Origin of the sequence: Chryseobacterium oleae, assembly GCF_900115055.1 — a bacterium.
GTDB lineage: Bacteria > Bacteroidota > Bacteroidia > Flavobacteriales > Weeksellaceae > Chryseobacterium > Chryseobacterium oleae.
The window spans coordinates 1-115,343 of the sequence record NZ_FOVD01000009.1 but is presented as its reverse complement, the minus strand read 5'-3'; the positions used below and the strand labels follow the sequence as shown (position 1 = coordinate 115,343).

The window sequence follows — 115,343 nt, the reverse complement described above, 5'->3', positions numbered from 1 at the left end:
TACAGGATTTTATAGATTTTTATAAAACCCGTTTTGATACACTGGATATCCTGATCAATAATGCCGCTCAAACCATAAAATATCCGGATGAATACTATCTTCCGATCATCAATCGTGAGAAAGAAAAGTGTATTGAATTTAAAAATATTCAGAATCTTTTCCCCAATCAGACAGAAATTTCAAGCGAAATTGCAAAACTTGAATATGCGCAGAACGATGAAACTCCGGTGGCGCTTACCCGTTTCGGACAGCCTGTGGATAACAGGGAAAAAACGAGCTGGAATTCTACACTGGAAGAAGTTTCCATGTATGAACTGGTAGAGGTGAATCTGATCAATCATATCGCGCCTTATTTTCTGATTAAAGAGCTGAAACCTTTGATGAGAAACTCAGCATTTCAGGAGAAATTCATCATCAATGTGACGTCTTCGGAAGGTATTTTCAGTTATGATAATAAAACGGTATTTCATCCGCACACGAATATGACAAAAGCAGCCCTGAATATGATGACGCTTACCTCAGCAAAAGAATTTGAAAACGATCAGATTTATATGAGTGCCGTGGATGTAGGATGGATTTCTACAGGTGCGAAGGAAAGTCTTCGAAAGAAACAGTTTGAGCAGGGATATATTCCGCCACTGGATTCTGTAGACGGAGCTGCGCGAATTTTGCATCCGGTCGTTGAGGGAATAAAAGGAAATTATTACAGCGGAGTACTGCTGAAAAATTATAAAATAAATGCCTGGTAAAAGGAGAAACGTTAGCTCAATGGAAGAGCGCTGGTTCGGCAAGTCAGAGGCGCAGGTTCGAATCCTGCCGTTTCACAGAAAATAATAAGGAAAGAAATAGTTTAATCCGGAGAAAACCAGCTTCTAAGAAGCGAATTATCGGTTCGAATCCGATTTTCTTTCTGTTTTTATCATCAAAAAATAAAAGCCATGTTGAAAAAGATATTTGATTTTTTTAGAGAAAACGGTCCCGTTGAAGAAATAACAGTTGTTCCTGTTCCACAGGAAAGTACCCTTCATTTTGTAGAAAACACGAATGTTCCCGAATCATCTGACATTAAGCCTTACCTAAGAAGAAGTTCGGAGGCAAGGGAAAAAATCAACAACTTAGAAGAACACACCAAAACCTATAAAGAATACTGTCTGGAAAAGACAAGCAACCAGCATACCCTGAAAGCACCCGGATATAAGATCATTGAAAAAGATGGCAGTACGGAAACTTTCAGAGTCTATGGCGATGGCTTTATTTTTCACGGTGAACATAAAATCCTTCGCATAGAAAGTGACTATTTTGTGAAATACATCCAGCAGGAATACAATCCCATAACCCAACTGACAGAAAATGCATACGACTGATCCCATCACAAGATATAAAGTATTCTCCGAGGAAGACCTTCCGGAGACGGCTTTTGATGACCATGTGACCGTAGAAATATATGGCAGGAACATCACATGGGACATTGAAGAACTGAACGGAACCCTGCTTCTGCGTGGAGAAGGATGTCAGTTTCCAAACTTGAGAACAATCAATGGATCTTTGTCTGTAGATGCGGCAGACTGTTCTCTTCCCAATCTTAAAACGGTAGAAGAAAACTTCACGCTTCATTGTTTCGCCCAAATCCAGGAGTTGGAAACAGTAAAAGGTCATTTCAAATGCATCATCAATTTTGATTTTAAAAACCTGGCAACGATAGGAGGAAATATTTCCCTTAAAAAAGCCAGTGTCATTGCAAGAGGTAAAAAACTGGTGCAGTCCAGAATTGTCATCCCGATCAATTATCAGTATGAAGTGGAATTTCTTCCGAAAGAAGGTATTTTTAATGTTGATATTTTCGGTAACGATATTATTATTCCGTACTATGAAATCCGTGGAAGGATCAATGTTTACGGTAAAAATGTATCCTTTCCCTACCTTGAATTTCTTCAGGGGCAGATCAATATGGAATGCCGTGACAAAACAGGGCATTATTTTACCCACGATTTTCCGGAACTGAAAAAAATAGTCGGACACCTCAGATTTGAAAAGACAAAAGCTTCTTTTCCGGTGCTTCAGGAAATCACAGGAAATATTCTATTGGAACAGGGTTGCTATGCAGATTTTCCATTGCTGGAGACTTCAGGCAGCATTTCTGTTAACCGTAATTCAGGCGTAAGATTTCCATTGTTGAAGAATGTGAACGGAAATATTCAGATTCAGGGAGAAACCTGTCATTTTATATCTTTGGAAAAAGTAAAAGGAACGTATAAAACCTACCAGACGATTGCAACTAAAATTCAGGAAGTCGGGGATCTGGAGATGCATACTTCTTTGGAATTTGACCATCTTAAGAGAATCAACGGAAGGTTGACCAATGCATTCAAAGTTAATTTTAAATCTCTGGAGTATATTAATTTTTTCGGTGATGAAAGACAGAATGGTTCGCGTCTTCCGGCATTGAAGCAGATCAATTTTTATCTGTATCAAAAAGAAGATCATTTTGAACATCTGGCTAAAAATATTTATTTTAAGATCAATGACAGAATGTATCTTTCCAAAGATAAACTGATCCTCTCCGGAGCGTCTTTCAACTATGTGGTGCATCAGCAGAATTACACCATCCGGAAACTGATTTCCATTCTGAAGCTGCGTCACAGCAGTTTTCAGAACTTTATGACGAGAGAATATGAACGTCAGTGGACGAGATTTGAAACTCCGTTTTTCACCAAAATTCTGGAAAAAATAGAAAAACTCTGGAATGGGGTGGAAACCATACAGTTTGAAGAATTCTTCGAATCTACGGACAGAAATCTGCGTCTCTTCTGTTTTAATTATATTGGAGTAGGAAATCTGATGAATCGCCTGGAAGCAGAAAAGATCAATGAAGAAGAAGTGGAACTGAATTACAACGAATACGATCAAAACGGAAATAAAACCCAGATCCGAAGAATCAACCGTTATGAGGTGTATAAAATTGAAAATAAAAAATTAGGAATTTATACCTGGCGTGAAACAGATCAGTATTCCTACGCCGTAAAATGCTGGTGCCCTTCCACAGAAAAGGAACACTGGCTTTGGATAGAACAGGAATATAAAGGAAATGCACTCACCGCCATCGCATCTACTTTCAGAATACATGAAAACATTATTCCACACATCAAATGTCTGAAAAGACAGGGCGATCTTCTGATCTGTGAGCTGGAAAGGGAAATTACGCCACGCGGCTTTCCCAGAGCGCTCACCGCTTCAGAATATTTCAGCCTGCTGGAAGTGGAAGCATAAATACAGAAACAGTAGTTTAACTGGAAAAACATTCCCTTCACCGGAAGGTTGCAGGTTCGGGCCCTGTCTGTTTCTATTTTAAAAACTAAAACAATGAAGAAATACTAAACTCTTAAATTTTCAAATAAACGGAGGCAATAGTTTAACGGAAAAGCGCATATTGCTAATATGATACGCGGGTTCGAATCCCGCTTGCCTCCCTTTTTAATGTGAATAAAAGATGAGAAATACTTATAATAAAGGAAATTTCAGAGCTGGAGAAGACGGAAAAATCTCTCAGGAACTTAGAAAATATGGTAATAAAAAATGGCGAAGAACAGCAAAAGCAGTTATCAAAGATCAGCTAAATGAAACTGTTACATTTAAAAAAGCCAGAAAAGCCAGACACAAAATCATCTGGGTGAAAATAACGAAAGAATTCAACGGAGTAAAGCGTTCGGATTTTAGAGGATTTTATTCTGAAAAAGAATTCAAAAACGTTTTGAAAGACCCCAAGGTTGTAAGATATTTTATAAACAAAGACAAAACAAAAACAAATGAATACATACATTGATATTGGCATTAACCTGACCAATAAACAGTTCTATAACGAACACGAAGAAATTATCAACCGCGCCCTGGACAATGGGGTAGAGCAAATGATCCTCACTGGAACAAGCGTACGCGGAAGTAAAGAATCTGCGGAGATCGTAGAAGAATATCATGACATTTTATTTTCTACAGCAGGAATTCATCCCCACGATGCCAAGTCTTTTAATCAGGAAAGTATCCGGGAACTTAGAAACCTTTTGCAATCAGATCAGGTCGTATCAGTAGGAGAATGCGGACTGGATTTCGACCGGGATTTCTCTCCCAGACCCATTCAGGAAAAATGCTACAGAGCCCAGCTGGAATTAGCCGTTGAAGTTGACAAACCTCTTTTCCTGCATGAACGATCAGCTTTCAAAAGATTTAATGAAATTACAGATGAATATCTTTCCCGGTTACCGGAAGCGGTTGTTCATTGCTTCACAGGAACGCTTGGAGAAGCTAAAATCTATCTTGATAAAGGATTTTATTTAGGATTTACCGGCGCGATAAGTGATGACAAAAGATTTAAACATCTGGAAGACGTGATCAAATACACTCCGCTGGACCGCATGATGATAGAAACCGACGCCCCGTTCATGCTTCCGAAGAATATGCCGCGAATGCAGAACCGCCGGAACGAACCGTCTTTTCTGCCTTACGTAGCACAGACGATCGCCCACTGGAAGAAGATGAGTATCTCTGAAGTGGCAGATGAAACCACGGAAACCGCAAGGAATTTTTTCAAACTATAAAAAAGAGCTCTACTGATGAAGTAAAGCTCTTTTTTTATGGCGAAACTGCAAAACCGCAGCTTAACTTTCTTTTCTGTTAAAGACTTTTTATTGCTGATTCCAAAGCCAGTTCCATCATAGGTTTAAGAGCTTTTTCTCTTTCGTCAGCAGAAATTTTTTCGTGGGTAGGAATAATATCGGTTACCGTAAGAATTGTCGCTGCATTTTTTCCTAAATGCTGTGCATTCGCGAACAATCCGAAAGCTTCCATTTCTACAGCCGGACAGTTGTATTTGGTAGCAATGGCAGGAACATTAGGATCTTTTCTGTAGAAAATATCGCTGCTATGTACGTTGATGGCTTTAGTCGCTAAAGAAAGCTCCTGAGCCGTTTCATTGATCGTTCCGAAAACATTTCCCTGGTGAGGAAGAATATCATTTTCAATTTCCCATGCATATTTTGCATACGTACTTTCGCTGGCTGCATTTTCAATATTTAAAATATCAAAAAGTTTAAGGTCCGTCGTATAAGCTCCGCACGTCCCGATTCTGATGATGGTATCTACTTCATACTCTGTAAATAATTCAAAAGAATAGATCCCAATGCTCGGAAAGCCCATTCCGCTGGCTCCTACAGTGATCTCTTTTCCTTTGTAAAGACCTGTATAATAAAAGATTCCTCTTGTTTTGCTTACCAGTTTAGCATTTTCCAAATAATTTTCAGCAATATATTGTGCACGAAGCGGATCCCCCGGCTGCAATACTACTTTAGCAATTTCTCCTTTTTTTGCACTGATGTGAATACTCATAATGTTATTTTGAAGGGACAAAGATAGCAACTTTTAGATTGAAATATCTAAAGATTTGTAGCTCAATATCCTAAGTTTTCTAAGCATAAATTCCCCAAACCAGCCTCATAGGTTTCCAAAACCTATGAGGTTTACATTAAGCAACCGCAATAATCTGCATCATCTGCCCAATCCGCGAGAGCAAAAAAACAGAAAAATACTTTCCACTGTAATTAAATCACCAGATTTATGAATGATTCACCTCAAATATTATCTAACGATCAACGATTCTCTGCGAAATAGTTTTATTTTTGTTAGATGATGGAAACCAGATCCCCATTTCTAGACACTATTTTTCTGCTGCGAAACAGCGGATCCATTACTGTATTTTCAAACCTGCAGGAAATTTCTAAAAAAGAAGAACAGGAAGCCGGAGATTATTTTGAAGCAGAGTTCGAAAAAGAGAGACTGGAATTTTTATCCACAGCTATATATTGTAATAAAGAAGCTGCAGTTTGGGGCGCAAAAGTCCTGTACCACAGTGCTCAGCTCTATCTTATCAGGGAAAATACCTCAAAAGATCTGGATAAGCTGATCCCAAAGATGAAACTATCCTCCGATATTTCTACTGTTTTATCGGCAGATTTATCCCTGAGATTTTTACCACAGATTGCTTCCGTATTGCAGACCGCAGATCCTTATGATCCTTTGGTGAAGATTCTGGAAGATATTCTCACGCAGTTTCATTATTCCGGGATAGGATATCCGATTAATGTAGATAAGATCAACTGGGAAAAGGAGCTTCAGGATAAGGTGTACCGGAAATTGTATCTTGAAAGAATTGTGGAAAAGAAAGCCTATTCGCTGGCAGAAATTCCCTATATTAATAAATTGCTTATGGCAGATTTTGGACTTCATAAGGATGTTTACTGGCGGGATTTAAAAATAGTTGCTCATGGAGATTAATACTGCAGTTGCACTGGGAGGAATAGTTGCTTCCTACTTTTTTGTGTTATGTATTTTGGCATATTATGCCAATATTTTGATGTTTAAAACGAAAGTGAATGAGATTTGGATGTTCATGTCCTTTTCAAAACCCTTGTATGCCTACACCATAAAAAATGATCTCAGAATTAAATTTGGCTATATTCCCCTTTCCAGCCTTGTGAAAACGGATTCAGGAGGGGATGTGGGGCTTAATGATGATGAACTGAAGAAATATGATAGGCGGACTATGAAAAATGCCTTTATTTTTCATGGAATGATGGGAACTATGCTCACCGTTTTACTTGTTGCTGTCAGTTGGATTTCAGGGTATGATCCCCTTGTGATTTTTAAAGATTTCGGAAACCATATCTGGCTGCTGTTTTCAGGAAAGAATGACTTTTCTGGGTTTGTTAATTTTATTCACAGCCAATACACCGCATACGGGAAGCATTTTTTTATTTTTTTAAGTGTGGGAATATATTTTATTTTTATTTCACTGGTGCTGATGATTTCCTCACTGTATTCCTTCCTATCGGCGCTTATGGGCCTTGTGATAATAGTTGGATACTTTGTTGTAGGCTTTAAATTTTTAGAACTTCCATTTACTTTTTATATTGATCTTATTCTTTCACTGATTGTAATTGGATTTATATATTTTTTACTGTTAAGATTTTTCATTAAATAAATACTAATGACTCAAAATATTACAAAACTCAATACCGTTCTCAACTACGTAAAAGACACCTTCGTAGGAAAAAATGATGTCGTAGATCTGCTGGGAATATGTCTTCTGGCCAAAGAAAACGCATTTCTGTACGGACCTCCGGGAACCGCAAAATCGGCAATTGTAAGAACACTGTCCAAAACAGTGAAAGACGGCAAAAACTTTGAATATCTGCTGACCCGTTTCACAGAACCAAACGAAATTTTCGGACCGTTTGACATCAGAAAACTAAAAGAAGGCGAACTTCTTACCAATACCGAAGGCATGATGCCGGAAGCTTCACTGGTTTTCCTGGATGAGATTTTCAATGCGAATTCTGCCATCCTGAATTCACTGTTGATGGCTCTGAACGAGAAAATTTTCAAAAGAGGAAAAGAAACAAAACATTTACCTGCGCTTATGTTTGTAGGGGCGAGTAATGTTCTTCCTGAAGATGAGTCTCTGAACGCATTATTTGACCGTTTTCTGGTGAGAATCAATGTAGATTATGTAAATCCTGAACTGCTTCAGCAGGTTCTTCTTGCCGGAAGAAAACTAGAGAATGAAACAGAAACCGATATTCCCGAAATCCTCGCAGACGAAATAAGAGAACTTCAGAATCTGTGTAAAGCAGTGGATTTGAGACCTATTTACGAAGTCTATTTAAATACGATCATCAGTTTAAGAAATACGGGAATTGCCATTTCAGACCGTAGAGCGGTAAAACTTCAGAACCTGATTGCAGCCAGTGCCCTGATCTGCGGAAGAAATGAAGCTGTGCTTTCAGATCTTTGGGTACTGAAACATATCTGGGATACGGAAGAACAGATTGAGATTCTGGAAGGCATCATCAACAGAACCATTGAAAAAGATGATAACCCGAAATCCCATCCACAAGCGATGCAGAATAAAACTCCGAATCCGGAGGAAGTAATGAAGGATGTAAAAATCCTTGTGGAAAAATGGAACAGCGGAACGTTGAGTTTTGAAGAACAGAATGTGATCAAAGATAAATTGAGATACCTGCAGACCCGTTGCGACTGGATCAGAAATCCGGAGCAGAAGCAGTATATCCAGCAAGAAATTGAAAGCTTATGGCAGAAGATCCTTCAAACGGTATAAAAGAATTCTGGGCAGAACTTCCCCGCGCCGATGAAGATTTTCTGGGCGCTATCCGGGACTGGAAAAATGTACAGATTGCAGTAGACGACGAGACGGTTTGGCTGAAATGCTTTACCGAAGAGCAGGCTGTATCCGCAGATCTCCAGCAGCTCCCTAATTTTATACTGTACGAACTGCGTGACGGACTTTTATTCAAAAAAGAAGCACTGGTCCCAAGCAAAAAAATGAGAACAGCTTTGCTTTGGTCACCGATAGATAAAGCACTACGACTTACTTTTCCTGCTTCCAATAATAATTATTTTGGGATCAGCGAAAAAGTGGAAGTGAGATTGAAACCAGGGAGTGAAGAACATCCTGCCATTGCATTGTTAAGTTCAATAACAGATATTAAAGACAGTATTCCCACACAGCCGAATTTCAAACTGGATAAGATAGAATGGGCAGTGATTGACGATAAAGCATTGTTTCTCGGAACACCGCTGTTGAGTCTGCCCGGAAAAACCTACTGGACCAGAGATGGTCACCTTTTGCCTTCAGGTTTTGATTTCGAATTTAAAAATTTGAGCTCACTCCTACAGCAGCAATATAACAAAACGTCGGACAAATGGCTGTTATGGACCGAAGAAGGAACATATCTTCCTGTGAAAAAAGAAGATTTCCGGAAACTGTCTGTAAGCTCATTCCGTCTTACTGAAAAAACAAAAGAATGGATTTAAACGAATATTTCCAGTCATACGAAAACTACTTTTGGGAGTGGGAGACCGACGAGGATATCGCCGGTGATTCCGGGTACCATGATCATAATCTCATCTCGATTCCGGGCGTTGGGGCAATAGCCTACAGACCTTATGTGATGGAGATCCTGAAAGAGCTGCAGCCGCAGGGATGGCCTCCTTTCGGCGCATTGCTGATGGTTTTATATGCCATGCAGGACGGTTATACAGATTTTGCAGGTCCTTTGAAACATACGGCTAATTTTCACAGCATTGGAAATTTCGACTTCACCGCTGACAAGAGCATTGAGTTCCTTGAAAAGCTGAAATCATTAAACAGAGTTTACAAACATGGACAGAACAGGATTGTTCTGTTTCAGACCCTTTTTCAGGATGCTCACAATAGGATCGCTCCCGGCAAAGCAGAAATGATCCTGACGATCTACTACAAAAGACCCTACATACTGGCGGCAAGTGCGGAGAAAAAATATGCAGGACCATCTGCCATCAACAGGGATTTAAGTGCTCTTGATCTGTTGAATGAAAAATTTCCTACTGTACAGTCCATTATTGATGCCATGCGCGATCACATTGATGAGCCTGAGCTGGATGATGAAGTGGTGGAAGAGGAAACTACCGTAGAAACCGATAAAGATTTTATCCAGCAACTGATCGAAGAACCGAAAACCTTTCAGGTAGGAAGTCTGATCAAAAGAATCTGGAGCGGGCTGAGAATTCCGATGCGTCATTTATCTCCCGGGGAACAACCCATTGGGGGAATTTCAGATATGGCAAATAAAGGCGACCTCCACAGAATGCTGCTTTCCGAATTTGCCAATGAAGATGAGGTATTTATGAACCGGATCGCGAATAATGAAGCCCTGTACATCCAGAGAGAGATTCCGCCGGAAGAAAATATATTTGAAAGAGCCATTTTAATTGATACTTCCCTGAGAAACTGGGGAACTCCTAAAGTATTAGCGTTTGCATCAGCTATTGCGGTGATCAGACATCCGAAGGCCCATTCGGACTGTAAGGTTTTTGCCTTGGGACAGGCCGGATTACCGGTGTCTCTTGATAAAACGGAAGATGTTATTGAAAACCTGAATCAGGTGAGTCCTATTCTGGAAGTTTCGGAAGCGCTGGCGAAATTTTTTAATGAAGATCATCGGGAAAAAGATCTTGAAGTGTTCTTCATCACCCATCAGGAAAACCTTGCCGATGAAAAAGTACGGAAAGTGATCCACGAAAACAGGGACCGCTTGAAATTCCTGATCACGACCTCTTCGGACGGCGAACTGAATTTTTATAAGCACCATAAAGGAGCCAGAAAGCATATTCAAAAGATCAAACTTCCGCTACAGGAATTGTGGGCCAATCCGCCACAGCGTAAACTCAAAGCGACGACCATTAATGGCAAGAAAACAGATCTTCCACAAAATTATCCGATTCTGTTTCCGACTCCGTCCAATACAATTGCCCAGTTTTTATACGAAGGGGAATTTTACATTTTAAGTTCAAAAAAACAGCTGCTGAAAACGTATCTTTCTGATAATTATTATGACCGCAGCTCTTATGATTACTACAAAACATATCATGGATGCGAAGTCCTGATCGAAGATATTTCCGTAAAACCGAGAGGACAGTTTGCCCTGGCGAAAAATAAGCAGCAGCAGTTTATCCTTTGCCAGTATCAGCCGGATAAAAAACTCATTTCCAAACTGAATCTGAATACGAAAGAATATTCTGAATTCAACGTGACAGGGCTGAATATCCCGAGCTCGTATCATCTGACCTATTTCAGCAGGAGTTTTTATCTGCATCAGCCTACGAATTCTTCCCTTTACAAAATCAGTCTGGAAGGAAATATATCGGTAGAATCTGTTTTTAATGATGACCGTGAAATAGACAAAAATATTGCAAAAGCTGAAACCGAAGTGGCCAAGCTGAACCGAAGCGGAATGAAGATCATCAGTAATTTCAACCGGATGGGAATCAACGAAAATAATAATCTGGTGATCTCAGGAAATGAACTGTGCAGATTGTATGACAATTCACTGAACCTTTACAAAAACAGGTTTACTGTGAAGATTCTTGCCGAGCAGAACAAAAATAAATTTACATTTCAGGACGGCAGTGAGATCATTACAGATCCCCGTGGAATGCTTACTTTTAAGAGCAGCAACACAGGAATTCCTACATTTTATATTCCCTCCACGGAATATGGTTTCCTGGCATTGTCTACGAATACAGAATATGGCGGTTCAGAATATTATCTTCCGAAACAGACGCTTTTGAAAGTAAAAACCCTGGAAGAAATGTATTCCCAGTATTTAACAGCATTTATTGATCAAATCCTGGATTATGGAGCTTAGAATAAAACCTTTTCCGAAAAACAGCTATCCTAAGAAAGGGGTTTTGATCAAAGATCCGTCACCAAGGGCATGGCTTCACGAAATGGAAATATTGGGAATCGATCTCAATAAAGTAAAATCCTATGCGATTCCGGCAGATCAGCCTAATGTTCTGTACGGATGTCTGCTGGTATTTTATCATGAAGCTCCTCAGGAAATTGGGAAGAATGCCTATTTTCAATGTGTAGACGATCAACTTTTTATCCCTGAAAATACTATATTTTATCCTAAAATCAATCCGGCAGACTGGCAATCTGCAGGAACTAGGTTCATGATTATGCATCCTGACTTTGGGTTTGTTAAACTGTCGGAAGAAATAGACTGGCTTTCTGTGCTACAGGAACCTGAAATAGCACAGGGAAAAGTAAGAAAACCTTCGAATGGTGTGAAAACACCTCTGCATATTGAGAGTTTTATGGTTGAGATGGATGATGAGAAAATCCTTGCCGCCCTTCAGCAGCCGAAGAATGAAGAAGAATGGATGAAAAACCTGCCTTTTGACCTTAAAAAAGTAATGGCCGGAAATAAAAAAGAGATTGAAAAATATTTACAATATATAGAAAAATATCCTGACAGAGCGGTAGAGCTGGGTGTACCATTGGATATTATGGGAACTTCCCGTGGTGATGGCTTTGGAAACTTTACTTTTGGAAACAGTTGGCTGAGTACCCTGTTCGGAGGTTCCGGAGATAAAAAAGAAACCGCCGGAACCCGCAATTTCAGAAGAATATTCTGGGCTGTTGTCGTCATTGCGATACTGTTCAGGATTTTTATGCCTTCAGATAAAGACAAGACGCTGAAAGAAGATTTTCTTGTTTCATCCGGTAAAATCATGAACGGTGCTGATAAAACCCGCGCCGATATGATTGCGTACCAGTCCGGTGTGACAGATATTGATATGAAAATTGATTCCATTTACGGAAAAGAAAGAAAAAAACTCTCCCGTGAATATTCTGCAGCCGGTGCCGCCATGTCAAAAGATCAGAACGAAAGAGAACAGTATAAAAAAGCAGGAGGGAGAAATCTTGGTGAGGTGGGTAACGACATCGAAAAACTCAACAGCAGAGAACATAACAGCAGAGATTCCCTGAAAATTATTTACTCAAAAAAGATAACGAAACATCTGGTTCAGCAGGAAGCAACGATGAAACGCCGCATTTCGGATTCCTTGAAACAATATAGTAAGGGAAAACCTGTAAATGGTGAAGTTGTGAAATTTGTTTTAAAGAAAAAGCAGGTCCTCATAGCTGATTCTCTTGGAAAGCTGTATGGAACGCTTGATATGATGGAACTTCCTCCGTCTCCAATTAAAGATTCAAAAATAGGAAAGCTCGAGTCCGGTGAGAGCAGTTCACCTGAAAAAACAAAAGTTTCGGATATCCTCTATCTTGTGATTTTTATGTTTGGAGCGGTGGGAATCTATTCTTTTATCTTCAAAAGAAAATCTTTAAACCTTGGCGGAGACAGTGTTCCGCTTTGGGTGAAGATTATTTTGTCGGTGTTCCTTGTGTCCATGCTGGTGTATCTGTTTTATCCACTGATAAAAATGTTCGGTTACAACTGGTTTGTATGGATTCTCGTGATCTGCGTCATTCTTCTTCTTTACCGACTGTTCAGCGAAGACAAAACCATTTTAAACCCTGACAACGATGAATAAACAGAAATTTATAGACAAATTCCTGATCGCATTTATGATCCTGGCAGTGTTTAAAATCATTGGGATAGGAGCACAGCTGTTCCACGAAAGCTTTTGGAGTGTTGTAGGAACGTTGGCTATTTTCCTTGTGGTAGCCTTTATTATCATGATTGTTATCACGGCTTTAAAAGATAAAGAACAGAACAGAAAAAACTCAGGAAGACGCGGTTCCGGAGGCGGAAGTTTCTATCTCGAAGCCTCTTTATTCGACAGAATCCGAAGCAGATATGAAGAACTTGCCGAAAAATATATCGCTGAAAAAGACTACAAAAAAGCAGCAAAAGTATATATGAACCTCCTTCAGGATAATTTCCGCGGCGCAAAAACACTGGAAGACGGCGGTTTCTACAATGAAGCGGCTGCTGTTTATCTGAAAAAATTAAACAATAAATCAGAAGCGGCCTCCTGTTATGAAAAAGCAAAACAGTACAAAAAGGCAATCGACCTGTACAAAGAACTGCAGCAGAAAGAAAAAGTAGGGGATCTTTACCGGGAAATTAGTGATATCAAAAATGCCCACATCTATTATCAGATGGTTGCAGATGACTATACAGGCAATAATCAAATGGTAAAAGCTTCTTTGGTATACAGTAAAAAAATGGAGCAGCCCGAGGAAGCTCAGAAAATACTGCTGAAAGGTTGGGAGGAAGATAAAGATGCCTTTAACTGTCTGAATAATTATTTCGCCAATGTTTTTGATGTTAGAAAACTGGAAGCAGAAATTCAAAAACTTTATCATAAAACACCGTCCTATAAAAAGACGACCTACCTTGAAGCGATGAAGCATGAGTTTAAAAAGGATCCGAAACTACAGCCTGTAACACGAAGTATCGCCTATGAAATTATTGCAGAAAAGGTAGGTACCCGTTCTGAGATCATCAATGAACTTAAATATTTTAACCCTGATGACAATGTTATCCTGAAGGATATTTCGAGGTTTAAGACGGGGAGGAATAAGATGTTGAGGAATTAAAGAATTTAAAGATTTAAGCATTTAAAGATTTAAAAAATGGTAGGTGGCTTCGTGGTCCTCAGCCACCCAGAGCTGTAGTCTTAGTTTTAATGAAATACTTTCAGGAGATAGTTATTTTAAAATTAAAAGATTTAAAAATTCAGGCATTAAAACGATTGGAAGAAATTTCTTATACCCGCATATACAAGGTGGCTGAGGAACTTGAAGCCACCGTCTTTTCCAGTTAAACTATCCCCCTGCTCAGTGAACAAAAGTATTATTTTCATTGCTGAAAAACAATTTTTCCTATCTTTGCGCCATAAAATTATGACACTACAAAGAGCACATATCAATGTAAATCTATGCGATAGCCCTTCAATAAAAGGATTATTCGGATACGAATGGATGATATGGAATGAGGCGAAATGTGCTTGCTTTGAAAATTATTTACAATAAACCCGTAAGAATTTAAACAAAATACCACAGAAACGCCTCGATAACTCGAGGCGTTTCTTGTGTTTTAGGCCATAAATTATTTAGAATGAAAAAAAATAACCGTAAAAACAAAAATTTTTTAATTAACAATGTCAATTTAATACGATAAATAAGAGTGATAAGTAACCCGATGAGAGACAGTCATTTAGGTATTTAAGAGATCCGCAGGATATTGCGGACGGTTATTCTTTATGCTGAAAACGATATATAACTTATTGATTTTCAAATATTTAATTGAAAAATAAATTTGCAGATTAAAAAATTTCATACTTACTTTGCAACCGAAAATTGAAAGCAACAGGTTTTCAGGATTCAAAAACTTTTTAAATAACAAGAATATAATGAAACAATTACATAACATATCTAATCAGTATTCAGGACTAGACGGACAGGAGCCGAAAGGATATGCATGTATTCTGGATAGTGAATTTATTGATAAAAGGTGCTTATATACGTAGGTCTCAGTGATCTGACACGTCAAAATATATACAGCACCTCCCGAAAAGAGGTGCTTTTTTTATGGTTTCTTTAGCTTATTTGGTAAAGCGCCGGTTTGTGGAACCGGAGAACAGGGTTCGATCCCCGAAGATACCCAAAGTAAATAGGAATGGTCAATGGTGAATAATGAATTTAAAATTGACAAGCAAAGCAAATTGACCATTCACATAAAAAAACAATCTCATAGCTCAATTGGTCAGAGCACCGGTCTTTTAAACCGGGGGTTGAAGGTTCAATTCCTTCTGGGATTACGATACAGATTAGAAGTTAGAGATTAGAAGTTAGAAATTAGAAATTAGAACATGACGAATAATTTTCATCAAACAATTATTGATTCTGTAGCTCAATTGGATAGAGCGTTGGTTTTCTAAACCGAAGGTTAGAGGTTCGATTCCTCTCAGAATTACAAAAAAGGTCTATTGAGGTAACGGCTAACCTGCCCGACTGTCTCTTGGGCACTGCGGGTTCGATTCCCGCATAGACCGCAAAGGTTCACGGAAAATTTTAATCCCGGCTGTCTCCCGGAAAACAAATTGGAAACCGAACCTTAAAAACTGGAAAGATAACGGTGGTTGTTTACCCGTCTTGGACGCGGGAGGTCGCAAGTTCGAATCTTGCTTTCCAGACCAATTTTGCCAGGGGGCAAAAGTGAATGGTGAATAGTGAATTTTGCTTCGCAAGTGAATTTTAAAAAAATTGACAGTACAACGAATTGACAATTGACCATTCACAAACAGAAAACAATTTCGTAGCTCAAGTGGTTAGAGTGTCGGTCTGATACGCCGAAGGTTGAAGGTTCGAGTCCTTCCGGAATTACAAAAGAGGCAAAAGTGAATGGTGAATGGTGAATTTTGCTTCGCAAGTGAATTTAAAAAAAATAACAGTACAACGGATTGACCATTCGCAATTTACAAACAGAAAACAATTTCGTAGCTCAATGGTAGAGCGCCGGTCTGTTAAACCGGAAGTTGAAAGTTCGAATCTTTCCGGAATCGCAGATAACTAAATGTTAATTGTTTCAAAAGAGAAGAAATAAGGTGTGTCAAGAGCAGAAGATCTTTACGCCAAATATGGAAAATACCGACAGCCTTTTTCTTTTTTTATTAGAAGCTAGATGTTAGATATTAGAAGCTAGATGTTAGAAATTAGAAGTTAGAGAGTTTATAGATTCATTATCAATTATCAATTATCAACTATCAATCATCAATCATCAATTATCATTTATAATCACATCTGATGGTTCGCCGAAGTGGAAGAGTCGGGGCGGTCTGCAAAACCGTTGCGTAAGCTGAGTGGGTTTAAAATGCGAAACATTCGTGAATTCAATAAAAAAAATAAAATGGTTATGAACAATCCCATAACCATCTCAAATAACTAAAATGAGATTAGTTCCGGAGAAAAAGTAAAAGTTTGTCGAGCGAAGAAGTTCTTATATCAAACTAAAAATTAAGACAGGCTTTGTTTTTCTTCAAATAGAGGTTAGAAGTTAGAGATTAGAAGTTAGTGGTCGTTACAGGATTACCGATCAATTATCACTCATCACTTATCATTTATAAAATTTAGTTAGTTCAGAAGAAAAAATAAAAGTTTGTCAGGCGCAGAAGTTCTTATATCAAACAAAAAATTAAGACAGGCTTTGTTTTTCTTCAAATAGAGGGTAGAAGTTAGAGATTAGAATTTAGAATTTAGAAATTGCTTATTACTCATTATACTGGAAGCTCGCCGGAGTTGGAGAGCCGGGGCAGACTGTAAATCTGTTGCTTTATTGCTGAGTAGGTTCGAATCCTACCGCTTCCACAAAAACCGCTGATAATGTAACGGCAGCATGCAGGAAAAGTACTCTTGTTGTTCAGGTTCGATTCCTGGTCAGTTGGTTTAAAACGCTCCATTCGTCTAACGGTTAGGACGCCTGCCTTTCGAGCAGATGATAAGGGTTCGATTCCCTTATGGAGTACTTATGTGAATGGTCAAAAATCAATTGTGAATAAATAATACCATGAAAGTTCAGATCGAGGAGATCATTCACAAATTTATAAATAATGAGTAATAAGCAATGAGTAATCAATTGTGAATGGTCAATAAGTCAATTTTTTAAAATTACTGATTACCGCTTACTCATTATTAATAAAACCTGCAGAAATGGCGGAACTGGCAGACGCGCTTGATTTAGGATCAAGATATTAAGGGTTCGAATCCCTTTTTCTGTACAAAACATGAATGATGAAAGATGATTGATAAATGCCAATAGGACTATGTCGGGATTACTCATTATATATAAACAGGGATCAGTGGTGTAGAAGGTCTGCACATTTGTCTGAAAAGCAAAAGGGAACCGTTCAATTCGGTTTTGATCCACAAAAAATGATTCATAGTGTAATGGTTTAGCACACAAGACTCTGACTCTTGTTGTTCAGGTTCGAGTCCTGATGAATCAACAAAAAACTACTCTGATAGTGTAATGGTAGCATCTCAGTCTCCAAAACTGATGGTATCGGTTCGAGTCCGCTTCGGAGTGCAAAAGTGAATCGTCAATGATGAATTTTACTTCGTAAGTGAATTTTATAAAATTGACAAATTAATATAAAACAGAATTTAAAACATGTAAAAAAATGGAAACGCAACAAGAAGTATGGCAGAATATGAAAGGAAATTTTTTCCGGAAACCTATCACACAGCTGGTAGAAGAAGCCATCATCCGCGAACAGGCTAACGGTCACCGCCTGAAAGTATGTGTGGGCTCAGATTCCCACGTGTACGGCGAAGCGATCAGCTATGCTACGGCAGTAGTATTTGTACGGGAGGGAAAAGGAGCGTTTACCTTTATCAGAAAAGACAGAAAAATACAGAAGATCAGTATCAAAGAACGGATGCTGAACGAGGTCAACAGATCCGTAGAAATTGCTTACGCTATCTGTGCCGTTCTGGATGCTTATGGTGTGGAAATGGAGGTACACGCAGACATTAATACCGACCCTGATTTTAAGTCAAATGCGGCATTGAAAGATGCTATGGGCTATATTCTGGGAATGGGCTATGTGTTTAAAGCAAAACCTTACGCATTCGCAAGCACCAATTGTGCTGATATGATGGTTTAATTAATAAAGAATGTATTCACAGGCTTCGGGCTTAAAAAAATAACAGGATGGAAATGACCAAAAGATTATTATTTCTGGATGATATAAGATACCCGGTTGAGGCGTATCATTATACCAAACAGGATATTTTCCTCAGAAAAGACTGGCATATTGTTCGCAATTACGAGCAGTTTGTCAACAGAATTATGGAAAAAGGACTTCCGGAACTCATTTCTTTTGACCATGACCTGGCAGATGTACATTATCTGAAGCCCAATGCTAACGAATACACTGAAAAAACAGGCTATGATTGTGCCAAATGGCTGGTAGAATATTGTATGGATAATTATTTGGATCTCCCAAAATTCTATTGTCATTCTATGAATCCGGTGGGCAAGAAGAATATTCTAAGCCTTTTGGAAAATTTTGAACAATTATAATCAATATTTTCAGATCAGCGCAAAAAGATTGCGTTCTTACTTTTTTACTTTGCATAATCAAAATATCAAAGATTACTGAAAGAAAGAAGATGAAGATGATTGATAGAAAGGCAGGGAAATATTCTAAGCCTTTTGGAAAACTATAAAAAAACTAAAAACTAAAAAAATGATTTTCAAAACATATAACTCTATAGAAAACGCTTACCAAACCCGCGTGATCGATCAGATCAGGTTGCAGGGTTTTGGGGATGAGATTTTCATCGTGCAGGAAAAGGTTCATGGTGCCAATTTCTCTTTCTTTACCGACGGAAAGGAAATTAAAATCGCGAAAAGAACCGCCTTTATTGAAAAGGATGAAAAATTCTACAACGCACACCTTATTTTAGAACGTTACAGAAAAAATGTAATTGATTTGTTCCAAAAAGTGAAAACCATTCACCCGGAATTGGAAACGGTAGTAATTTACGGTGAACTGTTCGGAGGCGGCTACAAACATACAGAAGTAGAACCCGTAAAAGAGGCTATCAAAGTACAAAAAGGTGTTGAATACGCACCTCATAACGAATTCTATGGATTCGATATTAAGTTGAACGGTACTACTTATTTGGACACCGATGTGGTGAATCAGATTTTTGAGGAAACCGGATTTTTCTACGCAAAGGTTTTATTCCAGGGCAGCTTGGAAGATGCTTTGAGGTTCCCAAATGTATTTGACTCTAAAATTCCGGCTTGGCTTGGCCTACCTGAAATGGAGAACAATATGTGCGAAGGAACGATTGTCAAAACTTTGAAAACCAGATATTTTGGAAACGGCGCCAGAGTTATTCTTAAAAACAAGAATGATAAGTGGGTTGAAAGATCTAAAATGGTGAAAAAAGACCGTAAAGAAACTCAGAAGCCAGCAGATTTTTCAGAAAATGCTCAGAATATCTGGGAAAACATTCAGAGGTATGTTACAGTCAACAGATTGCATAATGTGGTGAGCAAAGTAGGAGAATTTGAACCCAAAATGATAGGCAAGATCATAGGTCTTTTTGCTCAGGACATTTTGGAAGACTTTGGAAAAGATTTTCCGGATGCTTTCACTTCAGTGGAAAAAGACGAACAGAAAAGAATCAACAAAAAGTTGAATACTTTAGTGATTGATTTTATAAAAGAAGAGTTTATGACTCTTAAAGTTTAGTTTCGGTATATTTTTACCGGAACTTTTTTATGTTTAAAAACTAATACAATGATACAGGCAGAGATAAAAAGTCTTTTGAGAGAAGACATCAGCATATTAATAAAAATTGCAAATACAGGAAAACATTATTTGTGTGACTGCGGTGAAGCCAGCCAGCTGACGGTAAAAGAGATACAGTCGGTTTCAGCGGTATTCATCAGCCATACACACATTGATCATTTTTCGAATTTTGACGGAATTTTCAGACATCAGATCGGTAGCGGAGAAAGAGTTGTGATCTGCGGGCCGAAAAATATCCATCACCAGATTGAAGCGAGGTTAAAATCTTACACATGGAACCTGATTGATGAAAAGGCCATTGAATATGAGATCCGCGAAATCATTTCCTCTGAAGAAATTAATGTTTATATACTCCGTCCACCACACTGGAACCTGGAATTTATAAAGACGCAGAATTTCCTTTTTGAAGATGATCAGGTAAAAGTAGAATTGGCCATTCTTGATCATAAAACAGATTCCATTGCGTATTTGTTCAAAGAAAAAGATTCAGTCACCTTTCATGAAGAGGCTTCCGGCTTCAGAAAAGGGAAATGGATCAGCGAACTGAAAACGGCTTTTGAAAATAATGATGAAGATAATGAAATTGACATTGATGGAACCGTTTACAAAGCATCTGATCTGTTTCATTTACTGACCAGAAATCAAGGTTACAGGCTTGGGGTAATTATGGATCATGCGGCAGATCAGGAAAATTATGAAAAGATAAAAGCGGTGTTCAGCGAGGCAGATCTTGTGTATATCGAGAGTTTTTATAAAGATTCTGATCAGGAATTTGCGAAGCTGAATTATCACAGTTTTGCTTCTGCATCAGGAAAGATCATGAAAGACTGTCAGGTGAAAGAAGCCGTTCCTATTCACTTTTCAAGAAGATATACGGAAACTGATGTTATTGAAATTGAAACTGCTTTTTATAAAGCATTTCTCGAAAATTAATTAAAAATTTGAACTACAAAAGAATTGATTTTCTTAACACAAATACCACTAATAATCTTCACAAATATCCACAATCATCTGTGTAATCTGTGTAATCCGTGGTTAAGAAAACGGTATTTTTTAAACACAAATACCACTAATAATCTTCACAAATATCCACAATCATCTGTGTAGATCTGTGAAATCCGTGGTTAAGAAAACGGTCTTTTTTTAACACAAATAGCACGAATGATCTTCACAAATATCCACAATCATCTGTGCAAATCTGTGAAATCCGTGGTTAAGAAAACGGTATTTTTTAAACACAAATATCACTAATAATCTTCACAAATATCCACAATGATCTGTGTAGATCTGTGAAATCCGTGGTTAAGAAAACGGTCTTTTTTAAACACAAATACCACTAATAATCTTCACAAATATCCACAATGATCTGTGTAGATCTGTGAAATCCGTGGTTAAGAAAACGGTCTTTTTTAAACACAAATACCACTAATAATCTTCACAAATATCCACAATCATCTGTGTAAATCTGTGAAATCCGTGGTTAAGAAAACGGTCTTTTTTTAACACAAATAGCACGAATGATCTCCACAAATCAATATAACATCTGTGTATTCTGTGTAATCCGTGGTTAAAAAAGATGTAGTAAAAATTAAACAAACAAATTATTAAAAAAATGAAACCTAATATATTTTTTACAGCGGACCATCATTTCGGTCACGCCAATATTATAAAATTTTCAGAAAGACCATTCGAGTCCTTAGACCATATGAATGAAGAACTGGTCAAAAGATGGAATGAAAGAATCGGTACCAATGATACCGTCTACCATCTTGGCGATATCAGTTTAGGAAAACCGGATTTCACCAAAGAAATCCTCGACAGGTTAAACGGCAATATCCATTTGATCAGAGGAAACCACGAAGGTGCCGCGCTTACCTATCCCAAACGATTTGAATCCGTGAGAGATTATCATGAATTGAAAATTGATGAACCGGAAAACAGCAACGGCAAGCAGAAAATTATCCTCCTGCATTACGCCATGCGTACCTGGAATGGTTCACACCGCGGAGTCTGGCAGCTCTACGGCCATTCACACGGAACTTTACCCGATGACGAAATGGCTTTAAGCTTCGACGTGGGAGTAGACTGTCACAATTTCTACCCAATTTCTTACGAAGAAGTCAAAGAAATCATGAAGCAAAAAAAATGGACACCACCGTTTGGAGGAAGAGACAGTAGAGAATTATAAGTTATGAGTTATGAGTTATGAGTTATGAGTTATGAGTTATGAGTTATGAGTTATGAGTTATGAGTTATGAGTGGCGGTCATTATAATCCCACTGGTACATTGTACTTTATACATTTTACATTGTACATCAATACTTTATACATTTTACAAAAAAAATGAACACAACAAACGAAATATTAATCATCGATCTGGAAGCCACCTGCTGGGAAAATGACAGAATTCCCATTGGAGAGAAAGTCGATATTATAGAAATAGGGATCTGCAAATTGGATTTAAAATCAAAAGCCATTTCCCAAAAACAAAGCATTTATGTTATTCCGGAAAGATCAGAAATCAATGAATTCTGTACAAAACTAACCGGAATCACGCCGCAGCTTATTGACGAGAAAGGAATCTATTTTGAAGAAGCCTGCGAAAAGATTCTGGATGAATATCATTCTTCAGACCTTACCTGGGCAGGTTTTGGAAACTTTGACAAGGAACAGATTTTCGAACAGTGTGACTGGCTCGGAATAGAGATTCCTTTCGGTGGACAATATCTGAATGTGATGGAAGAATTCAGAGAACATTTCAGACTCCACAAAATGATAGGCCTGAAAAGAGCTCTGGACTACCTGAAAATGGATTTTGAAGGAAACCACCACAGCGGAGCAGACGATGCTTACAATGCTGCCAAAATTTTACGGAAGATTTTGGAGTAGAAATAAAGATAGAAGTTAGAGGTTAGAAACTAGAAATTAGAAGATGGAAAGTCCGATACCTGAAGCGAATAACGTTCATTATTAACTTCCATCCTCCAGCTCCCATCTTCCCTCTTTTACAACATTAAATTTTAAACAAATGAAAACAACAGAAAATATATTAATTATAGACCTGGAAGCTACCTGTTGGGACGACAGACCGCCCAGAGGCCAGGAAAGCGAGATCATCGAGATCGGGGTGTGCATTATGAATGCCACAACAGGCAAGGTCTCCAAAAATGAAGGCATTTTAGTGAAACCACAGTACTCGAAGGTGAGTCCTTTTTGTACGGAACTGACTTCCATTACACAAAATATGCTGGATGATGAAGGCATCATGCTGGAAGACGCTCTGGATATCCTGAGGGCAGAATACGATTCTGAGGACCTGACATGGGCTAGCTATGGCAACTATGACCTGAATATGCTGCAAAACCAGGCCAGAAGATTCAATGTGGATTATCCGTTGAGCGATGACCATATCAATGTAAAAACACTGTTCGGGCAGCTGCATCCTACGGTAAGAAAAAGTGTAGGCATGAGCAGGGCTTTAGGCGAACTGAATCTCAAGCTGGAAGGTACGCACCACAGAGGTGTGGATGACGCGAAGAATATTGCGAAGATCTTGCATTGGTGCCTTCAAAAGGCATAATTAGGAGTGAATAATTTGGCTTTAAAATCGTATATTTAAGTTTATTTCGAATTTAAATTATGATTGAAAAACCTAATATTTTAGAGCATATCAGAAAACGTCCGGGAATGTATATCGGTGCTTTAAATCACTACGGTTATCAGGAATTGCTAAGTTATTTGATTGAAGATTTTATAAAATCTGGTATCTATGAGATAACTTTTTTACTCAAAAAGAAGAATCAATTAATAATAGAAGGTTCTGGTACCAAAACTTTTCTCCCTTTTTTAGATGCTTTGAAACATCTTCATGATTATAAAAACGAAAAATTTTATTTATCACTGGCAGGAATTGTTGCTTTATCTAAATACACAAGGATTGAAATTAATGGTGTACATGCTTTTAGATCTGAAAAAGGAAATCCCGAATTTTTAGAAGATGTTCAGCATGCTGACTTCAATAGAATAAAAATTGAATTGATACCTGATAAAGAAATTTTTCAAGATGTAATTTTAAATTATGATTTACTCAATAATTTCTTGAGACGATTTTCATTTTTAAACAATCAATTAAAGATTAAAAGCATCGATCAGTCCAAAACTGAAAAACAAATTAATATTTTCCATTACCCAAAAGGTTTGTCTGAAATAATTGATTACGAATTGGAGAAAAGTTTTTCTTACTATTCATCAGTTTTTAAACTGAACTTTGAGAAAAAGACGAAGTTTTCCTATTCACTGGCGCTGGCATTTGTAAGTAGTTATTGGGTAAAACCTAAATTAAAAATATATGCGAACTATAAAGAAACAGTTTTAGGAGGCTCATTACTGGATGGTATTTTTCAAGGTCTTAAGAAATTTTTAAATGAAGAATCTTCAAAAAGAAACCTGAAATTAAGTATTAGAACTGTAAAACTTCAAAAACATCTTTGTCTTTATGCTTCAGTAAGAGGTGAGTTAACCTACTTAGGTGCAACAAGATGGAAGTTAGGAACTCCAAAAGTTCAAATTGAAATTAAAGAATTTGTTTATCAGGAATTGAAATTATATTTCACGGATAAAGAGTCTCAGGTTTCCGGAATTTTGGATATTTTACAGGAGGACATATAAGAGGAATCTATTTTTTAAGAAAGTTTCTATTATAAACTTTATCAGACAACGCAGAGGCGGTTTCATATTTTGAAACTGTCTTTTTTTATTTTTTATCAAATTTTATTTTCTACGCAGAATGATTGCGCAATAGACTTTTTACTTTGCATTATCAAAATGAAACAACACTGAAATTTTGAAAAACAGATTTCAGTTACCATATCAGGCAAGTCAGGTTGTGTGTTTCTGTATAACACCATTGCAGAAGAATTTGTTGAAAAACATTGTTTTCGTTCTGTTCAGCTTGGCCTGAAGGTTTTAGGAGTTAACCAAAAAACTTCTACCATTAGCTATTGTACGAAGGTTCGAATCCTTCTGTTTCCTTAAGGGGAAATATAACTCAAGAGGATAGAGTAAATAGTTTTTTTGCGAAGGTTCGACTCCTTCTCTCAATTAAGATTGAGATAGCTCAAGTGGTAGAGCACTACACTTCACATGTAGTTAAAGATAGACTGAAAATCTATTTTTTACAAAGTTTTCAATGTTTTTCTTTAAAAACATTCCTGTAGAGAAAATCTGAGTTTTTTCAGTTGTTGAATCAACATTTTTGAAAAAGCCAGTAAGAAAGATTTTTTCTGAAAGTGAAAGTCAGTTGATGAATACCTCAATTGAACAAAATTTTCTGATAAGGACGGTTTTCCGCGTGAGCGATGGTAACGGATATCCTTTTTTGTACGCAAAAAAGATAGCAGTGAACGTAGCGACCCGGGTTGCTGCTTTCAGCGGTGGCCAGGGACACGCCCAAGATTTTACGGATTGGAAAAAGAAGTTTAAGAACGGTTTTCTGAAATGATTGGAGCTTTTTGAAACTCCTTTGCTTCCGCCATTTTTTGGAAGAAAGAAACTCAGATTTCTCTTTTTAATTGAAATAATAACACTTAAAAATATAATAAAATGATAAAAAATGTACACATTAAAGCCTACCAAATGGGTTTGGTCTTCAAAAACCGAAACTTAATTGAAGTTCTCAAAGAAGGTAATCATTATGTCTTCGGAAATAAATCCGTCACGATCTATGAGATGAAGTCAAGGTTTGAAGCCGGTGAAGATTTACCGATTTTGTTGAAAAATGAAACCCTGAAAAATCTTTTGGAAACCGTAGAAGTAAAAGACGGAGAAATCATTTTAGTTCATGAAAATGGTACTTTAAAAGATGTTTTGACCGTTGGACAGTATGCATTCTGGAAAGGAATGGTCAACAGAGAATTTCAGAAAATCGACTTAACCAAGATTGAGATCCCGGAAGAAATCTCCAAGGCAGTTTTGGAAAATATAAAGGTGAAAAGCTTTGTAAGAAAGTTTCTTGTGCCTCATCACCAAAAAGGATTATTGTTAATTGACGGTAAATTAACTCAGATATTGGAAAGCGGTATCTACTCCTTCTGGAACAATGATATTTCAGTTGAGGTTAAGGTAATCGATCCTAACTATGAAATAAAATCCCAGTTTGCAACCCATGAAAATGTAGCTGCTTTATTAAAGAATGAAACCCTGAAAAACCTTTTGGAAATCGTAGAGGTAAAAGATGGTGAAATCCTTTTAATGTATGAAAACGGTACTTTAAAGGATGTTCTGAACGTTGGACAATATGCATTCTGGACAGATATTACAGAAAGAGTTTTCCAGAAAGTGGACTTAACGAAAGTTGAAATCACCGAGGAAATCCCTAATAACATCCTGGAAAATTCAAGACTGAGACATTACGTAAGAAAATTTAATGTCCCGAATCAGTATAAAGGACTGTTGATCATTGACGGTAAATTGGTGAAGACTCTGGAAGCCGGAACCTACAACTTCTGGAATAATGGAGTTTCCATCGACGTTAATATGGTTGATACCCGTATGCAGCAAATGGAAATTGCAGGTCAGGAGCTTTTGACTAAGGATAAAGCGATGCTAAGAATCAATTTTTATGTGAGTTTTCAGGTACAGAGTATCGAAAAAGCACTGATGGAAAATAAAGAATATGATAAGCAATTATATATTCTGATGCAATTGGCATTGCGTGAGTTTGTAGGAGCTTTGACACTGGATGAACTGTTGCTGAAAAAAGATTCAGTAGGAAAAGAAATTCTTGAAAATCTGGGTGAAAAAGCCAGTGATTTAGGTGTCAGAGCTTTTGATGCGGGTATCCGTGATGTGATCCTGACGGGTGAAATGAAGGAAATTATGAACCAGGTATTGATCGCTGAGAAAAAAGCTCAGGCCAACAGCATCATGCGCCGTGAAGAAACGGCTTCCACAAGAAGTTTGCTGAATACCGCAAAACTGATGGAAGAAAATGAAGTTTTATGGAAGCTGAAAGAAATGGAGTATATGGAAAAAATCGCAGAAAAGATTGGTGATATTACCGTTTCAGGAAACAGCAACATCGTTTCCCAGCTGAAAGAAATTTTCACAAAATAAAAACTAATAACTGTTACTATATGGGTAGGCTTGTGTAAAAACGGTCTGCCCTTTTTTAATTTAATAATAATCTGAAAATATTTCCGGACGGATTTTTTTAACATTTTTTTTCATATTATAAAGAAAGAAGAGCATACCATTGAATCGGACTTTTTTGGATATGGAATCACTGCACATTTTTCAATTAACCTCGAAGAAAAAGAATTCAATGGCCAATTTTACGATTATTACCTAACATTCAGAGAAACAGCGTCCAACGAGAAAAAGGATATTTACGTTTTTTTCAAAGAAGAAAGAATAATTCTATTTAACTTTTATTCAGAAATGCCCGCAGAACTGCTGTTGAAAGCATAATTTTTTGTTAAAAAAATCACTTTACTGGGATATTTCAATGTCTGTCAGTCATTTTTTGTTATTTTAGTCGCCAAGATTGGAATTATGCTTATTGAAGATGAATTGAAGGCGATTTATTTAAATTATAGAATCAAGGATATTGTTCCTTTTCTCATAAAGCTGACCCCAAAAGAAAAGAAGGAAACTGCAGTTATTTTAAAGAAATTTTTAAATAAAGACTGGGGGCACAATCACGTTTCTATGCTGGCCGCGCTGGCCTGCAGCACCCACCGGGACGAATACGCAAAACTGTCGCCCGGTTATTACGCCGTCCCAATACATCTCGTTGAAGAATTATTCGAATCTTACACTCCGGAATGGCTCGGAAACAGCTATCCGTTTCTCAGGAATATAGACTACCTGAAAGTTATGGAATGGCAACAGAAGGGCTATCTTATCCTGGATGATGAAATTGCGGCCCATCTTCTTTCGGAATCACTGGTTTCAGAACATACCGCCGAAGAAATTCTTTTCACTTATCCTGAAACATTGGATGCTCATATCTGGCTCCTTTTTAAGTATAATTCCAATATCACGTACCATTATAAAAACGATAAAAACTGGAAAGTTTTCTTTAAAGATCTTGTCCAAAAAAATAAAATTGACCGTTTAAAAGTTCTGAAATCCTGTCTGGACGCAGTCAGTCTCAATTTTTCCAAAGATCATAATACGTGGTTTCTGGAACTTTTTTCTTACTTAGAACCTTCACCGCAGGAAATTTTAGCGCTTCAGGACAACCTGTTTTCGATTTTCCATGCTCCACAACAGTCACTTATTGTTCCGGTACTGAAAATTATTAGTCCGGTGATCACGGAACCAGATTTTAAAACACTCGGTTTTCTTAATGCTACAGCGACTTTATCCAGTGTTCAGGTTAAAAATATTCTGAATACATGGCTTCAGACGGTTGAGAAAATATTGAAGAATAATAAAAAATATGGGGAAGAAATCTGTCGTTTTGTATTGCCTGTTTTTATGAGCAAAGACGCTTCTATACAGATCAAAGCAGCCAAAATCATTGCAAAATATGGCGATCCCGGTTCTGAAAATTATAAAAATGAATTACAGGCTTATGCAGAATCTTTACTGTCAGATGCTAAAACAGAGCTTGAAAAATTCCTTATCAACCATAATAATGAAGCTTCGGAATCTGTAGAGACTGAAGAACCAACTTCCTGGCATATATCTCAACCGATTTCTCCTATTGAAAGCATCAGTGATCTGATATTCTTTGCGCCACAGGTGTTCAGCAAAAACAAGCCCAATGATCTTGATCTTTTTATAGATGCTTTGCTGAGGTTCAATACAGAGATCAGTGAAGAGCACCTTACACAACTGGAACCGGCTTTCAAAGCAATCATTAAAGTAAAAGAAAGTGTAGGGATGCACCATTTGTATGCTACATTTTTTATGGCGTACGGACTTTTAAAACAAAAGAAAGGATTTCCTGTGCTCAAAGAGGCAAAGAAAGTATTTCCAGCCCTTGAAAACTGGATTGGAAAACGTACTCCTTTGATCTTTAAAGCCTATCATCAATTTATTTTGGGAGTATTTGATCTTTTAAAACAAGAGAAAAAGCTTCCGTTACTTTCAGTCGCGGATCATACACCTTGCTGGATTGATATCCGTGTGCTGATTGATAAATTAAAAATATACCAGGATCAGAAAGAACTTCCCGTTCCTTTCGATCTGCAGAGAGCAGTGCTTCGGGTACGAAAAGAGAATTTCGAAGAAGCCCAAAAGTATGCTAAGAAACAGCTTAGTGAAGAGTATTTACAACTATTGCAACCCGTTTTTGATCCGAAATATTATAGAAATATTTACGAAAATTCTTATCTGGAAGGGAGTTTCGACAGAAAGTTAGGCATCAGAAAAATATATAAAGGCTATGTAGCAGAAGAAATTCCGGAGCTTACGATAACGATTGAAAATAAAGAAATTCCCGGAGATGCCTCTCTGCTGGATCATTTATTTAACTCCTATCACGGCATCTATGATCAGGATCTGATCCGGATTTTATACACAGCTCCGTACTTTTCCGGGTCTGTTTTTGCTAAAAAATGTAACGAAACCCTGTCCAATGCTGTTTACCAATATGACAGCAGAACCAATACCGAATTTTTAGATGCCTGGATGAAGCTGGATCTTCCATGCCAGAATATGCATTATTTATTCCTGTCCGCGGCCATGTTCAGTAAGGATAAAACCTTCTCTGGTACGGCTTTTGAAGCGATTATTCATAAGATAGTTTCAGAGGATTTTGACCCCGGAATATTAGGAATAATGATCGGTGAAAAGATCAGTCACGGACTGGTTACGGTGAAAAGATTGACGGATGGTCTTTTCGGCTTTATCGGATTGAGTGCCAGTCATAACCACGCTTTTGAAAAACTATTGATACCCATTCTCACAGCGATAGATCATCCCGTTTTTAATCTCAAAAAGATTTTAGAGATGTACTACGAACTCCTGCACCTTAATCAGTCCGAAGTTGATGGTGCGGTGGCTGCCAGGCTGGAAGAATGGAAAAACGAAAATAACCTGAAAAAAATTATCATCAAATTAAAAACAAATGAAAGAAAGACTTTATGAGATCCTTAATGAGGAAAAAGCACATGAGATTATTCCGTTTCTGAAGCAGCTAAGCACAGAAGAAAGAAAAACCCTGGTACCCACAATAAAAAAGCTGGACCGGGAGATCAGTAAGATTGTAATGACGAAAAACTCCTACCATACTGCCGGTTCTGCAGATCAGCATTCTATCATTGATATCGCATCATTTGTCTGCATGGATCAGAAGCATTACGGGAAAAATTACTGGAGCCTTTTCAGAGACAAAGAACAGACCCGTAAAATACTGGAATGGGGATGCCCGCCATGGTTTTCAGAATTTATCAATGATTCTATAGAAGCTGAATTTACAGCATTTAATTATCAGGATATTCTGGAATGGGCAGAAAAAGGCTATGTACAACCCAGACCTGAACTGCTGGGATACCATTTAAGTCTTCAGCCCTATGACCTGGATAAATCTCCGGAGACGCTGGGCACCCACTTTTGGTATCTGTGCGAATTTCCATCGAAATCACTCCCTTTTACAAGAGAATGGCTTCCTTTGGTTCAAAAGCTGATTGCCGAAAATAAAATTGAAAGAAAAAGATTTCTCAAGGAATGCCTTCTGGCAGCCAACAGAAATTTCAATAAAAACGTGACCGGATGGTTCATGGATGCATTCAATATCCTGAAACCTTCAAACGAAGAACTGATCATGCTTCAGGACGAACTGATGGCAGGATTGGCTTCCGTACAGTCGAAGGCGGTGAATACCATGCTGGCTCATCTGAAAAAAATAGTTCCGGAGCCGGAATTTAAAACCAGTGAGTTTTCCCATTTCCTTCCGAACCTCTTAAGTTCGGAGGTCAAAACCGTTGTAGCAGCCAGTCTTGCCGTGACAGAAAATATCTTTCAGAAAATGAAAACGGATACTGAAAACCTCGGAATGGCTTTGAGCGCAGCATTTGTAAGTAAAGATGAAAGCATACAGACCAAAGCCGCAAAGATCATCCAGAAATACATTCCTGTTTCCGAAGATATCAAGGAAGCCTTATCACATTATGCAGATAATGTTTTGGCTAATGTAAGACCGGGACTTGCTGAATACATCGAAGATAAGCAATTGGAACTGGATGCCGTACAGCAGGAAAAGCTGGAGCTGATCAGCGAAGAAAGCCGGGCGAAGGAGCCTGCAAGTTTTGAAGATCTCATGTTTTTCCTTCCGCAGGCGATAGAAAAGCCGGGGACCTATTATTATGATCTGGCACTCGGAGGGCTTGTCAGGTTTGCAGCTGACGCAGATGAAGCATCCGTAAAGCTTTTTGAACCTGTATTTCAGAAAGCGTGTAAAACTATTGCTAAGTGGGAAGTACATCATTTTAATGTGCTGCTGTGCAATCTGATCATCAACTACGGACTTTCTTTACTGGAAAAATTCCCGGTTCAGCTTAAGAATCTGGAAAAAATATACAAAAGAACACAGGAAGACGAAGCGACGAGAGAAGTATATTCCACCTACCATAAAAAGCTGGGACCTATACGGGACATCTATGCCGGAGGTGTCGCTATGAAGCCCTTCAAGCATATTGCGGTACAGGTTTTCAATAAAATAAAGTCAGGAGATAAAACGCCATTGTTGTCTACAGTAACCCATGAGCCATGTTGGGTAAGTCCGGATGCATTGGTAGAAAGACTTGAAATTTATCAGAATGAAAATATAAAGCCTTATGACCTGGATGTACAGCTGGCATTGCAACGTTGTTCACTTGAAAGAACATCAGACAGATTAAAGCTAGTGGAAGAAAAATTAAAAGGAGAGTACAAAGATCTGCTTCTTTTCTTTTTTAATCCAAATGCCGCCCCAAAAGGAAAATATGAGCACCCGTCATGGTGGATGACTGCCGGAATAACGCGTTCTCCGGGAACCATTTTTGAAGAATTCAAAGATTTCGGATATGATGATATCCCCAAAGAATTCCTTACCGGCTCATATGAATGGAAAACAATTGACAGTAAAAAGAACTCTTATTATCCGGTTGAACTGAACATCAATGTTCCAAAATATCACTTGAAAAAAAGAGAACATCCGCTTTTCCTGGAATTCTTTATTGCTGAACAGAAACATTTTTCTGAAACCCCTTCATTCATGTGGAGCTTTCCGAATACCCTTGGAAATGTTTTTGCAAAAATCATTAAAGACTGCCTGTTTTATTCAGGCATCGCAGAAGTGTATGAAAGAAGTCTGGTCCTAAATACGGCACAGGCCCTTCATCAGATGAAAAAACCTCTGGACGCAATGGGGTACCTGTTTTTGGGAACCATTTTCCTGGATGGAGACAAAGTCATCCGTGGAACCGCTGCTGAGATCTGGCTGGAACATGTTTCCCATAAAGTACTGGATAACGTACAACTAGGCCGTGTGACCGGTCTGCATGAGAAACTGGAATGGGCACCTGTGAAGAGGTTTACGGATCTGGTACAGCATCAGATGCTCAATGTCAGCAAAGACCATAATCTGGCACTGGAGCAGCTTCTTACCCATATTTTGCTACAGATGGAAACCCCTGTTACCAATCTGAAAAAAATATTGGATATTTACCACGAGGTTCTGGCTTTAAACCAATCTGAAGCCGATAAAAACTTAAAAGAAAAACTGAATAGCTGGAAAGAGAATTCCAGTCTGAAAAAAATCTGCAATCTTCTTCTAAAAAAATAGATATGGAAGATACGCTTGTTTATAATTATCAGAGACCATCGTCTTTGATAAAAAAAGATGCATCTGAAGAATTATTTCTGTCTAAGTACAGCGAAATTCAGAAGAATACGGATGCTCCCTGCTTTTTCTGGGGAGATGTGAGCCAGCCGTTTATACTGGCAAGATGCCTCATTACCCTTTCCAATATTGTGAAATCCAGCTTTAATCTGTCGCCGTTTCAGATGGCACTGCTTAAAGACCCTATCGTTACGGCCGGAAATGAGCGGTTGCGGTTTGAAGGATTTTCACATTGTGCCGGAGTGTATGCCAGGGTAGATGTACTGCCTGAGGGACTCCACGGTGAGTTTCTGGAAAACGGAACTACCAATGTGGATTTTAACCAACCGATGATTACTGCGTTGGGAAGCATTCGGCCCAATGAAAAAATCATGCTTTCTGTTGGGGAAAAAGAAGTTGGACTGTACAAAGAAGAAGAAAAAGTAGTGGAAAGAAAAGTTCCGCTGCCTGTAAAATGGATCAAAGGACTCAGTACCGTTCAGATCTACCTGTCTGAGTCGGAAAAGCTTCATACATTCAATAAAATCCAGACTCAGCAGCTGTTCAGGGGAATACCGAAAGGTCCGGTAAAATCTGATTACTATCTGATCATCCGGGGAAATAAACCTATGTTTTCTCCTGTGAAATCGGTGGATGCAGTCTGTATTGGCGGGCTTAACCGGCTACGCTTGCTGGAACCGCTTCTTCCTTATATCGACCAGATGCAGGTATTTCCGCATGCAGATATGCAGTCTACGACGTGGCAGTTGTATATGGGGAACATAAGGTTCAGCTTTTCATTGTCAAGGGAAAGCTGGAGAGGATTTTCAGGAGAAGGAGCCGTTTTGGACAGCCTTATAGATGATATTTCTGATGAATGGATTGATGCATTGGACAAGTATGCTTATGCGAATCAGTCTTTTAATCCTTCAGCGTTTGCTGTGGAGGAAAATATCAGCCTTAACACAACGGATAACCTGACAGGAAGATTAGCTGCCATGGGGCTTCTAGGCTACGATCTTGATGATCATGGATTTTTCTACCGCAGATTACCATTTAAACTCAACCGTATTATCGGGTTGAATCCAAGGATGAAAAATGCAGAAAAACTCATTGCTGAAGGAAAGGTGGAGATTTTAAATAAAAGCTTAGCCAGAACTGAAGCCCGGGTAGAAGGAACCGGAGTACATCATACCGTAATTATCGATAATGATAAAGAACGCTGTACCTGCGAATGGTTTAGTAAATACCAGGGCGAGAGAGGACCATGCAAACATGTTTTGGCAGTTAAAAAAGTGGTATGCCTTAAAGCCTGATATTTCAGAATATATTTGATAAAAATGCGTCCGGCCGATATTCGGCCGGACGCAACCATTATGATGTAAAAGAATAGTATTATTTTTTTCGGACTATAGCGGCAATAACAACAGCTGCTAAAAAAGGAGCAATGGAAAATGTACCATACAGAATGATAGATGCCTGATGTGCACCCTGTATCCCTCCCGGAGATAGTATTCCGCCAATATTGGCTGCAAGACCTGCTAAGGCCGTTCCAAAGGCTGTGGCCATAAGCTGTACTGTAGTTACGGAAGCTGAAGCCAGTTCTTCCTGTCCTGAAGGTGCCAATGCAAAAACCCGCGTCAGTAAATGAGGCCATCCCATCCCGATACCTGCTCCTGCTGCGAATAGAAAAGTACAGGTTAGAATCAGGTGAAGATAAGATGTGTCAAAACCGGATAATAAAGAAATACCGGTAAGTCCTGCTAATCCTATAAACATCAGAATACAGCCTGCCAGAATAATTTTTCCGGCGATCGCTTCCTTTACACCGGAAAATGCGATGGATGCGAATGTCCAACCTATAGCAATCAGAACGGTAAGGTATCCCGATTCAATCGGAGAGAATCGCTGAATGGTTTGTGCAAAATAGGGAACATAGATTTCAATGGAAGTGGCTATGGTGAGCAATGCCATGACGACATAAGTTTTACTTAATGCTGTAGAGAAATAATATGAACCTGTCGGAAGAAGTCTTGATCCTGAATTTTTATTCTCGGTAACCATTAAAATATAAATAAAGAAAACAGCAACCAACACTCCTGAAACATTTAAAGTGGTACTTTCTGCAATACTTCCTGCTGAAACTGAGAAAGCGGCAAGGACAAGCATAAGAAGTTTCAGATAAGGGATTGGAGGTGTTGTATGTTTATTCTGTTTTGAAGGAAGGATAATGGAAGCCGTAATAAATATAAGCAGACAGAAAATCAGAAGAACCCCGAATGCCATTCTCCACTGCCCCTGTTCCGCAAATATTCCGCCAACAAAGGGCCCTGAAAATGCAGCAATGCCCCACATTCCTGATACGAGCGCCATGGCTCTGGGCCACAGATCTTTAATGAAAACAATCCGGATCATCGCATAGGACAGCGCAAATAACAATCCCCCTCCAAGCCCTTGAATAAAGCGGCCGAGTAGCAATATGTACATTGAACCGGCGGCTGTACAAACCAATGTGCCCAGTGCAAATAGCAGGATAGCCATCTGATAGGATTTTTTTGGACCCAGTTTTGCCAGTCTGTTGGCTGAAACGACTGATCCGACCACTGATGCAGCTACAAAAAATGTAGTGTTCCAGGCGTAATATTCCAGTCCTCCAATTTCTTTTATAACGGAGGGCATAACGGTAGTGGCAAGGTATACATTGGTCGCATGAAGCATAACTCCAAGGGCCAGAGTTATTGCTTTTATACCATTTCCATTTGAAAATAAATCCTGCCAGGATACCTTGTTCAGCGTTGATGCATGATGATCTGTACTTTCCATTTTAGTGAATCATTGATACATACAAAATTCGGAAGTTATTGAAGAGGTATCAATTCCTAAAATGCGGTATTTCTTTCACATTTCACGGAATGCTACGGTACTGGTTGGGGGATTCTCCTGTGTTGTTTTTAAAGAAACGGGTGAAATAGGAAGGACTTTCAAAACCTAATTCATAAGCACATTCCTTTACGGAATAAGAGGTGTGTTTAAGTAAATACCTGCTTTCCAGAAGAAGTCTTTCATGAATGACCTGCAAAGCGGTATGTCCGGTTTCTTCTTTGATGACCTCTGTCAGATGTTTTGCACTGATGCCTAAAATTGACGAATAGTCTCCGACGCTTTTCCATTCCCTGAAATGTTTCCCAATCAGCTTTTTGAACTCATAAGTGATCTGATATCCTCTGTTCATATTTTTTTCAAAACCTAAAAGACAGAACTCACAGGCTCTGTTGTACTCATACAGGATTTCCAGAGTAACCAGACGGGCAAGGTCCAGGTGATAGGCATATTTTGAGCTTAGTTCTCTTTCGATAAGCCTGAATTTTTCAGATACCCGGTCAAAAGAATCTTCAAGTGGATAAACAGGTGGATAATTTGGGTTAAGCTCAAGAAGACCGTCTGTAATTTCTTCTTTAATAAATATTTTACGGAGAAATGACCTATGGAAACAGAGGGACAGAATCTCCAGGCTGTCGGCATTTTCGCACGAAAACACAGTATCAGGGGAAAGTATAGAAATCATCTTGGGCTTAAGCTCAAAACTGTGATATCCTATTTTAATGGAAACAACTCCCGTAAGACAGAGAATCACGGTATAATAGTCGTTTTTTTGAGGACTGCTGAACAGTAGCCCGTCTGTACTGTTACTAAAGATGATCTCAGAATTCATATTATCTTTTATATCTGACGTTGCCATTCATCATAGGAGATGACACCCAATTCCGGTTTTCCTTCACCTTCAAGGATAGAGATAAACTCAAGCTGATTGCCATCCGGATCATTGAAATAAATAGCCAACGCAGGCATCCATGCAAACACCATAGGCTCATCGATGCCGTCCTTTAAAAAGTTATAGGGCTTCAGATCTTTATTTTTCAAAAAATCTACGGAATAATTTAAAATATCTTCTTTGCTGCTGGAGAACGCAAAATGTCTTGGCTGCAGGTTTTCTTTCTGCTCCCATAATCCCAGCATAAATTCTTTGCCTTCACCGATCCACAAAAATGCAATGGGGCGCGTCTCATCCATATGAGCCAGTTTCAATCCCAATACTTCTGTGTAAAACCGGATGGAATTTTCCAAACTGCTTACCTGAACATGGGTTTCATATAATCCTTTTATCATAGCCTGAATTTTAATGTACACAAATCTAGACAAAGCATTTTCAAAACCAGACCACTGCCGATTCCTTTATTTGAATTGAGTGATAGAAAAATTTTATTTAAAAGATAAAAGATAAAAGATAAAAGATAAAAGATAAAAGATAAAAGATAAAAGATAAAAGATAAAAGATCTTCTCATTAAACATCAATAGGAGCGGGCTTTAGCCCGCTTATACAATAGTCCGCATTCATTTGGCTTTAGCCCAACCTTACATTTAAACACAAATGTCACAAATCCTTTCCACAAATAATCACAATCATCTGTGTTCATCTGCGAAATCTGTGGTTAGAAAATTATCCATCAAAAAAAATTTGAACAAAAAATAACTACGCAAAAAGAATGCGCAATACTGCTTTTACTTTGCATCAGAAATCAGAGAGGAAAAGACAACCCTCCAAAAATGTTTAACAAAAAACAGTAACTCATGAAATTTAATTTTTTAAACAAAGGGAAAAATACCGTAATGAACTACGAAGGTGCCAAAGCATTTACCATGACACCTGCTGAAGAATTATACAGTGCTGTTGTTACAACAGGATTATCCAGAACCTCCTATGAGAAAGGGAGCGACAGATTGGTGAGAATTCAGTCTCTGATCAAAAAAAACGATCCGGAATTCGTAGCGAAGTTAGCGGTCTATGCAAGGAAAGATATGTACTTACGTTCTATTCCATTGGTATTGACTGCCGAACTCGCAAAGCAAACCTCCGGTACAGACTTAGTCAGCAGAACGGTTGATGGGGTGGTGCAGAGAGCGGATGAAATCACTGAGCTTTTGGCGTATTACCAGACAACCAACGAAAGAACGGAAATGAAAAAACTGAACAGGCTTTCAAAGCAGATCCAGAAAGGTCTTGCGAAGTCTTTCAATAAATTTGATGAATACCAGTTTGCAAAATATAACCGAAAGGCAGAAGTAACGCTTAGAGATGCATTATTCCTGGTTCACCCGAAAGCAAAGGATGAAAATCAGCAGGCTGTTTTTAATAAAATTGTGGGTGATACGTTGGAAACTCCTTACACATGGGAAGTTGAACTTTCCGTATTAGGTCAGACGAAGTTTGCAGATGAAGCGGAAAAAAAGCTGGCTTTTAAAAATACGTGGGAAGAATTGATACTGAGCAATAAGCTGGGTTATATGGCAACGCTGAGAAACCTTAGAAATATTTTGGAATCGGAAGTTTCTTCTGATGCGATGGCTAAAGTTTGCAGCTATCTATCCAATGAAAAAGCGGTTACAAATTCAAAACAGCTTCCTTTCAGATTTTTGGCGGCCTACAGAGAATTGAAGACTATGAAATCGCCTTATCTGTCATCTGTTTTAGAAGCATTGGAAGATGCGGTGATGGTGAGTGCTAAAAATATTAAAGGTTTTGGTTTTGACACTTCGATGGTGATTGCGGCGGATGTTTCAGGTTCTATGCAGCAACCGGTTTCTCCTAAAAGTAAAGTATTGCGTTACGATATCGGATTACTGATGTCTATGATTTTGCAGTCACAGTGTAAAAATGTGATCACGGGTATATTCGGTGACAGCTGGCTGAGAGTTCCTATGCCTAAAAGCGGTATTTTGAGAAACGTCAATGCATTTTACAAGCGTGAAGGTGAAGTAGGGTATTCTACCAACGGTTATCTGGTGATCGAAGATCTGATCAGTAAGAGAGAAAAAATAGATAAAGTAATGTTGTTTACCGATGCGCAGTTGTGGAACAGTAAAAACACCAAGCATTCTTTTGAAGATTCCTGGAATCGGTATAAAAAGATAGCTCCGGACGCAAAATTATATATATTTGATTTAGCGGGTTACGGAAACCAGCCGTTGGATATCAGAAAAAATGACGTATACCTTATTGCAGGTTGGTCTGACAAGATTTTCGATGTATTGAATGCAGTGGAAGACAGAAAGTATGCTGTGCAGTTAATTAAAAAAGTGGTGCTGTAAAAGGCACTGCTTTTATAAATGATGAATGATTATTGATGAATGATCTAATGAGATTGCTTCGTCACTTCGTTCCTCGTGACGATCAAAATAATAACACCATGCCCGAAACCTATCAATATCAGGGAAATCCTTTCACCAGAGAAGATTTAACACATCTTTGTCTGTGTCCATGCTGCGGAGAACCCGATTGTGGTGAAGAATATATGTTGCTGACAGAATCGGAAGGGAAGCAGGAAGCGGTGCTCTTTGGAGGCGGAACTTTCAGAGGATATTTGAATTATTGGTTTTATGAAGGGATTACCCCGGTAGAATACAGCAAATTGCCGGAATTTGTAAGACAAAACAATGAATGCACTGGCTGGCAGGATATCAGCGCTCAATGTACTGAGATCAATGCAGATGATTTTCTGCTGACTTTAGAATCTATCAAAAATTGTAGCAGGAAAGAATATCTGTATGATGACTTCGAAAACTACTATTATCCCATTTTTAAAAAATTTGCAGAAGAGGCCATGAGAAAAGGACAAAAACTGTATATCAGTATTTAAAAAAACACAAATAAAAAATAAACTGCGTAAAAAGAATGCGCACTTAAAGAATAACTTTGCAATTGTTATTGATCCGGTGCCGTAAGGAAAGAACTTCTTCGACTTTTCATTGAACAGAGTCTTTTCGCCAAATGCCCGGTACAAACAGGCCAATGCCGTACAATAAGCGTTTCATCGTCAAACTTCCAATTTGAATACATTCAAAAACGCTTATGACTTATTGCTTGGTTTTTTAATCATAAGTATGGAGAATATCTTTTACAAAATAGAGAAGGATCTTGAGGAAGGCAGAAAGAAAAAAGCATGTGACAGACTTAGAAATGCTGTCAATCAATATCCCGACGATCTTTCTTTAAGAGAAAAACTGGGACGGATTTATTATGAAGCAGGATTTTTAGATGAAGCAGGGAAATTTTGGATTTTATCTGAACCGAAAGATTCGGAAATGAAAAATGCTGTGGAGATTTATAAAAGTTCTTTAAGCTATTCTGGAAATGCTATTTTAAAAGATATTGTTTTCAGAGGTGATAAAAAGGTTCTCAGTGATTATGCACGGAGTGTTTTAAAAGATCTCGAAACGGATAGTTTAAAAAAGACCAATCATATTCCTGTGTTTAAAAAAAAATATAAACAGGGATTGATAGATTCAAAAAGTAATCCAAGCTTCCTAAGTAAAGTGACAATCTTTTTACTGATATGAACAGTAATTTTACTGCCGGTTTTGGGACTTGTTAAGCTGTTTGAACTTTTCACTTCATTATTTAGGTAGATTTTACAATATAAAAAAAATAAGTAACCATGAAAATTGATAAACCCTGTCTTAAAGGAACTGTGTATTGAGGTTAATTCTCAATAGACATGAAAAAATTCACAACATTAAAACAATCTTTCGGGATCAATGATTATGGACTCATTGATTTTCCAAAGAAAATTTCCGGAATACAGATCTCAAGATTAAAGTATGGAAATGAAATGGGCTGTTCGTATTGCTTTCCGCACGGTATTGAAACGGTGAATTCCCATCAGGAAAATTACCAGAGAAACTGGAAAAAATACAGAAAGACCCGTTGGAAAAATACAAAGCAGGTGCCGTAAAACAGAATTGCTTCGTTGGGTGACAGCAATACAGGTTCGAATCCTGTTCTGGAAACAGATGGCGTAAGGGTATCGCTCTGTCGTAAGTTTCTGTTTGGCCAAATGCCCTGCTTACAAATAATCAAGTGTCGTTTTAGGATCATACTTCGGGATTTAGAAACATTGGGTCGCAGGTTCGAATCCTGCCTTTTCCCTCGAAAAGGAGAGGTAGCTCAGCTGGTAGAGCAAATGCACGGAAGATCCTTTCAATATTACCTTGATTTAAAAATAAAAAGGATTATCCAGATAGAATACAACTCAAGTTAAAATGAGTTATTAAAGTAAATATAAAAAGTTAAGTGTCGTCTCAGAATCATACTTCGATTACGGTTCACCAGGTTGCAGGTTCGAATCCTGCCATCTCTTTTGTAAAGGGACTGTAGTTCAATTGGGCAGAGCAGGTGAAAAAGAAAGATTCTAACATTATAACCTTGGCTTCAATAAAAGAGTGCCGTAGAAAAGGCTTACTTCGAGTAGGAAATTAGACCTCAAAATCTAAGAAAAGTGCAATATACCTGAATAACAGTAAGGAGAAAGGTGCATGTCTGTCTTTTCGACTTTTGCCTCTTTTTAATAAAAAAATAAACAAGTGCCGTAGAACAGTGTTACTTCGCTCATCACGACGGGGTCACGGGTTCGAGTCCCGTCTCTTCCACCAAAAAAACACAGTCTGTCATAGGAAGAGTAGCTCAGTTGGTTAGAGCACGACTACACGCTCAGCTGTTGCCTTGTTTTAAAATAATTAATACGATCAGAAAGTCTGAAGAGCAAAAGGCCTCACTTATTTATCGTTGATTAAATAGAATTTTGGAAATACCTGCCTGATGGGCAGATTCAGACGCTTGTACAATTTCGGATATTCTTTTTCATTGCCCCAGATTCCAAACTTTTCTTTTTGCCGGATATAGGTGGTAATATGCACCTTCGGTATTTTTTTTATTCTGGTAAGCAATGCTTGGCAAATTTCTTCATTCGTAATATGTTCATCAAAACGAATATACATATGAAGAGAATCTTTTGTTTTCAGAATCTTTGTAAAATCATATACCGTTTCACAAAAAAAATCAACATCTTCTGAAGTCTTAAAATCATTGATTCCAAAAGTGTACAAATAGGCTACAGATTGGTTTTCAATAATATGCATACATAGGGAACAGCGCTTTTCAAAAGTTTTCCGCAGCTTAAGATCGTTGATGACAGCTTTGGAATGGGTAAATTCAGTATCAGGATATTTTTTAGCATACGTATTGCCTCTTTCATTTTTCCTGAGATCATCCAGAAAAAACATAAAACGATCCTGTATATTTTCCCTTACAATCTTCAGACCCAAAATAGATTTCAGCCGGAGCCAATCATAGGGAAGGCTTTGAATCCGAATATTAAGTATTTTTAAAGTATGTGCGGGATGACAGTCTTTCCCGATAGGAATAATATATTTTTCGGATGTATAGTTTCGTTTAATGAGAAGAAAATACTTATACCTTGTCTTTGGTATAAAGAGTATAGGGAGTTTCATCAAATATGTTTTTTACGGGGTAAAGCAAGAAGAATTTAACCCTCACCTTAACCACTGTACAAAAATATATATTAATTTATAACTCGTTTTTTTGAACTTTTTATATTAAATAATCACATATGTAAATTGTGTATTAACTTTTTTTGAAATAAATATTGAATTATTTATGATAAAATTAAAGTCAAGTGTAAATGATCCTGAACAAAGCTGAAATTTTTTTTTCATTTTTTTTCATTTCAATACCCTATACTTAAATTATTCGTGAATGTCTTCTACAAAAAATGCCGGTGAATTATTCGCCGGCATTAATTACTTGTTCTATTTCCTCTTCAAAAGTTTTTTTCCAGTTCATGATCGTTGTTCTGCTGATCTTATATTTTCTGGACATGTAGCTGGTAGAAAATCCATGCTTTTGTTGATACTGTAAAAGCTTGAACATGGTTTTCTTATCGTAGGTTTTAAGTTTCTGATTGTTGATCTGGCTTTCTTTGGACTGTGCAAAAATCTTTTCATTAAAATTCAGTACATCTTCAGTCGTATTGAGTTTTCCGAGGAGTTCCTTGATTTTTGGGTCTTTCAGCTTTTCCGGATGTTCCAGTCTCAGCATATCATAGTAGATCTTCTTGTAATTGGGGCGCATAATGAGTTCTGTTTATCCGTTAGTATTATCATTATTTTTCTGAAGCCATCGGTGAAGGGTGCTTTTCGGAATAGAATATTCTTTGATCACTTCGCCATACGTCATTTCACCGGACAAAATCCTTTTCATGATAAAATCTTTGATTTCCTGGGTATAAATATTTTTCCTGAAATAAGGAATTTTATCAGATTTCTTCTGGTCCTGGTTTTTCTTCACAGCAGACGGCGGTGCATACAGGATAAGGTGTGAACTGTACAGCCTGAAAAAATCATATTCCAGCAGCTTGCTCCATCTCAAAAGCAGTTCCGCATCAATGGATTTGCTTTTATAAACATTTTCAATAAACTCATCATCCTTATTGAGAAAATTACAGATCCTCTCCATGGGTATCTCATTCTCATCAACCATCTCCTTGATAAACTTTCCTATGTGAATTTCTTTATATAACATGTTTTGAGTACTATTTCTTATTTAAATTCATGAATTAAAGTCAATAGGTCATTTATTCCACTCTTACGGTGAATGAACAGACTGTTTTAAAATAAAATCACGCCAAGAAAAATCTCAACGGCAGCAGTAAAGGGGAATAGTAAGCGCTGTGCTATACTTGGTATGTGTACAGCCGGCAGTCTATGGAGTGGTCTGCCGATAATTCAGTTTTCAGGTTATGGATGTCTTAAGAATACTTTCTCGTTTTCATCTCCTCCGCAGTATTCTTATTCAATAGACTCAGGTAAGACCTCTTTTATGCTTCAGACTTTTTCTGTAAGAATATATATAACCTATTAAAGCTCTTTCATGCAGTTTTATTCGTAATATTTTTAACTATTGACCTTAGTGTAAACAGACCATTACTTACATGTTTTTTTTTAATTAATAAATAAATAATCTGTTTGTTCGTTTTCAAATTTAAATAAAAATTAGAATCTAATTCTTAAAAACGCATAAAAAAACTCTTAAAAAGCAAAATTTAATTAAAATTAACAAATTAAATACACATATGTGTGAATTATTTTAAGATGTTTAAATTGTTTAATAAAAATAATTAATGAATAGGATGTGCGTGGAGACTGTCTTTTATAACAGTCTCTATTCAGCTACTTTGGCATCACTTTATAGGTGGGATCTTCCTGAATATTCACCTCAATAAAGCCATGGGCATTGTTCAGAAGCTGGATACAATCGGGACTTAAATGTTTAAGAACAACATGTTTATTCTGTGCTTTGTATTTTTCAGTGATTTTATTAAGAGTTTCAATCGCTGACATGTCAACTACCCGTGATTCCTTAAAATCTATAATAATATTCTCTGGATCATTGGCAATATCAAATTTTTCCAAAAATGCAGTAGTACTGCCAAAGAACAGAGGTCCGTAAATTTCATATACCTTATTACCTGATTCATCAACAGATTTTCTTGCCCTGATTCTTTTTGCACTATCCCAGGAAAAAACCAGCGCCGAAATAATAACCCCAATTAATACAGCCAAAGCAAGATTATGAAGAACAACCGTGACGATAGCGACAAGTACGCCCACAAATATATCAGATTTAGGCATTTTGGTAATGATTCGGAATGAAGCCCACTCAAAAGTCGTTATGGCTACCATCATCATGACACCCACCAAAGCGGCCATCGGGATCTGCTCTATGACAGAACCACCGAAAAGGATGATAAAAAGGATAGTTAACGCACCCACAATAGCAGAAATTCTGGTTCTTGCACCGGCTCCGATATTCACTAATGTCTGAGCGACCATCGCACAGCCTCCCATTCCTCCGAAAAACCCATTGGTGATATTGGCGATGCCCTGTGCTACTGCTTCTTTATCAGATTTTCCTTTGGTATTGGTTATCTCATCCACCATATTCAGGGTCAGTAAAGATTCAATTAAACCGACTCCTGCCATCACTATAGAATAAGGGAAAATAATTTTTAACGTGTCCATACTCAATGGAATTTCCGGAATATGAAAAGAAGGCAGAGAACCACTTACTGAAGCAATATCTATAACCTTTTTGGTGTCAATATTAAAGAAGTAAACCAGCGCAAAAACGATAATAATGGCCACTAATGACGAGGGAACAGCCTTGGTGATCTTTGGAAAAACTAAGACAATGATAACCGTAACAGCCGTTAAACCTGCCATAATCAATAATGCTGAACCTTCCATCCATGTACTGATGCCTTCCTTGACAACTTTAAACTGAGCTACCTGAGCCATAAAAATAATAACGGCAAGCCCATTTAAGAACCCGTACATCACCGGCTGCGGAATAAGCCGTACAAATTTTCCGAGTTTAAATGTTCCTACCAGGATCTGAATAATTCCGGCCAGTATCACAGCTCCAAAAAGATACTGAACGCCATGAGATGAAGCTAATGCTATTAAAACAACAACTGTTGCGCCCGCGCCTCCGGAAACCATTCCCGGTCTGCCGCCAAAAACAGCGGTTACGATTCCCATTAAAAATGCAGCATATAATCCCGTAAGAGGCGAGAGCCCTGCAAGAATGGCAAAGGATAATGATTCAGGAATCATCGTCATGGCCACTGTAAGGCCAGCCAGAATTTCGTTTTTAAAATTTACATTACGCAATTGAAAACCAGATAATATGTTTTCCATAAATGATTGAAATTATTATAGTACACCCTTCAACAAATAAGGTATTATGATTAAAACTGATTGATATATAAAAGAATAAATATCCAAAAGAAATTCCGGATATAAGAAAAATAGGTCACCTTAAGCCTTAAGGCGGTGTGATTTGCGAAGATGTAACTGTAAATATTTTCATAACAGACCACAAAGGTAGAAAAATAAAACGAATGGAATTTGGGAGAGGAGATTGAAAAATTTAAGAATTTAAAAATTAAAAAATTCAGAGATTCAGAAATTTAGAGATTCAGAAAATCTGTGTCATCTGTAAGATCTGTGGGAAATATTTCTTTTGTGGTGAAGCAGCTATCAAATTCACCATTGACATTTCACCATTGACCATTCACCTGCAATAACCAAACAAGGACTGTAAAATCACTTTACAGCCCTCGTTTTTTAGGTTATTAATGTATTGGCAATGAAATCCGGTACCAAAGCATAGTGCGACAGTTTCATGCTGATGGAAGCTCTTCCGCTCGTCAGGGTTCTCAGATCGGAAATATATCCGAATGTAGAAGCCAACGGTACTTCCGCCGTGAAAATCTTTCTTCCTGATCTTTCATCAATGGACGAAATAATTCCCCTTCTTCGGTTGATATCAGCCGTTACAGCACCTGTGTACTCTTCTATACTCTGAATTTCAACCTGCATGATGGGTTCCAGAAGCTTGGGACTGCAGGATAAAGCAGCCGCTCTGAATCCGTCTCTCGCAGCATTTTCAAAATCAAATGCACCAGAATCCTGAGGATGGAAAGAACCGTCCAGAAGTCTGATCTTCATACTTTCCAAAGGATAACCTTTCAATGGTCCGTTTTCCATAGCTTCTCTGAAACCTTTTTCAACGGAAGGAATAAATTCACCCGGAATCACACCTCCTTTGATCAGATTAATGAATTCCAATCCGGGTTCATTATTTTCCCTTGGTCCGATTTCAAAAGTGATATCGGCAAACTGTCCGCTTCCGCCATTCTGCTTCGAAAGCTTTTCCCTGTGAGTCCTGGTTTCAGTTAAAATCTCACGGTAAGACACTTTAGGTTTCCCCTGATTGACTTCTATACCATGATTCAGACGGATCTTTTCCAGAGTGACCTCAAGATGAAGCTCACCCAGACCGCTCAATAGAGTTTCTCCGGTCTGCCGGTCTCTTTCTACCACTAAAGAAGGATCTTCTTCCTGGATTTTAACCAGAACCAAACCGAAAGATTTCTCATCACTGTTCGTTTTAGGCTCTATCGAAACCCTGATCACGGGAGCAGGAATGGTAATCGCTTCCAGAAGGACAGGTTTCTCAACCGCGGATAAAGAATCTCCGGTTTTAGCATCCTTAATTCCTGTTAAAGCCACAATATCTCCTGCTTTTCCTTTCTCTATCGATAAGGTTTTGTCAGACTGCATTTTCAGAATTCTCGATATCCTGAAACTCTCTCCTGTTCTTACATTCAGAACTGTATCTCCGGATTTTATCGAACCGGAATATAGACGGAGCATCGCAAGTCTTCCCATATGTTTATCGATCACGACTTTAAAAACAAGTCCTGAAAAAGATTCTGTTTCATTTCTTATCAATTCTACAGCTTCTTCTGTCTCAGGATCCTTACCCTGAACAGCTGGAAGCTGATCGGGAGCCGGGAAATAAGTGACTACTGCGTCCAGAAGAGGCTGTACTCCTTTATTTTTAAAGGCAGAACCACAGAGAACGGGAACCGCAGCTCCTGATCTGCAGACTTTTTGTAAAGCTTCAGTGATCATTTCCTCAGTAATGCTGTTTTCAGGATTCATGTAAACCTCAAAGAACGTTTCATCGTATTCCGCTAGGGTTTCCATTAATTTCATCCTGTATTCATCGGCATCGGCTTTGTGATCCTCAGGAATTTCCTTTTCAATAATGGTTTCCCCGTTTTCATCCGTCCAGTATAAAGCTTTCTGTTTGATTAAATCAATCACTCCTTCAAACTGGTCTTCAGCTCCGATTGGGATTTGAAGTGCCATAGGAACTGCATTAAGTTTCGTTTCAATCTCCTTAAGAACGGCGAAGAAATCAGCTCCAATTCTGTCCATTTTATTGATGAAGCATATCTTTGAAATTCCATGTTTCTCTGCCTGGAACCAAACATTTTCAGTTTGCGGCTGAACCCCTGAAGAGGCACAGAACACGGCAACAACGCTATCCAGAACTCTTAAAGAACGTTCGACTTCTACTGCGAAATCGATATGTCCGGGGGTATCGATGATATTGATGTTATAAACCGTTTCCGCCTTCTTCCATTGGGTGGAAACTGCTGCGGATGAAATGGTAATTCCTCTGTTTTTCTCCTGGATGTCTTTATCCATGGTGGTATTTCCATCGTCTACATTTCCGATCTTGTGAATGAGGCCTGTGTAATAAAGAAGCCTTTCCGTTAAAGTGGTTTTTCCTGCATCTACGTGTGCTATAATTCCTATATTTCTTGTGTTATATTTCATTTTGCTGAATTTAAATTGTTGATTCTGAGAATACAGATACGTATTCTCCTCGTTTTGAGGTCTGAAAATAAGGCAGCAAAAAAGACCCATCTGAACAGATAGGTCTTCAATATATTTTTAGTAATAAAAGATCTAAGGAACTATTCAGATAAATATTGATTGCTGCCAGAGTACACAGCTCTCACAGGGTTACTTAAAGTTATTATATTTATCATTGTTGTTGACATTGTTGATTTTTAATCGGTTGCGAAATTAGATAAATTTTTTAATTGTCCAAAATTTTTTAGATAAATTTTTTGATCAGGGAATTTAAACAAATTGTTAAGCCTGACTGCAACCAATAGAAAAGCAGGCGAAAATTCATAAAAATTTCTTAAAACAGAGAAGTACGTAATGCTTTTCTAAGAAAAATTTTATCTTTGGGAAGAATACCCAATTAAACACTTGTTGATGATTAAACAATTTTAAATCTTTTTCAAGAAAGCTAAATAAAACTTTTAACTTAAAACTATTGAAAACGGATATCGACATTCACAACCACTGTCATTTTTCTTTTGACCTGTGGCTCACCCTAATCAAATCTCACCCTGAATTTAAAACAAAAAGAGTTGAGCTGTTCACCTCGTTTTTTACTATTGATAAACCGATTGCTGAGGTTGCGAAAACTGTAAAATATTACGATGATCTCTGCAATACAATCAATGAAGTTACAGGAGGGAATATTGATACTTTTGAGATGTATTTACTGATTCTGGGATCACTGGATGTAGATGTAAAACAATTGGATAAAGAAAAACTGGAAGGCTTTTATCTGAAAAGCGAAGAACTGTTTTTAGAATATAAACCTGTTATCATTTTCGAAAACATAAAAGAATTTTTTGATCAGATCAAAAATGAAGGAAAAACGGTAAATATTCTGAGCAATACAGGATTTATCAAAGGAAGAACGATGAGAAAGTTTCTGGCTCATGAGGAATTGGATCAGTATATAGATTTTCATATTTATTCGGATGAGATCAATATTTCGAAGCCGAATCCTCTTATTTTTCAGGAAGTGAAGAATAACCTTAAAGACCAGAATCTTCCGATGCATCGTATCCTGCATATCGGAGACAATCCCGTGGCAGATTATCAGGGAGCGAAAGATTTCGGCTTCAGTGCTCATTTACTTAAACACTAAATTAATATGAATAAAAGATACAGCTTACACCACATTCATTCTGCAGATGAATTCACTTTTTCACCCGCAGAATATAGCTATTTCAAATATGGCGACAAGTCGTATGCTGAAAAGTTTGCTAAAGAATTATTCAACGGATTTATTGCAGAACACGCGGAACTTTTAAACACTGAAAAAGAGATCGTAGTTCTTCCAAGTCCGTATATGGCCATTCCTACGGCTTCTAATTTTTTATGTTTTTTCTTTAAAAAGCATCTGGATCTGTACCTCTTTCAGAAAGGAATGAGATCCAGTATAATCTCCAAAATCAACCGTAACCACACGTATATCACGGATTATGGGAATCTTAATTTTGAAGACCGTAAAAATCTGATTGCGAATGATACTTATTATATCGATAAGGATTTTTTACGCGGAAAACTTTGTATTTTTATAGACGATATAAAAATCACGGGAAGCCACGAATATACGGTGAACAGGATTTTGAAGGAATATCATGTGGAGGCAGATTTTATGTTCCTCTATTATGCGGAACTGATGAATTTTGACCTTGATCCGAAGATTGAAAATTTCTTTAATTATTATGCCGTGAAAAACATTAAACACGTCGCAGAAGTAATGATAAAGCCAAGTTTTGAATTTAACACAAGGATCGTGAAATATATTTTAGGCCTGGATTCAAGTAATTTTGACTATCTTACGTCTAAAGTAAAAAAGGAGCAGATGGACCTGCTTCTGGAGCTGGCAATCAGCAACAATTATCATTTAATAAAAGAATACGAAAATAACATCAATACTTTAACACAAACGGAACTATATTATGGCTATTAACTTACAAAAAGGACAGAGAGAAAACATTAACGCACCTAAATTCACTGTAGGTTTAGGATGGGATATCAATAATACTTCTACAGGAACAGGTTTTGACCTTGACGCTTCATTATTTTTGTTGGGCGAGGACAAAAAACTGGTTTCAGACAGTCACTTTATTTTCTATAATAATTTAGAATCTCCGGACAAATCTGTGATCCACACAGGAGACAACCTTACAGGGGAAGGTTCAGGAGATGATGAGCAGATCAAAATCGATCTTACAAAAATAGATTCAGCGATTCAGGAAATTACAGTAGTGGTAACCATCCACGATGCTGATGCAAGAAAGCAGAACTTCGGACAGGTAAGAAATTCTTTCATCAGAATTTTCAACTCAGAGACGAACGAAGAAATTCTGAAATATGAACTGGACGAAGATTTCTCTATTGAAACGGCTGTAGAATTCGGAAGAATCTACAACAGAAACGGAGAATGGAAATTTGAAGCTGTTGGGGCGGGACAGAGAGACGGCCTTGACAAATTCGTATCAATTTATCAAAAGTAATTATGGACAATCAGGAAAATCAACCTATAGATCCAATGGGATCCATTGAACCTCTTAAAACATTTGAACCAGCTCCGATGGCTCCACCGAGTCAGCCTGTACAAAATACGGCACCGGCGGTTCTTGTGGACAGAGAAGGGAATGTAAATCTGACTCAGCTGCAGGTAGAAGAGCGTAAGAAATACGAAGTTCTTGCCAATTCTATCGATGAGACCAATCCTGGTTCCATCGTGAATTACGGAGCTGAGCTTCAGAAAACTTTATCCAATCAGAGTGACAGTTTCTTAGGAAATGTAAGAAGATCCAACTCAGGTGAAGTAGGCGTACTTATCAATGACCTATTGGTAGAATTGAACTACGTGGACGTTGATGAGCTTCAGCAGAATAAGGTGAAAAGCTTTCTGAGCAAGATCCCGTTCATGAAAAAGGTCATGACGCAGGTGGAAAACCTGTTCACGAAATATGACAAGATCATCAACAATATCGAGCAAATTGCTCATAAAGTAAATGCAGGAATCATCACTTCTACCAAAGATAATGCGGTTCTTCAGACTATTTTTGAGAGCAATGTGAATTCCATTAAAGCTATCGAAGAATTGGTGATTGCCGGAAATGTAAGAATGGAAAGAGCTGCCGGAGAATTGGCTCAAATGGAAGCTGATCCGCAGACCTACCAGGATTACCAGATCGCTGATAAGAGAGATTTCATCGCGAGATTAGACAGAAGAATGGCTGATCTTAAAGTGGTGCGTATCATCATGATGCAGTCTCTTCCACAGATCAGGCTGGTACAGAATAATAACGTTTCTATCGCTGAAAAAGCACAGACAATTCTTACCACAACACTTCCGGTTTGGAAAAACCAGCTTTCACTGGCAGTAGCAATGTACAGACAGCAGCAGAATATCGAGATCCAGCAGAAGGTATCTTCTACTACGGAAGCTATTCTGAAGAAAAATGCAGAACGTCTGGGTCAGAATTCAGTGAATGTGGCGAGAGCCAACGAGCAGACCATCGTATCTGTAGAAACATTGAGAGAAACGACTTCAATGCTTATCAATACATTGAATGAAGTGAAACAGATCCAAAAACAGGGTGCCGAAGGAAGAAGAAAACTGGATCAGGATCTTCAGACACTGGAGCATGAATTAAAAGCAAACGTCAGAGGTTAATTAACAGAATACCAAGGTGGGGGATGATGCAGCAACCATAATGTCTCAGAGCAAAAGAAGATTAACAAAGCTTAAACTTCTTGCTAATTTTTTTGAACATATTGATATCATATCTATTTACATCAAAACGGATATCATCCACAATTTGTTTCAGGAAAATACCGCTCTGGACTACAATAAACTGGAACTTTTCCACCTGCAGTATACCGACAGTCTCATAGAACTTCTCACCAAAATAAAACGGCAGAAGGAAAATGATATGCTGGCTGTGATTAATGAAATTGACGTTAATAATAAATATATTGAAGGTTTTGAGGAAAGACGGGTAGACAGCTTTCAGACCGACAGGAAGATGTACAGCGGTATATTTTCCCAACATCTGAAAATGCTTTACAAAGACCTTACCGAAGATATTTTTACGGCAGACTGGAACAATGTTCTGTATTTCCATAAAAAATACGGACAGGAATTCTACAGGACCAATGCAGATGAAGAGCAGTTGAAGCCACAGCCTTTTCCCGCCTATCAGTACAAAGATTATACGATAGAAAGGAAGCTTTTGGGAAGACTGAATATCCAGAGTTTTAAAGTACGTTTTGTCTGCGGTTATCTCATCGGGACTTATGAGTATGAGCTCTTCAAGATATTTCAGTCTGATGATCATTTTATTTTTGGCATCGATGATAAAAAACTTTATCTGTTTGACGGGGATCTTGAAAAACTGAATGTTTCCGAGAACCAGTCGAATCAGAGTTCAATCATCAATCAGTTGAAAACAAAAAATGAGCTGCTGGAAAATACCATCACTGAAAGGAAAAGAACGATTCCTGCAGAAGTGGGAAATGTGCTGAAAGATTATCTCAAAAATCTGGAAAATATAGATATTATGAGCAAAATATTCGATTTCGACGAAGAAACGAATATCCTGCGTGCAATGCTTAATTTAAATTTGAATAACAATTAAAGCGAAAGAAAAACCAATCATTTCGCCTTAGAATACATAACAATACTAAACATAAAAAGATGGCTATTAACTTACAAAAAGGTCAAAGAATCAACCTGAAAAAGGAAAACGGTGCCGAGCTTACCCAAGCCTGTGTGGGAATCAACTGGGGAGCAATTGAGAAAAAAGGACTTTTCGGAACTAAAAAAGAAGCAGTAGACTTAGATGGAAGCTGTATCTTATTTGATTCAAACAAAACGCTTACGGAAGTGATCTATTTCGGAAACCTGAAATCAAGAAACGGTTCTGTAAAACACAGCGGTGATGACCTTACCGGAGATGTGAATGGAGATGACGGATTAGACAATGAAGTGATCACCGTAGATTTCAGCCAGCTGGAGCCTAACGTAGAACACGTTGCACTGGTGCTGAACAGCTACCAGGGACAGGATTTCGGAACAATTCCTTTCGCTTCTATCCGTATCTATGAAGGAACACCTACCAATGTAAGAGAGGTTTTTGCTAAATATGATATCGCCAATGATGCTTCTTTCAAAGGACACGTTGCTATGGTAATGGGGGTTTTCTACAAGAGAAACGGAGAATGGAAATTCAACGCGATCGGAGATCCTACTTCAGACAGAAAGCTGGAACAGACGATCCAGACGGTTCAGGCGAATTATTTATAATCGGTAGATCATCAGTAAGAAAGAGCTTTGGTCCATTCGAAAAAAATGAATAGTTTTACAGGCTTGAGCTAAAACTTATTGACCCTATTGATATCAAATAAAAAACATTAAAAATTAGCAATATTTGTGCATACTGTACATCTATTGCTTTTATCATATAATAACATAAACTGAAGTGGAACATCAAAGTATTTTAGAATTGCACCCGGGCTTGGTGTGGGGATTTGCGGTAACGGTAGTTATCATGCTGCTCCTGGATTTAGGAGTATTCAACAAAAAAAGCCATGAAGTATCATCCAAAGAAGCTACCATCTGGTCTATCGTATGGATTTCACTATCCATGATATTCTCCGGAGTGGTGTATTGGGTTTTCAATACAGACGGAAGTCCTGAAAGCCACGCTGTGGCCGTAGAGAAATTTACGCAGTATCAGGCCGCCTACTGGATTGAAAAAGCCCTCTCTGTGGATAACTTATTCGTATTTATCCTTGTTTTCGGGTTCTTTAAAGTTCCGAAATATCTTCACCACAAAGTTCTCTTCTGGGGAATCATTGGAGCATTGATATTCAGAGCGATATTTATCTTCGCTGGAGTGGGGTTAATCAACCTGACGTATCTTCCTGAAATGAATATTTTCGGAAAAGCAGTTCAGATCAACGTAGTAATGGCCCTGTTCGGTCTGTTCCTTGTCTATGCCGGGATCAAATCCTGGGGTGACGGAGGTGACGATGACGACGAAGATTACAGCAATACAGCCGGTGCAAGACTGATCAAAAGCTTCTGGAAAGTTTCCGATAATTATGATGGTGATAAATTCTTCACGATCCAAAACGGAATCAAGATGGCAACACCGCTTTTAGTAGTGGTTGGGGTTATTGAATTTACCGACGTTCTATTCGCGGTAGACTCTATTCCGGCGATCTTTGCGATCTCCAATGACCCGTTCATCCTTTATACATCCAATATTTTCGCGATCTTAGGATTGAGATCATTATATTTCCTGTTGGCGAACTTTATCCATATGTTCAGCAAGCTTCCTTACGGACTGGCGATTATCCTGTCATTTATCGGGGTAAAAATGCTGATCGCACCATGGATTCATATTCCGTCTCCGGTTTCATTGGGAATCGTAGGAGGAGTATTGGTACTTTCGGTTCTTATATCTATTATGTTCCCTGAAAAGGAAGATGAGGAAAAAGAGAAATTAGAAAAATAAGAACAACAAAACCTTATTATAGTAAAAGGCTTTACAAATCGTAAAGCCTTTTTTTATTTCAAAAAAACACCAGAATTCATGATGATCAATTTTGCTTCGCAAGTGAGTTGTCAATTTTTAACTGTGTTTTTAGAAATTCACAATTCACAATTGACAATTCACATCAATCATCATTGATGTTTGTGCAGCAGCTTATTAATCTTCCTCCTCGTCTGCACAGATACTTTATATGCTTCATCACGAAGTTTCTGAATCTTTCCGACAGGCTGGAAAAAGATCTTGCTTTCAAAGGGATTGAATGAAAGGAGCTCAGTGGTGCAGTCACGAGGATCCAGAAGCTGGCCTTTATCTATTTTCACTTCCCCGATTTTAATATAGGGTGAATTCTTCCATTCCACATTCAGCTTGTTGATAGGCTGTTCTTTGAGGTTATAACAAAACTGGATAAGAACATCGGCAGTATAATCGTGATCCTGAAAATAATGTTTCAGAGCCTCTTTCATCTTTAACTTCTTCCCAAAATTTTTATCCACAGATTTCGGAACCAGCTTGATTTTGATCATATGATCACCAAGACGGTAAGCACCAACAGAGTGATAATCAAAAGAGAGAATAAAATCATTTCTTTTTCCCAGCAGTTTTAAAATATTCCGTGCAAACGAAAATGTACAGACCGAAGGAATCACTTTGAGCATCTGAGTGGCCAATGAAAAGAAACTGCTCCATTTTTTAATGTAAAACCGGTTCACCGCAGTAAACAGTTTCAGGAAATGAGAAACCGAATTCGTGGGAAGCAAAGGAAAATTAACCAAAGGAAAATTCGCGATCAGCCCGCCTTTTTCGTCCTTTATTTTGACTGCAAATCCGTAAGCAGGAATATCTTTTTCTGAGTTCTTGATTTTCAGATTGGCATTGGAAAGTCTGATGGTCAGATCAAATTTTTCAATGTCAAAAAAAGGAAGAAGTTCTTCAGGAATGTGTTTATCGATGAAAAATGTACCATCAGCTGCGGCATAAGTCTTGGCATGGGCATTTCTGGTGGCATAGTCGACATCACTTATGGAAGAAGACTGTTCAACGAAATCAGCAATAGTCTTTTTATTGATTTCGAAAAGCTTTTTTTCCTCTTCGGTAAGTTCGTCAAATTTCTTATTATATTTTAGTGGTTCTGGCATTTAGTTTTTAAATTCAATTATAACGCCAAGTTTCTGAATCCGCGTTAACCCAATGTTAAAATTATTTGAATTTTGCGGCAGTCAGGGAGATAAGGGCGGAAGATTGAAGAATGGAAAGTGGAAGTCACTGCTAGTCTGTAATTTAGAAGAAAGGATGGAAGAGGGAAGTCTCAAGATAGAAGAACTCCTGGTTTACCCTTTAACCAAAAGACTTTTTCAATTTGTTTCTTCATTATATTCTAAACTGCCAACTAACAACCAGCAACTAGCAACAAACAACATTTTAACTATTATCCCTGCCATCTCCCTCCATAACTTCCATCCTCCAGCTTCCCTCTTTCATCTTCTCAAAAACCCCTATCTTTGTAAAAAATATCAACAATGGGAGTAGCAGATATGTTATTTAAAAAGAAAAAAGAACAGGCAGAAAAGAACCTTAACGACGGTAAGGAATACATGGAAGAGTACGGTAAAAGAGAAAGTGTTGTACAGTTGCCAAGCGGCCTGCAGTACGAGATCATTACCGAAGGCGATGGCGCACAGCCGGGGCCTAAATCCACCGTAAAATGCCATTACCACGGAACTACTATTTCCGGTAAGATTTTCGACAGCTCTGTAAAAAGAGGAACGCCGGCATCTTTCCCTTTGAACAAAGTAATCAAAGGATGGACAGAAGCTCTTCAGCTCATGTCTGTTGGAAGCAAATGGAGACTGATCATCCCTCCGCACTTAGCGTATGGAGATCAGCAGATCAGTAAAGAAATCGGACCGAATTCTACATTAGTTTTCGAAGTAGAATTACTGGATATTAAATAATCCTGCTTAAAAATAGCTTAAAAATTTACCTGAATTCAGGTAAATTTTTTTATTTGTACTATATTCGTATGGATCTATTTCAAAGAACAGGGATTGCTATATTTTTTAACGGATGTGAAAGTCTGAATAAGCAGATTTAAATTTTATCGAAGATAAAATCCTTGCGCCTTAAAAAAGTAGAGAATAAAATCTTTTGCGTCTTTGCGATAATCCAACCACACAAAGAAAAAATATAAACTGAATGAAAAAACTCTTTTACCTTTTGGCCGTATTCAGCTTATTGACTTCCTGTGTTTCAAAAAAGAACCAGGTCATCAGGCAGAACATCCTTACACTGAAAGACAGCTACTGCAAGGCTCCTTTCCAATATAACTACAGCAACAGGGTTCCGTCCTATAATTCGGATTCTATTTTAGCGGCTAATAAAGAACTTCAGGGAACGTTTTCCGATCAGAGTATTCTTATCCTCAATGCCCTGGATAATCTTGACGAGGTTCATAAGATCATTGATCTGAAAAAAGACTCTTCCATAGCCGCTCAGGTTAAAGTTTTGCAGCTTAAAAGTAAGATCAACAGTAAAATAACGATTGCGCTTACCGAACTGGATGCCGTGGCCGCAGAATTTGACTGTGAGGGAGAAAGGGTAGCCCAGATCGGAAATTATGTAGATAATCTCAATGATTCCAGAAACAATAAAATGATCCTTTATTCCATTGTAACGGGTGCTGCAGCGTCTATTGCCGGCGGTATTGTGTCAGATGGAGGATGGAGCAACGCGATTGATATCAGCGGGGGTGTTGTAGGGGCTGGTTTCGGTCTCGCCACATTGAATCCGAAAGGAAAAAAGGTAGAATTTATCCATCAGAGAAACCTTTTGAGAGATATCTGGAGAGAAAAACTGGAGTCTCCAAATTTTCCACCATTCATCTGGTATATGTATACGGAGAAAAAGTTTTCCAATAAAGAGAAACATTCCATTATCAGCAGTATGAAGGAGCGATGGCTTCATTATCAGTTCGACGACAGCACAACGGAAGCCGATCAGTCTGTGATTTTCAGTGATGGAGGCTTTTACAGAGCCGATGATCTTCATAACCGGGCAGCGATGCTCAATCAGATGCAGTCGGCAACGCGGACCATTAACCAGAATATCAATTATCTGCTACTGGATCTGGACAAATTGATTCTTTAAGAAAAATTTAACTGTAATAAAATTTGTTACAGTTAAAAATTTGTCTATCTTTGCCCTGTAATTAAAATGAACAATACAAGATTTGCTACGGCGATACATATTCTGACCTTGTTGGCTAAAAGTCCTCAGGAGTGGCTCACTTCTGAATGGATTGCGGGCAGCGTGAATGTAAATCCGGTGATGGTAAGAAAGGAATTGAGTGTATTGAGAGAAGCAGGTTTGATTATAAGCAGACAGGGGAAAGATGGAGGAACTCAACTTGCGAGAAATGCAGATCAGATCGGTATTTCGGAGATTTATAAATCTGTGAAAAATACAGACGTTTTGGGGAAAAAGAATCTGAATCCCAATCCGGCATGCAGTGTGGGTAAAGAAGTCAATGTTCACTTAAATACCCTGTTTGAAGAAACAGATAAGCTGGTCATTAACTTTTTAGGAGATAAGTCACTGCAGGAATTCAGCGATCAGTTCGAATAAAAATTTTTTATCCTTAAATGTAACAAAAGTTATTACAATTAATTTAAAATAAAATAGTATGAAAAAAGTATCAGTAATCGGTGCGACCGGTTTTGTAGGAGCAAAAATAGTAAATGAGCTAACATCAAGAGGATATGCAGTAGAAGCTTTGGTAAGAGACGCCTCTAAAGTAGAATCAAAAGAAAACGTAACGGCAAAAAGCGTAGATGTAAACAATACAGAAGAGCTTGCAGAAGCTTTGAAAGGAAGTGATGCCGTAATCAGCGCATTCAACGCAGGTTGGACGAACCCGAATCTGTATAACGATTTCCTGAACGGTTCTGTAAATATTGAAAAAGCAGTAGAACAGTCAGGCGTGAAAAGACTGATCGTAGTAGGAGGAGCCGGAAGCCTTTATACACCGGATCATGTACAGATCGTAGATACACCGGATTTCCCGGAAGCTTACAAACCGGGGGCAACGGCAGCGAGAGATTATTTAAACAAAATCAAAGAAAACAATACCCTTGACTGGACGTTCTTCAGCCCGGCTATTGAAATGAACCAGGCGAATGTAGGGGAAAGAACCGGAAAATACAGAACTTCTCTGGAAACCCCTGTTTTTGACGAAAACGGAAGAAGCCGTCTGTCTGTAGAAGATGTAGCAGCCGTATTGGTAGACGAACTGGAACAGAACAATCATATCCGCGAGCGTTTTACAGCAGCTTACTAATTCACAAAAAAAAGAGACAATGTTAAAAAAGAAATTATTATCACTGGCAGCAGTGCTGGGATTGGTAAGTATGATGTTTGCAGGAAATTTGAAGATCAAAGTATACAATCCCGGCTCCAAAGCCATTTTTCCTATTACTTCCACTATTATTTACGGAGATAAAGATGCTGTGCTTATCGATGCCCAGTTTCAGAAGCAGTATGCGGAACAGTTGGTGAAGGAAATTAAAGCAACAGGGAAAAACCTGAAGACCGTTTTTATTTCCCACAGCGACCCGGATTTTTATTTCGGACTGGATGTGATTAAAAAAGCATTTCCCAATGTAAAAATCATTTCCACAGCACAAACCGCTTATCTGATTTCTGCTTCAAAAGATGATAAGATAGCGGTATGGAAACCACAGCTGAAAGAAGATGCTCCCTCAGAGATCATTATTCCGGAAGCTGCCAATGCTATTCCTGATCTGGAAGGGAATAAAATTGAGATCAAACAGAATGCTGAAGATCCTGCTCACAGTTTTGTCTGGATTCCATCTTTAAAAACAGTGGCCGGAGGGATTTCAGTTTCCGTAGATTCCCATATCTGGATGGCAGATACTCAGAATATCAAGGCAATTGATCAGTGGATCGGACAGATTGATGCGATGAAAGCATTAAAGCCTGAACAGGTTGTTCCTTCCCATTTTGCAAAATTATCGCTGTCTCCACAGTCTCTGGATTTCGTTAAAAACTATCTGGAAAATTATAAAAAAGCAGTGACGGAAAACAAAACATCTTCCGGTGTTGTAGATTTTATGGTGAAACAATATCCTGACCTTCACGGAAAAGATGAACTGGAAATGGGAGCGAAAGTTTTCTTTGGAGAAATCAACTGGGACTTGAAGTCACCTTATCCGGCAATAGGGAACAAAGTGGAAGCTGATTTCGGAACATTTAAATTCGTTCTGGATTTCAAAAACAATAAAGAAATGTCCTTCACAGGCGTTTCCGGAAATGTAAAGGGCAATACAGATACGGTACAGTATACCGTAACAGAGGTAGCCAAGAATATCTTTATGGTGTACTGGCACGAACCAAAACTGGGTTCAAACATTACCCACATTCAGGATTATAACAAGAATATCATTTATACCAATATTGCAGAACCTAACGGATCATTTACGCATCTGAAAGGATCGCTTAAAATTGTGAAATAATATAAAACTGCTGTCGTTAGATGGCAGTTTTTTAATTATTAAATACTGGATGTTTTTATCTCGCGCAGATTAAACAGATGATGCAGATTTTTAATTTGAAACATTAAGAATATTGAAGAGGTTAAGTTCCATTAAGAAAAATCAAATAGATTTTTAAATCAGCACTGCTTAAGGCATAGCTCAACTTAATATTCTTAAAAGCTTAATAGGATCTTAATGGTTTAAAAAACTGTCTTATAAAATATTTTTTTCCATAAAATCTCCCGCAGATTTCTCAGAATACACAGATACTCTTTTGATAGTATTACATAAAAATGGCCGTCCAACAGACAGCCATTTTTTTATAAATTCATAAACAGTTTCGGGTTAACCGGTGTGTTGTTTTTGTGTACTTCGTAGTGAAGATGTGGTCCCGTAGAACGTCCGGAGTTGCCGGATTTGGCGATAACCTGTCCTACTTTTACTTTCTCATTTACTTTTGAAACCAGTTGCGAAAGGTGACCGTAAAGGGTAGCCAGTCCGTTTCCGTGAGAAACAATGACACAGTTTCCGTAACCGCCTTTCTGGCCTGAGAAAATAACGGTTCCGGCAGCAGCAGCTCTTACATCTGAGCCGTAAGCCACAGCGATATCCAGTCCTTTGTGGAACTGCATCTGATCTGCTTCAGCAGGTGGATTGTTCTTTTCCATCGGTGCTTTCGCCGAGGTATTTCCTGCTACAGCTTTCGTTGAAGCAGCAGCTGGAGATGGTGCCGGAGCAGCAGGTGCCGCTTTCGGGGTTACCATCACTTTTACTTCTCTTTTATTACCGTAGCTGTCCGTTAATTCAATAATTTTTTCAACAGGTTCAGCTTTTACTTCCGGTTTTGGTGCGGCAGCAGCCATGGGTTTGGATTCTGCGGCACCAGGCTTTACAGAAGCAAATACGGTTTTATAAGGAATTGGATTTTTTCTGATGCCGAAATTAGAGGAGATGTATCCATCGGTAGGCATTCCCAGAGGAACTTCCATCAGCTTTTTCTGGAGATTCATTAAGTACTGGCTGTAGCGGTTGGCTTGTTTTGCCAGATATACAGAATTGGAGATACTGTCTTTAGCGAGGATCATCAGCTTCTGATCTGTGATATTTTTAGATTTCAGGAACGAATTCAGCTCAGCCACAGTCTGATCTACCATGGTGAGATCAGTTTTCATTTTTAAATAATCTACACTGTCTTTTTCAGTGTTTATTTTGACGAGGTTTACTTCATACATCTTGTCATCTTTCTTAGAAAATAACCTAGCGATAAAGACAGCCTGTGCAAAAACTACTAGCAAAAGTCCTCCAAGGAGAATATTCACGTTCTTCCTGCTGTTTAGAAATTTCTTCATATTTCTTCTCTTAGTAAATTACAAAACGGTTTTAAGCCTGCAAATTTAATTAAAAATACTATTTGAGGTATATTTTTAAATTAAACTTAGTTTTTTCTGTATTTAACGTCTAATTAGATATTTAATTGTGTTGAAGTGTTAATTTTTTCAGAAAGTGGTTTTTATCATAGCCCCAAAGTCCTTGTTCCGCCTTTGTTTTAATATATTTGCAGTTCACATTCCAATTATGGCTAAAAAGAAAATAATTTCAGAATCTTCTAATCCAAAAAAGAATAAGAACGACGTTTCTGTAGGAGTAGTAGGCAGCGGAAGTTTTGCAACCGCTATCGTAAAAATGCTGGTTGAAAACTGTAAAACGGTCCACTGGTGTGTAAGAAGTGAATTCGTAAAAGGAGCTATTGAACTCCGCGGACACAACCCATCTTATCTTACAGCCGTTAATTTTAATCTTAAAAGTCTAAAACTTACCACAGATATCAACGAGCTGGTGAGCGCCTGCGATGTTGTCGTACTGGCCACACCTTCCATTTACCTGTCGGATACGATGGATAAAATGACCTGTGAATATGGAGACAAAATTTTTGTTTCTGCAATTAAAGGGATTATTCCTAAAGTAAATGATGTGGTAGCGCATTATTTAAGAGATGAATTTAAAATCGGTTTCAGAAACCAGGCCGTTATTGCAGGACCATGTCACGCAGAGGAAGTTGCTATGGAAAGACTTTCTTACCTTACCGTTGCAGCCGTGGAGGATGAAACAGCAGATAAACTGACGGGAATTTTCAGTTCAGATTTTATCAAAGTACATTCCAGTAAAGATATTTTAGGAAATGAATACAGCGCGATTCTTAAAAATATTTTCGCGATCGGTGCGGGAATAGCAAGCGGACTTGGTTATGGCGATAACTTCACTGCCGTTTTTGTTTCCAATGCCATCCGCGAAATGGAAATTTTCCTGGAAGCGGTATACGAAGCTCCAAGAGACGTGAACGAAAGTGCTTATCTGGGTGACCTTCTGGTAACAGCCTATTCTCTTTTCTCCAGAAACCGAAGCTTAGGAAACCTTATCGGAAAAGGATATACCGTGAAATCGGCAATCCAGTCCATGAACATGGTAGCAGAAGGATATTATGCAGCAGATTCAATCTATAAAACAGCTAAGCAAAAACATCTGAAACTTCCGATCATTGATACCGTTTATGCTATCCTTTATGAAGGAAAGAATGCGGAAAAGCAGTTTAAAAAGTTAACAGCAAAACTGAATTAAATCCGGTTTAACCACCAATTTAAAAATAAAAAAACCGTCATTCACTTTTTTAAGTAAATGACGGTTTTTTGTTCTATTGTAAATGCATCCATAAACACCTCCATCATCTGCTGATCAGACTGGTCGGTTTACCCTGCTCACATTGTTGTAGGTATCAATATAAGACTTTGGAGATTGTCCGATAATACTTTTAAATACCCTGTTGAAATTCGTAATACTGTTGAATCCCGCTTTGTATGCTACTCCTGAAATACAGTCTGCTTTTTCTCCCGCAATAAGACTTTTACACGCCGCATTAATCCTTACTTCATTCAGAAAAGAAATAAAGGTATGGCCTGTGTGTTTCTTGAAATACCTGCAAAAAGCCTGTGGCGTCATAAAAGCTGTGTTAGCGACATCTTCCAGTGAGATAGGATTGCTGTAATTGTCCGTAATGAAATTAATGATTTTGCTCAGCCGCATTCCTTCATTCTCGCTGAAGTTGGATGAATACAGATCGGAGCACAACCGTTCCACATTTTCGTTCAGATCCTGCAAAGTATTAATTAATTTCACAAAACTGAACAGAACATCGATGCCTGTTGCCTTGTGGACCGTAAAGATTTGTTTCATGATGTCTTCCGTAAAACCATACGGAACTTTAAAACCATGCTTGTTCTTGTCTAAAAAAGCCTTTGCCATCTTCATTTCGGGCAGCCCGAACAATGAAGCGAGAATACCATTGGGATTGAAGTAGACGGAACAGGCTTTGATCACTTTTTCGCTGTCATCAGCAAAATATTCAGCATTGCTTTTAAATAAATGGGGAAGCTTGGCACCGATCACAAAGACATCTCCGGGACGGAACGCGTGCATATCATTACCGGCAATCAAAGTTCCTTCACCACTTTCTACATAGGTAATCTGCCACTCATCGTGCCTGTGAAGATATTGATAAAAATGGGGGAGCTCAATATACTCTGTAATCACACTTTTATCTTTCGGGACAAGGATGGTAAACGGTAATACTTTCATAGTAATCTGGCTTATCAATTACGATTTAAAATTAATAATATTACCCCGAATTAGAGTCATTGCTGTGTGATTAGGTTAAAATATTGCTATATCCTGATAATATTTGAAGAATGTAATCTTTTCAGGTTAGCTGGAAAAGAGATGATTCTATTTATCTGGTCACCGAAAAAGGTCCGGTTTCAAGTTCAGTAGCTGCGCCCGAAGCAATCTGGCTTACCAATAATCCTGTTGCCATACCTAAGCTCAGTCCCATCATTCCGTGACCTGTAGCAATAATTAAATTTTCCCTCTTTTCACTTCTCCCGATATAGGGTAGACCGTCGGGAGATGATGGACGAAAGCCATACCAGATATCTTTTTCTGCCGGAAGTACAGGTTTTAAATCCGGGAAATACTGGGGAACAGATTCTGCAATTCCTTTGACCCGGTGCATATTGACTTTGGTATTTATTTTATCCAGTTCCATCGTGCCACCATATCTGATCTGGCCATTCATAGGGGTGAGAGCTACCCTCGCTTCACACAGCAATGCCGGTATCGTTAAGCGGTTTTCGGGTTCAAACTCCATAAAAGAATAGCCTTTGCCGGGCATCAAAGAGATCGTAAGGTCTGCCATTTTTGCGACTTCCGGTGACCATGAGCCTGTTGCAATGACATACTGGTCTGCTTCCCAACTCTGTTTTCCTGTAAAAACCCTGATCACCCGCTTTCCTGCGGTTTCAATTTTATCCACCTTCTTATTACGTTCTATTTTTACTCCATTATTTGTCAGATAGAGAAGCAGAGCATTCATCAGCTTTGTTGGATAAACATGGGCATCACAGCGGTAATGGACCGCACCCAAAATGTCTAATTTTAAGTCAGGTTGTAATGCCGTACATTCAGCAGCATTTAATACTGCCATATCCAAGCCCAGTTCAATGGCTCTTGCAGCCAGATGAGCTTCTTCCTCCGCAGCCTTTTCAGTTTTGTAAAAAGCTAAAATACCGTTATGGGTAAGTTCGAAATCAAAACCAGGTTCTTTCGAAAGATCTTCATATAATTTTTTACTCAGCAGGGAAAGATCACGTAAAGGCTCTGCCGACTGGCTCACATGCTTTGCTGTGGCATGCTTCATAAACCGGATTCCCCAGCCAATGAGATCATAATTTAATGAAGGGCGAACGTAAAACGGGCTTTTACTGTTAAACATCCATCGGATCCCCTGTTGAATCATTCCGGGAGCGGCCAGCGGAATAAAATGACTGGGTACAATCATCCCTGCATTACCAAATGAGCAGCTGTCTGTAATGTCACCTTTATCCAAAACGCTGACCTCATAGCCTTTTTTTTGTAAATAATAGGCTGAGCTTAAACCTACGATTCCGCCTCCTATAATCAATACTTTCGACATTCTTCTATTTTAATGGTCTTGAAAATTTAATTTAAATCACCTGAAATCCGTGTGCATAAGGATCGTCTTCAGCGTCAATTTTAATGGTATTGTAACCAAATACTTTAGCCCAGCCCTCTACACTTGGAATGATCGCTTTGATTCCGTTAAGTTCCACTTCTTCTTCAATTTTTCCCGTAAACTTGCTGCCGATAAAACTTTCGTGAATAAAATCTTCACCCGGCTTTAATTTTCCTTTAGCGTACCATTGCGCAAGACGGGCAGACGTTCCGGTTCCGCAAGGTGACCTGTCGATTGCTTTATCTCCATAAAAAACAGCATTTCTGGCGGTTGATGCAGGGTCAATAGTTTTTCCTGTCCAGAGTACATGGCTGCAGCCATTGATCGTTGGGTCTAAAGGATGAACAAAAGTATATTGCTCATTGATTCTTTTTCTGATGGTTTGGCTCCAGGTAATAAGTTGTGCAGCGGTATAGTGTTCCAATCCCGGAAAATTTTCCTGAGGATCTACAATAGCATAGAAATTTCCGCCATAAGCTACATCAAAAGTAAGCTTACCCAAATCCGGACATTCTACCTGCAGGTTTTCAGCAGCAAGATAGGAGGCTACATTTTTTAGCTTCACTGATTTTACTTTTTTACCTTCCTGTTTATATTCAATCAGTACCAAGCCCGCCGGAGCTTCCATTCGGATGATGCCAGGTACTTTGGGTTGAATCAGGCCTTCTTCAATGGCAATGGTGATGGTACCAATCGTACCGTGGCCGCACATGGGCAGACAACCGCTGGTTTCTATGAAGAGAACCGCAACATCATTATTAGGATCATGAGGAGGATAAAGAATACTTCCCGACATCATATCATGGCCACGCGGTTCAAACATTAAACCGGTTCTGATCCAGTCAAATTCCTTAAGAAAATGCTGGCGTTTTTCACTCATGTTGGTACCCACTAACTGAGGACCGCCACCCGCTACCAACCTTACCGGATTTCCGCAGGTATGGGCATCTATGCAAAAAAATGTTTTACTCATGAGATTTGTTTATTTCTGGTTAACGGTTCTGAAAATACCCAAAGGATTTCCGTCTTTCAATTCATCGGGTAATAATTCCTGTTCCCAATCCTGATACGCCAATGGCCGAGCAAAACGGTGAATGGCTGTAGAACCGACTGAAGTAAACCGACTGTCATTAGTCGCTGGAAAAGGCCCGCCATGTTGCATGGCAGCGCAGACTTCTACGCCTGTTGGCACTCCATTGAAGATTATCCTTCCGGTTTTGTCTGTCAGTTTATCAATTAAATTCCGGTGATTCTGAAGTTCATATTTTTCGGCCATTATTGTTATGGTTAGCTGTCCTTCCAGTACATCGACTGCTTGTTCGAGTTCGGACATATCCTGAGCCACAACCAAGAGTGAGTAAGGTCCGAAAATTTCTTCACGGAGCTTTGGATTATTGATGAAATGACTGGCGCTGACCTGGGCGATTTTAGCCTGAGATTGATTTTGAAGTTCGTCGTTCTTTAAACTTGAAGCCGATAAAAGGGCAACACCGTTTTCATTGACAATCTCAGTAGAAAGTTGTTCATAGTTATGGGCAATTCCTTCTGTCAGCATGGTCGCTGATGGAATTTTGGCAATAGCCTCTTTTAAAAAGGTTATAAAGCTGTCGAGTGCCGGTGATTGAACGGCTAACAATAACCCCGGATTAGTGCAAAACTGACCAGCTCCCAAAGTAATGGATGCTGCATATTTTTTAGCCAGTTCTTCGGCCTGATTTTCTATGATCTCCGGAAGGAAAATAACAGGATTGATACTTCCCATTTCAGCAAAAACGGGAATAGGATGTTCACGTTGCTGTGCAAGATGAATCAAGGCCATTCCGCCTTTAAACGAACCTGTAAAAGTGACCGCTTTAGTCAAAGGATGCTTAACCAGAGCAGTTCCAATTGTATATCCATCATCGTATAATAATGAGAAAACACCTTTTGGCATTCCTGTTTTTTCAGCCGCTTTGATAATGGCTTCACCTACTAAAGCACTGGTTCCGTAATGAGCAGGATGTGCTTTAACAATCACGGGGCAGCCCGAAGCTAATGCGGATGCTGTATCACCGCCTGCAACTGAAAAGGCCAGTGGAAAATTGCTTGCCCCAAAAACAACTACAGGGCCTATCGGTACAAGCATTCTTCTGATATCAGGTCGCAGCAAAGGCTGTCTTTCGGGAATTGCGGTATCGATAATAGCATCTACCCATGAACCTTCGGCAACAAGATTGGCAAATAGTCTTAATTGGCCTGTTGTTCTGCCCAGTTCTCCCTGCAAACGTCCCAAAGGCAGACCACTTTCTGCTGAAGCCCTGGTGACCAGTTCTTCACCAATATTGGTAATTTCGTCTGCAATAGCATTTAAGAAATCAGCTTTAAGATCTTTATTGAGATGTCTGTAGCTTTGGAAAGCTTTGGTAGCAGATTGTAAGGCTTCATTCACAAGGCTTTCGTTTGCTTTATCAAACTCACCTTCAAGCGTTAATCCCGTTGCGGGATTAACAGCTTTCAGGCTTCCATCGTAAATTTCTACATAAGCACCTTCTACAATATTTTTTCCGTTCATATCTGGTTTTTAAACTAATTTACCCCAACTACCTGCAGGCAGTTCCGGTCTGGTCGCTATACCATCGTTAATTATTTTTAAAACTTTTTCACGTTCTGCCCCTTTTAAGGCTAAACGTGGAGCTCTTGTTCTCTCTGTTCCGATACCGGTACCTACTTCGGCCAGTTTAATGTACTGGACTAATTTAGGATGTGTGTCTAATTCTAAAATCGGTAAAAACCAACGGTGAATTTTTAAAGCTTCAGCCGTTCTGTTTTCTTTTACCAGACGGTAGATGGCAACGGTTTCTTTCGGGAATGCACATACCAAACCGGCAACCCAGCCCACACAACCCATGACGATACTTTCCATCGCAATAGGATCAACGCCTGTGAAAATGGCAAAACGGTCACCGAAACGGTTGATTAAACGTGTGATATTTGAAATGTCACGGGTACTTTCTTTGATGGCCTGGATGTTAGGATATTTGGCCAGTTCTTCGAACATATCTAAAGTCACCTCGATTTTATAATCAACAGGATTGTTGTAGATCATGATGGGTAATTTCGTGCTTTTAGCGACTTCGGTCAGGTATTCAAGAGTTTCATCAGAATCCGCTAAATAACGCATGGGTGGCAACAGCATTAAGCCCTGTGCTCCTGCTTCTTCAGCTTTTTGAGCAGCGGCAATGGCTCTTTTGGTGGTAGGCTCTGCTATATTTAATAAAACAGGAACACGGCCATTCACAATTTCTAACGTATGCTTTAAAATCTCTATTTTTTCTTCATCACTTAAAACACTTGCTTCTCCTAATGTCCCTCCTAAAATAATTCCTTCAGCACCGGCTTCTAATTGGGCTTCAATATTTAAGTCAAATGCCGGAAAATCTAATTCATCGTTCGCCGTAAATTTCGTAGTTACAGCAGGGAAAACCCCAGTCCATTGTATACTCATGTAATCTTATTTTTTATGATTAATATATGGGCTCTGATCAACCTGTAAGCTTAGTTGATCAAAACATTGTTTAGTTAAAAGTTGGGAGGATTGGTTGAACCTTTTCTCAAAATTAAGAGATAAATTCAGATCTAAGTTGTTGGATTTTAACCGATACCGACCGGAATTAGACTATTTGAATAGAATGCATAGATAAATGGACTGTTCCTGAAATATAGCACATAAAAAATGGTATCCTTCCGAAAAAGAATACCACAACTAAATATCTCAGATGCTTACATCTGCTAGAACTGTGAGAGTTTATTTTTAATAAGCTTCGCTTCTGATTGCTTCGATTTCATCAGTAGTTAAGGCCAAGTGTTTACCCAACATTCTGCTTCCGCTGTCGGTAATGAGGAAATCATCTTCCACTCTGATGCCGCTGAAGTTTCTGAATGTTTCCAGTTTATCGTAATTGATGTATTCAGCAAACTGATTCGATGCTTTCCAGCGGTCGATGAGTTCAGGAATGATGTAAATTCCCGGCTCAACGGTTAGCACATAACCTTCTTCGAGTGCTTTGCCCAATCTTAAAGATTTAAGACCAAACTGGGTTGTATTTTTAACAAGATCATCGGTATAACCTACATATTGTTCCCCTAAATCTTCCATATCATGCACATCCAGACCCATCATATGACCTGTACCACATTGAAAAAACATAGAATGAGCACCAGCCTCTACGGCATCATCAATATTCCCTTTCATCAGACCGATGTCCTTTAATCCCTGTGCCAGAATTTTGCATGAAGCCAGATGCACATCCAGATACCTTACACCGGGTGCTAATAAATCTTTAGCATGATGATAAGCATTCAGTACAATATCATATACATCCTTTTGTTCAGCACTGAATGTTTTGCCTACAGGAAAAGTACGGGTAAGATCGCCGGCATATCCTAAAGCGGTTTCCACTCCGGAATCATTTAAAACCAATTGACCTTCCTTAAGCTGATTGCCATAATAATGATTGTGGAGAATTTCACCCTGAACGGTTAAGATCACCGGATAAGCCAGATTCCCTCCTGAAGCGAGTGCTTCACTTTGTATTTTAGCGGCAAGTTCACGCTCGTACATTCCTGGTTTTGCCTGTTGCATGACCATTAAATGAATATCCGCCGAGATTGCTGCTGCACGATCCAATTCTGCAATTTCCTCAGGTGATTTGATGGAACGCTCTGCTACAACGGCTTTTATGAAGCTTAATGATGCGCGCTCTTTAATTTGATCTGTAGGAATGTTAAACCAATTCGTCAGTTTAATTATATTTTCCGGGCGATAAGGCGGTAAAAAATGAACCGAACGATTTTTATCCTGATATTTTTTGAGATAGTTATCGAGCTGATCCAACGGAAGAATTTTTGACAAACCGGAATCAGCACTTTTTTCGGCTAACGTTTTCTGTCTGCCCATCCATACAATATCATCAATACTCATTTCATTTCCGAAGAGAATGGTTTCATCTTCATCAAGATCGATAACAGCCGCCAGTGAAGGTTCATTGATTCCAAAATAATACAAAAAAGTACTGTCCTGCCTGAAATGATAGATATTATCTTTAAAATTCATCGGGCTGTCTTCATTACCCAAAAAGAGTAATATCCCGGAATTTAATTTCGACTGTAAGGCAGCACGTCGTTGCAGGTACACTTTCTTTTCAAACATATCATTAAGTATTAAGCAAATATCCCCAAAATTGATTATCCATTAAACCCTGTAAAGGTGAATGGTTAAAATATGGGTGGTATAGGCAAATTATAAGCTAAGATATAAAAGTTAGAATATATTTTGGATGATGACTCCCTGATTTTCGCAAAATTTTAAAATGGCCAATAGATAGGCTTTTCCGGAAACCAATGAACTATTTGATTGCTTGTTTCGATAGGAAAGCATAGACCTTATCCATAGAAATTTTTTGCCTGTTCAGAAACTGTTTTAACAATAAAAATTAACGTGTTAAAATCGTTAAACCCGCTCATACTTATAAAACTTTTCCCGAAATTTGATGTAAATTTTAGAATTATGCCACACTCGCTTACAAGCAGAACACCGAAACCAAAATATGACGTTGTACTGATAGGCGGCGGAATCATGAGCGCCACTTTAGCAACACTGCTTCACGAATTTGATCCCAATCTGGAAATCGCCATATTCGAAAGACTTGGCAGGTTTGCGAAAGAAAGTACAGCAGCCTGGAACAACGCAGGGACGGGGCATTCGGCTTTTTGTGAACTCAATTATACTCCTGAAAAACCAGACGGCACCGTAGATATTACCAAAGCGGAAAGCATCGCAGAGCAGTTTGAAATGTCAAAGCAGTTCTGGGCGTATCTGGTGACCAAAGGATATGTTCAGGATCCTAAAGATTTTATCAATTCATGTCCGCATATGAGTCTTGTGTTCGGTGAAAAAGATGCTGAATATCTTAGAAAGCGTCATGAGAAAATGGCAGACTCCGTTCTGTTTTCCGGGATGGAATATTCTATGGATCATGAGCAGCTGAGAGAATGGCTTCCATTGGTGATGAGCAAAAGAAATCAGTCTGAAGTGATGGCGGCTACCAAAATGGATATGGGGACCGATGTCAATTTCGGAACATTAACCAGAAAAATGGGAAGACATTTGCTGGAAGATTCGAATGTTGAGGTTTTCCTTTATCACGAGGTAAAAGATGTTGATCCGAGAGAAGACGGCAAGTGGGAAATGAAAGTGAAAGACAGAATTCACAATCACAAACAGGAAGTAGTCGCTGATTTTGTATTCATCGGTGCGGGCGGTTATGCGCTTCCTCTTTTGGATAGTTCAGATATTAAAGAAAGTGAAGGTTACGGAGGTTTTCCTGTTTCCGGGCAGTGGTTGGTAAGTCATAATCAGGAACTGGTAGAAAAGCATCACGCTAAAGTGTATACTCAGGCCACTGTAGATGCTCCGCCCATGTCTGTTCCTCACCTGGATCTTAGAATTATTGATGGTAAAAAAGCGCTTCTTTTCGGACCTTTTGCCGGATTTTCTACAAAATTCCTGAAAGAAGGAAGTTATCTTGATCTGCCGGAAAGTGTTAATACAAAAAATTTAAGATCATTATTTGGTGCATGGTGGCATAACCTTCCTCTGACGAAATATCTTATTCAGCAGGTAGCCATGACAAAATCCCAAAGAATGCAGCATCTGAGAGAATTTATCAAAGATGCCAACGAAGAAGACTGGGAACTGAAAGTAGCCGGACAGAGAGTACAGATCATCAAAAAAGATGAAAAAGATGGTGGAAAACTGGAATTCGGAACTGAAGTGGTTGTGAATAAAAACGGAACTATCGCTTCACTGTTGGGAGCTTCTCCGGGTGCGTCCACAGCGGTGTATGCCATGCTGAACGTTCTCGAAAAATGCTTCCCTGAAAAACTGCAGGGTGAGTGGAAAGACAAACTGCTGGAAATGGTCCCTTCTTACGGTCAGAAATTAGCCCACAATGCTGAACTTACTGAGAAAGTGAGAAATTATACAAAAGAAAAACTGGAACTGGAATATTAAATAGTGAATTAGACTTCAGATGGCAGATATCAGACTTCAGACTATCGAGGTCATTAATTATTATAAAGTCAATGGTGAATTTTGCTTCGCAAGTGAATGGTGAATTCTTAACGGCATGTTTAGAAATTCAGAATCCAAAATTCAAAATTCACGATTGTCATGTGAATAGTGAATTTTACAAACAGAATTGAAAAATTCACCATTGACAATTGAATTGCGAAGCAAAATTCACCATTACTCATCGCTCATTACCTATTACTCATCATTTATGGAGGTTGAAGAAATACTCGTAAAACCCATTATCGCAAAAGAACTGCTGGAATCCCTTCAAACCAAAATAGAAGAGGAGAAGCAGGTCATTGTACACTGCTGCTTTCCGGCATCACCGTTTTTAGGAAACCTGATCAGGATCTGGAATTCCACTTATCTTTTAGACAATCAGTCTGATCATAAAAGTAAGCTGATTCATGCTGAAAATATTACCATCTATCCCAACTGGACGGCTGTGCCGTTTATGCAGGATTTTTGGTTTACCTTAGTATTTTCCGGGTTGCCGAGAGACTGTAAAAGCTTTGATCTGAAAGAAGTGATTCCTGAAGAAGGTGGCTTTTTTGTGGAATCTATTAAAAGAAATTCGCTTGATGTGTATCGGGTGAAAATCTCAGAATCTTATTAACAGAAAACGATGAAGGCGCGGGAAGAAAAACTGGAACAGATCATCCGTTGGGCAGAAAATAATCCCGACATCCGTGCTGTGCTGCTGACCAGTTCGCTGGTGAATCCTTATGCGCCTGTAGATGATTTCAGCGACCTGGATGTAGAGCTGGTCTTTGAAAATTTGCAGGAATATGTGACCGATAAGCAATGGATCTCTCTTTTTGGCGAACCCATTTCTATGGTGGAAGAAGATGAAACTTATTTTGACGGGAAACATGCGATGAAAATGGTACTGTATACCAATCATGTGAAGGTTGATTTTAAACTGTATCAAACATCAGAATTTATACAAGAAGTTCAGGCAGAAACTCTTCCCGAGGATTGGGATGTAGGGTATAAAGTTTTGGTGGATAAAGACAACCTGACTAAGGATTTGAAACCGCCAACCTACCAATCCATTATGATCCATCGGCCGACAGAGCAGAAGTTCCGGCAACTGATGAATGATTTCTGGTGGGATACGACTTATGTGGCCAAATGTCTTAAACGCGGAGATCTTTTTTATGCTAAATTCATGTCCGAAGATGTGATCAGGACAGATTATCTGGTGCCTCTCATCGAATGGTATATTGCCAGCTTACACGACTGGAACAATATAACTACGAATAAACACGGTCGCCTTTTCAAAAAGCACCTGTCTGCAGAGCTCTGGACAAAAGTAGATGCTACTTTCTCAGCAAGTGATATGGAAGATAACTGGCGTGCACTGTATGCTTTCGCGGATCTTGTGCATGAACTCGGGACAACTTTAGCCGGAAAACTTCATTTTGAATACCCTCAGAAGCTGGAAAATGACATCAGGAAATACCTGGATGAGGTGAAATCAATGCCCCAGCCTTAGGCAAATTCATTCTGTCGGATTAGATTTTCAATACAGTATTCTGCAATAGCCGTAATAGTGACAAACGGATTGACCCCAATAGTTCCCGGAATTAAAGAACCATCTAAAACATATAGGTTATCGTGATTATTTAATTTTCCATATTCATTAGTTGCTTTACCCAATACACAGCCACCCAGCGGATGATAGCAAACATCTGCCCCAAAACCATTATTGAAGAGAAAATGACTTCTCGTCCCGCCATTCGCCCGGTTCATCTTTTTGATAAAATAATCGGCATTCTCTTTCATTTTCGCGGTATTGCTTTGATCCCAGTTCAAACTGAGCTTTTTGTTGATACTGTCATAGGAAACTTCTCCTTTTTTATCCACCCGGTTGATCAGCAGATATAAGGCTGTAGCCACATCCATTCCCATCGGAAGCGGTGCAATCTCTGTGAAAAACGGATGTTCTTTATCTTCCCAGTTATCAATACCACCCACAGGAATCGTTGATTGTTTGGCGCCGGTTCCGCCTGACAGAGGTTTTACCCAGTTTCTCCCGGTCATGAAATTACCATTGTTGCCCCAGCTTTTTCCGATCTGTTCATGAATTGGGAAATTATTGGTAGCATTGGATTTTAACAACAGTTTCAAAGTTCCCATCGTTCCTGCGGCGAGAATCAGTTTTTTACAGTTGAATACCTTATCAGCAACCACAGCTCCCGAAGTATCCGTTTGCTGAACATTTAAAGTATAAGTTTTATCATCATTAAGCTTGATATTGTCTACGCAGTGAAGATCCAGAATTTCCAGATTTCCGGTATCTAAAGCTTTTTTGAGATAGGTTTTATCCAGACTGTTTTTACCATGATTATTTCCGTAAATCACTTCCGTATTGAAAGCCGAGCGGGGAACTTCATTTTTATATTCCTTCTCCATGTATTGAAAGTCGTAGACATTCGGAACTCGTATGGTTTTAAAGCCTGCTTTATGGGCTTCGGCCTCACCAACCCGGGTAAATTTATAATAAGGACAGTCTTTTAAAAACTGTTCACCAATGACATTGACTTTTAATTCTTTATGGACTAACGGGAAATACGTGCTGTAAAATTTCTTAGCATCCAGATCAGGAAAAACTTCCCTAAAATAGCTTTCCTTGGGAGTCACAGCCATTCCGCCATTCACCAATGAACCGCCTCCAACACCTCTTCCTACCCAGATATTGATATGTTCAAAATCCATTCGGTCCAGCGTTCCGGTAAAAGGCGTTAAAGAAAAAATATTCATAAACGGAGCAATCGTTTTCTTTTTCAGCCACGCTGCACTTTTTCCGGGTTTTAGCATATTAGAGAATGGAATTCCGGATTTTTCCCAGTTCAGACCCATCTCCAGCATTACCACTTTTTTTCCGGCTTCACAAAGACGGAGGGCAGACACAGCACCTCCATATCCGCTTCCGATAATCAGGATGGGAGCATCGGTGATTTCTTTTTCCTGTTGAACGGTTTTCGGCTGCATCGCCTTAAACAGATCCGTGTTGAGGAAATAAAAACCTGATACTGCGAGAATGCCCGTTTTAATGAATTTTTTTCTGTCCATGTGCTCAGTGGGTCAAAAAATATGCTAAAGAATATGGGACAGGTATTATTTAAAACAGATTGTGTGTTTTTATTACAATTTTAACTTTTCATGCCATGAAAAATTCATAGTTTTACTTATAATTTGAAGCATTCATGAAAAAATACCTAATCATACTTCTGCTGTCCCCACTGTTTATTTTTGCCCAGAAAAAGGCTTCAAAAGAGATTCTGGAGATCAAGAAATTTCAGAAAGAACTTAATGCAGAATATCTTAATCCAAAAGAAACTCCTTTACGTGGAGACAATTTTACTCATTTTAAAGAACATCCCTTTTTTCCAGTTGATCTAAAATACAGAGTAACTGCAAAATTCGTTAAAACAGAGAATCCGCAACCTTTTGATCTTCCTACTTCTTCCGGTAAAACCAAGTCTTACCGTGAATATGGAAAAGCGACATTTGAACTGGATGGAAAACCTTATACACTGACGCTTTATCAAAGTCTCGACCTGATTAAGCAGGAAAAATATAAAGACCATCTTTTTCTTCCCTTCCGTGATGCGACGAACGAAAAAGACACCTACGGAGGTGGAAAATATATGGATCTGAAAATACCGAAAGGAAACACCATTGTTTTGGATTTCAACCAATCCTATCAGCCTTATTGCGCCTATAACGCTTATGATTACAACTGCCCGATTGTTCCTGAAGAAAACAAACTTCCTGTGGAGATCAGAGCGGGTGTGATGTACCAGGATATTTATCATCATTAAGAATATGGTCAGATTAGAACTTTTTAAACAGGAAGATTTCTCCGCGCTTAATTATGCCCTGGATGAAAATCAGCAGCAGTATACTTCAACGGTAGAACAGGCTTTGCAAAGAATTAAAGAGAGAAATGATTCCAAGGCTTTTTCCGTTACTGTTTTTGAAGATGACGAACCTGCCGGATTTTTCGTCCTGGATTTTGGAGAAGATAAATTTGAACTGACAGATAATACTCAATCAACCCTGTTGAGGTCTTTATCAATCAACCCGGCTTTACAGGGAAGAGGGATTGGAAAAGAAGCTATGCAGATTGTTGATGAGTTTGTGAAGAAAACCTTTCCTGACTGTAATGAAATTGTTCTTGCAGTCAATCAGAAAAATCTTTCGGCTTATCATCTTTATTTGAAAACAGGATATCTGTACGATGGTAAAAGCAGAATGGGAAGAAGCGGTCCGCAATATCTGATGTATAAAAAACTTTAAGAAAATTTTAAATTTAAAAATTCCATCCTGGTGAATTGTTTCCATAACTTTGAGTAACATCAAATAATAAAATATGGAAATATCACTTCGCAATCAGGTAGCGGTCATTACGGGAGCATCCAGCGGAATAGGTTCAGGAATCGCAAAATCTCTGGCAGATGCCGGTGCTACAGTAATCGTCAATCATTCTTCAGAAAGATCAACCGATGAGGCGAAAGCTGTTTTAAAGGAAATTACAGATGCGGGTGGAAAAGGAATCACGTACCAGTGTGATGTTTCCAAAGAAGATCAGGTAGTCAAAATGTTTCAGGATACCGTTTCACAATTCGGGACCGTAGATATTTTAATCAATAATGCCGGAATTCAGAAGGACGCAAAATTTACAGAAATGACCATCGACCAATGGAATGCGGTCATAGGCGTGAATCTTACCGGACAGTTTCTCTGTGCCCGCGAAGCCATCAAAGAGTTCCTGCGCAGAGGTATAGATCCTTCCCGTTCCATTGCCTGTGGAAAAATCATACACATCAGTTCCGTTCACGAAATTATTCCCTGGGCTGGTCATGCCAATTATGCTTCCAGCAAAGGGGCTATCAGAATGCTGATGCAGACCCTTGCGCAGGAATACGGAGCCAATAAGATCCGCGTCAATTCAATTTGTCCCGGTGCTATTCAAACACCCATCAATAAGGATGCATGGAGTACCCCGGAAGCATTGAATTCTTTGCTGAACCTTATTCCTTACAACAGAATAGGACAGCCACAGGATATCGGAAACTTAGCCGCTTTCATCGCAAGTGACCTTGCAGACTACATCACCGGAACCAGTATTTTTGTAGATGGCGGGATGACGACTTTTGAGAGCTTTTCTACAGGAGGATAAGCGAGTTTTTGGGTTTGAGAGTATGAGAGTTTTAGGGTTGAGAGTTGCTAGTTGCTAGTTGATAGTAATTAAGGCTTCTGCTTTAAGTCTGAAATCTGATGTCTGAAATCTAACGTCTTGAGTCTTTTCTCTTTATTCTTGTCTCTATTCATCAATAAATTTTACAAAAAAACAAACACATGTCCGAAAAACAAAGACTTTCAGACCTCGCATGGAAAAAATGGGGACCCTACGTCAGCAACCGCGAATGGGGACTTGTCCGTGAAGATTACAGTGCGAACGGGGATGCCTGGAATTATACCAATCATGATACGGCAGAAGCCAAAACTTACCGTTGGGGTGAGGAAGGGATTTGTGGAATTTGTGATGATCTCCAGAAGCTGGTCTTTTCCATAGGATTCTGGAATAAGAAAGATAAAATGGTGAAAGAGCGTTTCTTTGGCCTGACCAACGGACAAGGAAATCATGGGGAAGATGTGAAGGAATATTTCTACTATCTGGATTCCACGCCTACGCATTCTTACATGAAGATGCTGTACAAATATCCACAGAATGCTTTTCCATACGAAGATTTGTTAAAAACCAACGCTGAAAGAAGCAAGGATGAACCGGAATATGAATTAATTGATACAGGAATCTTTGATCAGAATGAATACTTCGATCTGTTTATTGAATATGCCAAAGAAAGCGAACATGATATTTTGATAAAACTTACGGTCATCAATAAATCTGAAAAAGAAGCTCCGATTGTGATATTACCAACGGTTTGGTTCAGGAATACATGGAATTGGGGATATGATGACTATAAACCACAATTGGACAGCGAAGATGCGGAACGTATTGAGATCAGCCATAAAGATCTTACCATTAAAAATATCTACGCAAAGCAGTCTTCAAAAACATTGTTCTGTAACAACGAAACCAATATTGAAAGACTGTATCAATCTGCAAATGAATCAAAATACTGCAAAGATGGAATCAATGACTTTGTCATTAATGGAAATTCTCAGGCGGTAAATCCGAAAGGTACCGGAACGAAAGCCTCTTTTTTCATTGATGAAATCCTGAAAGGTGGAGAATCTAAAACTTTTGAATTCAGGTTGACGGATAAAGAATTAAAGGAACCGTTTGCCGATTTCGAAGAATTTTTTGAACTGAGAAAAAAAGAAGCTGATGAGTTTTATGCTGAAATTCAGGAGGGAATAAAAACGGAAGATGAAAAAATGGTTCAGCGTCAGGCTTTTGCGGGAATGCTCTGGAATAAAATGTTTTATCATTACAATGTAGAAAAATGGCTGAAAGGTGATCCTGCAGAAATGCCACCGCCTAAATCCCGTGAGAAGATCAGGAATTACGACTGGAAACATCTGAATAACGAACATATCATTTCAATGCCCGATAAATGGGAATATCCATGGTATGCAACATGGGATCTGGCGTTTCATACGATCAGCTTCTCATTAATCGATCCTGATTTTGCGAAACATCAGCTGAAACTTTTCCTGTTTGAATGGTATATGCATCCCAACGGACAGCTTCCCGCCTATGAATGGAATTTTAGCGATGTGAATCCGCCGGTGCATGGCTGGGCCGTTTTCAGAGTATTTAAAATTGATGAATATATCAATGGAAAACCGGATATTGAATTCCTGGAAAGTGCTTTTCAGAAGCTCCTCATGAATTTTACATGGTGGGTGAATAAAAAAGACAGCAACGGCAATAATATTTTCGAGGGAGGCTTTTTAGGACTCGATAATATTGGCGTTTTTGACCGGAACACAACGCTTCCGAATGGTGAGCAGCTGGAACAGTCGGACGGAACAAGCTGGATGTCCATGTTTGCACTGAATATGATGAGAATTGCGCTTGAACTGGCTCTTTACAATAATGTGTACGAAGAAATGGCGATGAAGTTTTTTGAGCACTTCCTTTCTATTGCCAATTCACTGGATAATATGGGTGATGAGGAATTCAGTCTTTGGGACCAGGAAGATGAATTTTTCTACGATGCCATTGCTTCCAGCGATGGTGATCATATGTATTTGAGGCTGCGTACCATCGTTGGACTTATTCCGATGTTTGCTGTTGAGGTCATTGATGATGAGATGATCGAAAAGCTTCCCAATTTCAAAAAAAGAATGAAGTGGGTTCTTGATAATAAGCCGGAACTGGCGTCGCTCGTGTCGAGATGGGAAGTAAAAGGGCAGGACTCCAAGCACCTTCTGTCATTGCTTCGCGGGCACAGATTAAAGAGGCTTTTGAAAAGAATGCTTAATCCTGAAGAATTCTTAAGTGATTATGGCGTTCGGGCTTTGTCCAAAGAATATGAAAATAATCCGTACACCTTAAACTTAAACGGAACGGATTACTGCGTAAAATATACGCCAGCAGAAAGTGACAGCGGCCTTTTTGGAGGAAACAGTAATTGGCGCGGACCGATCTGGTTTCCGATTAATTTCCTGATTATTGAAAGTCTTCAGCGGTTTTTCTTCTATTACAGCCCGGATTTTATGGTGGAATATCCTACGGGAAGCGGAAATTATTCTAACCTTGATCAAATTGCAGATTCTCTTAGCAAAAGGTTATCAAAGATCTTTTTAAAGGATGAAAACGGAAATCGCCCGGTGAATGGCCAATACGAAAGGTTTCAAACCGATCCGGATTTCAAAGATTATATTTTATTCTACGAATATTTCCATGGTGATAATGGCAGAGGAGTAGGAGCTTCCCACCAAACGGGATGGACAGGACTGATTGCAAAAATCTTACAACCGAGATTCTCCAAAAAAGAAATAGCGGAGTCTGAAACGGAAATGCCGGGTGAAGTGAAGAGTGAATAGTTGGGTGATGGAAGAGGGAAGATGGAAGAGGGGAGAGGGGAGTTACTTTTAGGGTCTCAAACTACTCAAAGATCTGCTGAATAACTTCCAGCGATGTTGGGATTTTAAAATCTGTAATATGATAATGATAGTAGACGAGAAGACTGTCCAGGAAATCTTTTCTTAAAGCGTTGGGAATCTTTGTTGTGTAGAGGTTTTCAGAGTACAGCGCTGTCTTCCAGATGGCTGAAATTTCTTCAGTAAACAGATGATGAGTAGAAACCATAGAAAACGTTCCGGTCTCCGGATCTAAATATGGCCCGTTGTTGATTAAAGGAGCTACGCCCTGAATTTTGAGTATCGTAATTAAAAAAAGAAGATGACACTGGTAATTTTTTCCGTTCAGTTCATCAATAAATTCATCGATACTTAAAAAAAGACCCGGGTTTTTATTTTCGTGTCTTAAAACCTGATTCAGGAAATCGGAGATGAAAAATATGACGGTATTGGCTTTGATATCCATATACATATCATGGCTTTTCACCAATTCAAACCTTGAAACGGAAGGGATTCCGTTACCTCTTGTGGGATTAATGGTAAAGCTGAGCATGCTCAAAGGCTGAAGCAGGGCTTTCTTTTTATTTCTTTTGGAATAAATCCCCTTTACGAAATAAGTCTGAAAGCCATCCTCCTCTGTAAAACAATGCAGAACTGCATCATTTTCGCCGTATTTTATAAATGATAATAAAAATCCGTTTTGTGAATTCATTAATTAACCACACCTATTTTTGCGGTAGCTTTATCCGATCCGTCTTCATTGGTCATCAGTACGAAATACATCCCTGAAGCTACTCTGGTTCCTTTCTGATTGGTAAGGTCCCATTCATAATAACCTCCTCTGGCTACTGCAGAGTGTATGACATTTCCTGCTGCATCAGTAATTCTGATATTTGTTTTTTCTGCCAATCCTTTTATCGTTACTTTTCCTTTAAAGTTGGAATAGACTACAGGATTAGGATAAACCACCACATTTCCGAAGTTGGACGTTACATCACCTACATCACCCTGATAGGCTACCATTCCGTTGAAGGTTGCAAAATAGACCTTTCCTGTTTTCTTGTCCACCTTGATATCGGTTACAGAATTGGTAGGAAGAGGAGAGTTTTCTTTTGTAAAATGCTTAATGGTCTGCTGACCGTCTGCAGAAAGATAATATACACCACCGCCGTCTACAGAAACCCATTTGTAATTTCCTGCATCTACTTCTACCTGTAGAATCTGGCCATCTCTGAAAAGTTCTTCTCCAAGACCGCTCTGTTCTATGATGATGGGCTCTACTTTTGGCTCCGGGGTTTTTATTTCTGCAGCAGCATTGGGTAATATTCTCAAACCACTGTCGGTGCCAATCCAGGCATCTCCGGATTTGTCAAATGCTACCGATAATGTTCCTTTGGAATTTCCTGCGAAACCATTCGTATCTTTTAATATATATTCGGTATCGTCAGAAAGATTCAGTGCATTTTTATAGTCATACACCAGGAAGTTATTGGTTCTCGGAAGAGGAACCCATAACATATTTTCATAAACGACAGGCTTTTGTATCCCGTCGCTGCTTAATACTACTTTTTTTAATAGAAAATTATCTGCTGCTTTATCATAAATCCAGATTGTTGGATTACCACCATTGAATGCAATGGATACAAAAAGATTATTCTGGTTGTCTGATGCAAAACCTACAGGACGGAACGTTCCCGTATAATATTTCACAAATTCGAAATCTTTATTGGTTGCATTATACTTCATTCTGTAGACTCCTTCACCTCCTGCAGTTCCTAAATAATTGGTAAAGAAAACTTCGTTGGGATCAGTAGGGTTCACAACGGCATCCAGAACATTGAACTTGGTTGTACTTCCTACAAAAAAGGAAGAATATATCCACTCTGATCCGTTAAAATAATAAAATCCGGGGTTTTTGGGGTTTAATGCAACGTGATTAAATCTGTTGATCCTGGATCCGGATGATACCAGCATCTGGTTATTATCATACAGATTGATTTTGTAGGCAGAATTTAAATAAGGTCCGGAAGGTTTATAAGTAGTACTTCCTTCGTCTTTGATTCCTGACAATATGGTTCCGCCATATATTTTTCCACTGCCTGTTGTTATAGCGGTATTACAATCTTCGCCTAAGCTTACAGCATTTAAGGATATTCCGTTTAGGCCAAATGTATAAATTCGGCTGTCCGTTACGATAATATTGTTTGACGTTAAAACGATATCTTTAATATCTCCAAAAGAAGCAGGAAGCGGGGTGCCCGTCCCATTATTATAGATGAATGCAGAGGTTGCTGAAGAATAGATCATTGAGGAAGCCTCGGCATCAATATGTTTAAATGATCCTGCTATTTCCGTCGTCCATGTAGAGAACACCGGAAAAGTAATGTTCATTTCGTGACTTTTCAGACCACTATTGGTTACAGAATAGACTTTGTTTCCAAAAATTGTTGCTTCGTTACTGGCATCATATACCCCGCCGTTCATAAAGAAGGCAGAATCTCCGAATTCCAGTTTTTTCAGATTGAATATAGACAGGCCATATCCTACAGATACTACTGCCTGATCTCCCGTAATAGAAATATGGTTGATCTTTTTGCTCCCGTTGTAGCCGGTAGCAATAGGAATATCAACAACGTATTTAATCTCCTGCGGAGTAACGATATCTAAAGAACCGTTCGCATATCCTATAACTCCTACTTTAGTCTGTGGATTATAGTCGAAGGCAGTGATGCTGACATCGTGTAGACCATTGGCTTTTGACAGTTTGGTCACTTCTCCGGTTGCGATGGTATAGTAGAACAGTCCGTTTTCTGTGGCTGCAATTATCTTCCCGTTGTCCTCCTTCATGGCCAGGACATTATTATAGGAAAAAAGATCCGTCCATTTTTTTGATGAAATGACCTGTGCATCTATGAATTGCAGGGATGCTAAAATACCCAGAGAGATTAAAGAGAGTTTTTTCATATTATACGGTTATACTGCTGTCTATCGCCTGGTTATTCCAGGAAATATGCTTTACGTTTTTATTGGCGTCAAAGTAAAAATCTATTCTGCCCAGAAGAAGACCGGCCCATCCTACCTGATTCACCAGTACGTTTTTACCCTGTCTGTTGGTAAAAGATTGTGGTTCGGATAAGAAAGTGTGGGTATGTCCGCCTAAGATAATATCAATATTTTCTGTTTTGGCAGCCAGAACTTTGTCGCTTATTTTATTAGGTTCATCTTTATAATCATAGCCGATGTGTGAAAGGCAAATCACAAGATCACATTTTTGTTCGTTTTTAAGGAAGTTGGAATAATGTTGTGCCACTTCTACAGGGTCTGAGTATACGGTTTCGCCATACTGCTTTTTGCCCACAAGGCCATCCAGCTGGATACCTACTCCGAAAATGCCAACTTTGATTCCGTTTTTATTAAAAATCTTGTAGGGTGAAGTTTTACCGTCCAGAACTGTATTCTTAAAATCATAGTTTGAACAGATAAATGGAAACTTCGCATTAGGAAGTACTTTTAAGAAACCATCCAGGCTGTTGTCGAAATCATGATTTCCCATGGTGGAAGCGTCATATTTCATCATAGACATCAGTTTGAATTCCAGTTCACCGCCGAAGAAATTGAAATAAGGTGTTCCCTGAAAAATATCTCCGGAATCCAGAAGAAGCACATTGCTTTCCTGACTTCTGATCTGCTGGATCAGACTTGCTCTTCTCGCAAATCCTCCCTGATTGGGATTTCGGGTATAGCTGGCGTCAAAAGGTTCTATTCTGCTGTGCTGGTCGTTGGTATGAAGAATGGTGAGTTTATTCGCAGAAGTAAAAGGATTGAGTTTCAATTCTTCTGCCATCATCATATTGGGAGCTAAAGCTGCTGCTAAAGATCCACCGCCTATTACTTTTAAAAAACTTTTTCTATCCATTATTTCTTACCGATAAAATTTAAACGAACATCTGTATTCGGAACCACTTCAGAATTTTTCCTGAAATACTCAATGAAAAGATCTCTCAGTCTGATTCCTGTAGAAATAGATTCCCCTTTGGAAAAGAATTTCATGTTGTCACCGCCCAGCGCCAGATAATCTGAAGTCGCGATGTAATAATCCCTGGAAGGATCTACAGGTTTTCCGTTGATCAGAGATTTGGTAAGCTGTCCGTTATTGGTTTCAATGTATAAATGGGAAACAGGATTGTTCACCTGAGTTTTTGCATAATAATCAAAAAGGCCCTGAAGGTCTGATCCTTTCATTTTTACAATGATCACTTCATTTTCAAAAGGCATTACTTCAAAAACGTTTTTCAGGAAAATATCTCCTTTCCCGATGGTAGTACGGATTCCTCCGATGTTGATCAGAGCGGCATCTACATTTTTCTGAAGATTTTTTTTCGTCCAGGCATCTGCACCTTCGAAGGTATAGTCAGCTAAAAGACTGCCCAGATTAGAGTTATCGCCCTGTTTGGTAAGATCTATGCTGGTGTGGGAGATCTTCTGATTCATCTCTTTATCCAGTTTCTGCTTGTAAGGTTCGATAATTTTTACAAACTCCTCATCATTTTTCAGCTCATTATTAATAGAAATATTCTTCTGGGTCTTTACTTCCGCCAGCTGCAGCGTAGAAGCTGTCTTGCAGGCAGTAAGGGAAGCCAGAGCAATTCCTAGTAACAAGAATTTATTTTTCATATGTTGCAAATTTATTTTTAAAGGTCGTATGTAATCGCCGGTACCATAGTGCTTTGATCAACAACTTCGGTCATCGCGATGCCATAATATCTTTTAGTATATGCAAATATAATTATATGTAGAATAAAACATTATTATTTATTATAAATTCTTATCGTAAATTATTAAATTTGGCAAAAATAATTCTAACAGATGAGCATTTTAAAAGGAGTAGGTGTTGCGTTGGTAACGCCCTTTAATGAAGATTTATCCGTTGATTTCGACAGTTTAACAAAACTAGTTGAGTATAATATCGAAAACGGAACCAATTATTTAGTTGTTTTAGGAACTACAGCGGAAGCTGCAACGCTTTCTGAAGAGGAGAAGAAACAGGTGATTGAGCATATCATTAAGGTTAATAATAAACGTCTTCCTTTGGTTTTAGGAATTGGCGGAAATAATACTCTGGAAGTAAAGAAACAGATAGAAGATGCAGATCTTTCTGCATTTGATGCGGTACTTTCTGTGTCTCCATATTATAACAAACCTAATCAGGAAGGACTTTATCAGCATTATAAAGCGCTTGCTGCTACCGGTAAAAATATTATTATCTACAACGTTCCGTCCAGAACAGGGCAGAATGTTGAAGCAGATACTACCATCCGTCTTGCAAAGGAATTCCCGAATTTATTCATGATCAAAGAAGCGGCACCGAACATTCTTCAGTATTTCGATATCTTAAGAAAGAAGCCTGAAGGATTTTCACTGGTTTCCGGTGATGATGAATACACACTTCCTGTTACTTTAGCGGGTGGAAACGGTGTGATTTCCGTAATCGGGCAGGGATATCCGAAGGAATTTTCTACCATGGTTCAGCTTGCCTTTGAAGGAAAAGTGAAAGAAGCTTATGAAATCCACAATAAACTGGTAGACATCACAAGATTGATTTTCGCAGAAGGAAACCCTTGCGGAATTAAAGTAATCCTTACAGAAAAAGGAATCATTAAAAACTATCTGAGACTTCCATTAGTTCCTGCTTCAGAAGGATTGTATGCGAAGATCAAAGCTGAGATGGAAAAGATTTAAAAAATGTGAATGGAGAAAATGTGAATTGTCAATTGTCAATCGTGAATTTTTAAATGACGGTTAAAAAATTGACTATTCACTTGCGAAGCAAAATTGACCATTAACGTAAAAAAATAACAGGTGAAAAGTTCCGGCTTTTCACTTTTTTTAATCATAAAAATTATGAAATTACTAAAAGCAACAGAAAAAGACATTCCCCTTATTCAGGATCTGGCGAGAAGGTCCTGGGAAAATGCTTATGCAGACATTCTTTCAGACGAACAGATGGAATATATGCTTTCAGAGATGTATTCCGAAGCTGAAATCGGAAGCCATCTCCGGAATCCGGATTATCATTATTATATGATTCAGGACGAAAGCACCGGCTCTTATGAAGGCTTTATCGGATACCAGCATCATTATGAAGAAGAGACTACAAAACTTCACCGTATTTATCTGGTTCCGGAAAGCAAAGGAAAAGGTTTTGGAAAAGGCGCATTACAGTTTTTGAACGGTAAAGTATCTGAAAACGGAGACAAAAGAATCATCCTGAATGTGAATAAAAACAATGCTGCCCGAAACTTCTATGAGTCTCAGGGATATACGGTTTACGATGATGGAGTCTTTGATATAGGGCGTGGATATGTGATGGACGACTATCTTATGGAGTTCTTAATTCACAATTGAATGACTTAAAATTGTGTAACATTTAATTTTAATTCTATAACATGTGATGTTTCTTTTTGGTTCATCTTTGTATCAGAACCAAATCACTTTCAATAATACATTCATATGCTTGGTTTTGAGCTACAGTAGCTTTTTATCAGTATATTTTTTTCATCCTTAGTGTTTAAATTCCTGTATTCATAATGCAGGAGTTTTTTGTTTTTATACATTATGTTAAAAATATTCAGACCTATTTCACTTTTAAATGAAATAAATTATTATATTTACTTCGAAATTTGACACACTTATACCAGGATGAAAATGTACGTAAAATTTGATTTCAACGCTCTCTGTAAGAAAGTGTTGGATGAGAAACTAAAAGAGCACGGGCTGAAATACCGCCTGCTGAACTTTGGGGAAGTGGAGTTCTATGAACCCATTACTCAGGAGCAGCATAATCTTTTTAAGAAGAACCTTAAAGATTACGGCATAGAGATTATTGAAAGCCAAAAGACGGCTTTGGTACAGAAAATAAAGGATGCTATCGTAGAGCTTGTTTTTTCTGAAAACGCAGTTCCCGTGAAAGCTTCTATTTATATTGCTGAGAAACTGAACCACAGTTATGGATATCTTTCCAATCTTTTTTCAGAGGTTGCTTTTACATCTATAGAAAACTTTATTATCCTGCAGAAAATCGAGTATGCCAAGGAACTGATCCTAAATAAGAAGCAAAGTCTTACGGAAATTGCCCATAAACTGAATTATTCCAGTGTGGCGCATTTGAGTACCCAGTTCAAAAATACAACCGGGATTACACCGTCTCAATTTCAGAAAATTATTACCAAAAGACGAAAGATTCAAAGCATGGCTATAAATTCTACAATGTTGTATGAATAAAGAATATTTAAATATACTGGCAGCAGATGATGACGAGGGCAATATAATATTCTTTAAAAATATTTTCAAAGGTTTAAAGATAGGCGTAAAGTCCCAGTGTTTCTCAAACGGTGAGGATCTTATGAAATATCTGAACAGCTGCGGAGCTATTGTTCCGGAAATAGTTTTCATTAAATATGATATTCCGGGAAAAAAATTTCAGGAGTGTCTGGAAGAAATCAAGGAAGATCCCAAGTTCAGTAATATAACTATTGCGGTTTATGCTGATCAGATTTCAGAAGCTGAAATAGAGGAGGTCTTTGTAAACGGCGTAAATATTTTTATGAAAAAACCTGAAACTTATGAAGGCCTTAAAAAAGCGCTTACAGAAATTATTACTATCAACTGGCAGTATCATACATCAGGACTCAATAAAGATAATTTCATTATGAAAGTGTGATGAATAGAGACTTTAAAGATTTTTAATTATGAATGAAGACTTTGTATTTAAAGCATACTATTCACAGAAAGGTGAAAATTGTATAACTAATAATTAAAATCATATAAGGAGAAATCCAGGCAATATCAGCAACTTTGTACAAGTAAACATTGCAACACAAATTAGCTATATAAAAAAGCAGTGGATGGTAGAGAATAGATTATTTCATTAGAAATAAAAATATAAATCACAATGTTAGTTTTAACAAAATGAATTATGTTCATTTCCAACTATAAAGCATAGAAGATCTTTAAACAAAACGGTACAATCATGAAAACTTAAGAAAGTTGAAGGGTATTTATTCGTTTCATTCCCACTTCCTTCAACCTGAACAGTTAGTTTTTATAATAAGCAAGTTGGAAAAATAATTCATTTTGTTTTTTTAATTTATTTTAATAGTCTGAGCTGAAAAAATTCAAGTAGTATATAAATATTTTCACACCAAATCACAAGATATTAGTTCTTGCTATTAAAATAAATTTTTTAAACAGACCAAAAGTAATTTCTTCTAAATAACAGTTTTATAAGGGGGCCGCGGAAAGATTTCTTTTCGCGGTTTTTTTATGAAATTTTACTCCACTTATTTTTTCCTTTGTAGTATCTCAGGTAGTAGTTTTTGATGATCAGATTGTCCGGATTGGCCAGATGCGGATCTGCTTCCAGAATTTTGTCAACCGTATTTTTTGTGGTTTTAATAATCGCGGAATCATTCACCAGATCCAGTCTTTTGAAATCTACAACACCGCTCTGCTGCGTACCCAGAATATCTCCGGGACCTCTGAGCTGCATATCCACCTCTGAAATTTTAAATCCATCATTGGTTTCCGTCATCGTCTTGATACGGGTTCTGCTCTCCTTAGACAATTTATCGGAAGTCATCAGGATACAGTAGCTCTGTTCTGCGCCTCTTCCTACGCGGCCGCGCAACTGGTGAAGCTGGGAAAGACCGAATCTTTCTGAACTTTCAATCACCATTACAGAAGCATTCGGAACATTCACACCCACTTCAATGACGGTCGTAGCGACCATAATTTCCGATTTTCCGGATGCGAAATAATTCATTGCGGCATCTTTTTCAGCAGGTTTCATTTTTCCGTGGAGCATCGTAGTATTGTAGTCGGAGAACGCAGTCATGATATGGTCGAGACCTTCCATCAGATTTTTATAATCCAGCGTTTCAGATTCTTCGATCAATGGATATACAAAATAGACCTGTCTTCCTTTTTTAATCTCATCCCGGCAGAAATTATACACATAATCTCTGTCTTTTTCACGCCTGTGGGCTGTGATAATCGGTTTTCTTCCTATCGGCATTTCATCGATTACGGAGACATCCAGATCAGAATAAAAGCTCATGGCCAGCGTTCTGGGAATAGGGGTTGCCGTCATCACCAGAATATGTGGTGGAATTTTATTTTTAGCCCATAATTTCGCTCTTTGTGCCACACCGAATCTGTGCTGCTCATCAATGATGGCCAGTCCCAGGTTTTTGAATTTCACTTTATCTTCCAATACAGCATGCGTTCCTACCAATATAGAAAGAATTCCGTTTTCAAGTTCTTCATGAATGATCTTTCTTTCCGAAGTTTTGGTGGAGCCGGTCAGAAGACGCACGTTGATATCCGTCGCTTCCAAAAGATCTTTGATGCCGTTGTAATGCTGTTGGGCCAGAATTTCGGTCGGAGCCATTATGCAGCTCTGAAAACCATTGTCCATCGCGATGAGCATGGTAAGCAAGGCAACCATTGTTTTTCCCGATCCTACATCGCCCTGCAAAAGCCTGTTCATCTGGATAGGTCTTTTCATATCCAGACGGATTTCCTTTAAAACTCTTTTCTGGGCATTGGTAAGATCAAAAGGAATATGATGATTGTAGAAATTATTAAAGTGATCACCTATAACCGGAAACGGATTTCCGGGAGAATGGCTTTTGTGATGTAACTTTTTCAAGGCAAATCCTAACTGAAAAAAGAAGGATTCCTCAAATTTCAGCCTGTTATCAGCCTTTTCATAATGCTCCATATCCTTTGGGAAATGGATATTTAAATAAGTATGCTGTCTTGATAAAAATTTAAATGCTTTTGTCAGATAATCCGGAAAGTTTTCTTCTACCAGATTAGGAATCTCTTTGCAGATGTTCCTTAAAACAACCTGAAAAAATCTTTGGTTCAGGCCTCTTTTAGTAAGCTTTTCGGAACTTGGGTATATGGGTTTCAATCGGTTGTCACCTTCTTTTTTTTCCTCCACTTCTATTTCAGGATGTGGCATGGAAAACTGACGGTTGAACACATTGATTTTTCCGAAAATATACACTTCACGGTTGATCGGGAGCTGCTCTTTCAGCCACTTTGAATACTGGAACCAAACCAGATCCATTGTTCCCGTATCATCATTGAATTTCGCGGAAAGCCTTTTCGTTTTTCCGGTCTGAACCTCCTGTACCTGCGTAATTCTTCCTTTCAGCTGTATTTCAATACTGCTTTCCTCGAGCTGGGAAATTTTAAATACCTTACTCTTATCCAGATAGCGGATAGGGTAGAAGCTCAGAAGGTCATCTACAGTGGAGAGCCCCAACACACTTTTGATGAGTTTGGCTCTGTCAGGACCAATTCCTTTGACGTATTCTATGGATGTGCTAAGTTCCAGATGATTATTTTACAAACGCGAATATCGTTAAAACTTAGTATAAATAAAAACCTCTCAAAAAAAATTAAGAGGTTTTTTGTGGTGATAATGGCTTTTTCAAAGGTGTATTATTCCTGAAAAGCAGCGATTTTTATCTGTATTGCCAAAGATAATTCCTTTTCTAAAATATATTTGTTGATCTTAAAATTACATCCTACGGTAGAAGTATTTCCGTTTGCAGGTAATCCACCTGGATTAAATCCGCCGCAATTACAGCCCGTCAATTGATTTTGGTCACCGAATTTTACAATAGAGCAGTTATTCGGGCAGCCTACGATGTTTATACAGGTAACAACATGACCGGGACCGGGAACAAAATAGTAATCGGGAGAAGTTCCGATATTACCCAACGGTAGGAATATGGTCGCTTTTTCCATAGAATTATTAAGTGCCACTATCCCTAAATAGTAGGTGTCAATATTAGATTTTGCAATTTTAATATCTTCTACAGTAATATTAGGATTGAAACCTGCTACTGCGGCCTGTACAGCTTTTTGAAGCGCTTCTTTTGCCATTGAAAATGTCATCGTTCCATCCATATATTGGGCGATAGGAGTATCTGTCTTCTCCATCTTTGATGGTCTCATAGCCTTTGAGCTGCTCACTGAAGAAACGGTTTCTACTTTTTGTGCGGTTGAAAATTGATACATACCAATGAATAGAATCAATTTCAGAATGTTTAGATTTTTCATGATGTCTTTGTTTTTGGTTAAATAAATTTTAAGAGTATTCCTTAACTCTTCAACAAAGGTTAGCATTTATTAAAGTAATACGTTGAGGGTTTTGATTGAATTTACAGGGTGAAAACCCTGTTAATGAGGTCGGGAAGTTTGAAGATGGGAGATGGAAGATGTAAGTCACTTACAGCCGAAAGAATTACTACATGATTACGTGATCAAATTTTTGAGAACAGTTAAAATTAATAACTAAAAGTAACTTCCAACTTCTAATCTAAAGCATTAAAATATAAGCATGAAAAAAGGCTTCCAGATCACTCTGAAAGCCTTATTTATTTAAAAAACCTTTGAGGTTTAGTCTAATCTTTGATTTTAGATTTGAATTTTTTCTGATAATCTTCCCACTGCTCCCTGGAACGGATCTTTTTGAAGAGATCTTTAGAGATAAATTCCAGATAAGGTTCAAGTTCTTTAGCAGATAATTCTCCCTGTAGAATGGTGATCGGGCCGCCTTTTTCGTCCAGAAACACTGTACTTGGAACAGCACCTACATTCATATATTGGGTAAATTCGTGAAGAGAATTTTTTCCTTTTTTATGTTCTGTATTATCATTGGAAAATGTTCTTCCGAAAACATCAATAGATTGTTTTTCTTCAGCATTAAACTTCACAGGATAATAATTTTCATTTAAAAACTGGGCAATGATCGCATGACCATATGTTTTTTTATCCATAATCTTGCACGGGCCGCACCAGTCTGCATAAAAATCGATCAGGATTTTTTTTGGATTTTCTTTCTGAGCTTTTAAAGCTTCTTCAATAGTCATCCATTTTACCTGAGCAAAACTGAAACTTACTATAAAAAGAAGAAATATGCTTATAATTTTTTTCATAATTTGATATTTACGTAAAAATAAGCATAATCTTGCTTATTCTATTTTACATCTTGCATTAATTTTCTTACGAACGAGGATAGCAAAATTAGTACCACACCGGCAATTAAGGCATAGATTCCCAGAGTTTTGTATCCATCGGTATACGCGATAAGTTTACTCATATTGGTATTTCCTGTATTGGCTTCAGATAAACTTGCTCCGATTTTTCCTGCAGCAAACTGTCCGAAAGCACTGGCCAGAAACCATAATCCCATCATCATCCCGAACATTTTCTTTGGAGATAATTTCGTAATAATAGACATTCCGATAGGTCCCAGACACAATTCACCGAATGTGATCACCAACCATGTGAACGTAAATAAATTAAGAGAAGATTTCCCGTCTGCACCTGCGAAATATCTTAAGCTGTAAAACAGAAAGAAACCTCCGGCAAGGAATAAAAATCCAATTCCAAACTTATTAATCGTATTAGGTTCCAGCTTCTTTTTATTTAAAGCAACCCATGCCAGACCAATAAGCGGACTGAAAAGGATGATGAAAAAAGAATTGGCACTGTTGTTAATGATATTCGGATCCATCCCAAAGCCTAGCAGATTGTGAACCAGATTGTCTTTTGCAAATAAAGACAGAGATCCCCCACTTTGTTCGTAGATCGAATTGAACAGGAAGTACATGAAGATAAAGATGAAAGCAGCAACAAGCTTCTTTTGATAAGGCGTTGTCTGTTTCAAGGTTTCAATAATAAAATAGCCTACAGCCGCAATACCGATTAAATACATGAAATAGTCTGTGTAATCAGTATTTTTAACCATAATAAAAATAAGAGGCATACTTAGCAATGCACCAATATATACCATGACTTCACGTAAAGTTCTTTTAGACTGTGGAAGTACCTGTAACGGCGAATCTCCAATAGGTCCCAGTGATTTTTTGGTAGCGAAAAAGGTGATTAAACCCAAAAGCATTACAATAGCTGCTGCCAGGAAGCACCATGACCACGAATGGTATTTTCCGAGATAAACACAAAGCGCTCCTCCTAAAAGTCCGCCAATATTAATTCCCGCGTAAAAAAGTCCGTATCCGGCATCTCTTCTCGGATCATCTTCCTTGTAAAGTTCTCCTACCATCGAAGAAATGTTAGGTTTGAAAAATCCTGTCCCGATAATCGAACAGGTAATCCCGAAATAGAAGAAGTCATGCGGAGAAAAAGCAATGATCAGGTTTCCGACCGTCATGATAAGTCCTCCGAATACCAGAGACTTTTTGAATCCAAGAATTTTATCGGCAAAAATTCCACCTATGAATGTGAAAGCATAGATAAAGGCCTGTATTGCTCCATATTGTAGATTGGCTTTATCTTCCAACAAACCCAGTTGATCTACCATAAAGATGGTAAGGACCCCCCGCATTCCGTAAAAACAAAAACGCTCCCACATTTCTACCGTGAACAGCGTCCAAAGCTGTTTAGGATATTTTCCTTTAAAATTTTGTATTTCTTCTAGAGTTAAGCTCATAATCGTATATGATTGATTTTAATTAAGGTTGTTTATTATTGTTTTGATCCAGCTCGAAACGAATTCTGTCCTGGTCTATGATTTCTTTTAATTCTTCTTCTTTTGGAAGATAGAGGAGGTATTTGCTGGCAAAGAGATTGTTTTTGTCATTCAGAACGGAATATTTTACAATAGTCTCGTCTTTTTCTGAACACAGTAAAATTCCTATCGTTGGATTGTCGCCTTCTCCGCGTTTTAGATCATCATACATTCGTACATACATATCAATTTGTCCGATGTCCTGGTGGGAGAGTTCTCCTGTTTTAAGGTCGATAATGACAAAGCATTTCAGAATATAATTGTAAAAAACAAGGTCGATATAAAAATCTGAAGTATCGGTAGAAATATGCTGCTGTCTGGCCACAAAAGCAAATCCTTTTCCGAATTCCAAAAGAAACTTCTGAATATGATCGATGATAGCGGTTTCAATTTCTTTTTCAGAAAACTTTTGATCCGGCGTTAATCCTAAGAATTCAAAAATATAAGGGTCTTTTAAAACACTGTGGATATTTTCTGCCGGGGATTTTTTATGTTCCAGAACTCTTTCGTAGGCAAGTGAATTGATCTGTCTTTTTAAATCCCGTACGTTCCAGTTATTTTGTACAGCTTCATTAAGATAATAGCTTCTTTTTGATTTATCATCCTGTCCAAAAAGCAATCTGTAATGGGACCAGCTCAATTGTAGAGACAGTGTGTCAACAATTGGGAAAGCTGTATAAAATTTGCGCATATTGGAAAGATTGGTGTAATCAAAGCCTTTTCCAAACTCCAGAGAAAGTTTGTTAGAAAGATTTTTTAAGGTTTGCTTGCCATATTCAGCACGTTCCTTTCCCTGCTGTTCATCTTCTACGATCAGTTTCCCGATCTGCCAGTACGTAAGCAGTAAAGTAGAATTCGCTATCCGAAACACTTTTTCGCGCGACTGCCTAATAATTTCCTTTACGGATTGAAATAAAGAATCTTCGGAAATTTCCATCATACGAAAATAAAAAAAACCTCTGACTTAGCAGAGGTTTTGTTGTATTTTATTGATGCGGTTATTTTACACCGTGCATCATTTTCTTTAAGATTGGAGAGATCAGACCCAAAATCACAGCTGCAATACCACAAAGTACTACGAATACCATAAAGAATTCGAACAGGTTGTGGATCTCAAATCCTGCAAATGTAGGATTGTGTAATGGTAACTGAGCTTTCTCAAATGCTGCTGTCTGTTCAGCAGTCAACGTTACTTTTTTATCTAAAACGTCCTGAAGGTTTACGCCTATTTCTTTTGCTTTTGTGAATTTATCACCTGTAGCCGGGATAAGCGCTCCCAATGAACCTGCCAAAGCATAACCTGCAGCATTGGAAATAAAGAATACTCCGTATAATAATGATGCAAATCTTTTTGGAGCAAGTTTTCCTACCAATGAAAGACCGATTGGAGATAAACAAAGTTCACCACAAGTCTGGATGAAATAAAGAAGCATTAACCATTTGATAGCTAATAATCCTGAATTTCCAAGGTCTTTTACGTTATGTGCAATAATGAAGTAAGAAAGAGCGATCAATGCTAGTCCCATTGCCTGCTTGAAAGGTGAAACGGGCTCTCTTCCTTTTGTTCTTAATTTATCCCATGTCAAACTGAATGGAACGGCTAACAGAACTACGAAGATACCGTTGAAAATCTGAACCATTGAAGGAGGCATATTCCATCCGAAAATGTTTCTGTCTGTCTGGTTATCTGCGATAAACGTTAGTGAAGATCCTGCCTGCTCGAAAGCTGCCCAGAAGAAAATGATAAAGAAGGATACAATATAAATTACCCAGATTCTCTGTCTTTCAATTTTATTTTCTGCAGAACTCATGATCAGAAAAGCAAGCGAAATACCGGCTGCATAGATGAAAGGATAAATAATTCCTTTGATCAGCTGACCCATTTCTACGGCTTTAAATCCGAATTCTCCGACCAATAAATATCGGAAAGCGAAGAATAAAACAACAAATATAATTCCGGTGATCCCTAAAGATAAACCTGAGAATTTAGCGGTCTGAGTTTCTCCTTCTTCAAAGTCTGCACTTGTATTGTTCTTTGGTAAGCCACCGATAGGTCTTCCTTCCGGATTTACCACATATTTATTTTTAAGGATAAAGAATGTTACGGTTCCAATCACCATCGCAATTGAAGCGGCTAAGAATCCCCATTTGAAAGCAAAAATATCTCTTACTCCAGTCGTTGCATCTTTCACATCTCCTACGTACGGGCAGATAAACTGTCCAAGGAATGCTCCGATATTGATCCCCATATAGAAAATGGTAAAAGCAGAATCCAGTTTGGATTTTTCCTGCTTTGGGTAAAGACTTCCCACCATAGAGGAAATATTAGGCTTGAAGAATCCATTACCGAAAATGATAACGAATAACGCCAGCCACATGATCATTTTGGAACTGCCCAGATCGGCAGAGAAAGTAGAGGCACTGATAAATAATAGAAACTGACCGATTGCCATTAGAGATCCACCGATTAAGATGGCATTTCTGTTTCCGATATATTTATCTGCAATAAATCCTCCCAAAAGAGGTGTTAAATAACATAAAGCTAAAAATCCACCGTAAATGATTGCCGCATCAGCCTCTTTTATTAATAAGGAATTTACCATAAAGAGCGTCAAAAGTGCTCTCATCCCATAAAAGTTGAAACGCTCCCACATTTCTGTTCCGAAAAGAACCCACAATCCTTTTGGATGCCTTGAATTCTTATTCTCTACAAATTCATCCGGTTTCGGACTTAATGCTTCAATATTATCCATTCTATTGTTAATTTTTGTTAAGACTGACAAATATAGTTTTTTTTGAGTTTTTGGCAAGGTTTTAATTTTATATTTAAATAAAAAAGCTGCAGAGTGATTCTGCAGCTTGATATTCTTTATGATAAACAGGGATTAGTGCCCTTTTTCCTTCATGATCTTGTTTAATCTTTTTAACATAGACAGCCCTAAAAGTGTCGCAAATATTAACAAAGCAAAGTTCACCAGGAAGTAATTCATTTTGTTGTCATAACTGTACCATGTACTTGCAAGGATTCCTGAAAGTTTGTTTCCTACAGAGTTGGCCAGGAAGAAACCTCCCATCATCAATGCAGTAATTCTTGCAGGTGAAAGTTTGGATACAAAAGAAAGTCCCATTGGAGAAAGGCATAATTCACCGATGGTAATGACTCCATAGCCGGCCACCAGCCAAAGCGGGGAAACTTTTACAGCACCATTATCCCCGGCCATAACGGCGAGAACCATCACTAAACATGACAATCCGGAGATGAATAATCCCAATACAATTTTGGTAGGCGTAAGCGGTTCTTTTCCTTTTCTTCTCAACAAGGCCCAGAATCCTACGACTACAGGAGTCAGCGCAATCACCCAGAATGGATTGATAGACTGGAATAATTCCGTGTTGTATAAGTAGACTTTAGATTCAGGATTTCTTTCCAGAGCTGCACGCTGCTCAGGGGTAATATTTTTGAAATAGATATCTTTTCCGGTTTCTTTGATGCTTTTTCCGTCTTTGTCTTTTTGAGACTGGAACTGGTTATCGTATACCGGAACTTCTTTGTCTTCATAGCTCTTTCCCTCCACCATATAGATGTCCTCAAGAGGTTTTTCCAGAGAGGCAGGAACACTTCTGTCCGTATAATAATTGGCCCATCTTGTAAGCGCTGTACCGTTCTGTTTGAACACTGCCCAGAAGAACATACTGATCAGGAATACGGAAAGCAAAGCCCCGATTGAAGGTTTTTCTTCCGGCTTAGCTTTAAAGTATAATGAAGCATAGAAGTAAATCACAGGAGCACACGCGAAAATAAAAGCATCTGTACTGTCGCTTCCAAAGATATTTCCGGGAACAAACCAACCGATAGCTCCAATGGCAATTGCAGGGACAAAAACTTTAATTAAAATTTCAGAAAGCTTAGTGTCTCCTTCTTCAACGGGTTTCATCTGTGCTGCATGAATGTAGTGTTTTCTTCCGATCGTAAAGATCACCAGACCTACCAGCATTCCTACACCGGCAGTGATGAAGGCTTCACCCCATCCGAATTTATTACGCATGAAAGCCGCAATAATATTACAGATAAACGCCCCGATATTGATTCCCATATAGAAAATATTGTATCCGGAGTCTTTATTAGCTTTGTAAGGTTCTTCAGAATAAAGGTTTCCTAACAACGTGGAAATAGTAGGTTTAAAGAAACCGTTTCCAATGATAATTAATGCCAGTGAACCATAAAAAAGAGGAAGTTCTTTGAAAACCCCCATTCCGATATATCCGGCGGCCATCAAAATTCCGCCCAGATAAATAGATTTGATATATCCTAAAACTCTGTCCGCCAGAAATCCCCCAAGGAAGGGCGTTAAATAGGTCAAAGCGATGTAGGTTCCGAAAATATCGTCAGCTGTTTTATCCGGAAGTCCAAGTCCGCCACTCATTCCGGTAGGTTCAATAACATACAGGACAAAGATTCCAAGAATCAGATAGTACCCGAAACGCTCCCACATTTCTGTGAAAAAGAGGAAGGGCAGGCCTTTAGGATGTTTAGTCTTCATATAATCAAATTTCAAATTTCCCAAAAATAAGTTTTTAATTTCAATTGATAAAATAAATAATACGGTGGGAAATGATTAATGAAATAAATAAAAAGGATCTGCATCAATAGAAACCTTTGGTATTTTCTTTTAGAAGTAGATCATATATGATTATTGGGATCTTAAAGTTTTAATTTCTTCTTTTAATTCGTTAATTTCCTGTTTAAGAAAACTGATATAATCGTTAAGGTTATCTACTAAAGACTGATAATAAATTCCACAATCATCGTGAAAAGTTGAATGTTCATGATGAGCAGAGAATTTGATTTCATGTTCTTTAATATCTTCAACAGGAACACCAAGAGCTTCAGCTATTTTATACCACTCTTCCTCACGAATTTTTATTTTTCCTCTTTCTTTACGGGAATAGTTAGACGGATCTGTGGATAGTATCTCAGCTATTTTTTCCTGGGATATACCTTTTTGTATCCTTAATTTTCTCAGTTTTTCCTGTTGCATTGTTTTTGTGTTTTCACACAAAAATGGAAAACTGATATTTATTTTGCAAGAAAAATGGTCTGATAATTATACACCTTATTTCATTTTGATTTAATTTTTGTTTTAGCTTTAAAAATATTAATAGTGTCCTTTAATTACCAAAATTATTTACTATTAAGAATTAAAAAAGCGAGATGAAAAAGGATAAATTAAAAGAGGTTTTTTTTAAAAAAGTTTTTATGGATCTTCACATAAATATGTAAAAGAAATGTAATGATTTTGCAAGAAAGTTACCTGAAAATTACATGGTTTATTTCACTTTGTTTTGATTTTTGTTTTTAGTTTTGAGTATGTTAATAATGACGAATAATTAAAAAAACATTGTTATGAAAAATTTAATAAAACTTTCAAGAAAAGATCTGAAGATTATTGAAGGAGGATTCACAGGAGAAGATAATGAAGGAGGGAATTATAAATGCTGCTCCAACAACAGTGATGCATGCAGTGAATGTGTTTACATAAGATCCAGGCCAAAATGTAGAAGTGGATCCTATCCCGTTCGTTGTTAATAAATAAGCATCCTATTTATTTTTAGGACGCTTTTGTTAAATATTTAATAGTAAATAATAATGTGTAATCCTATATTTATATTCTGTTTTATTTTTACCCTTTCAGTTTTTCCTGCTCAGCAGCATCGTTTTGTATACAACTATAAATTTGTACCAGATACTCTGAATAGAGGTAATGTTATAAATGAAAATATGATTTTAGAAATAGATAATAATAGATCTGTATTTATCAGTCAAAAAAAAATAATTTCGGTTCTCTCATGAAGGAAGATTTAAAAAAAGGAATTATCACAATGCCGGATGAAAGTATTAATGTGAGAGATGTTATTGTAAAAAAATATCCGGATTTTAAAATTAGTATAATGACGGAGGAATTTTCAACTTCGTACAAGTTTATTATTTCTGATGAAAGGTCTTTAAATTGGGTGCTTTTTCCTGAAAAAAAAGTGATTGGAAATTATCAGTGCCAAAAGGCAGAACTTAATTTTGCCGGTAGAAAATGGACTGCTTGGTTTACAGACGAGATTCCATATTATGATGGACCTTATAAGTTTAGGGACTTGCCGGGATTAATCGTAGAGATAAAAGATGTGTCAAATTCTCACAGCTTTCAACTTCAGAGCACAAAAAAAATAAAAGGCAGTTATATTCCTAATATAGTTGATGAAAAAAAGAAAGTAAGAAATTTTGCCTTTAATGATTTTGTTAAGTTTTATAAAGAATATCGTATAGATCCCACAAAAGAATTTAAACAAAAAGTGATAAGTGGTGATATTTATTATGAATCTGATGAAGAAAGGCAGGAACATATGAGATCGGTAGAAAGCCTTAGAAAAGAAAGGATTAAAAAAGACAATAATATCATTGAAATTGATCTTTTAAAATGAATCAGGCTCTTATTTTTTTAGTATGAATTTTTAAATTTTTGGCTAGCTTCTTAAAATAATTGATATATAAAAAATCCCTCTCAAAAAATTGAAAGGGATTTGATGCTACTATTTATTGCAATACTATAAATTATTCAAAATAAAATCCGTCATTTTCTGATACAGTTGTGGTCTTGTCTGTCCTCCATAAATTCCGTGGTTTTTATCCGGATAAGCCATGAAATCAAACTGTTTTTTATTCTGAATTAACGCTTCAGAGAATTCCATAGAATTTTGGAAATGTACGTTATCATCAGCTGTTCCGTGGATCAATAGGAATTTACCTTTCAACAGATTGGCATATTCTGTAGGTGAGTTTTTGTCATAACCGTCCGGATTTTCCTGAGGGGTTCTCATGAATCGCTCCGTATATACAGAATCATAATATCTCCAGTTGGTTACCGGTGCTACAGCGATTCCTGCTTTGAAGACATCTGCACCTTTAGTCATCGCTAAACTGGTCATATATCCACCGAAACTCCATCCGAACATTCCGATTCTCGTTTTGTCAATATAAGATTGGTTTCCGAACCATTTTGCAGCGGTAATCTGATCTTCAATCTCATATTTTCCTAAATTCATGTAGGTAACTTTCTTGAACTTAGTTCCTTTATAACCTGTTCCACGACCGTCTACACAGGCAACGATATAGCCTTTCTGTACCAAATGATTAAACCATAAAGTATTTCCGGTGTCCCATGAATTGGCCACCTGCTGTGATCCCGGTCCGGAATACTGGAACATAAACAGAGGATATTTTTTATTTGGATCAAAGTTCTTAGGCTTGATGATCCATGCATTCATCTGATCTCCGGCATCGTTTGGAATCGTGATGAATTCTTTCTCTGAAAAGTTATCAGTCTTTAATTTCTGAAGCTGATCATTGTTATTCTGAAGTTCTTTTACGGTCTTACCATTTCCGTCTTTTAATACAAAAGTGTAAGGTTTTGAAGCAGTAGAAGATGTTTCGATGAAATAGCTGTAGTTTTTGCTGAAGTTGGCAGAATTATTTCCATCTGCATTGGAGATCAGCTGGGATTTTCCGTTTTCAATATTTACTTTGGAAACGACTTTGTTGATGCTTCCTTTTTCAGTGGTCTGAACGTAAACTTCTTTAGATTTTGGATTGAATCCGTAGTAATCGGTTACTTCCCAGTTTCCTTTTGTGATCTGCTTTTTCAGCTTTCCGTCTTTATCGTACCAGTAAAGGTGACGGTTTCCGTCTCTTTCAGAAGCCCAAAGAAAGGAATCATCCTCAAGGAATTCAAGAGTCGGACTATCTGTATCAATCCATTTATCGTCCGTTTCAGTGAATAATTTCTGGATCGCTCCCGTTTTGGTATTAACCTTTAAAATATCAGAAGCATTCTGAATTCTTTCAGAGGTTACAAGAACGATTTCATCAGGTTTTGCCGTCTGAATAACGTTCGGAATATAATAGTTTTTGAAAGAACTTAAATTCAAAGGTATCGTTTTTCCGCTATCAAGACGATATAACTGAGCAGAAACGACAGCATTTTTTTCTCCCGCTTTAGGATATTTGTAACGCATTTCATCCGGATACAGTTTTTTACCATAAATCGGAATATAGATCTCCGGAACCTGGCTTTCATCAGATTTTACAAATACTACCGCATCAGAATTTTTGGTCCACTCATATTGTCTTGCGTGCCCGAATTCCTCTTCATACACCCAGTCTGCAAGACCGTTGATGATAGAATTTTTCTTACCATCATTGGTAATCTGAGTGATTTTTCCTGAGGTGAGATCTTGGTAGAATAAGTTGTTTTCTGCGATGAATGCTACTTTCGTGGCATCAGGAGAGAATCTTGGCTCCTGCACTGTTTTGCCTTCATTTAAGCTGATCGTTTTTCCGGATTTCAGATCTTTTACATCAAATTTTCCAAGGAAAGAATGTCTGTAGATCGGCTGGCTCTCCTTTAAAAGAAGAATTTTTGACTCATCATCAGAGAATTCATAGCTCTCAAATTTACCATCAACAATATTGCCTTCTTTTTGTGAAGTTTTGTATGAATACCTGGCAATTCCCGTTGGTTCAATGACCAGATAGTTTTCGCCGTTCTTCATGGATGCAATACCCGCAATGCCTTTACCACGGTAGTATCCGGAATATATTTTATCTAAAGTGATTTCCTGTGCCGATACATTATGGAATGCCACAGCCACAGTAAGAGTTAAGAGTAATTTTTTCATTTCTAATTTTAATGATTCCAAATTTAATAATTCTTAGTCATATAACCACATAAAAGAAAAACAGAACCGTAAGATCCTGTTTTTGTTATTATTTTTATAAATTATTCTTACTCCGGTGGGTTCAGTTCCGTAAGACAAACCGGAAGGGTAGGATCACATGGACTATCCATTGCAGGCAATGCATACCACATAATGATTTGACAGGTAACCGGATCTGCACATCTTTTCATTCCCGGAAGGCCACCTCCCTGTACTTCTTTTAATTGCTCTCTTGCGATCTTTTTAAGATTTTTCATGATAAAATATTAGTTTTAAGATTTGAAGTTCTAAAGTAATAAAAAAAATCATACACCAGTGAATTTTTTAAAATTAACAATTTGGCAAAAAAATTGAATGTATTCCATTACAATCAAATTAAATAATAATTATGGAAACGAATGCATACAACCAGAAACTGAATCGCTATGTTTTGGCCGATCAGATTGTCTATACCGGATTTTCAAGTTTTAAGGATGCGGAAGAATGTGCCAATAAAAAAGGAGGAACTTTAGTGGAAGTTAGTTTTAAAGGCGGGAATGATAATCCTCAGATAACAGATGAAGCCGGATTGATCGAGAAAAAGCTTCATTACTATGTATATGCAGGGGATGAGTACAAATTTATCCATTCGTCTGATCCGGGGTTTAGAAAATATGCCGATGAGCTGCAGAAAATAAAAGCCAGTAAAGATAAAACCAGCCCGGATGAAAGGTATTTTGCCAGTTTTGAAATTGAAAATATAGAAGACCCGATCATTGTGATCAAGAATGACCATTTTGAATCGGTGACTTCCAGAGAGCGCTCAAAATATTTGAAGCACGCTGAAGTTTATGAATTAGGGGTTTCCCTGCCAAAATCTTAAAAATTATTGATCATGAGCAAGACCAAATATTCAGAAAAAGCTCAGGACAAAGTAGGAAAAGTAATGCACGAATTCAAAGAGGGAAAACTGAAATCCTCTTCCGGAGAAAAAGTGACCGACAGAAAACAGGCCATTGCCATAGGTATTTCCGAAGCTAAAGAAAAAGGCTTAAAAGTACCGAAGAAGAAAAAAGAATAACTTTAAATAACAAAAATTCCGTGAAATTTTTCACGGAATTTTTTTATGGTAAATCAAATTCAGATTTGATTATTTATACAGAATTTTATAATATTCGTCTGCCATTCGGTCGCTGTTAAAGTGCTCCTGAACATCATTCATCGCATTATACTGAATCTTTCTCCATTGATCCGGCTTGTCGTAGTAGGTTGGAAGAATTTCGTTTTCAAGGATATCGTACAACGCATTCAGATCATACGTATCCTGCTCATAGATGCTCATATTCATATAGTCTGCTTTCGGAACGACGAATGAATTTTCTCCCGGTTTTGCAAATTCAGGAATCCATCCGTCATCAGTAGAAAGATTGACAGATCCGTTCATAGCGGCTGACATTCCTGAAGTTCCGGAAGCTTCTCTCGGCACTCGAGGATTGTTAAGCCAAAGATCAGAGCCCTGCTTCATTGATTTACTTAAAGCCAGTTCGTAGCCTGTAAGAACAGCCATATTTTTGTGGTTCTTGCTTTCTTCTACCAGGGTATTAAAGGTTGAAATCGCAGAATAATCCATCGGATAAGGTTTCCCGGACCAAATGATCTGTACCGGATATTTCGGGTTATTTAATAATCTGTAAAATCTTTCTTTGTCGTGTAAAAGTAGATCAGCCCGTTTGTAGCCTGCGAATCTTCTCGCCCAGACAATGGTGAAAATATTAGGATTGAATAAATTTCCCGTCTGATCAGCCACAATGGTGAAAAGTCTTTTCTTTAAATGTTTTTTGCGGTAATCGAAAACAGTTGCGTCATTTTCGTCTTTGGCGTTATAAAGAGGTTTATCTGACCAGTATTTGAATTCCTGAGCATTGGTAATAGAAGTAATTTCACAGATTCCAGGATATTTACTCCACATCGCTCTTGAAACCACGCCATGAAGTTGGGAAACACCATTGGCCATTCTTGCCATTTTCAAAGCACATAGGGAATGATTGAAACGGTCGTCATCTGTTCCCTCAATGCTTTTTACATCCTGCATGCTGAAGCCTGAGAAATAAGACATATCATAACACAGTTTCAGATTGTGTTTTTCATTTCCTGCTTCTTCAGGAGTATGGGTAGTGAAAACCAGTTTTTCTTTTACCCTGTTCAGATCTCCGTTGTATTTTTTCAGAAGATAGAATGCAGCGGGAAGTCCGTGGGCTTCATTCAAATGATAGACGTCTCTTTCAGCGTTCATTTCATCAAGTAATTTAGCGCCTCCTTTTCCCAGTAGAATATATTGAGCCAGCTTTGTAGATTCGTTGGCATCATATAATTTGTGACAGATGGTTTTAGAAACGTGATCGTTTTCAGGGACATCTGTAGAAAGGAAAAACATCGGGGCTGTATTGAAAATTTCAGGATCAAGATACCATACTTTCACCCATACCGGTGCGCTGTGGATCTCGATCTGGAATTTTATTCCGGTGTCTTCCAGGAAGCTGTACATTTTTTTTGTCCATACCGGCTGAAGGGTCTGGTCATGGTTTCTGGCCTGATCGTAATAGCCAAACTTCCAGAGAATTCCGATCCCGATGAGATCCTGTTTCAGATTGTATGCACTTCTCATATGAGATCCTGCGAGGAATCCCAAGCCTCCCGAATATATTTTTAAAACCTGTTCAATGGCAAATTCCATCGAAAAATAAGCGGCTTTTTTAGAATATTGTGGATTGATGTTGTAAGGTATTTTAAAATTTTTAAAATCCATAAATCATAGTGTTTATATTTTGAGGACTAAAGGTATTGATTATGAAAATAAACTCTACATTAATTATTTGATAAATTCATTTAAAAGTATCTGCTGAATAGTTTTTTTACTTACCTTTAATAGGTAAATTTTTGAAAATCAAAAACTTCTAACGGTGAGAACCATTATGGCATGTGTTCTTTGGTCACATAAAAAAATCACCCATGAAAAAGACATTTTCTGATGAAGATTTAATAAAGAATCTGAGCCTATACTACATGAACCGGCATTTGAAAAAAAAGCCGATGGAAAAGTATCACCGTAAAATAGACGAATCTCTGCTTCATGACCGCGAAAAATACAGAAAAAAGTCAGAGATTCTGCTGCTTAATTCTTTTATGCATCATTTCCCCGATGTGAAATTTGAAGACCTCACTTGCGAAAGTCCCGACTTTATCGCCAAACTCAACGACAAAAAGATCGGAATAGAATTGACCGAAGTGATCAATCATCTGGAAATGAAAAAGGTAGAAAGTACATTGAATAAGATGTTCCGTCAGGCAGAAATATTATTAGAACAAGAAGACACCGCGAAGTACCGTGGTGTTTATTTTTTAGAATTCCACCCAAATATTAAATTTGACAATATAGAAGAACAGGAAGAAAATATCATCAACATTTATAAAAGCATCAAAAAGAATAAACCGATGGGCTGTGTAAAAGGAATGCGGAAATCTTTTCACCGCAGAAATGTTTTTATTACCCATGAATACAGCATGAATCTTTTTGACGAACTCTGCTCAGAAAAGATCCTCGACCTTATTGATAAGAAAAATGAAAAGTTCCCTTATTACGATACTTCGGTAGATGAATGCTGGCTCGTAATTGTATCAGATATGAATTCCATAGCCTCAAGATATACGTTTATTCAGGATAAAGAACATTTGCAGGAAGTAAAGAGTCCGTTCCATAAAATCTTTCACCTTGAAAATCTTTGTGGAAATATTACAAGTATAAAATAGTCGCGGTTTATTCGGTTATATCGCAATTATTTTATGTTTTTATTTGAAATAATTTAAGATTTTTAAAAATCCATTGTTTGTGATTAAAATATAGGTATATTTGATGTATGTGTTGTAAATCAATACATATCATGTGTTTTTCACATTATATTCACCAAAAACTATATATCTATGAAAAAACTTTTACTTCTTATTTTTTTCGGTATATCGCGTGCTTTCTTTGCTCAGGCAGATTGTGCTACGGCCCTTGCGGTCTGCGGAAACTCTAATATTACCTATAGCCCTCTGGGAATAGGCGCTGTGAATGAAAACCTGGGAGGGTGCCTGTCATCCGGTGAGCATAATTCAATCTGGTACAAACTTACCATTGCGACCAGTGGAACGCTTACTTTTGATCTGGTTCCGAATGATCCCGGAGCGGATTATGACTGGGCTATTTACGGGCCAAATGTTTCCTGCGGAAGCCTGGGCTCTCCCGTTCGCTGTAATGCTGCAACAGTTGTTGGAGTAGGAGCATCTACGGGAATGAATATGACAAGTACCATTACCAATGCCCTTGGAGGTTCACCAACACCGTATTGCAAATACATGGATGTTCTGGCAGGTCAGACTTATTATTTATACATTGATAACTGGGTGGATGTCTTTAATCCTACGATAGCTCCTTTTGCTTTAACATGGGGCGGTACGGCAACACTGGCATCTCCGTTTACAGATCCGGCTACACAGCCTTATCCGTTTACGCCTCCGGGAGTTCCTGCGGCCAATCCTGCAGATCCTAGAGAAGTGGTGGTATGCGTTAATCCGGCTGTATTTGATTTTTCTACGCTGACTGCGGGAATTCTTAACGGAAATCCGAATTTTTATGTCAGTTATCATACAAGCCAGAATGATGCATTAACCGGCAATAATACCATTACCGTTCCTACTTTGGTCAATATGACTTCCGTTTACTACTACAGTATTGGCTACACAGATCCGGCCAATCCAACCAGTCCGCTCAATAAATGTAAACAGATTGGAACCTTTAAATTCAGAGACGGGAAAATCACCACGAAAAATGCTACGTTGACCCAATGTAACAATAACAATGCAGGGACCGCACTGTATGACCTTACAACTGCAGACGTTTTTGCAGATCCAACGGTGACCAAAAAATACTACAACAGTCTTTCCGATCTGAATGCAGGCATCAATGAAATCACGAATCCGACAGCATTTATTTCTGCTGAAGCAACGATTTACGTGAAAGTGACCTCCACATTCGGATGTAGCGGCATTGCACAGATCTCGCTGAAATTCCATCCTGTAGTGACTGTCACGGATGCTACCTTAAGATCATGTTCTATTGAGAGCAGTCCGTCTACGGCATCTTTCAATCTTACCTCTGCACCTGTAACGGGAGTGACCGGGGCGGTGAAAAAATATTATCCTTCTGCAACGGATGCAGCGAATCAGACTAATGAAATTTTAACAGGTACAGCCTATATTGCTCCAAGTGGAGTGGTGTATGTAAGGGTTTCCAATGCGCAGGGCTGTTATAATATTGCTAAAGTAACACTGGTCGTGATTCCGCCTGTTTATTCAACCACTCTAAAAGACAAAATCATATGTGTGGAAGACAAAACAACCCTGGATGCAGGTCCTGGATTCAACAGCTACTTATGGAGTACCGGCGCTACAACGCAGGCCATCACCAATGTTGGGGTGGGAACGTATTGGGTAAAACTGAAAACCGGCGACTGTACGGTGGTGCAGAATGTCAAAGTATATCCTTCCGAGCAGCCTGTGGTTTCAAATATTGAAATTTCAAACACTACGGTTACGGTATATGTGATAGGAGGAACACCGGCTTACAAATACTCTTTGGATAATATCAACTGGCAGGATTCCAATATCTTTACTAACCTTAAAAGAGGAGATGCTACGATATACGTAAAAGATTCTTACGACTGTGATCCTATAGATATCAGCATCGTGGTGCCTAATCTTGTGAATGTCATCACACCAAATGGTGACGGATATAACGATATTATTGATTATTCCGCCTTGGCAAACAAGAAAAACCTCGTAATGAATATCTTCGACCGCTACGGAAATATGATCTTCCAGGTGGATAAATCTACCGGTTACAAATGGGAAGGAACCACCAGAGGAGGGGTAAAAGTTCCGACAGGAAACTACTGGTATTCTGTGGGCTGGAACGAGAATGATAAAATGAGCACACCAATTAAATATTCAGGTTGGATTGTGGTCAAAAACAGAGATTAAGCTTTTTTAATAATAAACTATTGAGGTAAAACCATTTCGAAAGAAGTGGTTTTATTCTTTTGTAAAAAAATTAATTGAAAGCTTTTGTATCCTTAAAATAATCAGACAGATAAATAATTTTTCCTTCCTCTGAAAAATGAACGACCGTGCAGATGTTATTTTCATAAACTCCTTTGTTAATCATACTTCCATAAGATTTCGTCTGATAAAAATACCGCTGATTACCCAAAGGAAAAATCTCAAAAACCTGCCATTCAATCGAATCATACCGTCTGAATATTGCTCTGAATAAAGCTAGGATTCTGGACTTTCCCGAAATCTCTTTAGAGGGAGGAATCCAGATCGTACTTTCATCGGTGAACCATTTTTCAAGATGTTCAATTTTTAACGAATTCAGATCCTTCATAAAGTCACTTATTTTGCACACCATGTTTGTCGTTTACCTTATATATACGGGAAAATTGCTAACTTGGTTTTTATTTTAAATACCATGAGAGATCTTTTTGTAAAACGTTTTCAGTACTATAAATCTTTGGGAGATAAATCATTCGGACAGCTTTCTGATGAACAGATCTTCTGGCAGTACAATGATGAAAGTAATTCCATTGCCATCATCGTAAAACATCTCGGTGGAAATATGCTGTCAAGATGGACGAATTTCCTGACAGAAGATGGAGAAAAGCCGTGGCGTAACCGCGATGATGAATTTGTCAATACCTTTACAACCAAACAGGAAGTGATCGACTGTTGGGAAGCAGGCTGGAAATGTCTTTTTGAAGGTTTAGAGCAGATTAATGATGAAAATATACATCACACCGTTTATTTAAGAGGTGAGGCGCATTCGGTTTTGGATGCAGTCTGCCGACAGTTGGCCCATTATCCGTACCACATTGGACAGATTGTTTATATTGCGAAAATGATGAAGAATGATGGCTGGAAAACACTTTCCATTGAAAGAAATAAGTCTCAGGAATTTAATAATGAAATGAAAGACCGGTTTTCCAATGAAAATACAGATTCCAATTCATCGCCCGTATGCTTTCAAAACAGCCCTGAAATAAGGGATGAATATAAATAATAGACTGAATCGATTCAGAATTATTATTAAAATTACTATCTTTGCACCCAGAAAATTCAGGAGTAATAAAATGTCTACTTTTCACGGAACTGCCGCATTTCATACACTTGGCTGCAAATTAAATTTTGCGGAAACATCTACTATTGCCCGTCAATTGACAGATGCAGGTTATGACAAAGTAAGTTTTGATGATAAGGCAGATGTTTATGTGATCAATACCTGTTCGGTAACTGAAAACGCTGACCGTGAATGTAAACTTCACGTGAAGAGAGCAATGAAAGCCAATCCTGAAGGACTGGTGGTGATTGTAGGATGTTACGCACAGTTGAAACCTGAAGAGATTTCACAAATCAATGGAGTGGATCTTGTCCTGGGAGCGAAAGAAAAATTCAATATTCTAAGCTACCTTGACGACCTGGAAAAAAGAGAAAATGAAGGAATTGTTCATTCATGCGAAATTGAAGAAACCGATTTCTTTATCGGAAGCTATTCAGTTGGTGACAGAACAAGAGCTTTCCTGAAAGTACAGGACGGATGCGACTACAAATGTACCTACTGTACCATTCCGCTGGCAAGAGGAATTTCACGTTCAGATACCATCGAGAACGTTATCAAAAATGCCAGAGAAATTGCTGAAAGAGACATCAAAGAAATCGTTCTTACCGGTGTGAATATCGGTGATTACGGTAAGGGTGAGTTCGGTAATAAAAGACATGAACATACTTTCCTGGACTTAATTTCAGAGCTTGATCAGGTAGAAGGTATCGAAAGAATACGTATTTCTTCCATTGAGCCAAATCTTTTGAAAGACGAAAGTATTGACCTTGTTTCAAAAAGCAAAAGTTTTGTTCCCCATTTCCACATTCCGCTACAGTCGGGATGCGATGATCTGTTGAAAAAAATGAAACGCCGTTATCTTACGAAACTCTACAACGACAGAGTGAATAAGATCCGCGAGGTAATGCCGGATGCGGCTATTGGTGTAGACGTTATTGTAGGATTCCCGGGTGAAACCGAAGAGAAATTCATGGAGACTTATAACTTCCTGAATGAACTTCCTATCACTTATCTTCACGTATTTACCTATTCTGAAAGAGAAAATACGGAAGCAGCCGATATGGACGGGGTCGTTCCTATCCCTGAAAGAAAAAAACGAAATAAAATGCTGAGAATACTTTCTGAAAAGAAAAAGATGGCATTTTATCAGACCCAACTTGGAAAAACGCTTCCTGTTCTTTGGGAGCACGAAAATAAAGACGGCAAAATGTATGGCTTCACAGAAAACTACGTGAGAGTCCAGAAAGATTTTGATCCCGCATTCGTTAATCAGATTGAATTTCTAAATTTAGAAAAAATCCTGTCAGATGGCACGGTTTCTGTGCAGTCATCCTTCGAAAGTTTTTTAGCAAAAGCGTAGTCTCTTTGCGAAAATTCCACTAAATTTATTTTAACTTTAAATAACTACATTCATGAGAGATAAGTTTTTATCTTGGGGAATTGTATTAGTAACTGCTACATGGATTGTCGCATTACTGATCAGAGCGCATTATTGGATACCCATCCTGTTAACTGCCATCTATGCATTGGGTGTTTACAATGCTTACCAGTCGAAACACGCTATTTTGAGGAACTTCCCGGTCCTGGGATACTTCAGGTACTTTTTCGAAAGTATTTCACCAGAAATGCAGCAGTATTTCATCGAAAGGGAGACAGATGGGAAGCCATTTCCCAGAAACCAGCGTTCTGCAGTATACAGACGTGCCAAGAACCTAAGTGACACCGTTGCTTTTGGAACACAGTTAGAAGTTAATCACAGAAAATATGAAGGCATCAAGCATTCCATCTATGCCAAATCTCCGGTAGAAGAGCTGCCAAGAGTTTGGGTAGGAGGAGAGCAGTGTACACAGCCTTACCATGCTTCTCTGTTCAATATCTCAGCGATGAGTTTTGGAGCGTTGAGCGACAGGGCACAAATGTCTTTAAACAGAGGCGCTAAAAAAGGAAACTTCTACCATAACACAGGAGAAGGAGGTATTTCTCCTTATCATATGGAAGGAGGAGACCTTTGCTGGCAGATCGGAACAGGATATTTCGGGTGCCGTAATGAAGAAGGGAAATTTAACCCTGAACTGTTTGAAAAGTACGCTACCCTTCCCAATGTAAAGATGGTCGAAATTAAGCTGTCTCAGGGGGCAAAGCCAGGACATGGAGGTGTGCTTCCGGGGGTAAAGAATACACCGGAGATTGCGAAGATCCGTCACGTCACACCGGGAATGACCGTTATTTCACCGCCATCCCACAGTTCATTTTCTGATGCTGCAGGTCTGTTGAGGTTTGTACAGCAGTTGAGAGAACTTTCAGGAGGAAAGCCGATTGGTTTTAAACTGTGTATCGGTGATACCAAAGAATTTGAAGATATCTGCGTACAGATGAATGTCTTAAAAATCTACCCTGATTTTATTACCATAGACGGAGCAGAAGGAGGAACAGGAGCTGCACCGCCGGAATTCTCGGATGGAGTAGGGATGCCTTTGGAGCCTGCTTTGATTTTCGTTAACAGAACACTGAATAATTACAATTTAAGAAGTAAATTAAGAGTAATTGCCAGCGGAAAAGTATTGACAAGTTTAGATATTCTGAGAGCCGTAGCCATGGGTGCAGATATGTGTAATAACGCAAGAGGATTTATGTTCTCACTAGGCTGTATCCAGGCCTTGAGATGTAACAATAACAATTGTCCTACAGGAGTGGCCACTCAGGATAAAATGCTGGTTAAAGGGCTTGATGTTACCGATAAAAGTGAAAGAGTGTACCATTTCCACAAGAATACATTACACACCTGTAACGAGCTGATTGCAGCGGCAGGAAGAAGTTCTTATGAGGAAGTAGATGCCACTATGTTTATGAGAGGAGATGAGTTCGATCATCTGGCAGATCTTTATTTCCCGGATATTTTAGGAAATGTAAAGCAGAAAGCAAAATATTAAAAAAAGTATATAAAAACGAAAACCGCCTTCATCTGAAGGCGGTTTCTTTATTTTTTTACAGGATTAATCAAGGATTTCGTCCGCTGGTCTTGGTTTTGTTCCGTACACCTGGAAATTAAATACCATAGAATAATTTCTCAGAGAGTAAGAGGTGTTGTAAGGGAAATGAGGATCTCTTGCAAAAGCAGCTCTTGATGGCACTATAATAACACCCTGAAGATTATAAGGGGCTCCGCTTGGAAGATTATTAAATGCTTTGAATTTCTGTATGGCTTCACGGAAACCTTCCACTTCATAATAACTTCTCTGCTGTGCTACTCCTGTTGTTGCTGCTACACGGATAGATTTCTTTACATAATAATACATCGGATCTATCATAGGAAGCGCACTTCCGTTAATTGTATTAGTGATGGTAAGTGAAGAAATGAAAGAGACATTTCCGTCAGTACTGCCTGCTAAATAAGCAGTCGTTCTTATCATAAGAGTAAGAATATCATTCTGACCAATGATTTTTTCCTGATCTACAGCTGGCTGTGCGCCATCTCTCATGATGTATATCGTTCCGGAAGGAAGCTTTTCATAGGGCAGATCAGATAATTTTTTTTCATTGTCATCACTGGCATCCGTTGTGCTGAAGGCTTTTATATTCCCCTGAGCATCCAGATAATTCTCACCCATAAACTTCATAATAGCCTGATCGTCATAACTGTTCTGAACGGCGATATCATCCGGTTCTTTATAAGTTTCAACTTCATCATCTTTCTTACATGCAGAAAAACATAAAGATCCCGCAAGGATATATAAAAATATTTTTTTCATTTCAAAAAACTTTAATTACTTTACAAATAATATAACGGCAAAAGTATAAAAAATTATGAGAATAGATAAATTTTTATGGTGCATTCGTTTTTATAAGACGAGAAGTATTGCAACAGAGGAAATTAAGAAGAACAGAGTTTCGATAGGAACGTCTGCCGTAAAGTCGTCTAAAGAGGTAAAAGTAGGAGATGTTATTAAGATCCGCAAAAATCAGATCGATTATAAAATAAAGGTCATCCAGATTCCTAAAAGCAGGCTGGGAGCGAAGCTGGTTCCCCTTCACATACAGGATGTGACGGACAAGGAGCAGTATGAATTATTAAAACTGCGTAAAATGTCACAGGACTATTACAGAATTAAAGGAGAGGGAAGACCTACCAAAAGAGACCGAAGAGATATGGATGAGTATATAGGAAATGATATTGCCTCAGACTTTACAGACTGGGATGATTTCTTTGGTGAAACAGCAGACGGACCCGAAAATGACGGTTCCGAAAACGAAGATTAAATAAAAAAGCTCTAGAGATAGAGCTTTTCTATTATTTCCTGTACAATGTCGTCCGGATCTCTGGAATCTGTATTGACACTGAATTGTGCTTTGCTGTAAAATACATTTCGTTCAAATAAATGCTTCGCAATAAATTCCGGCAGATCTTCATCAGAAATGTTGGCTATTAAAGGCCTTTTTTCTTTCTGCTTGGTCAGCCTTTCATATAAAGTATTGACAGACGCTCTTAAAAATATACTTTTAGAACTGTTATTGATAATCTCCATATTATTGTAATAAACAGGAGTTCCTCCTCCAAGGCTTAAAACCAGATTTTCTTCCGATGCAAGAATCTCTTCCAGGGCCTCTCTTTCCAGCTTTCTAAAGTGGATCTCACCCTTTTTTTCGAAAATCTCAGGAATGGTTAATTTATTTCTCCTGCAAATCTCTTTATCGAGGTCAATTAGTCTAAAATTTATTTTGTCGCTTAATATTTTGGAAATGTGAGATTTGCCACATCCCATGTATCCGATCAGTGAAATAACCATGAATTTTTTTTAAACAAATTTGCAAAAAAGTTTTGAGATAACGAAAAAACACATATCTTTGCACCACTGAAAACGAGGGACATTATTCAAATGTAAATCGTAGATAAAGTGACCGACTCGGTAGCTCAGCTGGTAGAGCAATACACTTTTAATGTATGGGTCCTGGGTTCGAATCCCAGCCGGGTCACAAGCGAAAAAGATTACTAGATTTTTGTAATTTTTAATGCCTGCGTGGTGAAATTGGTAGACACGCCATCTTGAGGGGGTGGTTTCCTAAGGATGTGCTGGTTCGAGTCCAGTCGCAGGCACTGCAACGAATATTTAATGATTATTAATGAATTTATTTCATTTTTAATTGTGGCCGACTCGGTAGCTCAGCTGGTAGAGCAATACACTTTTAATGTATGGGTCCTGGGTTCGAATCCCAGCCGGGTCACAAGTTTACTGAAAAGTAAATTTTTTTCATATTAATATTTTGTGATTTGGTGTTTCAAAGGTCTCCGCAAGAGACCTTTGATTTTTATAAAAAAACTTATATTAACTATTGCAGGAGTAAAAAAAAGTTGTATCTTTGCACCTCCTAAAACGAAGGTTATTATTCAAATGCAATCGTTGATAAAGTGACCGACTCGGTAGCTCAGCTGGTAGAGCAATACACTTTTAATGTATGGGTCCTGGGTTCGAATCCCAGCCGGGTCACAAGTTTACTGAAAAGTAAATTTTTTTCATATTAATATTTTGTGATTTGGTGTATCAAAGGTTTCCTCAAGAGACCTTTGATTTTTTTTTGATATATACTGTATTTACAGAAAAGAAAAGCTCTGATCTTATAGACCAGAGCTTTTCTTTTTATATAAATGTCTAGTCCTGAAATAGCGATACAAAAAAAAGAATCGTTATGGAAGAACAATTAAAATCGCTTTATATAAAGCGCACTCAGAAAGATTACAGTT

At 38.2% G+C, this 115,343-nt stretch carries 99 protein-coding genes and 19 tRNA genes (1 of these 118 running past the window's edge); 82 read left to right on the top strand and 36 right to left on the bottom strand.

What is annotated here, in order from left to right; all coding sequences use genetic code 11:
- The 7 genes from BM143_RS21425 to BM143_RS21390 all read left to right on the top strand — a co-directional run.
- Positions 1-749: the 3' portion of an SDR family NAD(P)-dependent oxidoreductase gene (locus tag BM143_RS21425; RefSeq protein WP_090027176.1), read on the top strand. It extends 616 nt beyond the left edge of the window; only the last 749 of its 1,365 coding nucleotides appear in the window; its start codon lies beyond the left edge, outside the window; its stop codon occupies positions 747-749.
- Positions 750-754: 5 nt separating this feature from the next.
- A tRNA-Ala gene (locus tag BM143_RS21420) sits at positions 755-824 on the top strand.
- A 114-nt stretch (positions 825-938) separates the two neighbouring features.
- Complete coding sequence (locus BM143_RS21415) at positions 939-1,364, top strand: hypothetical protein (protein ID WP_090027174.1); 426 nt, start codon at positions 939-941, stop codon at positions 1,362-1,364.
- Entirely contained in the window at positions 1,351-3,267 is a 1,917-nt protein-coding gene (locus tag BM143_RS21410; protein ID WP_090027172.1) for a hypothetical protein, read from the top strand. The genes BM143_RS21415 and BM143_RS21410 overlap by 14 nt, the downstream gene beginning before the upstream one ends.
- Before the next feature lie 131 nt (positions 3,268-3,398).
- Positions 3,399-3,467: transfer RNA gene (locus BM143_RS21400), tRNA-Ser, on the top strand.
- A 20-nt stretch (positions 3,468-3,487) separates the two neighbouring features.
- Positions 3,488-3,820: a hypothetical protein gene (locus BM143_RS21395; RefSeq protein ID WP_090027169.1), complete on the top strand. Its 333-nt coding sequence runs from the start codon at positions 3,488-3,490 to the stop codon at positions 3,818-3,820.
- Complete coding sequence (locus BM143_RS21390; RefSeq protein WP_090027167.1) at positions 3,804-4,589, top strand: TatD family hydrolase; 786 nt, start codon at positions 3,804-3,806, stop codon at positions 4,587-4,589. The genes BM143_RS21395 and BM143_RS21390 overlap by 17 nt, the downstream gene beginning before the upstream one ends.
- Positions 4,590-4,665: 76 nt before the next feature.
- Here the strand turns inward: BM143_RS21390 and deoD are convergent, their stop codons facing one another.
- On the bottom strand, positions 4,666-5,376 hold the full coding sequence (deoD, locus tag BM143_RS21385; RefSeq protein ID WP_090027165.1) for a purine-nucleoside phosphorylase: 711 nt from the start codon (positions 5,374-5,376) through the stop codon (positions 4,666-4,668).
- Positions 5,377-5,673: 297 nt separating this feature from the next.
- Between deoD and BM143_RS21380 the strand changes: the two genes are divergently transcribed.
- The 33 genes from BM143_RS21380 (at position 5,674) to BM143_RS21225 (ending at position 33,819) form a co-directional block, all read left to right on the top strand.
- Entirely contained in the window at positions 5,674-6,321 is a 648-nt protein-coding gene (locus tag BM143_RS21380; RefSeq protein ID WP_228430921.1) for a hypothetical protein, read from the top strand.
- Positions 6,311-7,027 (top strand): hypothetical protein, encoded by a 717-nt coding sequence (locus BM143_RS21375; protein ID WP_090027163.1) that lies wholly within the window; start codon positions 6,311-6,313, stop codon positions 7,025-7,027. Before BM143_RS21380 ends, BM143_RS21375 begins: the two co-directional genes overlap by 11 nt.
- 6 nt (positions 7,028-7,033) lie before the next feature.
- Positions 7,034-8,167 (top strand): AAA family ATPase, encoded by a 1,134-nt coding sequence (locus BM143_RS21370; RefSeq protein WP_090027162.1) that lies wholly within the window; start codon positions 7,034-7,036, stop codon positions 8,165-8,167.
- Positions 8,140-8,883 (top strand): hypothetical protein, encoded by a 744-nt coding sequence (locus BM143_RS21365; protein WP_090027160.1) that lies wholly within the window; start codon positions 8,140-8,142, stop codon positions 8,881-8,883. The genes BM143_RS21370 and BM143_RS21365 overlap by 28 nt, the downstream gene beginning before the upstream one ends.
- A complete protein-coding gene (locus BM143_RS21360; RefSeq protein WP_090027158.1) occupies positions 8,874-11,255 on the top strand; it encodes a hypothetical protein in 2,382 nt (793 codons plus the stop codon). The genes BM143_RS21365 and BM143_RS21360 overlap by 10 nt, the downstream gene beginning before the upstream one ends.
- Positions 11,245-12,951: a hypothetical protein gene (locus tag BM143_RS21355; RefSeq protein ID WP_090027156.1), complete on the top strand. Its 1,707-nt coding sequence runs from the start codon at positions 11,245-11,247 to the stop codon at positions 12,949-12,951. Before BM143_RS21360 ends, BM143_RS21355 begins: the two co-directional genes overlap by 11 nt.
- Positions 12,944-13,963, top strand: a complete 1,020-nt coding sequence (locus BM143_RS21350) for a soluble NSF attachment family protein (RefSeq protein WP_090027154.1) — start codon at positions 12,944-12,946, stop codon at positions 13,961-13,963. The genes BM143_RS21355 and BM143_RS21350 overlap by 8 nt, the downstream gene beginning before the upstream one ends.
- Before the next feature lie 995 nt (positions 13,964-14,958).
- Positions 14,959-15,031: transfer RNA gene (locus BM143_RS21340), tRNA-His, on the top strand.
- A gap of 81 nt (positions 15,032-15,112) precedes the next feature.
- Positions 15,113-15,186: transfer RNA gene (locus tag BM143_RS21335), tRNA-Lys, on the top strand.
- Between the two features lie 81 nt (positions 15,187-15,267).
- A tRNA-Arg gene (locus tag BM143_RS21330) sits at positions 15,268-15,341 on the top strand.
- 7 nt (positions 15,342-15,348) lie between these two features.
- A tRNA-Asp gene (locus BM143_RS24070) sits at positions 15,349-15,420 on the top strand.
- Between the two features lie 69 nt (positions 15,421-15,489).
- Positions 15,490-15,564, top strand: a tRNA-Pro gene (locus BM143_RS21325).
- A 113-nt stretch (positions 15,565-15,677) separates the two neighbouring features.
- A tRNA-Ile gene (locus BM143_RS21320) sits at positions 15,678-15,751 on the top strand.
- A gap of 107 nt (positions 15,752-15,858) precedes the next feature.
- Positions 15,859-15,927, top strand: a tRNA-Asn gene (locus BM143_RS21315).
- A gap of 721 nt (positions 15,928-16,648) precedes the next feature.
- Positions 16,649-16,732: transfer RNA gene (locus BM143_RS24065), tRNA-Tyr, on the top strand.
- 85 nt (positions 16,733-16,817) lie between these two features.
- Positions 16,818-16,889 (top strand) — tRNA-Glu (locus tag BM143_RS21310).
- Between the two features lie 179 nt (positions 16,890-17,068).
- Positions 17,069-17,142, top strand: a tRNA-Leu gene (locus tag BM143_RS21305).
- Positions 17,143-17,217: 75 nt separating this feature from the next.
- A tRNA-Phe gene (locus BM143_RS21300) sits at positions 17,218-17,290 on the top strand.
- Between the two features lie 7 nt (positions 17,291-17,297).
- Positions 17,298-17,370 (top strand) — tRNA-Gln (locus tag BM143_RS21295).
- Between the two features lie 9 nt (positions 17,371-17,379).
- Positions 17,380-17,450: transfer RNA gene (locus tag BM143_RS21290), tRNA-Trp, on the top strand.
- 94 nt (positions 17,451-17,544) lie between these two features.
- On the top strand, positions 17,545-18,030 hold the full coding sequence (locus BM143_RS21285) for a ribonuclease H-like YkuK family protein (RefSeq protein ID WP_090027152.1): 486 nt from the start codon (positions 17,545-17,547) through the stop codon (positions 18,028-18,030).
- Positions 18,031-18,077: 47 nt separating this feature from the next.
- Entirely contained in the window at positions 18,078-18,449 is a 372-nt protein-coding gene (locus tag BM143_RS21280; protein ID WP_090027149.1) for a cyclic-phosphate processing receiver domain-containing protein, read from the top strand.
- A gap of 166 nt (positions 18,450-18,615) precedes the next feature.
- Positions 18,616-19,632 (top strand): RNA ligase, Rnl2 family, encoded by a 1,017-nt coding sequence (locus BM143_RS21275; RefSeq protein WP_090027147.1) that lies wholly within the window; start codon positions 18,616-18,618, stop codon positions 19,630-19,632.
- Between the two features lie 48 nt (positions 19,633-19,680).
- Positions 19,681-20,625, top strand: coding sequence for an MBL fold metallo-hydrolase (locus BM143_RS21270; protein ID WP_090027145.1), 945 nt, complete (start codon positions 19,681-19,683; stop codon positions 20,623-20,625).
- 679 nt (positions 20,626-21,304) lie between these two features.
- Positions 21,305-21,880 carry a metallophosphoesterase family protein gene (locus tag BM143_RS21265; RefSeq protein ID WP_090027143.1) on the top strand — a complete coding sequence of 192 codons (576 nt, stop codon included), beginning with the start codon at positions 21,305-21,307 and terminating at the stop codon, positions 21,878-21,880.
- 155 nt (positions 21,881-22,035) lie between these two features.
- A complete protein-coding gene (locus BM143_RS21260) occupies positions 22,036-22,581 on the top strand; it encodes a 3'-5' exonuclease (protein WP_072925216.1) in 546 nt (181 codons plus the stop codon).
- A 139-nt stretch (positions 22,582-22,720) separates the two neighbouring features.
- Positions 22,721-23,272, top strand: coding sequence for a 3'-5' exonuclease (locus tag BM143_RS21255; protein WP_090027141.1), 552 nt, complete (start codon positions 22,721-22,723; stop codon positions 23,270-23,272).
- Positions 23,273-23,331: 59 nt separating this feature from the next.
- Positions 23,332-24,360: a DNA topoisomerase IV subunit B family protein gene (locus BM143_RS21250; protein WP_090027139.1), complete on the top strand. Its 1,029-nt coding sequence runs from the start codon at positions 23,332-23,334 to the stop codon at positions 24,358-24,360.
- Positions 24,361-24,946: 586 nt separating this feature from the next.
- Positions 24,947-25,192: a hypothetical protein gene (locus tag BM143_RS21245; RefSeq protein ID WP_090027136.1), complete on the top strand. Its 246-nt coding sequence runs from the start codon at positions 24,947-24,949 to the stop codon at positions 25,190-25,192.
- Between the two features lie 101 nt (positions 25,193-25,293).
- Entirely contained in the window at positions 25,294-26,805 is a 1,512-nt protein-coding gene (locus BM143_RS21240; protein ID WP_228430919.1) for a slipin family protein, read from the top strand.
- Positions 26,806-27,243: 438 nt separating this feature from the next.
- Complete coding sequence (locus tag BM143_RS21235) at positions 27,244-29,790, top strand: DUF6493 family protein (RefSeq protein WP_090027134.1); 2,547 nt, start codon at positions 27,244-27,246, stop codon at positions 29,788-29,790.
- The gene (locus BM143_RS21230) at positions 29,771-32,467 is read left to right on the top strand and encodes a DUF6493 family protein (protein WP_090027132.1); all 2,697 of its coding nucleotides are present in this window, start codon (positions 29,771-29,773) and stop codon (positions 32,465-32,467) included. Before BM143_RS21235 ends, BM143_RS21230 begins: the two co-directional genes overlap by 20 nt.
- Positions 32,468-32,469: 2 nt before the next feature.
- Positions 32,470-33,819 carry an SWIM zinc finger family protein gene (locus BM143_RS21225; protein ID WP_090027130.1) on the top strand — a complete coding sequence of 450 codons (1,350 nt, stop codon included), beginning with the start codon at positions 32,470-32,472 and terminating at the stop codon, positions 33,817-33,819.
- A 79-nt stretch (positions 33,820-33,898) separates the two neighbouring features.
- Here BM143_RS21225 and BM143_RS21220 read toward each other — a convergent pair whose 3' ends face one another.
- The 3 genes from BM143_RS21220 to BM143_RS21210 form a co-directional block, all read right to left on the bottom strand.
- Positions 33,899-35,326: an MFS transporter gene (locus BM143_RS21220; RefSeq protein WP_090027128.1), complete on the bottom strand. Its 1,428-nt coding sequence runs from the start codon at positions 35,324-35,326 to the stop codon at positions 33,899-33,901.
- An 82-nt stretch (positions 35,327-35,408) separates the two neighbouring features.
- Positions 35,409-36,215 (bottom strand): AraC family transcriptional regulator, encoded by an 807-nt coding sequence (locus BM143_RS21215; protein ID WP_090027320.1) that lies wholly within the window; start codon positions 36,213-36,215, stop codon positions 35,409-35,411.
- 8 nt (positions 36,216-36,223) lie between these two features.
- A complete protein-coding gene (locus BM143_RS21210) occupies positions 36,224-36,670 on the bottom strand; it encodes a VOC family protein (RefSeq protein WP_090027126.1) in 447 nt (148 codons plus the stop codon).
- A 463-nt stretch (positions 36,671-37,133) separates the two neighbouring features.
- Between BM143_RS21210 and BM143_RS21205 the strand changes: the two genes are divergently transcribed.
- The 4 genes from BM143_RS21205 (at position 37,134) to BM143_RS21190 (ending at position 40,294) form a co-directional block, all read left to right on the top strand.
- Positions 37,134-38,651, top strand: coding sequence for a TROVE domain-containing protein (locus BM143_RS21205; RefSeq protein WP_090027124.1), 1,518 nt, complete (start codon positions 37,134-37,136; stop codon positions 38,649-38,651).
- A gap of 98 nt (positions 38,652-38,749) precedes the next feature.
- Complete coding sequence (locus BM143_RS21200) at positions 38,750-39,199, top strand: hypothetical protein (RefSeq protein WP_090027122.1); 450 nt, start codon at positions 38,750-38,752, stop codon at positions 39,197-39,199.
- 244 nt (positions 39,200-39,443) lie between these two features.
- A complete protein-coding gene (locus tag BM143_RS21195) occupies positions 39,444-39,899 on the top strand; it encodes a DUF6584 family protein (protein WP_090027120.1) in 456 nt (151 codons plus the stop codon).
- Between the two features lie 158 nt (positions 39,900-40,057).
- Positions 40,058-40,294 (top strand): phosphate ABC transporter substrate-binding protein, encoded by a 237-nt coding sequence (locus BM143_RS21190; RefSeq protein ID WP_090027118.1) that lies wholly within the window; start codon positions 40,058-40,060, stop codon positions 40,292-40,294.
- 820 nt (positions 40,295-41,114) lie between these two features.
- Here BM143_RS21190 and BM143_RS21185 read toward each other — a convergent pair.
- The 5 genes from BM143_RS21185 to fusA form a co-directional block, all read right to left on the bottom strand.
- Positions 41,115-41,849 carry a DUF1796 family putative cysteine peptidase gene (locus BM143_RS21185; protein ID WP_090027116.1) on the bottom strand — a complete coding sequence of 245 codons (735 nt, stop codon included), beginning with the start codon at positions 41,847-41,849 and terminating at the stop codon, positions 41,115-41,117.
- A gap of 292 nt (positions 41,850-42,141) precedes the next feature.
- Positions 42,142-42,489: a hypothetical protein gene (locus BM143_RS21180; protein ID WP_090027114.1), complete on the bottom strand. Its 348-nt coding sequence runs from the start codon at positions 42,487-42,489 to the stop codon at positions 42,142-42,144.
- Positions 42,490-42,501: 12 nt separating this feature from the next.
- Positions 42,502-42,939, bottom strand: a complete 438-nt coding sequence (locus tag BM143_RS21175) for a transposase (protein ID WP_047454826.1) — start codon at positions 42,937-42,939, stop codon at positions 42,502-42,504.
- A 647-nt stretch (positions 42,940-43,586) separates the two neighbouring features.
- Entirely contained in the window at positions 43,587-45,116 is a 1,530-nt protein-coding gene (locus BM143_RS21170) for a SulP family inorganic anion transporter (RefSeq protein WP_090027113.1), read from the bottom strand.
- 429 nt (positions 45,117-45,545) lie between these two features.
- Complete coding sequence (gene fusA / locus BM143_RS21165; protein ID WP_167375330.1) at positions 45,546-47,612, bottom strand: elongation factor G; 2,067 nt, start codon at positions 47,610-47,612, stop codon at positions 45,546-45,548.
- Between the two features lie 511 nt (positions 47,613-48,123).
- Between fusA and BM143_RS21160 the strand changes: the two genes are divergently transcribed.
- From BM143_RS21160 to BM143_RS21130, 7 genes are all read left to right on the top strand, one after another.
- Positions 48,124-48,792 (top strand): HAD family hydrolase, encoded by a 669-nt coding sequence (locus BM143_RS21160; protein WP_090027111.1) that lies wholly within the window; start codon positions 48,124-48,126, stop codon positions 48,790-48,792.
- A gap of 6 nt (positions 48,793-48,798) precedes the next feature.
- A complete protein-coding gene (locus BM143_RS21155; RefSeq protein WP_090027110.1) occupies positions 48,799-49,623 on the top strand; it encodes a phosphoribosyltransferase family protein in 825 nt (274 codons plus the stop codon).
- Positions 49,613-50,170, top strand: coding sequence for a TerD family protein (locus BM143_RS21150; protein WP_047454832.1), 558 nt, complete (start codon positions 49,613-49,615; stop codon positions 50,168-50,170). Before BM143_RS21155 ends, BM143_RS21150 begins: the two co-directional genes overlap by 11 nt.
- Positions 50,171-50,172: 2 nt before the next feature.
- On the top strand, positions 50,173-51,342 hold the full coding sequence (locus tag BM143_RS21145) for a toxic anion resistance protein (RefSeq protein ID WP_185116563.1): 1,170 nt from the start codon (positions 50,173-50,175) through the stop codon (positions 51,340-51,342).
- A 40-nt stretch (positions 51,343-51,382) separates the two neighbouring features.
- Positions 51,383-52,306 carry a hypothetical protein gene (locus tag BM143_RS21140; protein WP_090027108.1) on the top strand — a complete coding sequence of 308 codons (924 nt, stop codon included), beginning with the start codon at positions 51,383-51,385 and terminating at the stop codon, positions 52,304-52,306.
- 59 nt (positions 52,307-52,365) lie between these two features.
- On the top strand, positions 52,366-52,974 hold the full coding sequence (locus tag BM143_RS21135; RefSeq protein ID WP_034703446.1) for a TerD family protein: 609 nt from the start codon (positions 52,366-52,368) through the stop codon (positions 52,972-52,974).
- A 175-nt stretch (positions 52,975-53,149) separates the two neighbouring features.
- A complete protein-coding gene (locus tag BM143_RS21130) occupies positions 53,150-54,190 on the top strand; it encodes a TerC/Alx family metal homeostasis membrane protein (protein ID WP_090027106.1) in 1,041 nt (346 codons plus the stop codon).
- A 170-nt stretch (positions 54,191-54,360) separates the two neighbouring features.
- Here the strand turns inward: BM143_RS21130 and BM143_RS21125 are convergent, their stop codons facing one another.
- The gene (locus BM143_RS21125; protein ID WP_090027104.1) at positions 54,361-55,365 is read right to left on the bottom strand and encodes a catalase family protein; all 1,005 of its coding nucleotides are present in this window, start codon (positions 55,363-55,365) and stop codon (positions 54,361-54,363) included.
- Between the two features lie 381 nt (positions 55,366-55,746).
- Between BM143_RS21125 and BM143_RS21115 the strand changes: the two genes are divergently transcribed.
- From BM143_RS21115 to BM143_RS21095, 5 genes are all read left to right on the top strand, one after another.
- Entirely contained in the window at positions 55,747-56,181 is a 435-nt protein-coding gene (locus tag BM143_RS21115) for an FKBP-type peptidyl-prolyl cis-trans isomerase (RefSeq protein WP_051891234.1), read from the top strand.
- A gap of 241 nt (positions 56,182-56,422) precedes the next feature.
- The gene (locus BM143_RS21110; protein WP_072925249.1) at positions 56,423-57,373 is read left to right on the top strand and encodes a hypothetical protein; all 951 of its coding nucleotides are present in this window, start codon (positions 56,423-56,425) and stop codon (positions 57,371-57,373) included.
- Between the two features lie 66 nt (positions 57,374-57,439).
- Entirely contained in the window at positions 57,440-57,850 is a 411-nt protein-coding gene (locus BM143_RS21105) for an Rrf2 family transcriptional regulator (RefSeq protein WP_090027100.1), read from the top strand.
- Between the two features lie 58 nt (positions 57,851-57,908).
- Positions 57,909-58,562 carry an NAD(P)-dependent oxidoreductase gene (locus BM143_RS21100; RefSeq protein ID WP_047454846.1) on the top strand — a complete coding sequence of 218 codons (654 nt, stop codon included), beginning with the start codon at positions 57,909-57,911 and terminating at the stop codon, positions 58,560-58,562.
- Between the two features lie 19 nt (positions 58,563-58,581).
- On the top strand, positions 58,582-59,757 hold the full coding sequence (locus BM143_RS21095; RefSeq protein WP_090027098.1) for an MBL fold metallo-hydrolase: 1,176 nt from the start codon (positions 58,582-58,584) through the stop codon (positions 59,755-59,757).
- A 341-nt stretch (positions 59,758-60,098) separates the two neighbouring features.
- Here the strand turns inward: BM143_RS21095 and BM143_RS21090 are convergent, their stop codons facing one another.
- Complete coding sequence (locus BM143_RS21090) at positions 60,099-61,127, bottom strand: M23 family metallopeptidase (protein WP_090027097.1); 1,029 nt, start codon at positions 61,125-61,127, stop codon at positions 60,099-60,101.
- 226 nt (positions 61,128-61,353) lie between these two features.
- Here BM143_RS21090 and BM143_RS21085 point away from each other — a divergent pair, with 226 nt between their 5' ends.
- Complete coding sequence (locus BM143_RS21085) at positions 61,354-62,394, top strand: NAD(P)H-dependent glycerol-3-phosphate dehydrogenase (RefSeq protein WP_090027094.1); 1,041 nt, start codon at positions 61,354-61,356, stop codon at positions 62,392-62,394.
- A gap of 114 nt (positions 62,395-62,508) precedes the next feature.
- Here the strand turns inward: BM143_RS21085 and BM143_RS21080 are convergent, their stop codons facing one another.
- The 6 genes from BM143_RS21080 to BM143_RS21055 form a co-directional block, all read right to left on the bottom strand.
- Positions 62,509-63,408 carry an AraC family transcriptional regulator gene (locus BM143_RS21080; protein ID WP_090027092.1) on the bottom strand — a complete coding sequence of 300 codons (900 nt, stop codon included), beginning with the start codon at positions 63,406-63,408 and terminating at the stop codon, positions 62,509-62,511.
- A gap of 151 nt (positions 63,409-63,559) precedes the next feature.
- Positions 63,560-64,801 (bottom strand): NAD(P)/FAD-dependent oxidoreductase, encoded by a 1,242-nt coding sequence (locus BM143_RS21075; RefSeq protein ID WP_090027090.1) that lies wholly within the window; start codon positions 64,799-64,801, stop codon positions 63,560-63,562.
- 31 nt (positions 64,802-64,832) lie between these two features.
- Positions 64,833-65,834, bottom strand: a complete 1,002-nt coding sequence (locus BM143_RS21070) for a 4-hydroxyproline epimerase (RefSeq protein ID WP_090027088.1) — start codon at positions 65,832-65,834, stop codon at positions 64,833-64,835.
- A gap of 9 nt (positions 65,835-65,843) precedes the next feature.
- The gene (locus BM143_RS21065) at positions 65,844-67,412 is read right to left on the bottom strand and encodes an aldehyde dehydrogenase (NADP(+)) (RefSeq protein WP_090027086.1); all 1,569 of its coding nucleotides are present in this window, start codon (positions 67,410-67,412) and stop codon (positions 65,844-65,846) included.
- Between the two features lie 9 nt (positions 67,413-67,421).
- The gene (locus BM143_RS21060; protein WP_090027084.1) at positions 67,422-68,345 is read right to left on the bottom strand and encodes a dihydrodipicolinate synthase family protein; all 924 of its coding nucleotides are present in this window, start codon (positions 68,343-68,345) and stop codon (positions 67,422-67,424) included.
- Positions 68,346-68,651: 306 nt separating this feature from the next.
- Complete coding sequence (locus BM143_RS21055; protein WP_090027081.1) at positions 68,652-70,049, bottom strand: aminopeptidase P family protein; 1,398 nt, start codon at positions 70,047-70,049, stop codon at positions 68,652-68,654.
- Positions 70,050-70,406: 357 nt separating this feature from the next.
- On the opposite strand from BM143_RS21055, the gene mqo reads away from it, so the two are divergent.
- From mqo to BM143_RS21040, 3 genes are all read left to right on the top strand, one after another.
- Positions 70,407-71,912, top strand: a complete 1,506-nt coding sequence (mqo, locus tag BM143_RS21050) for a malate dehydrogenase (quinone) (RefSeq protein WP_090027079.1) — start codon at positions 70,407-70,409, stop codon at positions 71,910-71,912.
- 268 nt (positions 71,913-72,180) lie between these two features.
- Positions 72,181-72,588, top strand: coding sequence for a hypothetical protein (locus tag BM143_RS21045; RefSeq protein WP_034727328.1), 408 nt, complete (start codon positions 72,181-72,183; stop codon positions 72,586-72,588).
- 9 nt (positions 72,589-72,597) lie between these two features.
- A complete protein-coding gene (locus BM143_RS21040) occupies positions 72,598-73,470 on the top strand; it encodes an AadS family aminoglycoside 6-adenylyltransferase (protein WP_090027077.1) in 873 nt (290 codons plus the stop codon).
- Here BM143_RS21040 and BM143_RS21035 read toward each other — a convergent pair.
- Positions 73,467-75,050: a GMC family oxidoreductase N-terminal domain-containing protein gene (locus BM143_RS21035; RefSeq protein WP_090027075.1), complete on the bottom strand. Its 1,584-nt coding sequence runs from the start codon at positions 75,048-75,050 to the stop codon at positions 73,467-73,469. The two genes, BM143_RS21040 and BM143_RS21035, sit on opposite strands and share 4 nt — an antisense overlap.
- A gap of 134 nt (positions 75,051-75,184) precedes the next feature.
- Here BM143_RS21035 and BM143_RS21030 point away from each other — a divergent pair, with 134 nt between their 5' ends.
- From BM143_RS21030 to BM143_RS21015, 4 genes are all read left to right on the top strand, one after another.
- Entirely contained in the window at positions 75,185-75,802 is a 618-nt protein-coding gene (locus tag BM143_RS21030) for a DUF1684 domain-containing protein (protein WP_090027073.1), read from the top strand.
- Positions 75,803-75,806: 4 nt separating this feature from the next.
- Positions 75,807-76,280 (top strand): GNAT family N-acetyltransferase, encoded by a 474-nt coding sequence (locus BM143_RS21025; protein ID WP_090027071.1) that lies wholly within the window; start codon positions 75,807-75,809, stop codon positions 76,278-76,280.
- Positions 76,281-76,353: 73 nt separating this feature from the next.
- Complete coding sequence (locus BM143_RS21020) at positions 76,354-77,163, top strand: glucose 1-dehydrogenase (protein WP_090027069.1); 810 nt, start codon at positions 76,354-76,356, stop codon at positions 77,161-77,163.
- 179 nt (positions 77,164-77,342) lie between these two features.
- Positions 77,343-80,003 carry an MGH1-like glycoside hydrolase domain-containing protein gene (locus BM143_RS21015; protein WP_090027067.1) on the top strand — a complete coding sequence of 887 codons (2,661 nt, stop codon included), beginning with the start codon at positions 77,343-77,345 and terminating at the stop codon, positions 80,001-80,003.
- 61 nt (positions 80,004-80,064) lie between these two features.
- On the opposite strand, the gene recO is transcribed toward BM143_RS21015, so the two are convergent.
- The 4 genes from recO to BM143_RS20995 are packed head-to-tail and all read right to left on the bottom strand — an operon-like array spanning position 80,065 to position 84,713.
- A complete protein-coding gene (gene recO, locus BM143_RS21010) occupies positions 80,065-80,751 on the bottom strand; it encodes a DNA repair protein RecO (protein WP_090027065.1) in 687 nt (228 codons plus the stop codon).
- Positions 80,751-83,003 (bottom strand): type IX secretion system anionic LPS delivery protein PorZ, encoded by a 2,253-nt coding sequence (gene porZ, locus BM143_RS21005; protein WP_185116562.1) that lies wholly within the window; start codon positions 83,001-83,003, stop codon positions 80,751-80,753. The genes recO and porZ overlap by 1 nt, the downstream gene beginning before the upstream one ends.
- A 1-nt stretch (position 83,004) precedes the next feature.
- Positions 83,005-83,955, bottom strand: a complete 951-nt coding sequence (locus BM143_RS21000; RefSeq protein WP_034727308.1) for a bifunctional metallophosphatase/5'-nucleotidase — start codon at positions 83,953-83,955, stop codon at positions 83,005-83,007.
- The gene (locus tag BM143_RS20995; RefSeq protein ID WP_090027063.1) at positions 83,955-84,713 is read right to left on the bottom strand and encodes a 5'-nucleotidase C-terminal domain-containing protein; all 759 of its coding nucleotides are present in this window, start codon (positions 84,711-84,713) and stop codon (positions 83,955-83,957) included. The genes BM143_RS21000 and BM143_RS20995 overlap by 1 nt, the downstream gene beginning before the upstream one ends.
- 192 nt (positions 84,714-84,905) lie before the next feature.
- Between BM143_RS20995 and dapA the strand changes: the two genes are divergently transcribed.
- From dapA to BM143_RS20975, 4 genes are all read left to right on the top strand, one after another.
- Positions 84,906-85,778, top strand: a complete 873-nt coding sequence (gene dapA, locus BM143_RS20990; RefSeq protein WP_090027061.1) for a 4-hydroxy-tetrahydrodipicolinate synthase — start codon at positions 84,906-84,908, stop codon at positions 85,776-85,778.
- A gap of 162 nt (positions 85,779-85,940) precedes the next feature.
- Entirely contained in the window at positions 85,941-86,444 is a 504-nt protein-coding gene (locus tag BM143_RS20985; RefSeq protein ID WP_090027059.1) for a GNAT family N-acetyltransferase, read from the top strand.
- 294 nt (positions 86,445-86,738) lie between these two features.
- Entirely contained in the window at positions 86,739-87,320 is a 582-nt protein-coding gene (locus BM143_RS20980) for a helix-turn-helix domain-containing protein (protein ID WP_090027057.1), read from the top strand.
- Positions 87,313-87,759, top strand: coding sequence for a response regulator (locus BM143_RS20975; RefSeq protein WP_090027055.1), 447 nt, complete (start codon positions 87,313-87,315; stop codon positions 87,757-87,759). The genes BM143_RS20980 and BM143_RS20975 overlap by 8 nt, the downstream gene beginning before the upstream one ends.
- Before the next feature lie 600 nt (positions 87,760-88,359).
- Here BM143_RS20975 and recG read toward each other — a convergent pair.
- The 8 genes from recG to BM143_RS20935 form a co-directional block, all read right to left on the bottom strand.
- The gene (gene recG, locus BM143_RS20970; RefSeq protein WP_090027053.1) at positions 88,360-90,444 is read right to left on the bottom strand and encodes an ATP-dependent DNA helicase RecG; all 2,085 of its coding nucleotides are present in this window, start codon (positions 90,442-90,444) and stop codon (positions 88,360-88,362) included.
- 107 nt (positions 90,445-90,551) lie between these two features.
- Positions 90,552-91,175: a hypothetical protein gene (locus tag BM143_RS20965; RefSeq protein ID WP_139222091.1), complete on the bottom strand. Its 624-nt coding sequence runs from the start codon at positions 91,173-91,175 to the stop codon at positions 90,552-90,554.
- Positions 91,176-91,519: 344 nt separating this feature from the next.
- Positions 91,520-92,053, bottom strand: coding sequence for a thioredoxin family protein (locus tag BM143_RS20960; RefSeq protein WP_034727295.1), 534 nt, complete (start codon positions 92,051-92,053; stop codon positions 91,520-91,522).
- A gap of 41 nt (positions 92,054-92,094) precedes the next feature.
- Entirely contained in the window at positions 92,095-93,570 is a 1,476-nt protein-coding gene (locus tag BM143_RS20955; RefSeq protein ID WP_090027049.1) for a peptide MFS transporter, read from the bottom strand.
- Positions 93,571-93,592: 22 nt separating this feature from the next.
- Positions 93,593-94,585, bottom strand: coding sequence for a PDDEXK nuclease domain-containing protein (locus BM143_RS20950; protein ID WP_317041334.1), 993 nt, complete (start codon positions 94,583-94,585; stop codon positions 93,593-93,595).
- A gap of 61 nt (positions 94,586-94,646) precedes the next feature.
- Positions 94,647-96,401 (bottom strand): peptide MFS transporter, encoded by a 1,755-nt coding sequence (locus BM143_RS20945; protein ID WP_090027045.1) that lies wholly within the window; start codon positions 96,399-96,401, stop codon positions 94,647-94,649.
- A 132-nt stretch (positions 96,402-96,533) separates the two neighbouring features.
- Positions 96,534-98,189 (bottom strand): peptide MFS transporter, encoded by a 1,656-nt coding sequence (locus BM143_RS20940; RefSeq protein ID WP_090027043.1) that lies wholly within the window; start codon positions 98,187-98,189, stop codon positions 96,534-96,536.
- 150 nt (positions 98,190-98,339) lie between these two features.
- Positions 98,340-98,687, bottom strand: a complete 348-nt coding sequence (locus tag BM143_RS20935) for a helix-turn-helix transcriptional regulator (RefSeq protein WP_090027041.1) — start codon at positions 98,685-98,687, stop codon at positions 98,340-98,342.
- Between the two features lie 365 nt (positions 98,688-99,052).
- Between BM143_RS20935 and BM143_RS23800 the strand changes: the two genes are divergently transcribed.
- Complete coding sequence (locus BM143_RS23800; RefSeq protein WP_139222090.1) at positions 99,053-99,235, top strand: hypothetical protein; 183 nt, start codon at positions 99,053-99,055, stop codon at positions 99,233-99,235.
- 218 nt (positions 99,236-99,453) lie between these two features.
- Complete coding sequence (locus tag BM143_RS20925) at positions 99,454-100,122, top strand: GLPGLI family protein (RefSeq protein ID WP_317041333.1); 669 nt, start codon at positions 99,454-99,456, stop codon at positions 100,120-100,122.
- A gap of 123 nt (positions 100,123-100,245) precedes the next feature.
- On the opposite strand, the gene BM143_RS20920 is transcribed toward BM143_RS20925, so the two are convergent.
- Positions 100,246-102,375 (bottom strand): S9 family peptidase, encoded by a 2,130-nt coding sequence (locus BM143_RS20920; RefSeq protein WP_090027035.1) that lies wholly within the window; start codon positions 102,373-102,375, stop codon positions 100,246-100,248.
- 107 nt (positions 102,376-102,482) lie between these two features.
- Positions 102,483-102,671: a bacteriocin-like protein gene (locus tag BM143_RS20915; RefSeq protein WP_090027033.1), complete on the bottom strand. Its 189-nt coding sequence runs from the start codon at positions 102,669-102,671 to the stop codon at positions 102,483-102,485.
- A 131-nt stretch (positions 102,672-102,802) separates the two neighbouring features.
- Between BM143_RS20915 and BM143_RS20910 the strand changes: the two genes are divergently transcribed.
- Entirely contained in the window at positions 102,803-103,276 is a 474-nt protein-coding gene (locus BM143_RS20910; protein WP_090027031.1) for a hypothetical protein, read from the top strand.
- Positions 103,277-103,288: 12 nt separating this feature from the next.
- Positions 103,289-103,474, top strand: coding sequence for a DUF6496 domain-containing protein (locus tag BM143_RS20905; protein WP_034727099.1), 186 nt, complete (start codon positions 103,289-103,291; stop codon positions 103,472-103,474).
- 69 nt (positions 103,475-103,543) lie between these two features.
- Here the strand turns inward: BM143_RS20905 and glgP are convergent, their stop codons facing one another.
- Positions 103,544-105,199, bottom strand: a complete 1,656-nt coding sequence (glgP, locus tag BM143_RS20900) for an alpha-glucan family phosphorylase (RefSeq protein WP_090027029.1) — start codon at positions 105,197-105,199, stop codon at positions 103,544-103,546.
- A 203-nt stretch (positions 105,200-105,402) separates the two neighbouring features.
- Between glgP and BM143_RS20895 the strand changes: the two genes are divergently transcribed.
- Positions 105,403-106,200, top strand: coding sequence for a hypothetical protein (locus tag BM143_RS20895; RefSeq protein ID WP_090027027.1), 798 nt, complete (start codon positions 105,403-105,405; stop codon positions 106,198-106,200).
- A gap of 171 nt (positions 106,201-106,371) precedes the next feature.
- Positions 106,372-108,471 carry a T9SS type B sorting domain-containing protein gene (locus BM143_RS20890; protein ID WP_090027025.1) on the top strand — a complete coding sequence of 700 codons (2,100 nt, stop codon included), beginning with the start codon at positions 106,372-106,374 and terminating at the stop codon, positions 108,469-108,471.
- A 70-nt stretch (positions 108,472-108,541) separates the two neighbouring features.
- On the opposite strand, the gene BM143_RS20885 is transcribed toward BM143_RS20890, so the two are convergent.
- On the bottom strand, positions 108,542-108,877 hold the full coding sequence (locus BM143_RS20885) for a nuclear transport factor 2 family protein (protein ID WP_139222089.1): 336 nt from the start codon (positions 108,875-108,877) through the stop codon (positions 108,542-108,544).
- Between the two features lie 84 nt (positions 108,878-108,961).
- Here BM143_RS20885 and BM143_RS20880 point away from each other — a divergent pair, with 84 nt between their 5' ends.
- From BM143_RS20880 to BM143_RS20870, 3 genes are all read left to right on the top strand, one after another.
- Positions 108,962-109,549 (top strand): DUF1572 family protein, encoded by a 588-nt coding sequence (locus tag BM143_RS20880; RefSeq protein ID WP_090027021.1) that lies wholly within the window; start codon positions 108,962-108,964, stop codon positions 109,547-109,549.
- Between the two features lie 70 nt (positions 109,550-109,619).
- Positions 109,620-110,966: a tRNA (N(6)-L-threonylcarbamoyladenosine(37)-C(2))-methylthiotransferase MtaB gene (mtaB, locus tag BM143_RS20875; RefSeq protein ID WP_090027019.1), complete on the top strand. Its 1,347-nt coding sequence runs from the start codon at positions 109,620-109,622 to the stop codon at positions 110,964-110,966.
- Positions 110,967-111,018: 52 nt separating this feature from the next.
- Positions 111,019-112,536, top strand: coding sequence for an FMN-binding glutamate synthase family protein (locus BM143_RS20870; RefSeq protein ID WP_090027017.1), 1,518 nt, complete (start codon positions 111,019-111,021; stop codon positions 112,534-112,536).
- A 63-nt stretch (positions 112,537-112,599) separates the two neighbouring features.
- On the opposite strand, the gene BM143_RS20865 is transcribed toward BM143_RS20870, so the two are convergent.
- Positions 112,600-113,355 (bottom strand): hypothetical protein, encoded by a 756-nt coding sequence (locus tag BM143_RS20865; protein WP_090027015.1) that lies wholly within the window; start codon positions 113,353-113,355, stop codon positions 112,600-112,602.
- 55 nt (positions 113,356-113,410) lie between these two features.
- On the opposite strand from BM143_RS20865, the gene BM143_RS20860 reads away from it, so the two are divergent.
- The gene (locus BM143_RS20860) at positions 113,411-113,863 is read left to right on the top strand and encodes an RNA-binding S4 domain-containing protein (RefSeq protein ID WP_090027013.1); all 453 of its coding nucleotides are present in this window, start codon (positions 113,411-113,413) and stop codon (positions 113,861-113,863) included.
- An 11-nt stretch (positions 113,864-113,874) separates the two neighbouring features.
- Here the strand turns inward: BM143_RS20860 and BM143_RS20855 are convergent, their stop codons facing one another.
- On the bottom strand, positions 113,875-114,390 hold the full coding sequence (locus tag BM143_RS20855; RefSeq protein WP_090027011.1) for a shikimate kinase: 516 nt from the start codon (positions 114,388-114,390) through the stop codon (positions 113,875-113,877).
- A 114-nt stretch (positions 114,391-114,504) separates the two neighbouring features.
- Between BM143_RS20855 and BM143_RS20850 the strand changes: the two genes are divergently transcribed.
- From BM143_RS20850 to BM143_RS20835, 4 genes are all read left to right on the top strand, one after another.
- Positions 114,505-114,577, top strand: a tRNA-Lys gene (locus tag BM143_RS20850).
- Positions 114,578-114,615: 38 nt separating this feature from the next.
- A tRNA-Leu gene (locus BM143_RS20845) sits at positions 114,616-114,698 on the top strand.
- 55 nt (positions 114,699-114,753) lie between these two features.
- A tRNA-Lys gene (locus BM143_RS20840) sits at positions 114,754-114,826 on the top strand.
- Positions 114,827-115,016: 190 nt separating this feature from the next.
- A tRNA-Lys gene (locus tag BM143_RS20835) sits at positions 115,017-115,089 on the top strand.
- Positions 115,090-115,343 lie beyond the last annotated feature (254 nt).

Bases quoted from the DNA above. Each gene is read 5' to 3' on its own strand.
- BM143_RS21285 (WP_090027152.1), top strand. From the start codon at position 17,545: ATGGAAACGCAACAAGAAGTATGGCAGAATATGAAAGGAAATTTTTTC.
- BM143_RS21115 (WP_051891234.1), top strand. From the start codon at position 55,747: ATGGGAGTAGCAGATATGTTATTTAAAAAGAAAAAAGAACAGGCAGAA.
- BM143_RS21015 (WP_090027067.1), top strand. From the start codon at position 77,343: ATGTCCGAAAAACAAAGACTTTCAGACCTCGCATGGAAAAAATGGGGA.
- BM143_RS21280 (WP_090027149.1), top strand. From the start codon at position 18,078: ATGGAAATGACCAAAAGATTATTATTTCTGGATGATATAAGATACCCG.
- dapA (WP_090027061.1), top strand. From the start codon at position 84,906: ATGAGCATTTTAAAAGGAGTAGGTGTTGCGTTGGTAACGCCCTTTAAT.
- BM143_RS21185 (WP_090027116.1), bottom strand. From the start codon at position 41,849: ATGAAACTCCCTATACTCTTTATACCAAAGACAAGGTATAAGTATTTT.
- mtaB (WP_090027019.1), top strand. From the start codon at position 109,620: ATGTCTACTTTTCACGGAACTGCCGCATTTCATACACTTGGCTGCAAA.
- BM143_RS21140 (WP_090027108.1), top strand. From the start codon at position 51,383: ATGTCTCAGAGCAAAAGAAGATTAACAAAGCTTAAACTTCTTGCTAAT.
- BM143_RS20910 (WP_090027031.1), top strand. From the start codon at position 102,803: ATGGAAACGAATGCATACAACCAGAAACTGAATCGCTATGTTTTGGCC.
- BM143_RS21030 (WP_090027073.1), top strand. From the start codon at position 75,185: ATGAAAAAATACCTAATCATACTTCTGCTGTCCCCACTGTTTATTTTT.
- BM143_RS21390 (WP_090027167.1), top strand. From the start codon at position 3,804: ATGAATACATACATTGATATTGGCATTAACCTGACCAATAAACAGTTC.
- BM143_RS21220 (WP_090027128.1), bottom strand. From the start codon at position 35,326: ATGGAAAGTACAGATCATCATGCATCAACGCTGAACAAGGTATCCTGG.
- BM143_RS21045 (WP_034727328.1), top strand. From the start codon at position 72,181: ATGGAGGTTGAAGAAATACTCGTAAAACCCATTATCGCAAAAGAACTG.
- BM143_RS21270 (WP_090027145.1), top strand. From the start codon at position 19,681: ATGATACAGGCAGAGATAAAAAGTCTTTTGAGAGAAGACATCAGCATA.
- recO (WP_090027065.1), bottom strand. From the start codon at position 80,751: ATGAATTCACAAAACGGATTTTTATTATCATTTATAAAATACGGCGAA.
- BM143_RS21255 (WP_090027141.1), top strand. From the start codon at position 22,721: ATGAAAACAACAGAAAATATATTAATTATAGACCTGGAAGCTACCTGT.
- BM143_RS21090 (WP_090027097.1), bottom strand. From the start codon at position 61,127: ATGAAGAAATTTCTAAACAGCAGGAAGAACGTGAATATTCTCCTTGGA.
- BM143_RS21075 (WP_090027090.1), bottom strand. From the start codon at position 64,801: ATGTCGAAAGTATTGATTATAGGAGGCGGAATCGTAGGTTTAAGCTCA.
- BM143_RS21080 (WP_090027092.1), bottom strand. From the start codon at position 63,408: ATGAAAGTATTACCGTTTACCATCCTTGTCCCGAAAGATAAAAGTGTG.
- BM143_RS21105 (WP_090027100.1), top strand. From the start codon at position 57,440: ATGAACAATACAAGATTTGCTACGGCGATACATATTCTGACCTTGTTG.
- BM143_RS21225 (WP_090027130.1), top strand. From the start codon at position 32,470: ATGGAAGATACGCTTGTTTATAATTATCAGAGACCATCGTCTTTGATA.
- BM143_RS21360 (WP_090027158.1), top strand. From the start codon at position 8,874: ATGGATTTAAACGAATATTTCCAGTCATACGAAAACTACTTTTGGGAG.
- BM143_RS20865 (WP_090027015.1), bottom strand. From the start codon at position 113,355: ATGAAAAAAATATTTTTATATATCCTTGCGGGATCTTTATGTTTTTCT.
- glgP (WP_090027029.1), bottom strand. From the start codon at position 105,199: ATGGATTTTAAAAATTTTAAAATACCTTACAACATCAATCCACAATAT.
- BM143_RS20905 (WP_034727099.1), top strand. From the start codon at position 103,289: ATGAGCAAGACCAAATATTCAGAAAAAGCTCAGGACAAAGTAGGAAAA.
- BM143_RS21060 (WP_090027084.1), bottom strand. From the start codon at position 68,345: ATGAGTATACAATGGACTGGGGTTTTCCCTGCTGTAACTACGAAATTT.
- BM143_RS21175 (WP_047454826.1), bottom strand. From the start codon at position 42,939: ATGTTATATAAAGAAATTCACATAGGAAAGTTTATCAAGGAGATGGTT.
- BM143_RS21155 (WP_090027110.1), top strand. From the start codon at position 48,799: ATGAATAAAAGATACAGCTTACACCACATTCATTCTGCAGATGAATTC.
- BM143_RS21265 (WP_090027143.1), top strand. From the start codon at position 21,305: ATGAAACCTAATATATTTTTTACAGCGGACCATCATTTCGGTCACGCC.
- BM143_RS21380 (WP_228430921.1), top strand. From the start codon at position 5,674: ATGATGGAAACCAGATCCCCATTTCTAGACACTATTTTTCTGCTGCGA.
- BM143_RS21195 (WP_090027120.1), top strand. From the start codon at position 39,444: ATGGAGAATATCTTTTACAAAATAGAGAAGGATCTTGAGGAAGGCAGA.
- BM143_RS21100 (WP_047454846.1), top strand. From the start codon at position 57,909: ATGAAAAAAGTATCAGTAATCGGTGCGACCGGTTTTGTAGGAGCAAAA.
- BM143_RS20870 (WP_090027017.1), top strand. From the start codon at position 111,019: ATGAGAGATAAGTTTTTATCTTGGGGAATTGTATTAGTAACTGCTACA.
- BM143_RS21355 (WP_090027156.1), top strand. From the start codon at position 11,245: ATGGAGCTTAGAATAAAACCTTTTCCGAAAAACAGCTATCCTAAGAAA.
- BM143_RS21375 (WP_090027163.1), top strand. From the start codon at position 6,311: ATGGAGATTAATACTGCAGTTGCACTGGGAGGAATAGTTGCTTCCTAC.
- BM143_RS20895 (WP_090027027.1), top strand. From the start codon at position 105,403: ATGAAAAAGACATTTTCTGATGAAGATTTAATAAAGAATCTGAGCCTA.
- BM143_RS20940 (WP_090027043.1), bottom strand. From the start codon at position 98,189: ATGAAGACTAAACATCCTAAAGGCCTGCCCTTCCTCTTTTTCACAGAA.
- BM143_RS21205 (WP_090027124.1), top strand. From the start codon at position 37,134: ATGAAATTTAATTTTTTAAACAAAGGGAAAAATACCGTAATGAACTAC.
- BM143_RS21095 (WP_090027098.1), top strand. From the start codon at position 58,582: ATGTTAAAAAAGAAATTATTATCACTGGCAGCAGTGCTGGGATTGGTA.
- BM143_RS20915 (WP_090027033.1), bottom strand. From the start codon at position 102,671: ATGAAAAATCTTAAAAAGATCGCAAGAGAGCAATTAAAAGAAGTACAG.
- deoD (WP_090027165.1), bottom strand. From the start codon at position 5,376: ATGAGTATTCACATCAGTGCAAAAAAAGGAGAAATTGCTAAAGTAGTA.
- BM143_RS21215 (WP_090027320.1), bottom strand. From the start codon at position 36,215: ATGAATTCTGAGATCATCTTTAGTAACAGTACAGACGGGCTACTGTTC.
- BM143_RS21210 (WP_090027126.1), bottom strand. From the start codon at position 36,670: ATGATAAAAGGATTATATGAAACCCATGTTCAGGTAAGCAGTTTGGAA.
- BM143_RS20935 (WP_090027041.1), bottom strand. From the start codon at position 98,687: ATGCAACAGGAAAAACTGAGAAAATTAAGGATACAAAAAGGTATATCC.
- BM143_RS21145 (WP_185116563.1), top strand. From the start codon at position 50,173: ATGGACAATCAGGAAAATCAACCTATAGATCCAATGGGATCCATTGAA.
- BM143_RS23800 (WP_139222090.1), top strand. From the start codon at position 99,053: ATGAAAAATTTAATAAAACTTTCAAGAAAAGATCTGAAGATTATTGAA.
- BM143_RS21150 (WP_047454832.1), top strand. From the start codon at position 49,613: ATGGCTATTAACTTACAAAAAGGACAGAGAGAAAACATTAACGCACCT.
- BM143_RS21260 (WP_072925216.1), top strand. From the start codon at position 22,036: ATGAACACAACAAACGAAATATTAATCATCGATCTGGAAGCCACCTGC.
- BM143_RS21110 (WP_072925249.1), top strand. From the start codon at position 56,423: ATGAAAAAACTCTTTTACCTTTTGGCCGTATTCAGCTTATTGACTTCC.
- BM143_RS20855 (WP_090027011.1), bottom strand. From the start codon at position 114,390: ATGGTTATTTCACTGATCGGATACATGGGATGTGGCAAATCTCACATT.
- BM143_RS21200 (WP_090027122.1), top strand. From the start codon at position 38,750: ATGCCCGAAACCTATCAATATCAGGGAAATCCTTTCACCAGAGAAGAT.
- BM143_RS21125 (WP_090027104.1), bottom strand. From the start codon at position 55,365: ATGCCAGAACCACTAAAATATAATAAGAAATTTGACGAACTTACCGAA.
- BM143_RS21025 (WP_090027071.1), top strand. From the start codon at position 75,807: ATGGTCAGATTAGAACTTTTTAAACAGGAAGATTTCTCCGCGCTTAAT.
- BM143_RS20920 (WP_090027035.1), bottom strand. From the start codon at position 102,375: ATGAAAAAATTACTCTTAACTCTTACTGTGGCTGTGGCATTCCATAAT.
- BM143_RS20860 (WP_090027013.1), top strand. From the start codon at position 113,411: ATGAGAATAGATAAATTTTTATGGTGCATTCGTTTTTATAAGACGAGA.
- BM143_RS21275 (WP_090027147.1), top strand. From the start codon at position 18,616: ATGATTTTCAAAACATATAACTCTATAGAAAACGCTTACCAAACCCGC.
- BM143_RS21415 (WP_090027174.1), top strand. From the start codon at position 939: ATGTTGAAAAAGATATTTGATTTTTTTAGAGAAAACGGTCCCGTTGAA.
- BM143_RS21190 (WP_090027118.1), top strand. From the start codon at position 40,058: ATGAAAAAATTCACAACATTAAAACAATCTTTCGGGATCAATGATTAT.
- BM143_RS20885 (WP_139222089.1), bottom strand. From the start codon at position 108,877: ATGAAGGATCTGAATTCGTTAAAAATTGAACATCTTGAAAAATGGTTC.
- BM143_RS21085 (WP_090027094.1), top strand. From the start codon at position 61,354: ATGGCTAAAAAGAAAATAATTTCAGAATCTTCTAATCCAAAAAAGAAT.
- BM143_RS20985 (WP_090027059.1), top strand. From the start codon at position 85,941: ATGAAATTACTAAAAGCAACAGAAAAAGACATTCCCCTTATTCAGGAT.
- BM143_RS21180 (WP_090027114.1), bottom strand. From the start codon at position 42,489: ATGCGCCCCAATTACAAGAAGATCTACTATGATATGCTGAGACTGGAA.
- BM143_RS20955 (WP_090027049.1), bottom strand. From the start codon at position 93,570: ATGAGCTTAACTCTAGAAGAAATACAAAATTTTAAAGGAAAATATCCT.
- BM143_RS20960 (WP_034727295.1), bottom strand. From the start codon at position 92,053: ATGAAAAAAATTATAAGCATATTTCTTCTTTTTATAGTAAGTTTCAGT.
- BM143_RS21020 (WP_090027069.1), top strand. From the start codon at position 76,354: ATGGAAATATCACTTCGCAATCAGGTAGCGGTCATTACGGGAGCATCC.
- BM143_RS21135 (WP_034703446.1), top strand. From the start codon at position 52,366: ATGGCTATTAACTTACAAAAAGGTCAAAGAATCAACCTGAAAAAGGAA.
- BM143_RS20880 (WP_090027021.1), top strand. From the start codon at position 108,962: ATGAGAGATCTTTTTGTAAAACGTTTTCAGTACTATAAATCTTTGGGA.
- BM143_RS21365 (WP_090027160.1), top strand. From the start codon at position 8,140: ATGGCAGAAGATCCTTCAAACGGTATAAAAGAATTCTGGGCAGAACTT.
- BM143_RS21000 (WP_034727308.1), bottom strand. From the start codon at position 83,955: ATGGATAGAAAAAGTTTTTTAAAAGTAATAGGCGGTGGATCTTTAGCA.
- BM143_RS20980 (WP_090027057.1), top strand. From the start codon at position 86,739: ATGAAAATGTACGTAAAATTTGATTTCAACGCTCTCTGTAAGAAAGTG.
- BM143_RS20945 (WP_090027045.1), bottom strand. From the start codon at position 96,401: ATGGATAATATTGAAGCATTAAGTCCGAAACCGGATGAATTTGTAGAG.
- BM143_RS21070 (WP_090027088.1), bottom strand. From the start codon at position 65,834: ATGAGTAAAACATTTTTTTGCATAGATGCCCATACCTGCGGAAATCCG.
- BM143_RS21395 (WP_090027169.1), top strand. From the start codon at position 3,488: ATGAGAAATACTTATAATAAAGGAAATTTCAGAGCTGGAGAAGACGGA.
- BM143_RS21350 (WP_090027154.1), top strand. From the start codon at position 12,944: ATGAATAAACAGAAATTTATAGACAAATTCCTGATCGCATTTATGATC.
- BM143_RS20975 (WP_090027055.1), top strand. From the start codon at position 87,313: ATGAATAAAGAATATTTAAATATACTGGCAGCAGATGATGACGAGGGC.
- BM143_RS20965 (WP_139222091.1), bottom strand. From the start codon at position 91,175: ATGAAAAATCTAAACATTCTGAAATTGATTCTATTCATTGGTATGTAT.
- porZ (WP_185116562.1), bottom strand. From the start codon at position 83,003: ATGAAAAAACTCTCTTTAATCTCTCTGGGTATTTTAGCATCCCTGCAA.
- BM143_RS21250 (WP_090027139.1), top strand. From the start codon at position 23,332: ATGATTGAAAAACCTAATATTTTAGAGCATATCAGAAAACGTCCGGGA.
- BM143_RS21035 (WP_090027075.1), bottom strand. From the start codon at position 75,050: ATGGACAGAAAAAAATTCATTAAAACGGGCATTCTCGCAGTATCAGGT.
- BM143_RS21230 (WP_090027132.1), top strand. From the start codon at position 29,771: ATGAAAGAAAGACTTTATGAGATCCTTAATGAGGAAAAAGCACATGAG.
- BM143_RS21055 (WP_090027081.1), bottom strand. From the start codon at position 70,049: ATGTTTGAAAAGAAAGTGTACCTGCAACGACGTGCTGCCTTACAGTCG.
- BM143_RS21170 (WP_090027113.1), bottom strand. From the start codon at position 45,116: ATGGAAAACATATTATCTGGTTTTCAATTGCGTAATGTAAATTTTAAA.
- BM143_RS21410 (WP_090027172.1), top strand. From the start codon at position 1,351: ATGCATACGACTGATCCCATCACAAGATATAAAGTATTCTCCGAGGAA.
- BM143_RS21240 (WP_228430919.1), top strand. From the start codon at position 25,294: ATGATAAAAAATGTACACATTAAAGCCTACCAAATGGGTTTGGTCTTC.
- BM143_RS20995 (WP_090027063.1), bottom strand. From the start codon at position 84,713: ATGAAAAATAAATTCTTGTTACTAGGAATTGCTCTGGCTTCCCTTACT.
- BM143_RS21235 (WP_090027134.1), top strand. From the start codon at position 27,244: ATGCTTATTGAAGATGAATTGAAGGCGATTTATTTAAATTATAGAATC.
- BM143_RS20950 (WP_317041334.1), bottom strand. From the start codon at position 94,585: ATGGAAATTTCCGAAGATTCTTTATTTCAATCCGTAAAGGAAATTATT.
- BM143_RS21065 (WP_090027086.1), bottom strand. From the start codon at position 67,412: ATGAACGGAAAAAATATTGTAGAAGGTGCTTATGTAGAAATTTACGAT.
- BM143_RS20890 (WP_090027025.1), top strand. From the start codon at position 106,372: ATGAAAAAACTTTTACTTCTTATTTTTTTCGGTATATCGCGTGCTTTC.
- mqo (WP_090027079.1), top strand. From the start codon at position 70,407: ATGCCACACTCGCTTACAAGCAGAACACCGAAACCAAAATATGACGTT.
- fusA (WP_167375330.1), bottom strand. From the start codon at position 47,612: ATGAAATATAACACAAGAAATATAGGAATTATAGCACACGTAGATGCA.
- BM143_RS21040 (WP_090027077.1), top strand. From the start codon at position 72,598: ATGAAGGCGCGGGAAGAAAAACTGGAACAGATCATCCGTTGGGCAGAA.
- BM143_RS21370 (WP_090027162.1), top strand. From the start codon at position 7,034: ATGACTCAAAATATTACAAAACTCAATACCGTTCTCAACTACGTAAAA.